The 115,343-nt window shown below is 52.2% G+C and carries 109 protein-coding genes, 4 pseudogenes and 4 riboswitches (2 of these 117 cut by a window edge); of the genes and pseudogenes, 21 read left to right on the top strand and 92 right to left on the bottom strand.

The genetic code is table 11. The features are described from left to right. A protein-coding gene (locus AV656_RS10260) for a PAS domain-containing protein (RefSeq protein ID WP_063181608.1) crosses the window boundary here: on the top strand, positions 1-277 show its final stretch. It extends 503 nt beyond the left edge of the window; the window shows 277 of its 780 coding nt (coding positions 504-780); its start codon lies beyond the left edge, outside the window; its stop codon occupies positions 275-277. A 60-nt stretch (positions 278-337) separates the two neighbouring features. Here the strand turns inward: AV656_RS10260 and AV656_RS10255 are convergent, their stop codons facing one another. Further along, the gene (locus AV656_RS10255; protein ID WP_063181606.1) at positions 338-904 is read right to left on the bottom strand and encodes an NADPH-dependent FMN reductase; all 567 of its coding nucleotides are present in this window, start codon (positions 902-904) and stop codon (positions 338-340) included. A 171-nt stretch (positions 905-1,075) separates the two neighbouring features. On the opposite strand from AV656_RS10255, the gene AV656_RS10250 reads away from it, so the two are divergent. Continuing rightward, positions 1,076-1,696 carry an RraA family protein gene (locus AV656_RS10250; RefSeq protein WP_063181604.1) on the top strand — a complete coding sequence of 207 codons (621 nt, stop codon included), beginning with the start codon at positions 1,076-1,078 and terminating at the stop codon, positions 1,694-1,696. A gap of 95 nt (positions 1,697-1,791) precedes the next feature. Here the strand turns inward: AV656_RS10250 and AV656_RS10245 are convergent, their stop codons facing one another. The 3 genes from AV656_RS10245 to AV656_RS10235 all read right to left on the bottom strand — a co-directional run bounded on the left by AV656_RS10245 (position 1,792) and on the right by AV656_RS10235 (position 6,038). Next, positions 1,792-2,289 carry an SRPBCC family protein gene (locus AV656_RS10245; RefSeq protein WP_063181601.1) on the bottom strand — a complete coding sequence of 166 codons (498 nt, stop codon included), beginning with the start codon at positions 2,287-2,289 and terminating at the stop codon, positions 1,792-1,794. 158 nt (positions 2,290-2,447) lie between these two features. After that, complete coding sequence (locus tag AV656_RS10240) at positions 2,448-4,496, bottom strand: CocE/NonD family hydrolase (protein WP_063181600.1); 2,049 nt, start codon at positions 4,494-4,496, stop codon at positions 2,448-2,450. Between the two features lie 3 nt (positions 4,497-4,499). After that, positions 4,500-6,038: a BCCT family transporter gene (locus tag AV656_RS10235; protein ID WP_063181598.1), complete on the bottom strand. Its 1,539-nt coding sequence runs from the start codon at positions 6,036-6,038 to the stop codon at positions 4,500-4,502. Positions 6,039-6,233: 195 nt separating this feature from the next. Here AV656_RS10235 and AV656_RS10230 point away from each other — a divergent pair, with 195 nt between their 5' ends. Further along, complete coding sequence (locus AV656_RS10230) at positions 6,234-6,887, top strand: TetR/AcrR family transcriptional regulator (protein WP_063181596.1); 654 nt, start codon at positions 6,234-6,236, stop codon at positions 6,885-6,887. Positions 6,888-6,943: 56 nt separating this feature from the next. Here the strand turns inward: AV656_RS10230 and phnE are convergent, their stop codons facing one another. From phnE to AV656_RS10195, 7 genes are all read right to left on the bottom strand, one after another. After that, a complete protein-coding gene (gene phnE / locus AV656_RS10225; protein WP_063181594.1) occupies positions 6,944-7,750 on the bottom strand; it encodes a phosphonate ABC transporter, permease protein PhnE in 807 nt (268 codons plus the stop codon). Between the two features lies 1 nt (position 7,751). Further along, the gene (gene phnC, locus AV656_RS10220; protein ID WP_063181591.1) at positions 7,752-8,525 is read right to left on the bottom strand and encodes a phosphonate ABC transporter ATP-binding protein; all 774 of its coding nucleotides are present in this window, start codon (positions 8,523-8,525) and stop codon (positions 7,752-7,754) included. Positions 8,526-8,541: 16 nt separating this feature from the next. Then, positions 8,542-9,369, bottom strand: coding sequence for a sugar phosphate isomerase/epimerase family protein (locus AV656_RS10215; protein WP_063181589.1), 828 nt, complete (start codon positions 9,367-9,369; stop codon positions 8,542-8,544). An 84-nt stretch (positions 9,370-9,453) separates the two neighbouring features. After that, complete coding sequence (gene phnD, locus AV656_RS10210) at positions 9,454-10,359, bottom strand: phosphate/phosphite/phosphonate ABC transporter substrate-binding protein (protein ID WP_197462239.1); 906 nt, start codon at positions 10,357-10,359, stop codon at positions 9,454-9,456. 16 nt (positions 10,360-10,375) lie between these two features. Beyond that, entirely contained in the window at positions 10,376-11,224 is an 849-nt protein-coding gene (locus AV656_RS10205; RefSeq protein WP_082818706.1) for a MurR/RpiR family transcriptional regulator, read from the bottom strand. A 326-nt stretch (positions 11,225-11,550) separates the two neighbouring features. Next, entirely contained in the window at positions 11,551-12,174 is a 624-nt protein-coding gene (locus AV656_RS10200) for an NADPH-dependent FMN reductase (protein WP_063181584.1), read from the bottom strand. 32 nt (positions 12,175-12,206) lie between these two features. Further along, entirely contained in the window at positions 12,207-13,268 is a 1,062-nt protein-coding gene (locus AV656_RS10195; RefSeq protein WP_063181582.1) for an LLM class flavin-dependent oxidoreductase, read from the bottom strand. 337 nt (positions 13,269-13,605) lie between these two features. On the opposite strand from AV656_RS10195, the gene AV656_RS10190 reads away from it, so the two are divergent. Further along, positions 13,606-14,490: a DMT family transporter gene (locus AV656_RS10190; RefSeq protein ID WP_063181580.1), complete on the top strand. Its 885-nt coding sequence runs from the start codon at positions 13,606-13,608 to the stop codon at positions 14,488-14,490. 53 nt (positions 14,491-14,543) lie between these two features. Here AV656_RS10190 and AV656_RS10185 read toward each other — a convergent pair whose 3' ends face one another. After that, positions 14,544-14,873, bottom strand: coding sequence for a branched-chain amino acid transporter permease (locus tag AV656_RS10185; protein WP_063181731.1), 330 nt, complete (start codon positions 14,871-14,873; stop codon positions 14,544-14,546). Next, positions 14,873-15,586: an azaleucine resistance protein AzlC gene (gene azlC / locus AV656_RS10180; protein ID WP_063181578.1), complete on the bottom strand. Its 714-nt coding sequence runs from the start codon at positions 15,584-15,586 to the stop codon at positions 14,873-14,875. Before azlC ends, AV656_RS10185 begins: the two co-directional genes overlap by 1 nt. 131 nt (positions 15,587-15,717) lie before the next feature. Between azlC and AV656_RS10175 the strand changes: the two genes are divergently transcribed. Further along, positions 15,718-17,109, top strand: coding sequence for a PLP-dependent aminotransferase family protein (locus tag AV656_RS10175; RefSeq protein ID WP_063181576.1), 1,392 nt, complete (start codon positions 15,718-15,720; stop codon positions 17,107-17,109). A gap of 88 nt (positions 17,110-17,197) precedes the next feature. Next, complete coding sequence (locus tag AV656_RS10170) at positions 17,198-17,494, top strand: YesK family protein (RefSeq protein ID WP_063181574.1); 297 nt, start codon at positions 17,198-17,200, stop codon at positions 17,492-17,494. Between the two features lie 48 nt (positions 17,495-17,542). On the opposite strand, the gene AV656_RS10165 is transcribed toward AV656_RS10170, so the two are convergent. From AV656_RS10165 to AV656_RS10155, 3 genes are read right to left on the bottom strand one after another with little or no spacing between them, the layout of a single operon-like run. Beyond that, positions 17,543-17,953 carry a hypothetical protein gene (locus AV656_RS10165; RefSeq protein WP_063181572.1) on the bottom strand — a complete coding sequence of 137 codons (411 nt, stop codon included), beginning with the start codon at positions 17,951-17,953 and terminating at the stop codon, positions 17,543-17,545. Next, on the bottom strand, positions 17,943-18,932 hold the full coding sequence (locus tag AV656_RS10160) for a hypothetical protein (protein ID WP_063181570.1): 990 nt from the start codon (positions 18,930-18,932) through the stop codon (positions 17,943-17,945). Before AV656_RS10160 ends, AV656_RS10165 begins: the two co-directional genes overlap by 11 nt. A 24-nt stretch (positions 18,933-18,956) precedes the next feature. Beyond that, a complete protein-coding gene (locus AV656_RS10155) occupies positions 18,957-19,607 on the bottom strand; it encodes a CPBP family intramembrane glutamic endopeptidase (protein WP_419865555.1) in 651 nt (216 codons plus the stop codon). A 221-nt stretch (positions 19,608-19,828) separates the two neighbouring features. Between AV656_RS10155 and AV656_RS10150 the strand changes: the two genes are divergently transcribed. Beyond that, a complete protein-coding gene (locus AV656_RS10150) occupies positions 19,829-20,512 on the top strand; it encodes a manganese efflux pump (protein WP_082818705.1) in 684 nt (227 codons plus the stop codon). Here AV656_RS10150 and AV656_RS10145 read toward each other — a convergent pair. The 9 genes from AV656_RS10145 to AV656_RS10105 all read right to left on the bottom strand — a co-directional run bounded on the left by AV656_RS10145 (position 20,441) and on the right by AV656_RS10105 (position 26,487). Next, positions 20,441-21,067: a GNAT family N-acetyltransferase gene (locus tag AV656_RS10145; protein WP_082818704.1), complete on the bottom strand. Its 627-nt coding sequence runs from the start codon at positions 21,065-21,067 to the stop codon at positions 20,441-20,443. The genes AV656_RS10150 and AV656_RS10145 overlap by 72 nt on opposite strands. 54 nt (positions 21,068-21,121) lie before the next feature. After that, entirely contained in the window at positions 21,122-21,493 is a 372-nt protein-coding gene (locus tag AV656_RS10140) for a VOC family protein (RefSeq protein WP_063181564.1), read from the bottom strand. A 30-nt stretch (positions 21,494-21,523) separates the two neighbouring features. Further along, entirely contained in the window at positions 21,524-22,831 is a 1,308-nt protein-coding gene (locus AV656_RS10135) for a serine hydrolase domain-containing protein (protein WP_063181562.1), read from the bottom strand. Positions 22,832-22,886: 55 nt separating this feature from the next. Then, positions 22,887-23,234, bottom strand: a complete 348-nt coding sequence (locus tag AV656_RS10130) for a DUF4260 domain-containing protein (RefSeq protein ID WP_063181560.1) — start codon at positions 23,232-23,234, stop codon at positions 22,887-22,889. Beyond that, the gene (locus AV656_RS10125; RefSeq protein WP_063181558.1) at positions 23,228-23,770 is read right to left on the bottom strand and encodes an NUDIX hydrolase; all 543 of its coding nucleotides are present in this window, start codon (positions 23,768-23,770) and stop codon (positions 23,228-23,230) included. Before AV656_RS10125 ends, AV656_RS10130 begins: the two co-directional genes overlap by 7 nt. A 4-nt stretch (positions 23,771-23,774) precedes the next feature. Beyond that, positions 23,775-24,140, bottom strand: coding sequence for a hypothetical protein (locus AV656_RS10120; RefSeq protein ID WP_063181556.1), 366 nt, complete (start codon positions 24,138-24,140; stop codon positions 23,775-23,777). Between the two features lie 104 nt (positions 24,141-24,244). After that, positions 24,245-24,931, bottom strand: coding sequence for a YjjG family noncanonical pyrimidine nucleotidase (locus AV656_RS10115; protein WP_063181554.1), 687 nt, complete (start codon positions 24,929-24,931; stop codon positions 24,245-24,247). Positions 24,932-25,003: 72 nt separating this feature from the next. Then, entirely contained in the window at positions 25,004-25,966 is a 963-nt protein-coding gene (locus AV656_RS10110) for a tRNA dihydrouridine synthase (protein ID WP_063181552.1), read from the bottom strand. 113 nt (positions 25,967-26,079) lie between these two features. Beyond that, positions 26,080-26,487: a DUF1259 domain-containing protein gene (locus AV656_RS10105; protein WP_063181550.1), complete on the bottom strand. Its 408-nt coding sequence runs from the start codon at positions 26,485-26,487 to the stop codon at positions 26,080-26,082. Positions 26,488-26,650: 163 nt separating this feature from the next. On the opposite strand from AV656_RS10105, the gene AV656_RS10100 reads away from it, so the two are divergent. After that, positions 26,651-28,267, top strand: a complete 1,617-nt coding sequence (locus AV656_RS10100) for a thiamine pyrophosphate-binding protein (RefSeq protein ID WP_063181548.1) — start codon at positions 26,651-26,653, stop codon at positions 28,265-28,267. 52 nt (positions 28,268-28,319) lie between these two features. Here the strand turns inward: AV656_RS10100 and AV656_RS16495 are convergent, their stop codons facing one another. From AV656_RS16495 to AV656_RS10075, 6 genes and pseudogenes are all read right to left on the bottom strand, one after another. Further along, on the bottom strand, positions 28,320-28,799 hold the full coding sequence (locus AV656_RS16495; protein WP_197462238.1) for a DUF7662 domain-containing protein: 480 nt from the start codon (positions 28,797-28,799) through the stop codon (positions 28,320-28,322). Between the two features lie 93 nt (positions 28,800-28,892). Beyond that, complete coding sequence (locus AV656_RS10090) at positions 28,893-29,993, bottom strand: hypothetical protein (RefSeq protein WP_063181546.1); 1,101 nt, start codon at positions 29,991-29,993, stop codon at positions 28,893-28,895. Next, positions 29,990-31,426 (bottom strand): hypothetical protein, encoded by a 1,437-nt coding sequence (locus AV656_RS10085; RefSeq protein ID WP_063181544.1) that lies wholly within the window; start codon positions 31,424-31,426, stop codon positions 29,990-29,992. The genes AV656_RS10090 and AV656_RS10085 overlap by 4 nt, the downstream gene beginning before the upstream one ends. Positions 31,427-31,852: 426 nt before the next feature. Continuing rightward, positions 31,853-32,016 (bottom strand): annotated as a pseudogene (locus tag AV656_RS16625) (23S rRNA (uracil-5-)-methyltransferase RumA); the annotation flags it as partial. A gap of 3 nt (positions 32,017-32,019) precedes the next feature. Then, positions 32,020-32,631 carry a hypothetical protein gene (locus AV656_RS10080; RefSeq protein WP_063181542.1) on the bottom strand — a complete coding sequence of 204 codons (612 nt, stop codon included), beginning with the start codon at positions 32,629-32,631 and terminating at the stop codon, positions 32,020-32,022. Then, positions 32,631-34,424 carry a T7SS effector LXG polymorphic toxin gene (locus AV656_RS10075; RefSeq protein WP_063181540.1) on the bottom strand — a complete coding sequence of 598 codons (1,794 nt, stop codon included), beginning with the start codon at positions 34,422-34,424 and terminating at the stop codon, positions 32,631-32,633. Before AV656_RS10075 ends, AV656_RS10080 begins: the two co-directional genes overlap by 1 nt. 152 nt (positions 34,425-34,576) lie before the next feature. Between AV656_RS10075 and AV656_RS10070 the strand changes: the two genes are divergently transcribed. After that, the gene (locus AV656_RS10070; RefSeq protein ID WP_231877273.1) at positions 34,577-35,311 is read left to right on the top strand and encodes a thiamine pyrophosphate-binding protein; all 735 of its coding nucleotides are present in this window, start codon (positions 34,577-34,579) and stop codon (positions 35,309-35,311) included. Between the two features lie 58 nt (positions 35,312-35,369). Here the strand turns inward: AV656_RS10070 and AV656_RS10065 are convergent, their stop codons facing one another. From AV656_RS10065 to rlmD (AV656_RS16620), 4 genes and pseudogenes are all read right to left on the bottom strand, one after another. Continuing rightward, positions 35,370-37,451: a DEAD/DEAH box helicase gene (locus tag AV656_RS10065; RefSeq protein WP_063181538.1), complete on the bottom strand. Its 2,082-nt coding sequence runs from the start codon at positions 37,449-37,451 to the stop codon at positions 35,370-35,372. 59 nt (positions 37,452-37,510) lie between these two features. Then, the gene (locus AV656_RS10060; protein ID WP_063181536.1) at positions 37,511-38,830 is read right to left on the bottom strand and encodes an ATP-binding protein; all 1,320 of its coding nucleotides are present in this window, start codon (positions 38,828-38,830) and stop codon (positions 37,511-37,513) included. Further along, positions 38,830-40,830 (bottom strand): TerB N-terminal domain-containing protein, encoded by a 2,001-nt coding sequence (locus tag AV656_RS10055; RefSeq protein WP_063181534.1) that lies wholly within the window; start codon positions 40,828-40,830, stop codon positions 38,830-38,832. The genes AV656_RS10060 and AV656_RS10055 overlap by 1 nt, the downstream gene beginning before the upstream one ends. 392 nt (positions 40,831-41,222) lie before the next feature. Beyond that, a pseudogene (gene rlmD / locus AV656_RS16620) lies at positions 41,223-41,743 on the bottom strand (23S rRNA (uracil(1939)-C(5))-methyltransferase RlmD); the annotation flags it as partial. 21 nt (positions 41,744-41,764) lie between these two features. Between rlmD (AV656_RS16620) and AV656_RS16615 the strand changes: the two are divergent. Together AV656_RS16615 and AV656_RS16610 are read left to right on the top strand one after the other, a co-directional pair. Continuing rightward, a pseudogene (locus AV656_RS16615) lies at positions 41,765-41,851 on the top strand (hypothetical protein); the annotation flags it as partial. A gap of 95 nt (positions 41,852-41,946) precedes the next feature. Next, positions 41,947-42,645: a thiamine pyrophosphate-dependent enzyme gene (locus tag AV656_RS16610; protein WP_331711554.1), complete on the top strand. Its 699-nt coding sequence runs from the start codon at positions 41,947-41,949 to the stop codon at positions 42,643-42,645. Positions 42,646-42,694: 49 nt separating this feature from the next. Here AV656_RS16610 and AV656_RS10040 read toward each other — a convergent pair whose 3' ends face one another. The 6 genes and pseudogenes from AV656_RS10040 to AV656_RS10025 all read right to left on the bottom strand — a co-directional run bounded on the left by AV656_RS10040 (position 42,695) and on the right by AV656_RS10025 (position 49,720). Further along, complete coding sequence (locus AV656_RS10040; protein ID WP_063181532.1) at positions 42,695-44,896, bottom strand: hypothetical protein; 2,202 nt, start codon at positions 44,894-44,896, stop codon at positions 42,695-42,697. A gap of 130 nt (positions 44,897-45,026) precedes the next feature. Beyond that, positions 45,027-45,341: pseudogene (locus tag AV656_RS16605) on the bottom strand (23S rRNA (uracil-5-)-methyltransferase RumA); the annotation flags it as partial. A 295-nt stretch (positions 45,342-45,636) separates the two neighbouring features. Then, positions 45,637-47,025 (bottom strand): 23S rRNA (uracil(1939)-C(5))-methyltransferase RlmD, encoded by a 1,389-nt coding sequence (rlmD, locus tag AV656_RS10035; RefSeq protein WP_063181530.1) that lies wholly within the window; start codon positions 47,023-47,025, stop codon positions 45,637-45,639. Positions 47,026-47,186: 161 nt separating this feature from the next. After that, complete coding sequence (gene cydS, locus AV656_RS16685) at positions 47,187-47,309, bottom strand: cytochrome bd oxidase small subunit CydS (protein WP_008300041.1); 123 nt, start codon at positions 47,307-47,309, stop codon at positions 47,187-47,189. 21 nt (positions 47,310-47,330) lie between these two features. After that, positions 47,331-48,359: a cytochrome d ubiquinol oxidase subunit II gene (locus AV656_RS10030; RefSeq protein ID WP_063181528.1), complete on the bottom strand. Its 1,029-nt coding sequence runs from the start codon at positions 48,357-48,359 to the stop codon at positions 47,331-47,333. Next, positions 48,359-49,720, bottom strand: a complete 1,362-nt coding sequence (locus tag AV656_RS10025) for a cytochrome ubiquinol oxidase subunit I (RefSeq protein ID WP_063181526.1) — start codon at positions 49,718-49,720, stop codon at positions 48,359-48,361. The genes AV656_RS10030 and AV656_RS10025 overlap by 1 nt, the downstream gene beginning before the upstream one ends. A gap of 339 nt (positions 49,721-50,059) precedes the next feature. Between AV656_RS10025 and AV656_RS10020 the strand changes: the two genes are divergently transcribed. After that, positions 50,060-50,494, top strand: a complete 435-nt coding sequence (locus tag AV656_RS10020; RefSeq protein WP_063181524.1) for an NUDIX hydrolase — start codon at positions 50,060-50,062, stop codon at positions 50,492-50,494. A gap of 164 nt (positions 50,495-50,658) precedes the next feature. Here the strand turns inward: AV656_RS10020 and AV656_RS10015 are convergent, their stop codons facing one another. From AV656_RS10015 to AV656_RS09960, 13 genes are all read right to left on the bottom strand, one after another. Then, entirely contained in the window at positions 50,659-51,585 is a 927-nt protein-coding gene (locus AV656_RS10015; protein WP_156484844.1) for a nuclease-related domain-containing protein, read from the bottom strand. A 364-nt stretch (positions 51,586-51,949) separates the two neighbouring features. Next, positions 51,950-52,864, bottom strand: coding sequence for a diacylglycerol kinase (locus AV656_RS10010; RefSeq protein ID WP_063181520.1), 915 nt, complete (start codon positions 52,862-52,864; stop codon positions 51,950-51,952). Between the two features lie 149 nt (positions 52,865-53,013). Further along, positions 53,014-53,583, bottom strand: coding sequence for a thioredoxin family protein (locus AV656_RS10005; protein ID WP_063181518.1), 570 nt, complete (start codon positions 53,581-53,583; stop codon positions 53,014-53,016). A 64-nt stretch (positions 53,584-53,647) separates the two neighbouring features. Next, a complete protein-coding gene (locus AV656_RS10000; RefSeq protein ID WP_063181516.1) occupies positions 53,648-54,265 on the bottom strand; it encodes a superoxide dismutase family protein in 618 nt (205 codons plus the stop codon). Between the two features lie 322 nt (positions 54,266-54,587). Beyond that, positions 54,588-56,018: an Asp-tRNA(Asn)/Glu-tRNA(Gln) amidotransferase subunit GatB gene (gene gatB / locus AV656_RS09995; protein ID WP_063181514.1), complete on the bottom strand. Its 1,431-nt coding sequence runs from the start codon at positions 56,016-56,018 to the stop codon at positions 54,588-54,590. Beyond that, complete coding sequence (gatA, locus tag AV656_RS09990; RefSeq protein ID WP_063181512.1) at positions 56,015-57,484, bottom strand: Asp-tRNA(Asn)/Glu-tRNA(Gln) amidotransferase subunit GatA; 1,470 nt, start codon at positions 57,482-57,484, stop codon at positions 56,015-56,017. The genes gatB and gatA overlap by 4 nt, the downstream gene beginning before the upstream one ends. A 24-nt stretch (positions 57,485-57,508) precedes the next feature. Beyond that, a complete protein-coding gene (gatC, locus tag AV656_RS09985; RefSeq protein WP_063181510.1) occupies positions 57,509-57,802 on the bottom strand; it encodes an Asp-tRNA(Asn)/Glu-tRNA(Gln) amidotransferase subunit GatC in 294 nt (97 codons plus the stop codon). A gap of 68 nt (positions 57,803-57,870) precedes the next feature. After that, the gene (locus tag AV656_RS09980; RefSeq protein WP_082818702.1) at positions 57,871-58,962 is read right to left on the bottom strand and encodes a CamS family sex pheromone protein; all 1,092 of its coding nucleotides are present in this window, start codon (positions 58,960-58,962) and stop codon (positions 57,871-57,873) included. Positions 58,963-58,981: 19 nt separating this feature from the next. Beyond that, on the bottom strand, positions 58,982-60,985 hold the full coding sequence (ligA, locus tag AV656_RS09975; RefSeq protein WP_063181508.1) for an NAD-dependent DNA ligase LigA: 2,004 nt from the start codon (positions 60,983-60,985) through the stop codon (positions 58,982-58,984). Between the two features lie 258 nt (positions 60,986-61,243). Continuing rightward, on the bottom strand, positions 61,244-63,496 hold the full coding sequence (pcrA, locus tag AV656_RS09970) for a DNA helicase PcrA (protein WP_063181506.1): 2,253 nt from the start codon (positions 63,494-63,496) through the stop codon (positions 61,244-61,246). 68 nt (positions 63,497-63,564) lie between these two features. Continuing rightward, positions 63,565-64,263, bottom strand: a complete 699-nt coding sequence (locus tag AV656_RS09965; protein ID WP_063181503.1) for a heptaprenylglyceryl phosphate synthase — start codon at positions 64,261-64,263, stop codon at positions 63,565-63,567. Positions 64,264-64,531: 268 nt separating this feature from the next. After that, positions 64,532-64,972 (bottom strand): cell wall hydrolase, encoded by a 441-nt coding sequence (locus tag AV656_RS16135; RefSeq protein ID WP_082818701.1) that lies wholly within the window; start codon positions 64,970-64,972, stop codon positions 64,532-64,534. Between the two features lie 163 nt (positions 64,973-65,135). Continuing rightward, positions 65,136-66,467 carry a D-serine ammonia-lyase gene (locus tag AV656_RS09960; protein ID WP_063181501.1) on the bottom strand — a complete coding sequence of 444 codons (1,332 nt, stop codon included), beginning with the start codon at positions 66,465-66,467 and terminating at the stop codon, positions 65,136-65,138. A 107-nt stretch (positions 66,468-66,574) separates the two neighbouring features. On the opposite strand from AV656_RS09960, the gene AV656_RS09955 reads away from it, so the two are divergent. The 3 genes from AV656_RS09955 to AV656_RS09945 are packed head-to-tail and all read left to right on the top strand — an operon-like array spanning position 66,575 to position 68,463. Continuing rightward, the gene (locus AV656_RS09955; protein ID WP_063181499.1) at positions 66,575-67,375 is read left to right on the top strand and encodes an MBL fold metallo-hydrolase; all 801 of its coding nucleotides are present in this window, start codon (positions 66,575-66,577) and stop codon (positions 67,373-67,375) included. 59 nt (positions 67,376-67,434) lie between these two features. Continuing rightward, on the top strand, positions 67,435-68,055 hold the full coding sequence (locus tag AV656_RS09950; protein ID WP_063181497.1) for a class I SAM-dependent methyltransferase: 621 nt from the start codon (positions 67,435-67,437) through the stop codon (positions 68,053-68,055). A gap of 30 nt (positions 68,056-68,085) precedes the next feature. Next, entirely contained in the window at positions 68,086-68,463 is a 378-nt protein-coding gene (locus tag AV656_RS09945) for a VOC family protein (RefSeq protein WP_063181495.1), read from the top strand. An 85-nt stretch (positions 68,464-68,548) separates the two neighbouring features. Here AV656_RS09945 and AV656_RS09940 read toward each other — a convergent pair whose 3' ends face one another. The 15 genes from AV656_RS09940 to AV656_RS09870 all read right to left on the bottom strand — a co-directional run bounded on the left by AV656_RS09940 (position 68,549) and on the right by AV656_RS09870 (position 84,193). After that, positions 68,549-70,021, bottom strand: a complete 1,473-nt coding sequence (locus tag AV656_RS09940) for an aldehyde dehydrogenase (RefSeq protein WP_063181493.1) — start codon at positions 70,019-70,021, stop codon at positions 68,549-68,551. Beyond that, positions 70,018-70,218: a 2-hydroxymuconate tautomerase gene (locus AV656_RS09935; protein WP_063181491.1), complete on the bottom strand. Its 201-nt coding sequence runs from the start codon at positions 70,216-70,218 to the stop codon at positions 70,018-70,020. The genes AV656_RS09940 and AV656_RS09935 overlap by 4 nt, the downstream gene beginning before the upstream one ends. A gap of 23 nt (positions 70,219-70,241) precedes the next feature. Next, the gene (locus AV656_RS09930; protein ID WP_063181489.1) at positions 70,242-71,033 is read right to left on the bottom strand and encodes a 2-keto-4-pentenoate hydratase; all 792 of its coding nucleotides are present in this window, start codon (positions 71,031-71,033) and stop codon (positions 70,242-70,244) included. A gap of 16 nt (positions 71,034-71,049) precedes the next feature. Further along, the gene (locus tag AV656_RS09925) at positions 71,050-71,826 is read right to left on the bottom strand and encodes a 2-keto-4-pentenoate hydratase (RefSeq protein WP_063181487.1); all 777 of its coding nucleotides are present in this window, start codon (positions 71,824-71,826) and stop codon (positions 71,050-71,052) included. Positions 71,827-71,846: 20 nt separating this feature from the next. Beyond that, positions 71,847-72,860, bottom strand: a complete 1,014-nt coding sequence (gene dmpG / locus AV656_RS09920) for a 4-hydroxy-2-oxovalerate aldolase (RefSeq protein WP_063181485.1) — start codon at positions 72,858-72,860, stop codon at positions 71,847-71,849. Beyond that, positions 72,857-73,771, bottom strand: coding sequence for an acetaldehyde dehydrogenase (acetylating) (locus AV656_RS09915; protein WP_063181483.1), 915 nt, complete (start codon positions 73,769-73,771; stop codon positions 72,857-72,859). Before AV656_RS09915 ends, dmpG begins: the two co-directional genes overlap by 4 nt. Before the next feature lie 123 nt (positions 73,772-73,894). Then, complete coding sequence (locus AV656_RS09910; RefSeq protein ID WP_063181481.1) at positions 73,895-74,878, bottom strand: catechol 2,3-dioxygenase; 984 nt, start codon at positions 74,876-74,878, stop codon at positions 73,895-73,897. A 39-nt stretch (positions 74,879-74,917) separates the two neighbouring features. Continuing rightward, entirely contained in the window at positions 74,918-75,397 is a 480-nt protein-coding gene (locus tag AV656_RS09905) for a flavin reductase family protein (RefSeq protein WP_063181479.1), read from the bottom strand. Between the two features lie 45 nt (positions 75,398-75,442). Beyond that, positions 75,443-76,957 carry a 4-hydroxyphenylacetate 3-hydroxylase family protein gene (locus tag AV656_RS09900; protein WP_063181477.1) on the bottom strand — a complete coding sequence of 505 codons (1,515 nt, stop codon included), beginning with the start codon at positions 76,955-76,957 and terminating at the stop codon, positions 75,443-75,445. Positions 76,958-77,156: 199 nt separating this feature from the next. Then, the gene (locus AV656_RS09895) at positions 77,157-79,037 is read right to left on the bottom strand and encodes a XylR N-terminal domain-containing protein (RefSeq protein WP_082818700.1); all 1,881 of its coding nucleotides are present in this window, start codon (positions 79,035-79,037) and stop codon (positions 77,157-77,159) included. 369 nt (positions 79,038-79,406) lie between these two features. Further along, positions 79,407-80,240: an STAS domain-containing protein gene (locus AV656_RS09890; RefSeq protein WP_063181473.1), complete on the bottom strand. Its 834-nt coding sequence runs from the start codon at positions 80,238-80,240 to the stop codon at positions 79,407-79,409. Between the two features lie 189 nt (positions 80,241-80,429). Further along, the gene (locus AV656_RS09885) at positions 80,430-80,981 is read right to left on the bottom strand and encodes a GNAT family N-acetyltransferase (protein ID WP_063181471.1); all 552 of its coding nucleotides are present in this window, start codon (positions 80,979-80,981) and stop codon (positions 80,430-80,432) included. 49 nt (positions 80,982-81,030) lie between these two features. Next, positions 81,031-81,345: a YerC/YecD family TrpR-related protein gene (locus AV656_RS09880; RefSeq protein ID WP_063181469.1), complete on the bottom strand. Its 315-nt coding sequence runs from the start codon at positions 81,343-81,345 to the stop codon at positions 81,031-81,033. A gap of 39 nt (positions 81,346-81,384) precedes the next feature. Next, on the bottom strand, positions 81,385-82,410 hold the full coding sequence (locus AV656_RS09875; protein ID WP_063181467.1) for a DUF3048 domain-containing protein: 1,026 nt from the start codon (positions 82,408-82,410) through the stop codon (positions 81,385-81,387). A gap of 52 nt (positions 82,411-82,462) precedes the next feature. Continuing rightward, positions 82,463-84,193, bottom strand: coding sequence for an adenine deaminase C-terminal domain-containing protein (locus tag AV656_RS09870; RefSeq protein ID WP_063181465.1), 1,731 nt, complete (start codon positions 84,191-84,193; stop codon positions 82,463-82,465). Positions 84,194-84,299: 106 nt separating this feature from the next. Here AV656_RS09870 and AV656_RS09865 point away from each other — a divergent pair, with 106 nt between their 5' ends. Beyond that, positions 84,300-84,767 carry a YgaP family membrane protein gene (locus AV656_RS09865; RefSeq protein ID WP_063181464.1) on the top strand — a complete coding sequence of 156 codons (468 nt, stop codon included), beginning with the start codon at positions 84,300-84,302 and terminating at the stop codon, positions 84,765-84,767. Positions 84,768-84,919: 152 nt separating this feature from the next. Here the strand turns inward: AV656_RS09865 and purD are convergent, their stop codons facing one another. The 18 genes from purD to AV656_RS09775 form a co-directional block, all read right to left on the bottom strand. Then, positions 84,920-86,179: a phosphoribosylamine--glycine ligase gene (gene purD, locus AV656_RS09860; RefSeq protein ID WP_063181462.1), complete on the bottom strand. Its 1,260-nt coding sequence runs from the start codon at positions 86,177-86,179 to the stop codon at positions 84,920-84,922. A gap of 148 nt (positions 86,180-86,327) precedes the next feature. Beyond that, positions 86,328-87,863, bottom strand: a complete 1,536-nt coding sequence (gene purH, locus AV656_RS09855; RefSeq protein ID WP_063181460.1) for a bifunctional phosphoribosylaminoimidazolecarboxamide formyltransferase/IMP cyclohydrolase — start codon at positions 87,861-87,863, stop codon at positions 86,328-86,330. Positions 87,864-88,064: 201 nt separating this feature from the next. Continuing rightward, a complete protein-coding gene (purN, locus tag AV656_RS09850) occupies positions 88,065-88,652 on the bottom strand; it encodes a phosphoribosylglycinamide formyltransferase (protein WP_063181458.1) in 588 nt (195 codons plus the stop codon). Further along, entirely contained in the window at positions 88,649-89,719 is a 1,071-nt protein-coding gene (purM, locus tag AV656_RS09845; RefSeq protein ID WP_063181456.1) for a phosphoribosylformylglycinamidine cyclo-ligase, read from the bottom strand. The genes purN and purM overlap by 4 nt, the downstream gene beginning before the upstream one ends. 15 nt (positions 89,720-89,734) lie before the next feature. Continuing rightward, entirely contained in the window at positions 89,735-91,156 is a 1,422-nt protein-coding gene (gene purF / locus AV656_RS09840) for an amidophosphoribosyltransferase (RefSeq protein ID WP_063181727.1), read from the bottom strand. Beyond that, positions 91,132-93,363, bottom strand: a complete 2,232-nt coding sequence (purL, locus tag AV656_RS09835; RefSeq protein WP_063181454.1) for a phosphoribosylformylglycinamidine synthase subunit PurL — start codon at positions 93,361-93,363, stop codon at positions 91,132-91,134. The genes purF and purL overlap by 25 nt, the downstream gene beginning before the upstream one ends. Continuing rightward, positions 93,347-94,033, bottom strand: coding sequence for a phosphoribosylformylglycinamidine synthase subunit PurQ (gene purQ, locus AV656_RS09830; RefSeq protein ID WP_063181452.1), 687 nt, complete (start codon positions 94,031-94,033; stop codon positions 93,347-93,349). The genes purL and purQ overlap by 17 nt, the downstream gene beginning before the upstream one ends. Next, the gene (purS, locus tag AV656_RS09825; RefSeq protein ID WP_063181450.1) at positions 94,030-94,284 is read right to left on the bottom strand and encodes a phosphoribosylformylglycinamidine synthase subunit PurS; all 255 of its coding nucleotides are present in this window, start codon (positions 94,282-94,284) and stop codon (positions 94,030-94,032) included. Before purS ends, purQ begins: the two co-directional genes overlap by 4 nt. Before the next feature lie 235 nt (positions 94,285-94,519). Beyond that, positions 94,520-95,818, bottom strand: a complete 1,299-nt coding sequence (purB, locus tag AV656_RS09820) for an adenylosuccinate lyase (RefSeq protein ID WP_063181448.1) — start codon at positions 95,816-95,818, stop codon at positions 94,520-94,522. Between the two features lie 16 nt (positions 95,819-95,834). Continuing rightward, positions 95,835-96,953, bottom strand: coding sequence for a 5-(carboxyamino)imidazole ribonucleotide synthase (gene purK / locus AV656_RS09815; protein ID WP_063181446.1), 1,119 nt, complete (start codon positions 96,951-96,953; stop codon positions 95,835-95,837). Further along, entirely contained in the window at positions 96,950-97,438 is a 489-nt protein-coding gene (gene purE / locus AV656_RS09810) for a 5-(carboxyamino)imidazole ribonucleotide mutase (RefSeq protein ID WP_063181444.1), read from the bottom strand. The genes purK and purE overlap by 4 nt, the downstream gene beginning before the upstream one ends. Before the next feature lie 163 nt (positions 97,439-97,601). Further along, a riboswitch (purine riboswitch) is annotated at positions 97,602-97,701 on the bottom strand. A 446-nt stretch (positions 97,702-98,147) separates the two neighbouring features. Next, a complete protein-coding gene (locus AV656_RS09805) occupies positions 98,148-98,339 on the bottom strand; it encodes an NETI motif-containing protein (protein ID WP_063181442.1) in 192 nt (63 codons plus the stop codon). Beyond that, positions 98,336-98,863, bottom strand: a complete 528-nt coding sequence (locus tag AV656_RS09800) for a DUF2179 domain-containing protein (protein WP_063181440.1) — start codon at positions 98,861-98,863, stop codon at positions 98,336-98,338. Before AV656_RS09800 ends, AV656_RS09805 begins: the two co-directional genes overlap by 4 nt. A 116-nt stretch (positions 98,864-98,979) precedes the next feature. After that, positions 98,980-100,320, bottom strand: a complete 1,341-nt coding sequence (locus AV656_RS09795) for an NCS2 family permease (protein ID WP_063181437.1) — start codon at positions 100,318-100,320, stop codon at positions 98,980-98,982. Between the two features lie 104 nt (positions 100,321-100,424). Further along, positions 100,425-100,526, bottom strand: a riboswitch (purine riboswitch). 212 nt (positions 100,527-100,738) lie between these two features. Then, on the bottom strand, positions 100,739-102,292 hold the full coding sequence (gene guaA / locus AV656_RS09790; protein WP_063181436.1) for a glutamine-hydrolyzing GMP synthase: 1,554 nt from the start codon (positions 102,290-102,292) through the stop codon (positions 100,739-100,741). A 104-nt stretch (positions 102,293-102,396) separates the two neighbouring features. After that, positions 102,397-102,498, bottom strand: a riboswitch (purine riboswitch). 34 nt (positions 102,499-102,532) lie between these two features. After that, positions 102,533-104,710: a DUF4129 domain-containing transglutaminase family protein gene (locus AV656_RS09785; protein ID WP_063181435.1), complete on the bottom strand. Its 2,178-nt coding sequence runs from the start codon at positions 104,708-104,710 to the stop codon at positions 102,533-102,535. Continuing rightward, complete coding sequence (locus AV656_RS09780) at positions 104,707-105,906, bottom strand: DUF58 domain-containing protein (RefSeq protein WP_063181434.1); 1,200 nt, start codon at positions 105,904-105,906, stop codon at positions 104,707-104,709. Before AV656_RS09780 ends, AV656_RS09785 begins: the two co-directional genes overlap by 4 nt. Further along, positions 105,903-106,853 carry an AAA family ATPase gene (locus AV656_RS09775; protein ID WP_082818699.1) on the bottom strand — a complete coding sequence of 317 codons (951 nt, stop codon included), beginning with the start codon at positions 106,851-106,853 and terminating at the stop codon, positions 105,903-105,905. Before AV656_RS09775 ends, AV656_RS09780 begins: the two co-directional genes overlap by 4 nt. A 149-nt stretch (positions 106,854-107,002) precedes the next feature. On the opposite strand from AV656_RS09775, the gene AV656_RS16370 reads away from it, so the two are divergent. Further along, a complete protein-coding gene (locus tag AV656_RS16370; protein ID WP_156484842.1) occupies positions 107,003-107,179 on the top strand; it encodes a hypothetical protein in 177 nt (58 codons plus the stop codon). 37 nt (positions 107,180-107,216) lie between these two features. Here AV656_RS16370 and nadE read toward each other — a convergent pair whose 3' ends face one another. The 5 genes from nadE to AV656_RS09750 all read right to left on the bottom strand — a co-directional run bounded on the left by nadE (position 107,217) and on the right by AV656_RS09750 (position 111,565). Next, positions 107,217-108,044 carry an ammonia-dependent NAD(+) synthetase gene (gene nadE, locus AV656_RS09770; RefSeq protein ID WP_197462237.1) on the bottom strand — a complete coding sequence of 276 codons (828 nt, stop codon included), beginning with the start codon at positions 108,042-108,044 and terminating at the stop codon, positions 107,217-107,219. Positions 108,045-108,076: 32 nt separating this feature from the next. Then, positions 108,077-109,558: a nicotinate phosphoribosyltransferase gene (locus AV656_RS09765; RefSeq protein ID WP_063181725.1), complete on the bottom strand. Its 1,482-nt coding sequence runs from the start codon at positions 109,556-109,558 to the stop codon at positions 108,077-108,079. A gap of 267 nt (positions 109,559-109,825) precedes the next feature. Continuing rightward, on the bottom strand, positions 109,826-110,491 hold the full coding sequence (locus tag AV656_RS09760; protein WP_063181431.1) for a hypothetical protein: 666 nt from the start codon (positions 110,489-110,491) through the stop codon (positions 109,826-109,828). Between the two features lie 201 nt (positions 110,492-110,692). After that, on the bottom strand, positions 110,693-110,878 hold the full coding sequence (locus tag AV656_RS09755; RefSeq protein ID WP_063181430.1) for a hypothetical protein: 186 nt from the start codon (positions 110,876-110,878) through the stop codon (positions 110,693-110,695). Between the two features lie 120 nt (positions 110,879-110,998). After that, positions 110,999-111,565 carry an NADPH-dependent FMN reductase gene (locus AV656_RS09750; RefSeq protein WP_082818698.1) on the bottom strand — a complete coding sequence of 189 codons (567 nt, stop codon included), beginning with the start codon at positions 111,563-111,565 and terminating at the stop codon, positions 110,999-111,001. Positions 111,566-111,770: 205 nt separating this feature from the next. Further along, positions 111,771-111,877, top strand: a riboswitch (SAM riboswitch). A 90-nt stretch (positions 111,878-111,967) separates the two neighbouring features. Between AV656_RS09750 and AV656_RS09745 the strand changes: the two genes are divergently transcribed. The 4 genes from AV656_RS09745 to AV656_RS09730 form a co-directional block, all read left to right on the top strand. Next, positions 111,968-112,681, top strand: a complete 714-nt coding sequence (locus AV656_RS09745; RefSeq protein WP_063181428.1) for a PLP-dependent transferase — start codon at positions 111,968-111,970, stop codon at positions 112,679-112,681. A 98-nt stretch (positions 112,682-112,779) separates the two neighbouring features. Further along, positions 112,780-113,910: a 5-methyltetrahydropteroyltriglutamate--homocysteine S-methyltransferase gene (locus AV656_RS09740; RefSeq protein WP_063181426.1), complete on the top strand. Its 1,131-nt coding sequence runs from the start codon at positions 112,780-112,782 to the stop codon at positions 113,908-113,910. A gap of 121 nt (positions 113,911-114,031) precedes the next feature. Next, positions 114,032-115,207, top strand: coding sequence for an acyl-CoA dehydrogenase family protein (locus AV656_RS09735; protein ID WP_063181424.1), 1,176 nt, complete (start codon positions 114,032-114,034; stop codon positions 115,205-115,207). A gap of 126 nt (positions 115,208-115,333) precedes the next feature. Beyond that, a protein-coding gene (locus AV656_RS09730) for a catalase (protein ID WP_063181422.1) crosses the window boundary here: on the top strand, positions 115,334-115,343 show its beginning. Its footprint extends 2,042 nt past the window's final position; the window shows 10 of its 2,052 coding nt (coding positions 1-10); the start codon lies at positions 115,334-115,336; its stop codon lies beyond the right edge, outside the window.

Genomic DNA, 115,343 nt, shown 5'->3' with positions numbered 1-115,343 from the left:
GACTGCCAAGCTGAGCGAATATGTCCAGGAACACCACTCCCACTCGGTCATCATTGATATTTCGGGGCTTTATTGGGATGAGAACACACCGGTGTTTGACCTGCTCCATATCCAGGATGTCCTGAGACTGATGGGCTGCCGGCTGTTCGTCACCGGTATCACCCCCAAAACTGCACAGGACATCTCCATGAAAGCAGATTCGGATCGCCAGTTCACAGCTTTCTCTTCATTCAAGCAGGCAGTAGAAACCGCCAAAAGTGCCGGCTCCTTCGCCTGATCCGTGTACATGAAAAAGCCCCTTACCGGCGACAAATCCGGTAAGGGGCCATTTTAATTATTATTGATTGACTGCTTGCTTTTCGCGTACTGTTTTCAGCGCGCCTGCCCAAGCGTTCACTTCGTCAAGCATTGCCGTAACGTTAGTGAGGTGCAGTTCAGCCGGCTTGAATTCGGAGAAGTTTTCGAAGTCAGTGAACAGCGAAAGTGTCGGGTGCGTGCGGACGTCTGCCACTTTCAGTTCGCCGAGGATGCCGCGGAGGTGTTCCGCTGCACGAGCGCCGCCTGTGGAACCGTAGCTGACGATCCCTGCTGCTTTGTCGTACCATGCTTCGCGAGCGAAGTCGATGGCGTTCTTCAGAGCACCGGTGATGCTGTGGTTGTATTCCTGTACGACGAAGACAAAGCCGTCAAGGCTTGCAAGCTTTTCGTTCCATTTTGCGATGCCCGGTTCCGAACCGTCAGTTGTGCCGAGGAATGGAAGCTGGTAGTCAGCGATATCGACGATTTCATAGTTTGCGTCACCGCGGCCGTCCGCGATGCCTTTGACCCATTGTCCGACTTGCGGGCTTACGCGACCTTCGCGTGTCGAACCGAGAATAATACCGATGTTAAGCTTTTCTGCCATGTTGTTTGGCCTCCTTGTTGTTGGTTACTTTACGTTACTTACTATACATCGGTTCTATCTTGAAATCAAGACTTTAAACTCAATTTTTATCCTTTCATCAAATCTTAACCGTTTTGAATATTCAACTTTTTTGATAGGATAATAACAGCCAAGTTTATGGAGGAGATAATCATGACAGACGAGTTGATCGCCCGCTACACAACCATTCCGACGACGGCAGTTTCCGATGCGACCGGCGGGATGAATAATATGGATCCTGCACTCAAGCCGCTCCGTGAGGAATACCGGATTGCCGGACGCGCCGTCACGGTCAAACTGCCAGGAGGCGACAACCCGGCAATGCTCAGGGCGATGCGTGAGGCAAGCCCCGGTAATGTACTGGTCGTCGATGCAAAGGGTGATCTCACCAAGGCCGTGGCCGGGGATTTTGTCGTCGGCATGATGCAGACGCTCGGCCTTGCCGGACTGGTCGTGGATGGAGCCATCCGGGACGTCCGCGATATCAAGGCACTCGGCTTTCCCGTCTTTGTACGGGGAACGACCGTTGCGGCCAGCAACAAGACCGGTGCCGGCGAAGCGAATGTCCCGGTCTCCTGCGGCGGCGTCACGGTCCGTCAGGGTGACCTTATCATTGGTGATGCTGACGGTGTCACCGTCGTTCCCCGGGAACAGGAGCAGGAGATTCTAAAAGGAGCCCTCGCCAAACTGGAAAAAGACGAGGCGCGCGAACGGGAAGTCGCGGGCAATATTGATGCAGTACGCCGCTACCTGGACAAGGTGGCCAATAAATGAAAGAAGCTGTGCGGCATAGTCCCGCACAGCTTTTATTTTGCTCCGAACATTTCTTTATATGCGGCCTCGTCCTCATCCACAAAATGAGATTCACTTTATCCTTTATAAGGGTTTTCTCCGGTTTCCAACAGTGCTTTTAATCCTTGGAACATCAGGTTCCAGCCATACTCTGAACTGTCATGGTATTCCTGCAGTGCTTTCCCGATTTCAGATTCTCCCCAGCCTTCCTCATGGGGTACGGTGATATTTTGCATAAAGGTCATTTCGGTACCTGCGGGAACAGCCTTTAGGCTGATGATCAATTCATCGGTCGTATCGCTGAATTGCGGCATTTCGAACGTCATGACGATCCGGTTCGGCCGGTCAAGTTCCATATACGTTCCAATGGCTCTGTAGTCCTTTCCCTCACGCCGGTCGATGATTTCCCAGCTTCCGCCGACTTCCGGCTGATTCTCAGCCACCTGATTTGTGTTTTCTGCAGTGAACAGCCACTTGCTGAAAATATCTGGCGCCAGCCATGCTTCATAAACCTTTTCCGGTTGACTGGCAAACGTGCGGGTCATTTTAAGCGGAATCATTGAACTCTCGGACATGGAATCCTCCTCAGGTCATTTGTTTCATCTATTGTATAGGATGATCATGCCCGGCTGCCCATATGCTACTTCTGGCGGACCATGCGAATGAATGATCTGGGATTGTGTGCACAAAAAAGCGCCCGACCCGGTATTTGCCGGGTCGGGCACACATGTTTTTAAGTAAAGTCGCGAGGAATCTCCGCTTCCCATGTCTTGTCGAATACTTCCTTGTCACCTTCATAGGCGGTCAGCCGGTTCGTCAGGTAGTAATTCTTCTCGTCGGCAGTCATGACACTCTTCGTAACAAGATGAGTCTGCCAGTCACCTCGGCCAACATCCAGCGTCCAGTCGCATTCCACTTTGGCGCTAAGCGGGTCTCCGCCCATGATCGTATAGACGTTGCGGTTTGTGCTGCCGTATTCAAGGCCGTTGGCATGCAGGCGGCGGGAGCCTTCATCGGAGAAGTCATCCAGCGTCCAGACGTCCGTCACGACATCATGTTTGATCTCGCGTGTCCGGTTCGCTTCCCGCAGAATGTCCTTGGACAGCACAGGGGCCGTTTCGGCAGGCTTGAATGGCTTCAGCTCCGCATTGATTTCCTTCTCCCCGCGTATCGGCAATGAAAGGTAGGTGTCCTCGGAAGGATAGACGGTGAGTGTCGCTTCTTCCGGCGACGGCCATGCATGAGGCCAGTAGTTCGGCGAGATGGCCAGCTGCCACTGATGCCCTTTTGCCAGTGTGTAACCGATGACATCCATCTTCACGTCAACCGTGTACTTCTTGCCCGGCTCGAGCGCCTCCGGGAATTCGTCGCTGTCACGATGGGTCAGGTTCAGCATCCCCCAGGTCACCCGTGTGGATGAGCCGTCCGGCGCGACATCATTCAGACGGACTGCGATCAGTGCATGCGGTTTGTCTGAAGATAATTCCACGCTGAAGGTCGGATGACCGAGGATCGGGGTGTCCTGTTCAGCGGGTTCCGATTCAAACACTGCGGCGTAGCCATTTTCATTCCGCTGGTCGGCGGGCAGATCTCCCGGCTGCCCGAACGGACAGTAAACACCAGCGTGCATGCCGTGCTGCTGGACGCTCCCGACCTTGATGGCAGTGCGGTCTGCGTGCTTTCCGGTGAGCTTGTTTTCATCCAGGTAAAGGCGCTGGTCATTAATCGCCGCGGGAGGCCACTGCTCTTCTGCGACCCAGTGTCCCGGCCGGTAGTCATAGCTGGTCTGCGGCGGCACACTGTCCTGAAGGTATGCCCGGAGCATCGGCTCTTCCATGATGCCGGTATCTTCCCCCTTCAGCCACTGATCCCACCAGCGCAGGCATTCCTGCAAGAAGCCGATCTGCGGGCCGGGCACTGCCATCTCCGGGTACTCATGCGCCCAAGGCCCGATGAGTCCCTTCCGGGGTACTGCAAGATTCTCAAGCATTCTCGGAATGGCATTCGGGTAGCCGTCCGCCCAGCCGCCAACCGCAAAGACCGGGATCTCGATCGCTTCGTAGTTCTCACAGACGGAGCCGTGTTTCCAGTAGGCGTCACGGCGCTGATGCCTGACCCACTCTTCGACATAAGGCGGCGTGTTCTCCATGCGGTTCAGCCACATCTCCCGCCAGGCGTCGCCGACCACTTCGGGATCTGCCGGACGTGCATTGTAGGCGAACATCGTCGAGGCCCACCAGAGCATGTCCGAGGCCAGCATGACACCGCCTTTGTAATGGACATCGTCCGCATACCGGTCGTCCGTCGAGCAGATCGTGATGATCGTCTTTAGCTGTTTGGGCCGGCGCGCGGCCACCTGCAGCCCGTTAAATCCGCCCCATGACTTGCCGATCATTCCGACACTTCCCGTCGACCATGGCTGCTGTTCGATCCATTCCAGGATTTCCAGCGCGTCATCCTGCTCCTGCTTCAGATACTCGTCATAAAGGATGCCGTCCGAATCGCCGGTCCCGCGGATGTCGACCCGGATGCTTGCATAACCGTGCCCTGCGAAATATGGGTGCCGGAGCGAGTCGCGAAGTGCCGTAAATTCATTTTTCCTGTATGGCAGATATTCAAGAATGGCCGGAACCGGATTTTGTTCGGCGTCTTCCGGCAGCCAGATTTTAGCGGACAGCTTCGTCCCGTCGGACATCGGAATCCATATATTGTTCAGCTCTTTCACTTGATGCGGAAATTCATCCCGCACGGAGCGGTTTGTTTCTCGTACGTTAAATACCAACGGTTATTCCTCCTTGGAAGCCTGAGTGATTACATACCCTGATTTTTTGGGAAAGTCCTTCTTGAGCCACCTGATCAACGAAACGATCAGCAGAATATAGAACAGGAAGATCGGTATCGATACAATGACTGCCGAAGTCTGGACAACCCTCAGACCGCCGACGAGAAGAAGTGAAATCCCCATCACCGCAAGCACAGCGCCCCAGATCATCCGGTGCCAGCGGGCCGGTTCCTGTCCCGGACGCATTTCTTTTGTCGCGATTGCCGCAAGGACGTACGTTGCGGAGTCCAGCGATGTGGACAGGAAAATCACGGCGAGAACAATGAAGAACGGCAGGACGATGGCGCTCAGCGGCAATGAACTCAGAATCTCGACTACCGCGGCGTCCCCGCCCTTGTCCGCCAGAATTTCAGTCAGGTTCAGCTTGCCGGTCAATTCGGCATTCATCGAGTAGCCGCCAAAGACCATAAAGTAAATCCAGGCTCCGACCGACCCCCAAAGCAGCATGTGCATGATCAGTTGGCGGATGGTCCGGCCTCGGGAAATCCTTGCTACAAACAGTCCCATGAACGGGGCCGTAGCCGCAAACCAGGCCCAATAAAAGACCGTCCACGCCTGCGGGAAGCCGCTTTGCCCGATCGGGTCTGTATAAAAGCTCATCATGGCGAAGTTCTGGACCATCATGCCGAAACTGTTCGTGAAGTAAGTCAGGATGAACAGCGTAGGACCGGCAAGGAGCACGAAGATCGCCAGTGCCAGAGCGAGGTAGACGTTCAGGTCGCTCAGGCGGCGGATTCCTTTATGCAAACCGAGGTAAGCGCTTGCCGAATAAACAACGGTGATCAGGATGACCAGGATGGCATCCAGCATCAGCGATGGTTCGAGTCCGAACACACGGGCGACGACCTGCGAGACCATCGGGACACCGAGGCCGAGCGTCGTTCCCAGTCCGCCTATCAGGCTCCAGATCACGAGAATATCAATCACTTTGCCCAGCCAGCCGTCCGCATATTTTCCGAGTGCGCCGCGCAGTGCCACACTCATCTTCAGAGAAGGCTGCTTCCTGATGAAATAAGAGTAGGCAATGACAACTGTCGGGAATGCGTACAAGGACCATGCGGAAATTCCCCAATGGAAGAGCGCGTAGGTCAGCGACCATTCTGCAGCCGCCTGGCTCTCGGGTTCAATTCCGAATGGAGGTCCGGAGTAGTAGTAAAGCGGCTCCACCATGGACCAATACATGATACTTGTCCCCATCCCCGCCGTGAACAGCATCGTGCCCCAGCTGAATGTCGAGAACTCCGGCTTTCCTTCCCCCAGCCGGATCTTGCCGAAACGGCTGAATGCCAGCCAAATCAAAAGCACAAACAATCCGATTGTGAGAAACTGCCAAGCCCAATCCATTTTAAACGTAATGCCGGTCATGATCTGATCCAGCACCGGTTCTGCACTTTCCCGGAAGATCACGAGAGACATTGTGGCAAACAGGACCACAATAATCGCAAACCAGAAAATAAAGGAGTCTATCCTTGCGTTCTGCACCCAATCACCTCTCAATTTTTTTAGGCAATCCAATTGCTCTATATATGGTTACGAGCTTGCAATCAGAGTAATAAACAATCATAATCTAAATTGTAATCATGATTATTTTTCTGCCATTGATTATGCTAACATATGATAAAATAGTTTGCAAAAGCGTTTTCAAGATTTATCAGAATACGGAGGTGCCGGTCCTGTATGACAAACAAACAATTGCAGAAGAGCCGGATGTGGAAGTATTTCATTGAAGCGACAGTGGAAATCATCCATGAAGAAGGGATCGACAAAGTGACGATCCGCAAAGTTGCGGACCGCGCCGGCTATAATAGTGCCACGCTTTACAACTATTTCAGCGAACTTTCCCACCTAAAATTCTTCGCGGCGATGCGGCTGCTGGGCGGTTATGTCGAAGAAGTTACAGCGCGGATGGAAGACGGCGAAACGCCCCTGGACAAGTATGTGATTGCCTGGGAATGCTTTATCCGCCATTCGTTCAGGTCGCCCAAACTTTTCAACGCGGTCTTTATCATGGACCTCGGTGACCAGCCGGAGAAACTCATGCAGCGCTATTACGAGACGTACCCGGCAGAACTGGTCAATGTCCCGGATGAACTCCAGCCCACCCTGTTTGAACGCAGCGTGATGAAACGCGGGAAGTCCGTGCTTCAGATGGCCGCCGAGGAAGGTCAGATCCCGATTGAACAGATGAACCCGGTCAATGAAAAGACCAATCTGATTTGGCAGGGCATGATGACGAGTATCCTCAATCACCGGCTGGATTACGAAATCGGACAGGCGGAACGGAATACCATTAAGTACATTCAGGAAATCATTGAACTGGCCCGCACTTAAGCATGGCCAAATAATTAGCCCGACCCGGCTTCGCCGGATCGGGCATTTTTTGCATACTATAAGACTTTCTTTCTGATCGATGCCGATATTCTTTCGACAATCAGCACAACCGCCAAAATCACCAATATAATCATCAGGGCTTCGTCAAAATTCCTCAAAGACATGGCCGTATTCAGCTGGACGCCAATACCTCCCGCGCCGACCAGCCCGAGCACTGCCGCTCCGCGAATTGATTTTTCAACCGCAAACAGACTCGTGCCCACGAAAGACGGAAACGCCATGGGAATGACCGAACCGGAGATGATGCCGAACTGGGATGCTCCTGTCGACTCCAGCGCCTGAACCGGCCCCTTGTCCAACTCCTCAATCCGCTCGGCAAAGAACCGGCCGCAAAAGCCGATGGTGTCTACGGTGATTGTCAGGATGCCCGCCAATGGCCCGAGACCGATCGCAATTACAAAAATCAGGGCGAAAACCAGATCAGGGATGGTCCGCAAGACCATGATGATCCCTTTGACCGCACTTCTGATCGCGGGGTGCGGGCTGGTATTCTTGGCAGCCAGCAGTGCTACCGGCAAACTCAGAAGCACCCCAAAAGTTGTGCCGACCAGTGCCATCTCAAGCGTCTCGATCATACTCAGGACGATTGGCCCGATCCTCGAAAAGTCCGGCGGAAATGCATTGCCGACAAAGCTTCCGATATTGAGGATGCCATTAAACAATCGGTCAGGCGTCATATCCGCGCCATTGATGCCCATCGAGATAAAGGCGATAAACAGGATCCATCCGAAAAACGAGAGGATTGACGGACGTCTGAAGCGTGCAGGCATTTCCGCTTTTATGGATGGTGTGTGACGATCCATTTTAGGACACCCGCCTGTCCGTAAGCTGGACATCCTTTTGATAAAGTGACTCAAGTGTCGGGCGGTCAAGTGCCCCTGCACCTTCATCAAGAATGAGGCTGCCATCTTTCAGCGCAATCACACGGTCCCCATATTCCATAATGACGTCCATCTGATGAAGGATACAGATGACCGCCAATCCGCGCTCACTGACGATTTCCCACAGCAAGTCCATCACTTCACGGCCAGCCTTTGGATCCAGGCTTGCGATCGGCTCGTCCGCAAGTACAATCTCAGGCTCCTGCATCAGCATCCTTGCGATGGCCACGCGCTGCTGCTGGCCACCCGACAATTGATCGGCACGGCGCCGGGCAAGATGGGCAAGCCCCACCCGGTCCAGACAGGCCATCGCCTGCTCCCTCAAGGCATCGGATGCAAACGGTGCAAATGTCTGGAAAGAGGTTTTCGTATGTCCCAGTGCACCAAAAAGCACATTCTGAAACACACTGAGATTGTTCGTCAGATTAAAGTTCTGGAAAACCATCCCCACCTTTTTTCTTACCGGCCGCAGCTTGCTGCGGGAAAGCCTGGTGATGTCGGTATCGTTCAGCAGGATGCTTCCGGAGGTCGGTTTCTCGAATCCTGTGATGCATCGGAACAGCGTGGACTTTCCTGATCCGTTATGTCCAAGAAGCATGACGCCTTCACCCGGCTCGACCTTAAAGCTGACGTCATCAATCGCCTTTGTCTCTCCAGAATAGATTTTTGATAAATGGTTGACTTCCAGTGAAATCATGGCAACCTCCAAATGGTTAATAGATTGAATTTGACGTTGTGGTCAGATAGTTCTCCGTCAGATCGGAAAGCACCTGACCTGCAAGAGTCAATGTCCCGATTTCATTGTCGTATTCATAGGATTCGTTGATCAGCATGCCATCGTATTTCCGGGAGAGCTTTTCCAGTACCGGCCCGAAGTTAATCCGGTCTTCCGCTTCGGTATTGAAAGGAAGATGCATGTTGCTCTTTGACGCCTGACTGATGTGAACATTAAAGATGGGAACACGGATCTCTTCAACAAACGTCCCGACATCCCCGATGCTATGGCAATGCGCCAGGTCCAGGGTCAGCCCAAGTGATGGGCTGCCGACTTCATCGATCAGTCTTGAAACTTCTTCAACCGTCAAAACAAATTCTTTCGGCCGCTTCTCCATATTTTCCACCCCGATTTTCAGACCGGCCTGCTCGCTGTATGCCGCAATCTTTTTGAATGACTCAATTTGGGCCGGCCATAGATCTTCAGCCCGATCCTTTGAAGAGGACATCCTCCCGGGATGCAGCGTAATCAGTGACGCCCCCAGTTCCTTTGCATAGTCAATTGTTTCAAACGTCTGTCGGACCGATTCCTTCCGGATGCCCGGATTGATCGATGTCAGATTGATATCCCGCACATCCGCATGAATCTGATAGGACAGGCCGCTCTCGGCCAGCAGGCTTTTAATTTCCTGTGATGCAAGACCGCTGCCCGTAATATGTCCCATCCACAACTCAATTCCGTCAAATCCATGGGAACTCACCACTTCAATCGCTTTTTTCAGGGGTAAATGCCTCAGTACGTCTGATGAGGTTCCGATCGTAAACATCCATCCGCCTCTTTCCTCAAGTGAATTGTTTATGTACCTGTAACTGGCCGTTCATTTGAATTGGTTTTCGGCAAATCGGCGACCTTATTGATAGTCGATTCCCAGGGCTTCGTAAGCATCACGGAGCCCGTCATAATCACTGTCTTCCGCCGCCACAAACTCGGAATCGGCAAATTTATCATTTTCACCGGTGATCAGGATCTGCTCGAGCAGCGCTTCCTTATTTTCGAGGATAGTGTCCTGCAGGTGCTGAATGAAAGATTCCGGAAGATGCGGCGATGCCACAATCAGATCATTCGGAAGCTCCTGCCCTTCAGCCACAACGGTAAAGAGCCCCTCTCCCTCTTCTTCAATCATCTCTTCGTAATTCAAACGGGTTATGGTCATGGCATCCGTTTCCTTGGCCAGGAAAGCCTCATACATGGCGTCCCCAAGCAGATAGGATTCAATATCCCTATCCAGATCGAATCCGGCATCCACCAACATCTTGCTCGGCATCAGATAAGCACTTGTCGAGCCGACACTATCCATGGCAATGCGCTTTCCTTTGAGGTCCCCGATCGTTTCGATCCCACTGTCTGCATGCGCAATGATCAATGGAAGATAGCCCGGACGGGTCAGTGCCGCAACCGGTTGTGTGTTTTCATCGGCTGCACGCATCATGACGTATTCCGCGCCACCCGACATCACCATGTCCACCTGGTCGTATTCAAGGGCGGTAACAGCCGTTGCCCGGTCGGACAAAGCAAAAAACTCCACTTCCAGACCAAGCACTTCTTCAAGTTTTTCGCGGAACGGCTCGAACTCCAACTGCAGCTGCTCAAGCCCTTCAATGCCTGTGGCCGCAAACCGGATTTTTTCCGGCCAATCGGACTGGCTATCCTGTCCCCCGGCAGTACCGCTTTTCTCTTCGCTTGCACTGCTGCTTCCGCATGCAGCCAAAAACAGCACCGAAAACAAGGCAACCATGATTAATGACAACTTCCTCATCTGAACCGCCTCCATCTCAATAATGTTTATTCAGGTCACTTAAAAGCTCCATATGATCAAAAATCTCTTCCTTCTGCACCGTTGCAACTCTCATCAACAGTGCATTGCAAAAAGATACAGGCAGTGCAATCGAGTTCAGATCCTCCTGTGGTCCTCTGCTGATCTCCAGCACGATTTCCGCATCTTTTGCGATTTTCCCGCACACATCTTCTGTCATGGAGATGGTACGGATTCCGTTTTTCTTGGCATACTTCATCGCAAGAAGCAGTTCCCTGTATTCTCTTTTAAAGCTGATGGTAAGGATCAGGTCATCTTTCCTGACCGTCGTAAGCTCTTCGATGAACTCTGCGCCGCCGCTGGTCATGAGCTTCGTCCTGATGCCCATTCTTTTTAGTCGGAAGTCCAGAAAGTAAACGAGGGATCTGGACACTCCCAATCCGATCAGGACGATACTTTTGGACTTCGCGATCTCCGACACCGCTTTGTCGACTGCTGTATGATCGATTTTTTGCATGAACTTCGACATGGTCGTGATATCTTTAAAAATCTGCTGTTCCATTTCGACATGCTCATCACCGATTTTGCTGAGAAATGTCTGCATCTTCTTTGTGGGATCCAGGTTCACCAGCATCTCCTCAGCCAATTGCTTCCGGAACGCCGTGTAATTTTCAAACCCCAGCTTTTTTACGAAGCGTGAAAAGCTTGCGGTGGAGACGGATAGCTCCCCGCTTAAATTCTCGATCTTGTGATGCATGTAATGGTCTTTCCGTTCCAATAACCCTTTTGCAATGCTTCTTTGGCCCGCTGACAGGCCTCCCCAGTTTTCCTGGATCCGCTCTTGAATCGTCTTATGTATTTGAATCACCTCACCCGCTGACCTGTATCCGAGTCTAATGGCCGGATGTTAATTTCATATCCGAAACAAGTAAAGGAATCGTAAATTCTGAAAATAACTTCAGGAAATTATTTTCATGTTTTTCCGAAGAAAGCGGACTTTGCTAATGTTCATCACTGGTTTAAATAAGGAACTGCATAGAATTACCTTAGAAACATTTTCATCCAAGGGCTAGTTCATCTCCTTTTCGCCGAGGTCATGACGCAATTCTTCTCCACACAAAAAAGCCACCATCCTTTCAGGATGATGGCTTTTGCTGCAGACCCGCCTGTACAGCGAAGTGCTTGTTGCTGAACTTAGACCAGGCTTGCTTCCTTCGAGCTTTCACGAAGTGTCTTGAACGCTGCGGCCCATTCGTTGACTTCGCCGAGCATCGCATTGACGTTTTCAAGATGCAGTTCGGCCGGTTTGAACTCGGAGAAGTTCTCGAAGTCGGTAAAGAGGGACAGAGTCGGATGTGTCCGGACATCGGCAACCGACAGTTCGCCGAGGATGCCGCGGAGGTGTTCTGCCGCACGCGCGCCGCCTGTCGAGCCGTAGCTGACGATGCCCGCCGGTTTATCTCCCCAAGCTTCACGCGCAGTATCAAGTGCGTTTTTCAGGACACCTGAGATGCTGTGGTTGTATTCCTGTACGACAAAGACGAAGCCGTCCAGGCTTGCCAACTTCTCATTCCACTTGGCGATGCCCGGCTCCGAACCATCTGTCGTGCCGACGAACGGGAGCTGGTAGTCCTGGATGTCGATGATTTCATAGTTCGCATCATTGCGGCCGTCCGCGATGCCTTTGAGCCACTCGCCGACCTGAGGGCTCACGCGTCCTTCACGTGTGGACCCGAGGATGATTCCGATCTTGAGCTTTTCGGGCACTACAGGTGCCGCTTCTTGTTTTTTGCCGAATAGTTTAGAGAAAAATCCCATGATGATCACTCCTATAAGATAGTTTTTGGTGTTTATCCAATTGCTTTCCGGACAGCCGGAGCAACCTCGGTGGCCAGGAGCTCAATGCTCCGGGCAACCTGCTCGTACGGCTGGCCGCCAATGTCCAGCTGCGCAAGGAAACGGGTATGGCCGAACAGTTCATGCTGGCGGAGGATCTTCTCCGTCACTTCTTCCGGGCTGCCCACGAATAGGGCATTGTCCGGGCCGGTGATCTGGCCGAAGTCCTCCCTGCTCATCCGGAAGGCCATTCCGCGCTGACGATTCACTTCAGCCCAGTAGCCGGAGTAGTACGGATAAAATGCATCCCGGGCAGCTTCACCGTCTTCTGCAAGGAAGCCATGACCCGTAACGCCCACACGGAGAGATTCCGTATCATGTCCAGCCTCTGCCCCTGCCTTCCTGTACAGGTCGGCAAACGGCTGGAACCGGCCAAGCGGCCCGCCGAGGATGGCAAGTGCCATGCCGGCGCCGAGCCGCCCTGCACGTACTGCACTCTCCGGTGTCCCTCCGACACCGATCCAGAACGGGATTTCCGGCTGCACGGGACGGGGCGCGATTTCCGCATTCCGGAGAGGAGAGCGGAAACGCCCGCTCCAATCCACGATCTCCTTTTCGTTGAGCAGTCGGAACAGCTCCGAGTTTTCTTCGAACAATGCATCGTAATCCGCCGTGTCAAAGCCGAACAGAGGGAACGATTCAATGAAAGCCCCGCGGCCTGCCATGACTTCCGCACGTCCGTCCGAAAGCAGGTCCAGTGTCGCGAAGTCCTCGAAAAGCCGGACAGGATCAACGGTGCTGAGGACCGTCGTCGTGCTTGTCAGCCTGACCCGTTCCGTCGCCTGGGCAACAGCTGCAAGTACGACCGGCGGCGAAGAAACCGCGTAGTCCAGCCGGTGGTGTTCTCCGACTCCGAACACATCGAGCCCGAGCCGGTCAGCAAGCTTTGCCGCCTCGAGGATTTCCTTCAGGCGCTGCCCCGCACTGACCGTCTTTCCGGTATGCGGATCCGGCACGAGGTCGCCGAGTGTATATACGCCGATCTCAAATGCCGGCTTTCCAGTCTTTGAATTCATCCATCTGTTCACTCCTGATAAAAAATTGAAAAGGGCCGGATGGCCTGACAAAGACGGATCTGCCTGCAGCTGCTCACAGACCCGGAATGGAACCTCAAGTTACTTTTCGTAATTAAATATATTTTAATATCTCGATTTCGTCAAGTCTATTGATTCAATAAAATGAACCGGGATACAAAAAAGCCATTCCCTGTTTCAGGAGGATGGCTTTTAACCGATATTCTATTCAGGGTTGTGAAGCTTCTTCATGTGATGTGCCGCAAACAAAAACCTATACAGCCGGCACCGCCATGATTAAAATAGCTTAGTCCAAACCATGTAGGAAGGTTGAGCGGTTTTGCTGAAATCATATGCCTGGCTGATCTTTTGTGTGTTGGTATGGGGAAGCAATTTCATATTCGGCAAAATGCTCGTACAGGATTTCTCCCCTGCCGCACTGACGATGCTGAGATTATTGTTCATCGTCCTTTTTCTCGGCATTCTCTCTTTACCCCGGAAACAGTTGCCCCGTTTGTCCGCGTCCGATTTCCTGGTCATTGTGATTCTCGGAATCGTCGGCGTCTTCATCAATCAATGGTCTTTCTTTGAAGGCCTGCAGACCGCCGACCCCACGACTTCCGCACTGATCCTTGCCACCGCCCCTGTGCTGACGGGTTTCCTGGCCGCGATCTTTCTGAAGGAAAAGCTGACGTTTCGTATGATTGCCGGCTCTTGCGTCGCCATTTTGGGCATTTATTTCGTGGTGGCCCAAGGAAACCTATCTTCGATCCAAATTGATCCGGGCCTCTACTGGATCGTCGTCACGATGGTGACGTTCGCCATCATGGTCATCGTCACCCGGCTCCTGTCCAGCAGGGTCGATCCGCTGACGATCACGCTTTATTCGAATATTGTCGGCTGGGCGGTATCCGTTCCATTCGTGTTTATCCTGGATCGCCCGCTCAAGGTCAGTACGGAATGGTCCGATTGGATGCTGCTGATTGTGACCGCTGTCGTCGTCCATGGCGCGGCCAACCTGATCTGGAATCAGCAGATCCGGTATGTGAATGCTTCAAAAGCATCGATTTTATCCAATCTGGAGCCCTTTGTCGCGATGGTCATGGGCCTTATCCTTCTGGGCAACCCCATCACCGGCTACCAGGTGCTCGGCTCCCTGTTCATTATCGGGGGTGTCCTCTTGTCGACGTATCAGCGGAGGATGCAGCTGAACAGGACAGGCTGATTCCCCCGGATGCCGATATCACAAAACGCGCCCGGCCAGGCGCGTTTGTATAATCATTGAAAAACCATCTGCACCATCACCATATAGCTGATCGTTCCTGCGGCAATCGACAGCAGCATGCTGCGCTTCCAGAAATGAAGCAGCATGGTGATCCCTGCACAAAGAAGTTCCGGAATTCCCCGGTTCCCCGCGGTCAGGCTTACATCCTTGAAGCAGTAGATAACGAGCAGCCCGATGACCGCCGCCGGCAGCACTTTGCCGAGATACTGGATATAGGCAGGCGTCGGCTTGTCGGCAGGGAACAGCCAAAACGGGATGAATCGCGTCAGCACCGTCCCGAGGATGATCATGCCGATCGTAATTACCTGTTGCTCCGTGGTCATCATGCCGTGCTCACCTCGCCTTTTTCAAGCGGCTTCCGCATCAGTGTCAGTACGCCCAGAATCCCAAGCATGGCCGGAATGATGAAGCGCTCGCCGCCGAACAGGATCAGGCAGGCGGCAGAGATTCCGATACCCGTCAGCGCACTAAGGTGCCGCTTCTGGCTCATCCACTGTTCGGTAAAGATCACGACGAAGAGTGCAGTCATCACAAACTCCAGCCCTTCCGTACTGAACGTGATCATGGAGCCGAACAAGCCTCCGATTGCGGATCCGGTCACCCAATAGGAATGATTAAGCAACGTGACAAAGAACATGAACCATCCCTTGTCGATGCCCTCCGGAACTTTCACCGAGCTGTTGATCGCAAACGACTCGTCGCACATTCCGAAGATGAGGTAATTCTTCTTTTTCCCGGTCCCCTTGAATTTGTCCAGCATCGATATTCCGTAGAACAGGTGCCTCGCGTTCACCATCAGTGTCAGAAGAAGCGCCTGGACCGGATTAAACGCCAGCAGGAGCAGATTTGCCGCAACAAATTCCATGGAGCCTGCGAAAATCAGCATACTCATCAGAATCGGAAAGATTGCGCTGAACCCCAATGAATTCATAAAGATGCCGTATGCAATCCCGAGGAAAAGGAATCCCGCCATGATCGGAATCGTGTGGGGGAACGCCGCCCGGAATGCAGCTCTGAGATGATTGTTATTCTTCATATGTTTCACTTCCTGATTGTCTTTATCTATATGTATCACAAATAATCCATACAATGAAGGGCAAAAGTGTATGGATTACAATTCAGGATGCGTGCTATGATGGGGGAAATTCACTCCGACCGAGGTGTCCCATGCCGACCAACTCATTCGACCATTACCCGATGTCATGGAAACCAGACAAAGACTTATTGAAGCGGCCGGTCTACCAATCCCTTGCCGCACTTCTGGAACAGGATATCGCCAACGGTTTTCTCGTACCCGGCACCAAGCTGCCGCCCCAGCGGGAACTCGCAGACTTCCTGGACCTGAATTTCACGACGATCACCCGCGCCTACAAGCTGGCCGAATCGCGCGGACTGATCTACGCCGTGACGGGAAGCGGCACATTCGTCGCTCCAAATGCCGCCCGCTCCGTCACCATCACGGCAGACCATCGGGAAAACCTGATCGACCTTGCGTTCGTCGCCTCCTTCGAACAGACCAACACATTGGTGACAGACGCCATCCGGAATGTGACCGACAAGCGCTACGTGGACCAATTGCTGAACTACCAGGATCCGACCGGGATCCCCCACCAGAAGGCCGCTGCCCTCAACTGGATGGACCGGTTCGGTATCCAAGCGGCCCCGGACAACGTCGCCATCGTCTCCGGCGCCCAGAATGCCCTTGCCGTGGTCATGGCGGCACTGTTCGAGCCGGGCAGCAGAATCGCGACCGATCAGTTTACCTATGCCAACTTCATTGAACTCGCAAGGATTTTCCATGTCCAGCTGATTCCGATAGCGGGAGACGGGGCAGGCATGTCCCCCCGGGAGTTGGACAGGCAGTGCCGGCTGTCAGCCATCCACGGAATCTTCCTAATGCCTTCTTGCTGCAACCCGACGACTGTCATGATGACGGAAGAACGGAAAAACGAACTTGCAGACGTGATCCGCAAGCACGGATTGATTCTGATCGAAGATGATATCCATGCCTTTCTGACAGCAGATGTCCTCCCAGGCTACGGTCAGCCCCTGTTCAGCATGCTCCCTGATCAGACTGTATACATCTGCGGCACTTCCAAGTCGATCTGCTCGGGACTCCGGGTCGCCTATATTGCCTTTGGGGATGCCTTCAGGGACAAGATCATCCAGGCGGTCTTCAACATCAACGTGAAGACGTCATCCTTCGACGCAGAAGTGATCACGGAACTCATTACGTCCGGACAGGTACAGCAGATTGTTCTCGAGAAAAAGCGGCTCGCAGAGGAGGCGAATGAGATTTACAGGCGCTACTTCTCCTTCAACCCTATTACGGAGCACCCGCTCAGTTTCTACCGCTGGCTGAAGATTCCGGGTCACCATTCTGCGACACAATTGGAATCCGCCCTGAAAGAACGCGGCGTCCGTGTTTTCCACTCTGACCGCTTCCTGAACGCCTCAACCTCAGCGGACAAATACTTGCGCGTCGGACTTTCCTCCACAGACACACTGGAAGAATTGGAGATCGGACTGAAGATACTGAAGGAATATCTGGATGGATGACTTAATTTCTATATACTGGAACCGAATAGACGCGTGAAGCGTTCTTTAAAGGAGAAGGGATCACGGAGAGAATGGGGGGCAGTTTGATATGGAAGGCTTTGAAGTGTTTATTTTTATCGCACTGGGTGCAGCACTCCTAATGGTGATCGCGTCGGTTGTTCTGGAAAAGTCAGTGCCGGAAAAGAAAAAACAGTATCTGAGATTCGTGTTTTTGGGTCTGTTGATCATCAGCTTGGGCATTTTTATTTTCAGTTTCATTATTGGGGGCTGGGAGGGAATCGGTTTTGGATTCATGGCCATCTCGATTCTGGCCGGAACTTTACTGGGCGGACTGATCAACGTGGTTACAGATGCCTTCAGGCGCAGTGAAAATAAACAAGAATAAACCTCCAATACCGATACCGGCTTGGAGGTAATGCTCAGGGACCCTCTCTCAAAATACCCAGGGGTCCTTTTTGAATGCCGCAAGTCGACGGACGGCCATAGCGATCTCTTCTCCGCCAGGCGGCAGGTCGACCGTGCCGCGGGAACGCTGCACCGATCCGTCATCCTGGAGGATGGTCACCTCGTACGTCCTACCTTCCAGAACCGGTGAACCGAAATCCGTTGGCCACTCACCGACCTGAAATTCAGTGGTGAGGGAATCCAGGAAAGCGGCCGCCCGATCCGGATCTATGTTGTACTCATTCCTGGTGTGGCGCATGCCGCGCTCGCCTGCCTCTTTTGTCGAGAGGAGCTCATGGACAATCAGGCCCTTACGTGTAATGCGCACGTCATGGACGCGTTCCTGGTTTGGCAGGAGCGGCCCGCTTTCGGTGGTCTCAAAACGAATTTCAGTGATCACGGGCATCCCTCCTTGCTGCTTGAGTCGTGCCAAGCTGCAATGTAGCCAATGCCCTCTTTTTCATTTCCTTCACATCAACCGTCTGGCGCTTTCCGGATCCCTCAAGCACACAACGTTGGACAGGCAGGTTCAGGATACGGTTCATGAAGCCGAGCTCACCCGGATAATGCACGATCAGCGCGCCCATTTCAGGGTATCCCTGCTCCTCCTGCCACTTGACCAGTCCCTCGCAGAAATTGGGGTTATCAGGCATCTCAATCCGGTTGAATAATTCCTCCGGCAGCAGATGTCTCGCGATGTGATAAAGGCCGTGGGCTTCTGTGCACAGAATTTTATAGAGTTTCGGCCTGTCCACTCTCCTGGAAGTCTTGCAGACTTTTCCCAATGCTTCGGAAGCCCGATCTGCATCCTGGTCCGCAAGCGCCAACAGAAATTCCATGATTGCTTTTTCCCACAGGCCTTTTTTCTGCCCGAGAAGTTTCGTCCCTTCCGTATAAGCCGCACCCAGCCAATCATCGTTCTGATACCATAGTGCCATCAGCAAATTGCTTGTTTTCACAAAAGGCGGATATCCGTTCTTGCACAGACCCAGTTCTTCCGGAAAACACGCTTCAACCACATCCACATGATTGGAGGCCATGGCGTCCAAGACCTTCCAGAAGTTCCCGCTGTGATCATATCCTCCAGAGCTGAATTTTGAGAGTTCGTGCTTGCTATTATGGTAAATTGCGTTATGTAGCATTTCATAATCCCGTTCTTGAAAGGCAAGATACAATCCGGTAAGATACGGATTCCTCATGAGGGATTTATAGCCGAATGGATCGATTTGTTTTTCGGCTTCCATTGCTTTCTCGTGAAGCTTCCAATACATTTCTTTCTGCGCTTGAAGATACTCGTCCATACCCTCATAGATATAGAGATATTCTGTCACTGCCGGGTCGCGGTACAGTTTCAAGTATTCCTTAGCGATTTTCTCCAATCTACTCCCCCTTTTCCGCTCCTATTAGCTCATGATTTGAATGTGGTTCGATCGTTTTCCGTAAGTTATCGCCATCATCCCCATCACCACCGCATAAAGCAGGAACTTGGACAATTCCTCTTGTTCCGCTGATCCTGACTGCAGACCGCCGGACAGGTAAAAAACATTCAGCATCCCATGCAGGACGGCGGCAGGAATGACCGAGCGGCCAACTTCTCTCACATAGGTGAGCGTAATGGAGATCAAAAACAACAGCCCCATGTAAGCTGTGATTCCCATGAACCAATCCCCATAACCTTTATAAAAAACGGCAATTGGCAAATGCCACAGTGACCAGACGGCAGCCGTGATGGCAGCCGTTTGGAACAAAGAATGGTTTTTCCGCAAATGGTGATGCAAATTCCCTCGCCAAACGACTTCTTCCAGAAGTGCGGACAAGGACGCAACGGTCAGGCCAACCACGAACAGCAGAACCAGTTCCTTTTCTTGCTCAAACAGGAACCGCATGCCCTGAAAGCTGAGATAGACGTGGAATGTGATTCCCAACAAGACCGGGAAGAGGATCGAAAACACCATGCTTTTCAAGGTAGGACGAAACAGGCCCATGGTGGATCTGACCTGGAGTTTACAATAAACTGCCTGATAGGCGATGATGACAGTCAGCGGGACTATCATCACCGCTCCCAGAAACGAGCGTCCGTCCTCCAAATAGAAGAGGATGGCATGGACAAGGAAAGTGGCCAAGAAGATGAAGCCGATCGTTACTCCAACAATATTCTTCCGGTTTTGTTTCACCGACCCACTCCCCCTCAGCTACTCTTCAGCGATTTTATCCAACCAAGGGATACGTTCCTGATCAGGCAGGAACGGACCGCTTTAGGCGGTTTTAAAAACAAATGAACCTGATGCTTTTTTCATTTGTCGGTTCCTTTTCCGTTAGCTATCAATCATGCCCAGGCCCTTTTTCACCCCGCCCATATACTGACTTGGATATCGAGGGGGCGGGAAACGTGCAATGGTTAACGATTTTATTTTTGGGAATCGCAGCAAACCTGGATAACCTGGGGATCGGCCTGGCTTACGGCATCCGGAAAATCAGGATACCTACCCTCTCGAACGCTGCCATTGCGATCGTGTCCATGATGGTTACCGCGCTGGCGATGGTAGCAGCAGAAGGTCTGGCCTCCATCATGCCAGAGCAAATGGCAAACCGGCTGGGCGGTTTCATGCTTTGTTTAGTCGGATTATGGATGCTCATTCAGGAATGGAAGCCAAATCCGGATCTCCGAAAAAATAGCTTAAATGCCGATAAAGACGGTAACCGGATCCTTTCCGTTCGGGAAGCCCTTCCGCTGGGCTTCCTGCTGTCCGCCAATGCACTCGCCGGTGGTTTCGGCATGGGCGTGAGTGGCGGCTCGATGACAGCACCCATCCTGTCAATCGGGCTATTCTCTTTCCTGACGATCCACTGTAGCAACCGTTTTGGTGGCATACTCACCCGCTTCTATTTAGGACGACACCCCAGTATTATTGCGGGCGGGCTTCTTCTTGTCATCGGAATCGTAGAAATGGTCATCTAGGGCGCTGATTGCGGTGAAATCCTCTTTCAAGATCGAATACATATACAAATCATCGAATCTGCCCCGCCCGTATTCATAATGGCGCAGCAGACCTTCCCTCAGGAACCCGTTTTTCTCGACGAGGCGGAGGGATGGCAGGTTTTCCGGCTCGATCAGCGCCTCGATCCTCTCCAATCGGAGATGATCAAATCCATACCGGACAACAGCCCGCAAGGCTTCCCCGGCCAGCCCTTTCCCCCAATGTTCGCGGCTGAGTTCATAGCCGATTTCTGCACGAAAGTGTTTGGGCTCCCGGTTATGGAAACCGCAGCTTCCAATCATCTTGCCGGATTCCTTGAGCGTGATGCCCCACCGGATGCCACTGCCTTCTTCCACAATCGAGTGGTACCACTTGATTTCGTCCAGCACATCTTCCTTGGTTTGGAACGGTTCCATGCCGGTATGTTCCATCACTTCCGGGTCAGACAGGTAACGCAGCATGTCCCCGGCATCGGCGGGAGTCGCCGCTCTCAGGTGCATTCTTTCGGTGGTGATTTCCGGAAACGGTGCATTCATTTTGTTGCCTCCAATCAGAATGGCCGGTCCGATTCATATCGGACCGGCCCTCGGTTATCTGTGCTGGTCAACCAGAATCGGGTTGCCGTCCGGATCTTCGATCATGAAATGAGCCGGTCCTTCAGTGGACGGGTCAGCTTCTGTGATAAATTGGATTCCCTTTGCCTTAAGCTCTTCCTGAAGCTCCCTCACGTCCCTGAACGGATTCACTTCTTCCGCGTTGCTGTTCCAGCCGGGATTGAATGTCAGCATGTTCTTCTCGAACATCCCCTGGAACAATCCGATCACACAGTCCTCGTTTTTCAGGATCAGCCAGCCGTTCTCCTCATCTCCGCCGAGCGCGGAAAAGCCGAGTTTCTCGTAGAATTCCTTGGATGCCTGAAGATCCTTTACAGTCAGGCTTAGTGAAAATGCGCCGATTCCCATTTACAAGTCCTCCCCAGATTCATGGTTGTACTACTCTCCGTGCACATTCTTCAAATAACGGTTCCTAGTTCCGTAGGGGTCCGTATGGGTCAAGCTTTTCCTCTGCATGTCGATGACCAACTCATCATTCAAATGTCTTCCCTTGAGTCTTACCTGTCGGCTGTCAGCGACGGTGGGTATGATTTCACAGTTATAGACGACTCCGTACATTTTCGGCAGAGTGGCAAATATCCGGTCCCTTTCCGAAAAGATACTCAACTGCCCCCGATTCGAATGATAGGTTCCGGTAATGGTGGCAATCAGCTGCTTATCAGGAACGATGGAAGCGGGTGACTCGAGAGCGCAGTCTTGCTGCTCAAATACAATGGAGGCAATATCTTTTGCGATTCGGTCAACTGGTGTCAGGCCGAAATTGCTCAGAACGATGACCGCCAACTCTTCTTCCGGGTAACGGAGGTAATACGAGGCAAAGCCGTTTACGTCGCCAAAGTGTTCCCAACTGGTGCGCCTGATGCCATCTTTTTCTTCGTCCGAAAAGAACCAGTCGTATCCGCACATTTCGTTGTGCCGGGTGAACATCTTCGTGAGCAGTTCCTGACCGAACATGCTTTCTCCGCTGAGCGCACGTTCCCACAGAAGCAGGTCTTCTGCTGTCGAGTACAGGCTGTACGCACCCGTCGCCACTGTCATGTCGACCCACTCCGCGCGCCTGATGTCACGGTCGAGCGTATAGCCTCGGGCATACTGGCTGATGACCGTTCTTCCGTCATCACTGCCTGTATTTTTCATGCCGAGCGGCTTGAATACGTGTTCGTCCATATGGTCTCCGTAGCTGAGACCGGTCACGTTTTCGATGATAGCGGCCAGGATCGTATATCCGGAATTCGAATATCCGGCCTGGCTGCCGGGCTCAAAGTCCGGCGGCAGTTCCATAATGGCATCCATCAACGTTTGCGTCGTGGCCGGAAGGCGCATCATCCGTGTCCAATAGTCCGGACGCGAAGCAAAATCGGCCACACCGCTCATATGGGACAGCAGATGGTGGATGGTGATCTTGTCCCCGCCAGGAAAATCACTGAAGAAACGGCTGATCGGGTCTTCCCTCCGGAGAACGCCCTTCTCCTCCAGCTGGAGAATCGCCATCGCGGTAAACGCTTTTGACAATGAGCCGATCCTGAACCTGGTTTTGGAGGTGTTCGGGACACCAAACCCGTAATCCGCCATGCCATAACCTTTGCAGAAGACCGTCTTTCCCTTATGCAGGACCGCAATGGCACCGTTAAAATAACCATGTGCATCCAGTGAATCGACATACTTCCTGATTAATTCTGCTTCCATAAACATCCTCCGGGTGTTCCGGAACCTATTTCGAAGTCCCTTTAGGTTAGTGATCCTATAAACGGCTCAAATGGGTGTCCTTAAAGCGGGTCGGATACTTGAGTCCGTAGCCGAGCATGCGGTCCATCCCGATATGGGCCAGCCAGATCAGGCCGATTGCGAGAGCAATCCGGCTAGACAAGAAGAGTCCTGCGATGATGAATACGACCGGAATTGAAGTGGTGTGAAAGTAGTTGTACATCTTGGCCCCTGTTTTCAGATCGACCAGGTATCCGAGCGCGGCAAGGTCCGGTACGAAGAGCAGGATAAAAAACACCGGCCAGCTTAATGAATGGGAAGCATATAGATACAGGGCTAACAGCAGGATGGCCAAGCCTTCGATATGCAGAAGAAGTCTTACCATATCTCCCGACTCCTGTCTGTCCTGCGGCAGCCGTACTGCCTGCGGATATCAAAAAGCAGCCGGATCAGGCTCGGGTAATACGGGATGAACGTATCGTCTTCAATCATCACTTCGATTTCATCCGCTGTTGCCCATTTGGCGTCCCGGACTTCTTCGTATTGCAGGGTGAGCTGATCAAGATCGATCTCCTTTTCAATCAGATAGACGTCATTGAACCCCCGCTCGAAGTTGATCGTCAGCTGCGGGCGGACTCCTTCCAGGTCCAGACGGATCCCCAGCTCCTCCTCGAGTTCCCTTGCCGCGGCAGCCTGACTGCTGTCCCCTGCCGTCGCACTTCCCCCCGCGGTCAGGTCCCACCTGTTCGGCCAACTATCCTTGAACGACTGCCGCTGCTGGATCAGCATCTTTCCTTCCCTATTGAAGACACAGACATGAACGACCAGATGTAAGTCCCCCTCTTTGAATTCGCTACCGCGCGTCATCGTCCTGCCTGTTTTCATTCTTTCCGCATCATAAATATCCCACGGCTCCGCCATACCCTCACCCCTCTAAGGAATCATCAATTGCCTGTATCGCAAGTTCCAGCGATTTGAGCCGTCGTTCAAGCAGTGTCCGCTGGGGGCTGCCAGTCTTGGAATTAGCATATGCCTTCTCGATGGACGGCAACAGGCCGCGGAGCACATCCCGAGTCTTTGATATTGCCTCTAGCCCATAAGAATGATCCTGCCTATCCCATACATTCTCCAGCACGGCCAGCCCGATCTTCATTGCATAGAGGCGCTTCTCGATCAGGGCCGTGTTGGCGCCTTTTTCCTTCATCTGTGCCAATCCTTTTTCCATCTTGCGGATGGTCGATTGGAAAGATTGGATGGACTCCGTTCTGACGGTTTCCGAAACGCTATCCAAACCGGCACCCCCTCTTCTCTAGTAATCTATTCCAATTATCACACAACCATAAATCCAGTTGTAGACGGACCAATAAAAAACGAACCCCATTGTTGGGGCTCGCATCAGATGACAATGTCCAAAAGTTCTTCCAGCCTGCTGATTTCGTATGTAGGAACAATCGGTGTTTGGTTTTCCTTTCGGGCCGGATTAAACCAGCACGTATCCACCCCGGCGTTCAGCCCGCCCTGAATATCTGAAGTGAGCGAGTCGCCCACCATCAGCACAGAATAGCGGTCCTTGATTCCTAGCTGTTCAAACGCATAATCAAAGATCTCTTTTTGAGGTTTCCGGAATCCGGTGGCTTCCGAGATGATGATCTGTTCAAACGAATCTTTAAATGGGGAGCTCCCGATCCTGGATGTCTGCACATCCTTAAAGCCATTTGTGATGATGGCCAGGCGCTTGTGGGACAGGGCTTCGATCACTTTCTCGGCTCCCGGGACAAGGTGCATCTGTTCTCCGAGAAAACCTAAGTAGTCCTGATTAAAGACCACCGCATCCAGATCCAGCTCATGTTCCAAAAACAATCTCCTGAATCGTTCTGACCCCAAGTCCCCCAGGCTCAACTTTCCGTTTTCCAGATCGCGCCACAGGACATCGCTGATGGTCCGGTAGCTTTTCCTGTATCGCTCAAGAGCATCAGGCAACTCATATTTGCCGAACACACTGCCGAATGCGGCTTGCTCCGACTTGTCGAAGTCCAAAAGCGTATCGTCAACGTCGAATAAAATCACATCGTACTGTTTCATCGATAAATCCTCTGCCTTTCATGCCGATAGTAGCAAAAGAGCCTTCTCATTGAGAAAAGGCTCCTTTGTGTTTCAGTCTTTTGATTCAAACTGATCCAGCAGTGCCCGAACCTCGTCTGTCGACTTCGTCTGCATCAGCTGGTTCCTCAGCTCACCGGCTCCGTAGAATCCTTTGACGTAAATCTTGAAGAAGCGGTGAAGCGCGGTGATGGAACGCGGCACTTCTTCGATGTATCGATCGTGCAGATCAAGGTGGAGCCTCAGGAGGTCCAGAGATTCCGCCGTGCTGTGTTCCTTCGGCTCTTTCTCGAAGGCAAACGGATTCTTGAAGATACCCCGGCCGATCATGACGCCGTCCACCCCATACTGTTCGACGAGCTCCAGGCCCTTCTGCCGGTCAGGGATGTCCCCGTTTATCGTCAGCAGCGTATCCGGCGCGACACGGTCACGCAGTTTCTTGATCTCCGGAATGAGTTCCCAGTGAGCGTCAACCTGGCTCATTTCTTTTCTCGTCCTGAGGTGGATCGAGAGGTTCGCGATGTTCTGCTCCAGAATATGGGTCAGCCATTCCTGCCACTCGTCGACCTCATTAAAGCCGAGACGGGTCTTCACGCTGACAGGGAGTCCGCCTGCCTTGGCCGCCTGGATCAGTTCCGCAGCAAGGTCAGGGCGCAGAATCAGGCCGCTGCCCTTCCCTCTTGTGGCCACATTTGGCACAGGGCAGCCCATATTGATATCAAGGCCGCTGAACCCCATTTCCGCCATGCCGATACTCATCTGGCGGAAATACTCGGGCTTGTCCCCCCATATGTGCGCGACCATCGGCTGCTCATCTTCAGTGAAAAGCAATCGGCCGCGAACGCTGTTGATCCCCTCTGGATGGCAATAGCTGTCCGAGTTGGTGAACTCGGTGAAAAACACATCCGGCCTTCCGGCTTCAGCGACGACGTGGCGGAACACGACATCCGTCACATCTTCCATCGGGGCAAGCACAAAAAATGGACGCGGCAGATTGCGCCAAAAATTCTCTTTCATTTCTTACTCCAGTCCTCTCACATAAAAGCATTAGGTCAATTATAGCGGAATTAATTAAAAAAATCCGGTCTACGAAATCATCTGCCGACAAGACTGCCTTTATGACCAAAAGCTTAGTGGGCCGAGAAAGGGATGCTCAAAAACCGGAAAGCATACGCCAATTTTCTTGCAAAGTCGAGAGGCGGTTCAACTGACTGAATATGAACATACATGACTAATGGATTTGTGAAGAGCCAATGATTATGGAGCGCACTGATGATCAGCCCGTACTGCGACAATGTTTGAATGAATACTGGAACTTCCTCCTGGAGAACGGCAATTTCCGCCAGATTCAATGCACGGCCAGTTTCATCGAGAGATTCGAACGACACATTGGCTGTCATAAGCCCGGTACTTTTTTTCCCTAGAACGGTGGTGTTCAATGTCCGATGAAGAGAAACCGAACATCTCCCTTTTTCCCACTTGCCCTGACCATTGAGAATTTGCGCGAATTGCTTGCATAGTTGATCGTTATCAACCAATATTCCCGTCCCCTTTATCAGTTCTCCGTTATTTCTGTAGCATACGGAGACTTTCCGGGATCTGTGAAGAATGGTTTTTCTGCATTTTGCCTGTGAGTTTGCCTGGTAACCGTTAGTGGAAGAACTAATGGTAGTAAAAATGAAATCGACGAGGAGGTTCATTTTGGCGAAAACAGAACAAACCGTTGCAGAATTGTTGCTTGATCAACTGGCGATGTACGGTGTAAAACGGATTTATGGAGTTGTGGGTGATGCGACGATCGGGTTCATCGACGCACTGGCCAAACAGGATCAAATCCAGTTCATAACAACCAAACATGAGTCGACGGCGGCCTTCATGGCATCCGCCGAAGCGAAGCTGACCGGAGGGCTGGGTGTCTGTACGGCGACGATGGGCCCGGGAGCGACTAATCTTCTGAACGGCCTGGGCGATGCCCATGCAGATCGCGCACCCGTCCTTGCCCTCACCGGACAGGCACCCACTGACAAATACGGAACAGCGACTCCGCAGTTCATCAACCAGCAGGATCTCATGAAGCCTTTTGTCGCCTATTCCGAGAACCTGGCAAGTGCGGATGCGGCGGTCGACCTCCTTGAAAAAGCGGTGGCCACTTCTCTCAGACAACGGGCGGTCACCCACCTGTCCGTGCCAAAGGATCTGTTCATGGCGGAGTCAAAGAAAAAAGCTCGCCCATTGGCCGAAGTCATACAAGGCACCACCGTCTTTACGAAAGAAAGCCTGGAAAAGGCGGCAGCCATCATGAAGTCGGCCAAGCGGCCTATGATTCTGGCCGGTTCAGGCGCTTCCGGATCATCAGATGAACTTCAAAAGTTAGCGGAATTATGGGGCGCCGGCATCCTGGCAAGCCTCGGCGGCAAAGGGCTGATCGAAGAATCCGCTCCGCTGATGCTGCAGGGAATCGGCGAAGGCGGCAATCCGTTTGCTTCCGAACTATTTAAGGAAGCCGATGTCGTGCTTCTTGCAGGAACCACCTGGTGGCCGGAAGGGCATGTGCCTTCCAATGCGCAGGTGATCCAAATTGACCCCCACTTTAACCAGGTCGAGAAGAACATTCCAGTTGAACTGGGTATAGTCGGTACCACAGAAGAGGTGCTTCCTTTATTAAATGAGCATCTTGAAGGCTTCTCCCATTCCGACGACTGGGTCAACCGATGCCAGGAAGTCAAAGAGAAATGGGCCCGGAAAAACGAAGAGGAAGGCAACACCGAAGGGTACCCTGTCCATCCTTCACGGATCATCCGCGCACTCGACAAAACCGTCGCTTCGGACGCCATCCTCGCGCTGGATACTGGAGACAACACGGTTTGGACAAACCGCAACTTCCGGCAGACCAATCAGAAAACAGTATTCTCCGGTTACTGGCGGACCATGGGCTTCGGCCTGCCTGCTGCAATGACAGCCAAACTGATCCATCCTGACAAACAGGTCGTCGCCATTGTCGGCGACGGAGGACTCCAGATGGTGCTCGCAGATCTGATGACCGCCATCCGGTACGGACTCGATATCACAGTCGTGGTCCTGAACAACGAATCCTTGCAGATGGAAAAAGACAAAATCGATGTCATGGGGACAAATGACATTGGAACAGACCTGACCAATCCGGATTTCGTTAAACTCGCTGAAGCGTGTGGTTGGAAAGCATTCCGGACTGAGTCGGATGATGAGCTTGAATCGGTGTTGGAAGAAGCACTTAATGTAGGTGGCCCCTCGCTTGTTGATATCAAAACGGCTCAGGTGTTTTTCCCTGAGACTGAATAACGAAAAACAGCTTCCAAAACCGTAATAGGTTTTGGAAGCTGTATTACATAAATCATATTATTTTCACGAACTCAACTTTTCTTTCCTCGAGCCTTGGTTTCGCTTTGTAACCGGCCTCAATCCAAGAGAATACATGATTTCGTGCCCCACTCCACCATGCGGCATGTTTGTATGCAGATGCCGGAAGCTTAAATCCGAGAACTACTTCCACCTGAGAGAGAGTCATCATTACGCTGTTTGAGTCCTCAAAACCCAAGAACTTTCGGAGCGGGTCATAATTATTTCCTCTTCTGTCCGCTGTTAATTTATTTTCTTGAATTTGATGAGGATGGTCTTTCCGTTTGCTTTGGTCATTCCGGCCTCCAGGTACAAATTCACCTTCACACCATCTAGCAAAGTTATTAGCATGCAACAAGTATGTCTTTGCTGTGTTTTCTGTTAAAAGACCTTGAGTCTGCGCTTCATAAACTTCACTTTCATACTCTTTAAACTTATCTTGGAGTAGGCGATTAAACTCCATACTATCACTCATAATCCTTAACTTCTTTGTCCATTTATTGTAATTAAAACCAATTAATAGCTTCCGTATGCAACTATAGGACATTCTCTACTCAAAGTATTGCTATCAGCCTTTTTCTAAACGATACTTATGCTTAAGAGCATCATTTACTGTTTCGATGATTAAAAATTCAAAATCCTTCTTCGGCATTTCTATCGAAGACAAAAACTCCTTGTTTCCTTTGAATGACTTCCATAAAAGTGTTTTATCTTTTTCATCCAGATCTATCTTAAACAGGAGATTGGAGAGGGAAACAATCAAAGATTTCTGCTTATCATCAAACATCTTTTTACTGAAAGCTATGTATTCCTTCAGATCAACTATGTCGTATTTTGGTTGCAATCCGGTTATCGGATTAACCAACAAATGAGTAGAGGAATTCATCAGATTTACATAAGAACCTAATTCATATTGCTGTGCCTCTGTCATTAAGTTGTAGTCCAAGCCAAATGCTCTTATTCTTTCGCTTGCATAATTGAGTTTTTGGCTTTCATCTTTGATGCGGCTAATACGCTCATTTATTTCTACAATAGCAAGTTCGTATGATTTAACATCACGCTTGCTGATGAGTGTGAAAATCTCCTCAAGACGGTTCTGATCACTTTTCCCTTTCCATAGCAGAAACCCGCTGCCCACAAGTGCAACTCCAGCAATCGCCCAACCGACAGGGCCGGCAAGGGCCAGGAATGCATTTCCAGCAACTATTCCACCACCACCGGTCGCAAGCGCACCTCCGCCTAACCAAGCTAATGCCGCGTTGGTAGCTGCCGCGCCACTCAATGTAGATATCGCTGTTCCTGTTGAAGCAATACCGAATGTTGTCGCAATACCCATTGCGGCAGTAGGACCAAGGGCCGTAATTGCGATTCCGGCACCTACACCAGCAACACCTTTTCCAGCGTTTTTAGCGACGGCATTTTTGTAATCTGATTCAATTTTTTCTGCTTGCTGTTTCCAGTCCAGACGGTTTTGTTTCAGTTCTTCATACTCTAATCGCTTCTCGCCTGGAACATTTCTAATATCGTCAAAGAGCTTTTGTATGGTGTTCAATTCATCATAAAGTTGGCTTGTGTGTGTACCCAACTCGCCAATTTTATTATTTGTTTTCTTTATAGCCGATTCTGCCTGATCTTGGGCAAGTTTTAACCTCGATTTTTTCTTGCTCATTGTGTGTTACCCCCGAAATATAAATCTATATCGGATTTTGTCCTGAGTATATTATTAGGGACCTTTCTGAGTTCTGCCAATCGGACGGATTTCTGGAATGACTGAACATACATATCGCCGTTCATAAAATCATTAACAAAATCTGTAAGATCTTTATCGTCGTATAACTCGGATAATAATGAGAGTCCGCTCAGATAATTTTCTACGATGGTCATTTCTCTTCTTGCAAACTGAGCTTCGGACTCAGCTTTTCGTATTACAACGACCCGCTTTGCTTCGCCATACAATGAAATCGTGAAACGGCCCACCCCCGCTATGTTAAGCCGAAGGAAAAATTCAGTTACATTGAAGGTGCCACCTCCGGTTACGGCTGCCCGTAAGGTTGCATCGCCTAGATCCATCATGCAGAAGGTGCCGTGCGCTATTGTAAGCATTCTTTTTACGGTGGGATTTGAGAATGGCTCACAGGCTATCCACATAGCAGATACCGAACGTTCTTCTTTCTCTGTTGTTACGAAATATTTTATCAATCGCCTTATCGCATAGACCGTTCTGACAATGATTTCATTGATAAAGACTGGAATGACCTGGGTGGCTTGAAAGCGGATATCATACCCTTCTTTGTATATACTCAGAGCCAGCTCATTAATTGTATTGTCAAACTGTGAAATGGGAATGTCCAGTTTTCTATTTATTGCAATAATATCGTTCGTCCATGTCCAAAACGGAGAAGGTATTCCCATACCTCGACCTTTACTGCTGGATGATCCAGACATATCGGATAACAAATGGCCAAACCAGTTGACGAACCCACTAAATATTTTCTCTGAAACGTTGTTACCTCGAAGTTCAAATTTTCCATCAGCATTCTGTAAAGATATCAGTTCACCTCCGGAAACAAAGTGCGATTGACTTGTAAACTGATCTATTATCGAAAAAAATAAACCAAGTAAAGTCGGATTATGTCCAAGTGATTTGAAATGATGATTTGAAGGATTCAATCCAAATACTATACTTCCCGCATCACCGGCTCCGCGCTGGTCATATGGGATTTTAAATTTCTTCTCAAGAAAGCCAATTGCTGCTGATAGTGAATCATTCCCTTTGCCTTCCCATCCGCAAAGTTTAGCGAAATCAGTTGTCCGATTTGCAAACCACTTATCCGTAACATCCCCAGCCGGTGACTCCCCAGGTTTTCCAACCAGGAAAATATCAATGATGCCACAGAGAACTCCTGAACTTGCAGCCAACGCATAATCCAACTTATCACAGTCCGATCTGAGATTCTCAGCTGAGATAATTGTTTCTTTCAGACTCTGAATTTCGGTTTCCGCAGATATTAATGCTGTTTCAATGGAAGATGAAAAGTTGAACCCATCGTCGTCAACACTCATTCCAAGAACGAATCGGTCTGTTCCTTCTGCGTGATTCATGCTGTTATACTCCCTCCTTTCTTTTAATTTTCGTTATATCCGAATATCTGGTTGAACCTTATTTTTAGGGAAACCATTTTCCTTGAAGGTAAAGCCAAGAAAATCTATAGACCCGACATCTTAAACACCTTTCATTATTCCAATGAGAACAGATCTACAGATTTACTAGCGGTCGGACAGCCCGTCCGCAAAAGGCATAGGCTTGCTCGCCTCGTGAAAGACAGAAGCAGTCTTTTTTTATTCTTCCATAATTCAATTATAGTATAATCCTACCATTATTAGAGTAAGCATTCCTTAAAGTTCCATTCAAAAAAAGTTTAACCCTCTTTTTTCCAAATTAAATTAATATGAAAAGACCGCTTCCTTCTGTAGATAGTACTTCACAAAGGAGCGATCTTTTATGCACAATCTTAAGACTACTAAAAGTCAGTTTATATTGTTCGGGTTCTCAAGTTCCACCCAAGTCACAGCTTCCACATGACTCCATTGCGGAAACATGTCCACAGGCTGGACTTCCTTCGTTTTGTAGCCCCACCGTCTTCCAGGATATGAAGGACGCGTGTGGCCGGGTTGCAGTAGACATAGACGAGGACTTATTCGGTACCCCTTTTATAAACATCTACATCGCTTTCATTTAATACGGCTTTTATTTCTTCACCTTCAAAAACAACCATATAGTCATTTGGTAAAGCGAGAACTTGAATAATTTCTGGTTTAATTTTCAGTAGCTGATATGCATATAGAGCATACAACTCTTCTGTACTATCATCCTCTACAGGACCTATGTACCATCCTGAATCTCCTTTTTCAACTTCTCCATTTCTTTGTAAAAATATCTTCTCGAGTGCTAGTACACCTTTAGAAAGTATGATTTTATCACTGAATTTTATCGATAAACCATCTACATCAATCTTTCTCAAAAAATCACTTTGTTCGAGTTGTACCCACAATGCTAAAGTTAGATCTTCTGTTATATCTTCAAATGGATTTTTAGAGTAATCAGGAGTAGTCAGTATAAAATCACCAGTTTCCCTCTCATATAAATAATAGACGGACCAACCAATTTGGAGGGAGAAACCATTTATTAATTCTTTTTCTTCTATCTGTTCTAATAGAGTAAACAAAATTCCCACTTGAGGTTCTAGCTCTTCTTCGGCAGTTGCAATTATGGTTTTATCCTTAATCATCTTTTCAAATTTCTTCATTACTTCAGCCTCTCTTCTATGGCTAATTTTAATGCTCTTCTAGCTAACTCCTCTTTTTCTAACATTTCTTTTCTAACATTCACAGGAACTTCTCCTATCTTAGAATGTCCTTTCCAATCAGCCCAACTATGTGCCCCCTTAGAAGCATTTGAAGGTTTTCCAAGACCAACAAAATTATCTTTTAGATTTAGTATTTCTATTTGTTGTTCCCTACTTAATCTACTGAATCCATCCAGCTTAGTTATTTCTTTCATTGAAACAATATGATCTGCTTCAAATTTTTCAACTTCATACCCGTAAACGGGATCTACTTTAGGACCATCTGGATTAACCATTTTTCTTATTTCATTACTTGGTGTCTTTTTCCTCAAATTTTTATATTCACTTTTAGTTATTGTATTACCCGAATTCTTAATCTCAGCATCCACGTTGTGAATAGGTGTATTAACATTGCCGCTCTTAATACTCTCTGGCATGTATGTTTTTTGAGGGGTATTTAGTGTATGCAAGTTGGGCGGACCTATTTGGTAACGAGTACTAGATAATACATTTAGACGATTTTGTGTTCTGCCAAGTTGACCGTTGATAACATCCTGATAAATTGGCGAATAGACGGATTTCACCGCCTCAGTATTAAGCACGTTTTTTGCTTGAAATATATCGTTTCCTTTTTTGATAAATTTCCCACCCGTACTCGCCCAGCCAACGACGGGAATCATTGCTGAGAAAGAAAGGCCCGCATTTACCACATCTCCTTGGGCCGAATAAATTACACCATTTATTGCATCTGCCACTTCACCAACAACCGGTATAAGACCAACTACATCTAACCCGGTCTGTATAATATCTACTGTCTTATTTTCTTTAGGCTTTTCAACTTCAATGTGCTCTTGCTTAAAATTATCTTTGGAAACAACTTTGTAGAAAACTGTTTCGTCAACAACATACTCCTTAATGACTAATCCATTTTCATATACGTGATATATGACATCTTCTTCCTCATCCACTTTGACGGTGTTTACTTTTTTCCCTTCAAGGGTTTGGAAAGTCGCTGCGGTAACCATCGTACCGATTAGCTGTTTCTGTTCTTCTACCCATAAACCATTAGGATTTGAGTATGCTTTTGGAAACAGTTCCGTTCTAATTTCGCTTCTTAACGTGAGAACGCGCCACTGATTTTGCTCAAAGGTTACATCTTTTACCCCTGCTTTGAACAGTCCCTCCAAGTCCTTAAGCCACGCGTTCATTGTCTGCAAATCTTGTTCAATGGACTGAAGTGCTGTTGTTTGGGATATATCGAATTCATGAAGTGCAATGACTGTATCATCGCGTTTTCTCTTGCAATGGATGACTCCCTCCTGCACTTCACTATCATCTAGGTGAGGAAGGCTGACAATATCACTCACCTGATCCATGATACTATTTGTATCATCCGTCAAAATTGTTACTAATTGGCCAATTAGTGTAAGACCATGTTCAAGTTCGCCTTCAAGGAATTGTTCCACTATGTAGCCTGCCGATTCTGGTTCGAGCGAATGAAGGGCTGCCTCTGTCTGTTGTAGCACAAGTGTGAATTTCTCAGTAAACAATTGAAAGAAATGGAGAAATGGAAAATGACATTCCTTATAAAAGGAGCGAATAGCATTTCCCCCTGAACCCTTCAATTGTTCTTCCATTTTAACGAGTTCTGACATTACCTGATAGATGGAATCTGCTTCTTCTCTTAATTTATCAAGTTTAGCAATTTGTCGATGCAACCCATCTTGAAATAAATCTACATCCAACACTTTCATAGACAACGCCTCACCGTATGACACCAGTATTCTCGTCTACTAAATAGTAATTTTCTGCCTGTGAACATTCTTCTCCTCCTTCGGTAGCTATTGATAGTAACAATATTCCTACTTTTTCTATTAAAGGTAAAGGAAGAGGTACCACAGAAGAGGTGCTTCCTTTATTAAACGAGCATCTTGAAGGCTTCTCCCGTTCCGAAGACTGGGTCAGCCGTTGCCAGGAGGTCAAAGAAAGGTGGGCCCGGAAAAACGAAGAGGAAGGCAACACAGAAGGGTACCCTGTCCATCCTTCACGGATCATCCGCGCGCTGGACAAAACCGTCGCTTCGGACGCCATCCTAGCGCTGGATACAGGAGACAACACGGTTTGGACAAACCGCAACTTCCGGCAGACCAATCAGAAAACAGTATTCTCCGGTTACTGGCGAACCATGGGCTTCGGCCTGCCGGCTGCAATGACAGCCAAACTGATCCATCCTGACAAACAGGTCGTCACGATCGTCGGTGACGGCGGACTCCAGATGGTACTCGCGGATCTTATGACCGCCATCCGGTACAGACTCGATATCACAGTCGTGGTCCTGAACAACGAATCCCTGCAGATGGAAAAAGATAAAATCGATGTAATGGGGACAAAAGACATCGGGACCGACCTCACCAACCCTGACTTCGTAAAGCTCGCAGAAGCATGCGGATGGAAAGCATTCCGGCCTGAGTCGGATGATGAGCTTGAATCGGTGCTGGAGGAGGCACTCCAAACAGGTGGTCCGGCACTCGTGGATATCCCAACAGCGCAGGAGTTGCCCCGGAGACAGAATAAAGAAAAGGAGTATCCAAACCGGATTTTGTTTGGATGCTCCTTTCTTGTTCACATAAACACAATCTAAAGATATTATTTAATTTTAAATCTCTTAAATAGAGCTCACGCTTTAAAGTTTTAAAGCTTTAAAGTTTAAGACTTCTAAATGAATAATGTTTTAGATACTCTCTCATTCCTTGAATATCTATTTCATTAGCAATATGCAGTTCTTTTTGTATATCATTGGGTAAATAAGTGGAGTATTTCGAAAAGAAGAATTCCTGGTCTTTTGTATGTTTAATGAATGCTTCGGGAGTCCATTCTATCTTGTTCATTTCTTTTAACAATTCTTCCATATCAATGTTTCCATCAATTTTTATTCTCCCTACACCATCGACTTCTTTAACAGTTACACCTAACGAGCGTAATGCCCATACTAAATTCCGAGTGATAATAGTACCTGTATATGTTTCAAACACCATCTCGCCCTTTTCTTCCCATATGATCCTTTCTTGAGGTTTTATCTTGTAATGATGATAAGGTTTCCGTAAATCTGCTAATGTAATATTTGCCTTCTCATCAATGTAACCAATTTCGACATCGGAACAGAGAAGTTCCATCATTTTCTCTCCAATGCGTTTGTGTATTTTCACCCCACCACCGGAATATTGCGGGGGTTTTCCGTTAACAGCTTTTTGTACATACACTTTATTTTTATCAAAATCAATGTCTCTGACAGTCCAGAGTTTCCCAGCAAGGATAATGTTATCTCCCACATTTAACATCGATGTTTTATCTAAGGTTCCTATTTTTCGAATTCCTTCTAAAACCGTAAATTCTTCTGGTGTCATAAAAACTGCATAAAAATCTTTGCTTCTAAGAATTCTTTCCCCTTCTATACCTACAATTAATTCATTTTTACCTCTTATCTTTTCTAAATGGTCATTTTCAATCATATGGAGGATGACTTTTTCTACTCGTCGTACGTCTAACTTATGGAATATATGATTGTTTTTTAATCTGGATATCAGCTCTTCTAGTGTGATTCCATTTGTTTCTTGGCAAATCGATAGGATTTGGTGAAACATGATGTCATATGGTTCCGGATAACCTTCCGCAGGTTCTATCCATTTTTCCAAAATAAGCTCCATAACGGCTAACGATTGTACTAAACTATTATCTTCAGTTGAATAGAGTTGCAGCATCTGATTTGCGTTTCTTTTTCTTCCCGAACGCCCTAAACGTTGTTTTAAGGAGGAAACCGTAAAAGTACTATCTACTTGAATAACAATATCAACATCGCCAATATCTATTCCGAGTTCCAAGGAACTCGTGGATATTACAGTTTTTGGAATATTTGATACTACCATTGTTTTTTCTACATATTCTCGTTCCTTTTTATCAATCGATGAATGGTGTGCATAATACGTTTCACCAACATTATCTTTTTCCGCCAATCTGTTTAAAAAAACAGTGGCTTCTTCTACTTCTCCTCTACTATTACAAAAAATAATGGCTTTTTGATTTTTAGTTAATTCTCGTATATCTTCAAACAATTCTACTGGCCTTTTACGATCCTTACCTGTTTCAAAGTGCATAAGGTGATAAAGAAGTTCTTTGTCACTACCTTTTGCCTCGATGATTTCTACGTTCTCTATGTCTTTGTAATTGACCCATTCCTTTACCAAGTCAAAGTTGTCAATGGTCGCCGACAACCCAACAATTCTTGGTCGTTCGTTAGTATAATTTTCAATGCGAGAGAGCAGGGAACGTAGTTGTACCCCCCTTGCTGTGTTGATAAACGAGTGAATCTCATCAATTACGATATATTCCAATCCATTAAACAGATGCCTAATATGCTCTGTTCGATTGATAAACAGACTTTCAACGGATTCTGGCGTGATTTGTAGAATCCCAGAAGGTTTCTTGACAAACTTATTCTTTTGACTTTGACTGACATCCCCATGCCACTTATGTACAGGAATATTGCTATACTCACACAATTTTTCAAGCCGTTCAAATTGATTATTAATGAGGGCTTTTAATGGTGATATGTACAAAACTTTCAATTGGCCTTCAGCGTTATTTTCGATACGAGATATGATTGGCAAAAAAACTGCTTCCGTTTTACCAGAGGCAGTTCCTGATGATACAATTACATCTTTGTTTGTGTTCATAATAATCGGGATAGTTTTGTCTTGAATAGAGGTAAACTTATCCCATTTCATATCCCATATCTTCTTTTGTATTGATTTTGATAATAACTGAAACGAACTCAAAAGAACCCCTACCCTTCTGTTCTTGAAAATCGAGTGTGAACATTAGATGTTGGTTGTTCCTCTCCTATTTCCTGCTGCTTTCCAAACAACTCGGAACGATCGTAATTCGGGTTTTGATGGAGTATATTTAATGCCCCAATAAAGTTCCTAATGACTTCCCCAACCGTTAAGTTTTCTTCTGCTCCTGGTCTTGCATACTCTTCTTGAATAAAACGCATAACTTCATCATCAATAATGTTGGTTTCATACCCATAATGAACAGCATGAATATCACTCAGTTTTTGCATTAGAACGAATGTCTCGTCATACTTTAAGGGTGTTAGGTTGATAACAGGCTGTGATAAATCCCGATATTCATTTGTCTCAAAACGATTGGATTGTAACCTTCTCTTTAATGCGCCATAACTAAACAAGCCCCGCCTTTCGTCTTCTAGAAACTCTGGAGTGCCTCCAATGGTAATATAAAGACCTTCTACATTTCCCTGAAGTGTATCATTATAAATTTTCAAAATGGTTTCATAGTTCTTATCTCTCGTTTGAGGATGAGTTATTTTGTATAAATTGATAGCTTCATCCAAGTTAATAACAAGGCCTGAATATCCAATCTGTTTTACAAACTGGGAAAGAACTTTAATGTATTCGTAGTAATTGTTATCAGTAATAATATCTCGGACCCCTAGGTCATTTCGAGCTTCCGTTTTGGTTTTGTATTCGCCCCTTAACCATCTAAGCGCACAACGTTGAAGTTCACTATGATCTTCAACAAAACCTTTAAAATATAAAGTTAAAATTCGAGCAAAATCATAGCCACCAGTGAGCTCATCCATTTTTGAAACGGTTTGTGTAATTTCTTGCTCTACATCTTTCACAAAATCAGGATTATCAAATTCCACAGCACCGTAGCCCTTATCCTTTACAACTTTCATTTGAACTTCACTTATCCACTTATCTAATATTGTTGGTAAAGCCCCTCCCTCCGGTACCGTTGACGTTGATAAATTCTTCATCAACTCTGTATATAAAGCAACTGCTTTTCCCTCGCTTCCATATAGCCGTCTCTCCGGGGTAAAATCTGCCTTTGCCACAACAAACTTTTCATTAAAAGCAATTTGTTGAATAAGGGCTTGAATAAAACTTTTCCCACTTCCAAAGGGACCAATAAACAGTTTTATGAATGAAGACCCTTTTTTAATATTATCTAAATCATTTAGAATTTGTTTTGCTTCATCAGCTCGACCTACCATGATATATTGTAATCCTCTACTTGGTACAACTCCGCCTGAAAAAGAGTTAAGAATTGCCGTGGAATCTCTCTTTTTTAAATTCATTATGCATACTCCTTTATTCTCAATAGTATATCTTCATATTCTTCATAAACTGCAATCGTATCCTCTTGATTTTCAAGGAGGTTATCTCCAAGATATTCATTTGCTTTTTCATTCAACTCACTTAAAAACATTCCGAGCATGATACCATTTTTCTTTACAAATTGATACGCTTCTTCTTGATAAAATTGACCACCTTTAAATTGTAACAAGAAGTCTTTTTCTAAATCCGATAGGACCTGTACAAACTCCTCTTCACCTTCGACATCACCCTTTGTACCTCCAAGTGCCGAAAATACATCTTCTTGAGATGGCTGATTTTCAATTATCTGCGGATGCAGATTGTTTTTTTCTACCCCTTCATTCCCGGCTACCAGATTCACTTCATTAGATGCTTTATTATCAACCTCTAGTTCCTCTTCACTTCTTTTGTTAATGATCTGTATTAAACCTTCGGTATCTGATTGTAATTTCGAAATCTTTTCCTTATCAAATTCAATTTGCGATTTCTTTGGTTCTTCCTTTTCTTCTATTAGCGGGGGGGACGGAATTTCTCCTCCCTGTTCATTTGTTTCTGATTGTTGAACCGCCTTGAATCGTTTATTAGCATCTTTTGCTTTTTTTGAAAACCGATCCATCATCATATCCTTAAACCCTTCGGGTAAGTACTCTTCCTCTACTTTTATTTCTCGTTTTTCACCATTGATTGAACGAGTAACATTTTCTGATAACTTAAATAAGGCAGTCACCTCATTAAATAAGTCCTCTGTTGGTTTTACTCTCTCTATATATACATGTACCGGATCATAATCTCTTCCCATTACAGCGGAAACAAATAAATGTCTGATTTCCCGTTCTTCTTTGGCTTGAAACCAACGGTCAATCAACTGTATATCTTTTTTTTCATATACTTGTTTTAATAGAGGAATGCTATCTTTAAATACTTTGTAAATTTTGTTCTTGTTGTTAGTGAAAAAGACAGTTTCTCGATGGTTTTTTACATAAGGCTTCCAAGAAGTAATTGATATTTTAGATAAGTTATTTTCTTTGTTAAGCATTTGTTGATACAAAGGAGGAACTTGTTTTATATCTGAATCCCACCCTATTGCTAGGTCTACTTCCTTCACCTCGTACAACATATCTGCTATCCATCGCTCAGAATAATTTGTTAGTTTAGGAACTCTCTCTTTATATTCCTCATGTAATCGAACCATCATACTGATATTAAAGGCTGCATTTTGATTGAATGAGTAATTCATTAATTCGTAAGTGAATAAGATAATATAACTTAAGTCTACATCCGGATAGTGTCCGTTTAATACTTGTTTTCTCCAGTAAAAATACCATTTTCGTTGTTTAGTATTTAATTGGTCAAACGTAGTCCAATAAGCATGCAATGGGATTTCCGAACACTCTTCTCCTCTCTCTTTTGCAAAGCGCAACGAGTCTTTTACAAAACTTTCATTTGAACGCGAAAAAGTAACTTCAATAGAAATACCGTTTTTGGAAAGCGTGTTTTTCTTAGGATTCTTGATTTGGTTTATGCTATCCAATATTTCCTTTGGTGTTTTAATATGTTTGTAGTCTGAGTATATAATGTTATCTTCGTTATAAAACGGCTCTCTATTTTCACTCTTTTTAGAAATGGCTTTTTCTTCTATTCTTGTTTTTTTTGTTTTGTTTTTGGTTTCTGGACGTCCCTCGATTCCAGCCACATGAGGAATATCTTTTTCCACACTTTTAATTTCTTTATTTTCCTTTTGCTTTTCCTTAATTTCAAATTTATTTCGGTCTTTTCTTGCAGGTGATTTAATTAAGTGTTGATCATGCCATTTATTAATAAAGAACATATCAATCCATCCTAAAAGAATCGGAATGTAAGTCCAACAGAAGACAAGATATAAGATCCCTCTTATATACCTTTTGTAGTAAAATGCATGGATTCCCAATCCACCCAGAAAGAAAGCAAGCAAATACCCTACCGCTTTGGATTTTTTGTTCATAGAAACCTCCTGTATAAATACCATATTCCAAGCAAATATATTTATAAGTGATTATATATTCCTTTTGTAGAAATTAGAAGTATTCGAGTTAAGGACTATTATAACTCACTCAACTAAGCCGAAGTACTCAGGAGATAGAGACATAAACGGGCGCTTAATCGGTTGCTTTTAACCGGAACCATCTATTAAAATGTCGGTTTGCTGAGTTTAGTCAAATTTCCCCAATGGTGAATTTCATCACATTAGTCACAGTATGCATCCGCCCTAGCAATTAAAGACCGCCCAATATAAAAAACCCTCGAAATGTTTGCAGTTACTGACATCGAGGGTTAGATTCTAGAAAACAAAATGTAATTTATTCTAACCAATTTACTTAATATTCTCAGTGCCATTCACTTTCTTGTTAATAGGGCAACACATTCCACATGAGAACTCTGCGGAAACATGTCCACCGGTTGGACTTCCTTCGTTTTGTAGCCGCCGTCTTCCAGGATACGAAGGTCGCGGGCGAGTGTGGCCGGGTTGCAGCTGACGTAGACGAGGCGTTTCGGACGGTACTCGAGAATCGTCCGGAGCAAGTGCTCGTCGCAGCCTTTCCTAGACGGGTCGACGACGGACGAGGACGTCGAAGCATTTGCCTTCCTTGTACCAGCTAGGGATGACTTCTACAGCCGCTCCGGCTTCAAATCCGGTGTTCGGTAAAGCCGTTCACCTCGGTGTTGCGCTTGGCGTCTTCAATCGCCTGCTTGGCGAGGAAGAGCGAAATCGTCCCGATACCGTAGTAGGCGTCGATGACGGTTTCGTTTCCGCTGAGGTTGGCGTAGTCGAGTGCCTGTGAGTACAGGACTTCCGTCTGGTCGGGGTTGATCTGGTAGAACGAGCGGGCGGAGATTTCGAATGTGACGCTGCCGAGCTATTTAAGGAAGCCGATGTCGTGCTTCTTACAGGAACCACCTGGTGGCCGGATGGGCATGTGCCTTCAAATGCGCAAGTGATCCAGATTGACCCCCACTTCAATCAGGTCGAAAAGAACATTCCAGTTGAACTGGGAATCGTCGGTACCACGGAAGAGGTGCTTCCTTTATTAAATGAGCATCTTGAAGGCTTCTCCTTTGGATTAGCCGCTGCCAGAAAGTCAAAGAGAAATGGGCACGGAAAAACGAAGAGGAAGGTAATTCCGAAGGGTACCCGGTCCACCCTTCCCGCATCATCCGTGCGCTTGACAATACCGTCGCGCCGGACGCCATCCTTGCGCTTGATACAGGCGACAACACGGTATGGACAAACCGCAACTTCCGGCAGACCAATCAGAAAACCGTACTCTCCGGATACTGGCGGACGATGGGCTTCGGCCTCCCTGCCGCCATGACCGCCAAATTGATCCACCCGGACAAGCAGATCGTCGCGATTGTCGGTGACGGCGGACTTCAAATGGTACTCGCGGATCTGATGACCGCCATCCGTTACGGACTCGATATCACAGTCGTGGTCCTGAACAACGAATCCCTGCAGATGGAAAAAGACAAAATCGATGTAATGGGGACAAGAGACATAGGGACCGACCTCACTAACCCCGACTTCGTCAAACTCGCAGAAGCGTGTGGTTGGAAAGCATTCCGTCCTGAGTCAGATACGGAAATTGAATCTGTGTTGGAAGAAGCTCTAAATACGGGTAACCCTTCGCTCGTGGATATCGAGACGGCCCAAGTGTTCTTTCCGGAGACAAAACAACATAAAAAACAGCTTCCAAGCCTTTCGGAAGCTGTTTTTAGTGAGAACAAAATACATATCAATGAGTCCATTCTTTCGTCCTAATAATGGACCTAATTAAACTTGTGACTTCACCATAATGAAACTCATCCGGTCAAAGCTCCCTAGTCTTACGTGAACTTTCTATTTTCGCTCTGTTTTTTTGAAGTGATACGTACGCTGACTCTGGTAACATTTGAAATTGTTCAGGTCCGATAATATGTGTAATTGCTTTTTTCAGTTCTTTATTTTTGTTTATCCCCAACAATATACAGTAGACCGGCTCATCTTCATACAAAACTCTCTCCATTAAGAAGCTCTTACGCTGTACTACATCCTTGAATAACTTACTCGATGCACGGAGGAGGAATACCATAACGACGGGCAATTCAGTAATTCTGTCTTCTTTTTTATAGTTATATGCCGCATATGGAGTTAGTATTGCTTTTTGATTTCTAAAATCTAAAAGTCTATTACTTCTTGATGAAATAAAATCACTTATACTCTTCCTCGTAAAATCGTCTAATAAAAGTAAGTATCTTGCAGCTCGAATACATAAGTAATTCTCAGTTCTATCTAATACATTAATTAGTTGTTCGAATGTTGGGTCCATCTCTTGTTTAGGTTTTGGTGCAGGTCCAATTAAGAAATCAAGAAAAATTCCACTTTCACCTTCATCATCATGGAGAGAATTTATTTTCCTAGCCATATAAGCATCAATTTCATCTCTATGACTCGCAATAAATACTTCTCCTTCTCCATTCTCAGTAGCAATTTCTTTAATACGTGTTGAATAGTCATTATAAGCAAAATACATCCCTATATGATCCAATTCATCATTAAGCTTAATATAAGGATTTTTTGTGGCATTACTCCTTTGATATAAATAATTTAAAAACAAACTTGGAGAATCAAAAACTTGAGGGTATACCCTCAAATCATTAACAGAAATACACCAAACTGGAAGATCGCTATTTCTTATATACTCTGTCTTTTCTATTCGGGAAGCTATTTCGTTAAAATCGTCTAGAGTCACACAACAAGCTTGTACGAAGTTAATGTTCTCAATAGAAGTAATTAGCTCATACTTCTTTCTAGACTTTTTATAATAAATATCGATTTTCCTTGATTTATTGTATTCTTCAAATAAACGAAGGGATTGTTCATAAGGATTTTTAGCTAATTCATTTAATGATTTTTTGTAGGCCTCTTCATCAGAAAAAGGTGAAACTGGTGAAAGTGCTCCTCCCTTTACTTCAATAATAATCATCACATCATCAAAAAGAATTATGCCATCACATTCACACCATTCATTTTTTCCATCTGCACCCACTGGGGCTTTGTAGTAGATGCTCTGAAACATTTGAGATGTTGGCAGAATCTCTCTAAATAACTTGAAAGGCAAAGCCTCTGATAAATTCTGTTGAATGTTATTAATTATATTAGAAGTACTACCTTGTTTCCTACGTAATGCCCTAAGTACTGTTCTATAAAAATTATCAATTAGATTATCGATAGAAAAACAGTAATATCTCCCTGCTAAACAAATAAAAGGCTTATATTTTATGGGAGACTCCTTTATCATTACTTGAATATTATCTTCATAAAAACCTTTACTTTCGCCCTGTTGAAGTGATAACTCTTTAATAAACTCTAATGGCCATCCTGTAATACGTTCAACGTTAAAATATTCAGCTCTCTTTAGAAAAACATCGTCTGCTATATCTTCTTCAAGCGAAGCTCCACTGTCTAACAGCGTTTCTATGAATCCCATAGTACGTAATTGACTGCTTATCGCCAACAGGCCATCTACTATTTCGGAGCTGGTTATATTAAAGACCTCTTTTAATAGATCTGTATATGGAGTCAACAGGTCTGTAAAATGCTCTTTTTCAAGATACGGATATAATGTACCAGAAACGTTCATCTGCATTCCTTGAGAATACTGTATCAACTCATCCTTCGGTACGATATTCACATAAATTGAGGCAACAGTAAACAGTTTATCAATTTCTTCCACATATCTATTTATTTCATCTTTATCTAAGCTACTAGTTCCAAAATTCACTTCACTAGTCACTATAAGACTTTGTGTAAAATCGAGCAATTTGTTATCAGAAGGTTTAACGTTACCATGCACCGATGCTTCAATGTCCCCTAAATGTTGAAAGAGTTTAATTTCATATAATTTAACTAAGGTAATCAGAGGATTTACATTAGAAATTATTTCTCTTATATTTGTAAGACTTTCCTCCATTTCTCTCTCCAGATCACGTATATCCTTAAAAGGTAACAGTGAATTATTAATCTTTGACATCTATTCATCTCCTTTTCACAACTATATATACCTGTTAAAAACACATAAAAAGTAACGATAAGAGTATAGTGGAATTATTTGTTAAAATAATAATCCACAGCACATGGCTCGATTACGTTAACATATGCACTTACTGTATTTCCTTTACACAGAAGTATCGTTGAACTTCCTTCGTTTTGTAGCCGCCGTCTTCAAGGGTGCGGAGGTCACGGGCGAGTGTCGCCGGGTTGTAACTGACGTAGACAACCCTCTTCGGAAGGTATTCAGTATTGTCCAGAGCAGATACTCATCTAGTTCCGGCTTCCCTACCGGATGTTTGTGAAGCAGTTCAATTCGACGTTTCGCTTGGCGTCTGCGATCTCCTGCAGGACAATTTCAATGCCATACACATACTTCGCCTGCTTGCTAGGAATTACGAGATCTTGCCGATGCCGCAGTAGGCGTCGCCACAGTTGCCCAATACGTCGTTAGACGGTCCGTAAGCGGTCGGACAGGCCGTTCTCCAGAAGACGTGGGTTCGCTCGCCTTATGACAGACAGAAGTAGTACCCATTTTTATCCTTCCGTAATTCTATAATAATATAACTCTACTATTATTTCATTGAATATTCCTTAAAGTTCGATTAAATTATGAAACCGTTAAATCCTTTTTTATCCAAGTTAAATAAATATGAAAAGATCGCTTCCTTTTGTAGATACTACAATACAAAGGAGCGATCTATTATGCATAACCTAAGATTACTAGAAGTCAGTCCCCATTGTCGGGTTCTCAAGTTCCATCCAAGTCACCGCTTCCACATGACTCGATTGCGGGAACATGTCCACCGGCTGGACTTCTTTCGTTTTGTAACCTCCGTCTTCGAGGATGCGGAGGTCGCGGGCGAGTGTTGCCGGGTTGCAGCTGACGTAGACGAGGCGTTTCGGGCGGTACTCGAGGATGGTCCGGAGAAGGTGCTCGTCGCAGCCTTTCCTTGGTGGGTCGACGACGAGGACGTCGAACCGTTTGCCTTCCTTGTACCAGCGAGGGATGACGTCTTCGGCCGCTCCGGCTTCGAACCGGGTATTCGTGAAACCATTCACCTCGGCGTTTCGCTTGGCGTCTTCGATCGCCTGGGGAACGATTTCGACGCCGTACACTTCTTTCGCCTGCGTGGCGAGGAAGAGCGAGATCGTGCCGATGCCGCAGTAAGCGTCGATGACGGTTTCGTTGCCGCTGAGATTGGCGTAGTCAAGTGCCTGCGAGTACAGAACTTCCGTCTGATCGGGGTTGATTTGGTAGAACGACCGGGCGGAGATTTCGAATGTGACGCCGCCGATTTTGTCGGTGATGACGGGCGGTCCGTAGAGCGAAATCGTTTCGTCTCCCATGATGACGTTCGTTTTCCGGTCGTTGACGTTCTGGACGATCGACGTCACGTCCGGCACGACGCTGCGGATCAGTTCTACGACTTCGTCCTTCTTCTTGAATTTACGGTTCCGGGTAACAAGAACGACCATCGTCTCACCGGTCGCCTTCCCTTTCCGGATGACGACATGGCGCAGGAAGCCCTTGTCCTTTTGTTCGTCGTACGCCTTGATGCCTAGTTCATGCAAGCTGTGTTTGATCGTGCGCATGACGACGTCGGCCTCGGTTGACTGGATCAGGCACGTTTCGGTGTCCATGATCGTGTGGGTGCCGCGGCGGAAAAATCCTGCGACAACTTTTCCGTCCCGCTCCGCGAACGGGATCTGGGACTTGTTCCGGTAGCGCCAAGGATGTTCCATCCCCTTGACCGGATGGACCGGGACGTCCGGAAGTTTCGCGATCCGGTCCATGACGTCGCGGACCATTTTGCGCTTGCGTTCCAGCTGACCCTCATAGGACAGGTGCTGAATCTGGCAGCCTCCGCACTCTGGGAACACCGGGCACGGCGGCTCGACGCGGTCTTCTGATGGTTCGACTATATTGAGGAGCTTTGCGAAGCCATATTTCTTGAGTGTTTTGGTGACCTTAAATTCGACGGTTTCGCCGGGAAGCGCACCGGGGATGAAGAGCGGATAGCCGTCGATCTTTGCCACGCCTGAGCCGTCATGGGTCAGGTCGGTGATTTCGCCGATCAGCCGGTCGTTTTGTTGGACTGCGTAAGTCATTATTTATTTTCCTCCGATTCAGTGCAGTTGGGTTTATTTTATCAGAATGTGGCATTTTTTATTAGAGAAAGTCAGTCTGTCCGTCGGATAGGGAGAAAAACCGTCCCTTCCCCTTTTCTCCACAACGAAAGCCGCCCCGCTAACCGGGACGGCTTTTTTAATCACTTCTTCTTTTCCTTCGGTGGCCTCGTCGCCGCTCCGTCCATCGGGGCGACGATGAAGGCGAGGATGATCGCGCCGATTAGCACGATGAATGGTGCGTAGAACATGAGAAATTCATCCATTGGTTTTGCCTCCTTCGCCCTTTAGGCGTGTTCGTCTTTTTTGCGCCCCTTCACGTAGTCCTTGTTGAACAGGAACAGGCGCAACAGCAGGTATAGCGACGGGATGAGCAGCCCGAGCCCGAGGATGAAGGCGATGATGAGTGCGGTCGCCATCGCCGGGTTCGTGAAGCTGTCGTGGATCGTCAGGTGCGGATACAGCAGGTACGGGTAGTGCGCGATGCCATATCCGTAGAAGGCGAGCGCGAACTGGCCGATCAGGAGCCAGACCGCGAGGCCGTAGTTGTGCCGTTTCCAGAGCAGGTAGACCGTGCCGATAAAGAGCGCGCCGGACAGCGCGAACATCCACCAGAGGCCGAGCAGCTGATTGTAGTGTTCCGCGTTGTGGCTGCGGAGCTCCCAGACGATGCCGCCTGCCGTGATGATTGTCGGAAGCGACCAGATGAGCGCGTACTTCCGGAGAAGCTCTGTCGCGTCACGGTCCCCCGCCTTGTCGGCGTACCAGGTGAGGAACACCGCCGAGATGTAGAGGGTCGCTGCAATCGAAAGGAAGACGATCGACCAGGTAAGCGGGCTCGTGAAGAGTGCCCCGTAGTCCAGCACCGGCTGGCCGTCGACCATGTCGATAAAGCCGCCCTCAGAGATCGTCAGGACGATCGAGAGAGACGCCGGAAGCAGAATGCCGGCCATCCCGTACATGAACGAGTAACCCTTATGTCCGCTTGCACCGTACGTTTCAAACGCGTAATACGATCCGCGTATCGCCAGTAGGATGAGCGCGATACTGAGCGGCACGAGCATTGTCGTTCCGTAATAGAACGCTGTCGACGGGAAGAATCCGACCATCCCGACAAAGAAGAACACGAGGAAAACGTTCGTCACTTCCCACACCGGGGACAGGTAGCGCTGGATGACGTTCGTCAGGATGTGCTCCTTCCCCGTCAGCAGGCTGTAGGCGTTGAAGAATCCCGCGCCGAAGTCGATGGCGCCGACAATGATATAGCCGAACAGGAACGTCATGAGGACCGTGATGCCGAGCACTTCAAGGCTCATCAGTGATCACCGCCCTTTCTTGTTCCTTCACGGACTTCCGCCTCGCGGTCGGCAATTTCCCGCTCAATCGGGTTGTTGCGGAACATCCGCCTCAGCACGACGACGCTGCCGACGCCGAGGATCAGGTAGAGCGTCGCGAACAGGTAAAGCATCGTGTCGACATGGCCGCTCGTCGTGGCAGCCTCCGGCACTTTCATAATGTCACGAAGGATCCAAGGCTGGCGCCCGACCTCCGCATACCACCAGCCGGCTTCAATCGCGATGACGGTGAGCGGTCCGCCTGCGACGATCAGCCAGCGGTACCAGCGCGAGTGGATAAATCGCCATCTCATATGCCTGCCGAGCCAGTACAGGCCGGAGACCATGATCATGAGGACGCCGATCGTCACCATTGTGTCGAACAGGTAGTGGATATAGAGCGGCGGGATCTCGTCTTCCGGGAAGTCGTTCAGCCCGATCACTTCCGCAGTCGGATCCGAGTGCGCGAGGATACTGAGCGCGTACGGGATCGTGATGGTATACTTCACTTCCTGGCCATCGAGGATCCCATACAGCATAAGCGGCGCCTCGCCTTCCGTCTCAAAATGCCATTCCGCCGCAGCCAGTTTTTCCGGCTGGTATTCGGCGAGGTATTTCCCCGAGAAGTCCCCGATGATGGCAGCGCCGATCGAGAAGATCAGTCCCAATTTCATCGTGAGGAACAGCGCCTTCTTGTGGTACACGTGATCCGAGCCCTTAAGCAGCCGGAATGCGGCAATTGCGGCAAGGATAAATGCAGATGTCATATAGGCGGTGATGACCACGTGCGCCACCTTCGTCGGCATCGCCGGGTTGAACATCGCGACAAGCGGCTGAATGTTGACGAGTTCGCCGTCCACGAGGTCAAAGCCCTGCGGTGCGTTCATGAAGGCGTTGACGATGGTAATGAATACTGCAGAGAACGATGCCCCGAGCGCGACCGGCACAAGCAGCAGCAAGTGTTTTTTCTGGTTGTCGAACCGGTCCCATGTATAGAGATAAATTCCAAGGAAAATCGCTTCAAAGAAGAATGCAAAAGTCTCCATGAACAGCGGGAGTGCGATGACCTGCCCCGCCAGCTCCATGAAGTTCGGCCAGAGCAGGGACAGCTGCATGCCGATGGCCGTCCCGGTCACGACGCCGACCGCAACCGTGATAACAAATCCTCTCGCCCAGCGGCGTGCGAGGAGAATGTAATGTTCATCGTTTTTCTTGATGCCCACCCACTGGGCGATCATGATCATGAGCGGCACACCGACGCCGATCGTGGCGTAGATGATGTGGAAGCTCAGGGTCAGTTCGGTGAGGACCCTGGAGAAGAACACCGATTCTTCATTTCCCATTCCGTTTTCCCCCTCGTTTAATGTGCATGATTATAGGGTATGTACACGTAGTCATCCCCCGAAGATCCTGCCGGCAATCGACAGCAGCATGATGGCTGCCACGGCAAAGGCCAGCCACATGAGCCAGCGTTCCTGTTTCTTGTACACGGGGCATCCCTCTCTTTCTTAAACCAGTATACCCTTGGTTTATGAGGGAATAACGCAGATAATAAGGCAGTTTTATGAGCTTGCTATGAACATTCCGTTAAGGTCAAGTGACAGATTTACGACACTTAGTGTTGCGAAATTTCTAAGAATTAGGTATAATGTATGAACCACTTACAGGAGGTGCCGGCCGTTATGATGGTTGAACTAAGGAAGAAAGTATTGGCTTATATTACTCGCGGAGACGGGCCGGACCAGCAGTTGCTCGTTTACACGATGAAGGATCATCCCGAATCGGGTGTGCAAGTGCCGGGCGGAACGATCGACCGCGGCGAACTCTTGATGGATGCGTTATATCGCGAAATCGTTGAAGAGACAGGTATCGAGAAAGATGACCTGGTCCTCATCGGCAAGCTCTTAAAAAACACGTACTTCCCCCGTCACCGCGACAGGAAATACGAGCGCACAATCTTCCAGCTGGAATACAAGGGAGACGGCCCCGACGAATGGGAACACACCGTCACCGGAGAAGGCAAAGACCAGGGACTCGAGCTCCAGATCCGCTGGATGCGCCTCAGTGATATCCCAGACCTTGCAGAAAAGCAGGATATGGCGATTGACGCCTTATAATGAAAGACGAAAAGATCCGGCTGAGGGCCGGATCTTTTTTGGTGTGTGGAATGGGGCGTGGTGAGGATGATTCGTCACTTTCAGGCGGCGATTCGTCACTTTCAGAGTCCCATTCGTCACTTTCGGGCGCGGATTCGTCACATTCGAGACGCTATTCGTCACTTTCACGTTTTTGACCGCGTTAACCGCCCATTATAATCCCACAAATAGGTCGTCGCTTTCCCTTGGCCAATCTTCATTAGCGGATATTTGCCGAGCAGATTGGCGGCAGCTGTCCGCGGAATATCAAACAGCTTTCGTACATCCGCGTTTGAAATCGAAGAGCTTCTCAGCAGGAACCATTTCTCCAAAGTTCGTGTATACGGATCAGCCGTCTCCCAATTACATCGGCAGCTCCATCGCCGCTTTGTGACTCTTTCCAACTTCCGCCCGCAATTTTCACAGACGGGATTCCAAAGAAGTTCAGTGGCGTCTATTCCGACTTTATCAATCAGGGGAAAGGAAATATAAGGTTCGTTCCTACTGCGAATATAGTTGGCCAGCTCCCTGATCTCTTTCAGTGTGCGGCCCCCACTGGCATGAAAATCACTAGATATATGCTCCCGTATTTGCCTGACTCTGAATATCTTGCCGCTCCGCGGGGGCTTTTCAATCATCGCGCTTCCGGTCATGACCACTGCCCCGTCAACTGCACATGCGATATGGTGATCATAGAACCATTGGCGCAGGTTGGCCATCTCTTCCTGCAGCTGGAGCATGGGACATTCATAGCTTGCGACAAGCCTCCCCTCGGCATCCCACTTATCCAAACGGGATGGATCGGTTTCAAATCTGAGCCGATCCGCCATGTTCTTGGCTTCATAAATTATCGCATGAAACGGTGTCAGCACAAGGACGTCAAGCTGTGCGTAATGCCCTGGAGCCAGCCTTAGATTGACGTCCCACAATATCTCGACCGGCAGGTTCAAATTGAACAGATATTGCAGCACCTTCCGCTCCCCCGCCATACCCGCCCTCAGCGAATACAGTCTCTTCTCAATAACACTTCTTGACCGGTGTTCCGGTCCCAACATATTGAGCAGCATCTCCATCGCGGCCTCTTGCAATAATTGAACCGATCCCCCCAAATCAATACCTCCGCCTCCTCATTTCCCCTACCATACCACGCATTGAGAGGACAGAGAATCCCAGCAAGATCTCTGTAAACGAGCACTTTCTGATCTTGGCATCGGATAGTGTTCCATAATCTAATTTTGATCCTCGATATGGTCGCAAATTGGAAAGATGGTTTTTTTGACTCCAATCATCAATCGTCACTTTCAGGCGGCGATGCGTCACTTTCAGAGTCGGATTCGTCACTTTCGAACGGTGTTTCGCCACTTTCACGGCCTCATTCGTCACTTTCGCACTCCCACAAATCAAAAAACCCCCGCCAAAGCGGGGGTTTTCCTCCGATCACACTCGATCCTGTTCCCTGATTTGATCAATCGGGACGAACATTTCGATGTGGCGGTAGAGGTTTTCAAAACGGGCCGGCAAGAGGCCGCCGAATTCGCCGTCGAGGTTCAGCTGCACTTTCTCGTCTGAGGTGACCTCGATCTTTGACGGCATGGCATGGATGACGAGCGGGTCGTTCAGGTGCTCGCCGCGGAGCGCCAGGCTGACGACGCGGATGAATTCATACAGATTGCATTTTTTCAGGATGAACATGCTGAACCGGCCGTCGTTTATGCTGGCGTTCGGCGCCAGTTTTTCGAAACCGCCGACCGAGTTGGTAAGGCCGACAAGGAACAGCATGGCCTCATCGTCGAACACTTCGCCATCGTATTCGATGCGGACGCGGGAAGCTTTGATTGAAGGAAGCATCTCAATGCCCTTCAGGTAGTAGGCCAGCTGGCCAAGAACGGTCTTCAGCTTGCTCGGCACCTCATAGGTAAGTTCAGTGATCTTGCCGCCCCCGGCGATGTTGATGAAATGGCGGTCGTTGACGATGCCGACGTCGACCGGGATTGTCTCGCCGGCGATGATGATATCAAGCGCCTCATCAATGTCCCTCGGAATATGGACTGCACGGGCAAAGTCGTTTGTCGTCCCCATCGGGATCAGTCCAAGCTTTGGCCGTTTTTCATAGCCGCTGACACCCGCGACGACTTCGTTCAGGGTACCGTCTCCACCGACAGCAATAATGATGTCAAATCCGCGCTCGACGGCCTTCTTGGCGGCCTCCGTCGCGTCACCTTCGCAGGTCGTGGCGTGGCAGGACGTTTCATAGCCGGCCTCCTCCAGCCGAACGAGCACTTCCGGAAGATGCTTCCGGAAAATTTCGCGGCCGGACGTCGGGTTATAAATGATGCGTGCACATTTAGTCATAAGTTGTCCTCTCGCTTCTTGAGTACTTATATAGGATATGACGGCGGGTTCCGTCAAATGTTGCGGTATCCGACAAAAAGAAGCCGGCGGCCGCCGACTCCCCTTTCTTTCATCATATGCCTGTCCGGCCCAGCGCGCAAGCCGGAGGTTCAGTCCTGCTTCTGAAGCGCCGTCATGAATGTGCGGCGGATGTCTTCGTACACCCAGAGCCAATAGTCCGCATTGGACGTGTACTCGACATAGAGGTTCTTGAACAGTTCCTTCTGCTTTTCCTCGAAATCCGGAGCGTCCTTCGGCGGGAGCGTTTCGCGCTGCTCCATGACGTATTCCTGCACCTGTGGCGCACGCGGGCCCCACTTGGCCAATACGTCTCCGCCCTTGTCCAGAAGAAGATAAACCGGAATCGAGCGTCCGCCGTTTGTGAGCCAGCGGTCGATCAGTTCGGTATCCGCGTCGCGATAGGCGATGCGGGCCTCAATGCCTGCCGCCTCGACAATGTGACGGAGGATCGGATTGTTCATCATCGCATCTCCGCACCAGTCTTCCGTAATCACCAGGACATGCGGCTGCTTTTCTTTAAGGAGCGCGATGAACTTATCGTCCTGAGGCAATTTAAAGCCTTCGTATACTTTCTCGCTATTTTCCTTATGGGTCGTCATGCCCTCCATATAATCGGCGAGCGTTTTACCTTCTTCAAAATATTGCTGTTCCGTTTTCATCTGACATCCCCTCCTGAATCCAGTTTACTGAATTTCAATAGAAGGGACCATCTTTAGGTTTCAATCACTTCTGGATCACGCCGCAGGCGATCCGTTCACCGGCATCTCCTGAAGGCTGTGAGGTGTAATCATCCGCACCAGCATGGATCACGAGTGACGTACCTTCTTCGGTGAACAGGGTGTTGTCGGCATCTTCCTGAAGGGAGATCTGGTCCGTGTCAAACTCTACCTTCGCCGTACCATCCTCACCAACTTCTATATTGTCGAAATCACCGGCATGCGGGCCATTTTCGCTGTCCTTGCCGTGTTCAGTGCCGCCTGGGTTATAATGGCCGCCGGCTGACTCAAAGTCCGGTGCTTCACAGCTTCCTTTCTCATGCACATGAAACGCGTGCGTACCGGCCGGAAGGTTTTCGACGGCCAGTTCCACATGGACGGAGCCTTCGTCAACCTCACTGAGCACCGCCTGGGCTACCGGTTCTCCTTCCACGTCCTGCAGCTGGACGAGGACATCTTCCGCCGGATTATGACCGGTGTCTTCCTGGACAGTCTCCGTGTTTTCGGTGTCCTCGGTACCCGTGTCCGTTTCCCCGTTATCCGTTCCCTGGTCCTGTCCTCCGCAGCCGGCCAATACCGCCGCCAGCAATCCGCTTGCCATTCCTCCAACCCACAGCTTCTTCATCTACACCTCTCCCTTCAAAATGCGCTCACTCTTCTATTGACTAAGACAACCTGTTTAAACTGTGAAGGAAGGGCTGTTTATACAAGGACAAAGAAAGGCCGGAAGTAACGATAGCCGAGACAAATTGACGGAGTCTGAAAGAGACTAATCGATTTGTCCCATGGGAACGAAATAATCAATTTTCTCTGTGAGTTCACACGTTGATTGCCTGAGTCTTTATGTTCCGTCCCCGAGTCTGCACGTTCCCTCCACGAGTTTGCACATTCGCCTCCTGCCTTCCCCGCCAACGCAAAAAGACCGCCCCGGAGGACGGTCTCTGGAATCAGCGTTTGCGGATTTCCTGGTTGATGAGTTTGTTGACGAGCGGCGGGTTGGCCTGGCCTTTCGTCGCTTTCATGACCTGGCCGACGAGGAAGCCGACGGCGCGGTCTTTCCCTTCCTTGAAGTCGTCGATCGACTGCTGGTTGTTGTCCAGCACTTCGGTGACGACTTTCAGGAGTTCGCCTTCGTCGGAGATCTGGACGAGGCCTTTCTCCTTGACGATCTTTTCCGGATCGCCGCCGTTGTCCGCGAGTTCCTTGAACACTTTCTTCGCGATCTTCGAGGAGATCGTGCCTTCCTCGATCAGCTTGATCATGCCTGCGAGATTGTTCGGCGTAAGTCCGGTGTCGGAGAGTTCCTTCTGGTTCGTGTTCATGTAGGCGGAAACTTCACCCATGAGCCAGTTGGACGCCAGCTTCGCATCTGCTCCGGCCTGGACCGTCGCGTCGAAGAAGTCGGACATGTCCTTGGTCAGTGTCAGGACCATCGCGTCGTACGCCGGGAGGCCGAGATCGTTCACGTAGCGCTCTTTCCGTGCATCCGGCAGTTCCGGAATCTCGGCGCGGATACGTTCCATCCACTCGTCATCGATCGAGAGGTCGGTGAGATCCGGTTCCGGGAAGTAGCGGTAGTCGTCAGAGCCTTCCTTGACACGCATGAGGATCGTCTTGCCGGTCGACTCGTCGAAGCGGCGAGTCTCCTGCTCGATGATGCCCCCGGAAAGGAGTACTTCCGCCTGGCGCTTCTGTTCGTGCTCGAGGCCTCTGCGGACGAAGTTGAAGGAGTTCAGGTTCTTCAGCTCGGCTTTTGTGCCGAACTCTTCCTGGCCGTAAGGGCGCAGCGAGATGTTGGCGTCGCAGCGGAGCGAGCCTTCTTCCATCTTCACGTCGGAAACGCCCGTGTACTGGATGATCGACTTCAGCTTTTCGAGATACGCGTAAGCCTCTTCCGGTGTGCGGATGTCCGGCTCCGAAACGATCTCGATCAGCGGCGTGCCCTGACGGTTGTAGTCGACGAGGGAGTAGCCATTGTCGGTGTGGTTCAGCTTGCCCGCATCTTCCTCGAGGTGGAGGCGCGTGATGCCGATGCGCTTTTTCTTGCCTTCGACTTCGATCTCAATCCAGCCATGCTCGCCGATCGGCTTGTCGAACTGGGAGATCTGGTAGGCTTTCGGGTTGTCCGGGTAGAAGTAGTTCTTCCGGTCAAACTTCGTCTCCTGGTTGATCTGGCAGTTCAAAGCCATCGCGGCCTTCATGCCGAACTCGACAGCGCGCTTGTTGAGCACCGGGAGTACGCCAGGATAACCGAGGTCAATGACATGTGTATTGGTGTTCGGTCCCGCGCCGAAATGGTTCGGGGCCGGAGAGAAAATCTTCGAGTCAGTTTTCAGTTCAACGTGGACTTCAAGTCCAATGACGGTTTCAAAGTTCATCGTTCCAATCCCTCCCGAATTTCCGGCATCCGCTTGTGGAAGTCGGTCGCCTGTTCAAACGCGTGGGCGACACGGTAGACCGTCGACTCGTCAAAGTGGCGGCCGATGACCTGAAGGCCGAGCGGCAGGCCATTGTCGAATCCGCAAGGGACCGAGATCGCCGGTACGCCCGCAAGGTTGACCGGGATCGTCAGGATGTCGTTTGCATACATCGTGAGCTGGTCGTCGATCAGCTCACCGATTTTGAACGCAGGTGTCGGAGCAGTCGGGCCAATGACGACGTCGTACTTCTCGAATGCGTTCGTGAAGTCGTCACGCACAAGCGTGCGGACCTTCTGAGCCTTTTTGTAGTAGGCATCGTAGAAGCCGGAGCTGAGGGCGAATGTGCCGAGCATGATCCGGGTCTTGACTTCGTCGCCAAAGCCTTCGGCGCGCGTCTGCTTGTACAGGTCTTCCAGGTTCTCGATGCCTTCCGCGCGGTATCCGTAGCGGATGCCGTCAAAGCGGGCAAGGTTCGAGGACGCTTCGGAAGAGCTGAGCAGGTAGTAGGCAGGAAGTGCATACTTCGTGTGCGGCAGCGAGATTTCCCCCACTTCCGCTCCGAGCGACTCCAGTACCTTGATGGCATCTTTGACGGCATTTCGGGACGCTTCCCCGACGCCTTCGCCGAGGTACTCGGACGCGATGCCGATCTTGAGGCCCTTGATATCGCCTGTCAGTGCCGATGCAAAGTCAGGCACCTCTACGTCGAACGATGTGGAGTCGTACGGGTCATGTCCGGAAATAGCGGACAGGAGGAACGCGTTGTCCTCGACCGTGCGCGTGATCGGGCCGATCTGGTCAAGCGATGAAGCGAATGCGACCAGGCCGTAACGGGAGACGCGGCCGTAGGTCGGCTTCATGCCGACAACGCCGCAGTACGCTGCCGGCTGGCGGATCGAACCGCCCGTATCGGAACCGAGCGTAAACGGAACTTCCCCTGCTGCGACCGCCGCGGCGGAACCGCCCGATGAGCCGCCCGGGACATATTCAAGGTTCCACGGGTTTGCCGTCTTTTTGTAGTATGAGTTTTCGGTCGAGCCGCCCATTGCGAACTCGTCCATGTTCACCTTGCCGACTGTGATCAGGCCCGCGTCATCGAGCTTTTTTGCAGCCGTAGCATTATAGATCGGGTCGAATCCGCCGAGCATGCGGCTGGCGCATGTGGTCTCGAGGCCTTCTGTCACGATGTTGTCTTTCACGCCGACCGGCAGGCCGTGGAGCGGGCCCCGCTGGTCCACCGGCGTGTTGTCGAGCTCAGCTGCGCGCGCCTTCGCCCGCTCTTCGTCGAGCGCAAGGAAGGCTTTGACATCGCCGTCGACCTTGTCGATGCGGCGGAACGCCTCGTCCGTCAGTTCAACGGCGGACACTTCCTTGTTATGTAGGAGCTGCTGGAGCTCTTTCGCGGAATGATTGAATAGCGTCATCTTTCTGGTTTCCTCCTCTGTCCGTCAGCCCAGGATGGACGGCACTTTGACCATGCCATCTTCATGCTCGGGTACGTTTTTCAGCATCAGGTCGCGATCGAGCCCTTTGGCCGGCTCGTCTTCCCGGAGCACATTCACAAGTGGTACCGGATGTGTCGTCGGTTCGACGCCCGATGTGTCCACTTCGTTCAGCTGCTCGGCAAACTCGATGATCGTCGCAAGTTTTTCGGTGTAGTATTCCACTTCTTTTTCTTCGGTAATGGCGAGCCGTGCGAGATTCGCAACATGCTTCACCTGATCCTTCGTGATCACTGCCATAACTGTCTCCTCCAATCGTGCAAATATCCTCTGCTTCTGCCTTCGCTATCATATCACGAAAGCCTGCTTCAGTTGTGATAAATATGGGTGTATGGCTCTGCTTCACCGCGCTCCTTCACGATGAGCGCTTCCGGCCCTTTCGTGGAAGTGATGCTCACCTCGACACGGATGTCCGGCAAGTGATCCACGAGCAGCCCGGTCAGGTATTGGGTGAAGCCGATGATCTCAGCATTGCCATAAAACTCGATCGGGATGTCGATGTCCATCGAGACGATCTGGCCGTCCTTGTAGAAACCGGTGCCGATCACGTTGACGAAGGACGAGAAGTACTTTTCAACGTCCTGCTTGAGGTTCCGGAAGCTCGTGTTGACATCCCGGTAGCGGTCTTCGCTTGAGCTGGTCGGGAACATTACAAATTCTTCATTGATAGGATCCCAGCCGGACAGGACATCCTTGCCCTTTTCCGCAACGCCTTTTGCAAAGTAGTTCCCGGGGACGATGTCGGTTTTCGGGCTTTGCTTGAACAGGCCGATGACGATCGGCACTTCTTTCAGGCCTTCGATGCCCCGCATCCGCTTCACGATTTCGGCAGCGGCTTTTTTGCCGTTTTCCTCGATCTGCGCGGCCGGGAGCTTGTCACCGGTGACGGAGTTCACCGTATTCAGGGCTATCCCCAGCGAGACCCCTTCAAGACGGATCTTGTCCTCGGCAGTGCGTTTCAGGTAGTTCTGCTCAAGTATATGGGCGATGTAACGGGGGTTATCCTGGCCCGCCGGGTTCAGCCCTTCAGGGTTATTCTCTTTGTCATAGCCGCCAAGCCAGGATAGGATCGTATCCTGGTCGAGATACTGGCCTTCCTGGTAATAGTACTCGTCCGTCGGGAAGTGCTGCTGCGACAGGCGCATTAGTCCGCCCTCGACTTCCGCGATGTTGTACTGTGAGTTCAGCATGCTGACGACAAGGCCGTAAGATGCGCTTTTCTTATAGGGCAGGAGCATCCGGTAATATTCTTCATCCAGCTGGTGGGTCGGAATGATGACCCGGGTCTCCTGTTCCTCTTTTATCTGGTCCGTGGCCTCTTCCGGCTCCTCGCTTTTCGGCAGGCAGCCGGAAAGCAGCAGCGCGGCGATGGCGGCCGCGGTGATTGTCTTGATCTTCAATGGTGCAATTCCCCTTTGGTCACTGGATTGCGTCGATGAGTGCCGCCTCGTCCCAAACTTCGATGCCGAGGTCTTCCGCCTTCTGTAGCTTCGATCCGGCATCATCTCCCGCTACGACGAGGTCTGTCTTTTTGCTGACGCTGCCGGTCACTTTTGCCCCGAGGGACTCGAGTGCCGCCTTCGCCTCGCTCCTGGAAAACTGCTCAAGCTTGCCCGTAAGGACAACGGTCTTGCCTGCGAGCAGCCCGTCTTCCGGGATGTCCTGTTTGCGCGGACCGTTGTAGGCGGTATTGACGCCTGCCGCCGTGAGCTTGTCGAGCACTTTCTGCACGTCTTCGTTGTCGAAGTAGGTCACGACGGAGTCCGCCACTTTCTCGCCGATCTCATGGATGGCGGTCAGCTGTTCCTCGGTCGCTTCCTTCAGCGCATCAAGCGTGCCGAATTCCTGGGCGAGAATCTGCGCAGCCTTTTGTCCGACATGGCGGATGCCGAGGCCGAACAGCAGCTTCTCGAGCGAGTTTTCCTTTGAGCGGGTGATCGCGGAAACGAGATTCGATGCGGATTTTTCGCCCATCCGCTCAAGCTCCATCAATTGAGGTTCGGTCAGGCTGTACAGGTCCGCCGCATCCTTGATCAGGCCTTCATTGAACAGCTGTGCAACAACCTTTTCGCCGAGGCCTTCGATGTTCATGGCATTGCGCGAGACAAAATGGATGACCGATTCCTGCAGCTGAGCCGGGCATTGCGGGTTCACGCAGCGGAGTGCGACTTCGTCTTCAAGATGGACGAGTTCACTTTCGCAAGCCGGGCACTCCGTCGGCATCCGGTACTCTTCTTCATCGCCGTCTCGCTGATCGGCAAGCGACATGACGATTTCCGGGATGATGTCCCCGGCTTTCCGGACGACGACCCGATCACCAATCCGGATGTCCTTCTCACGGATCAGGTCACCGTTGTGGAGCGAAGCGCGTGCAACTGTCGTCCCAGCGACACGCACCGGCTCCAGGATCGCCGTCGGTGTGACGGCACCCGTCCGGCCGACAGTCAGTTCGATGTCGAGGAGAGTGGTCACGACTTCTTCTGCCGGGAACTTATAGGCAGTCGCCCAGCGCGGGCTCTTGGCCGTGAAGCCGAGGTCCTCCTGGCGGGAAAAGCTGTCCACCTTGATGACAATGCCGTCAATCTCATAGGCGAGATCCTGCCGGCGGTCCTGCCAAGATTCGATGTAGGCGATGACTTCGTCAACATCCTTGCAGCGGCGGCGTTCCGGGTTCGTCCGGAAGCCGAGCCGGTCCAGATAGTCGAGCGCCTCGGAGTGGGCATCCAGCCCGAAGGCCGCTCCTTCTCCTCCGATGCCGTACATGAAGACGGACAAATTGCGCTTGGCTGCGATTTTCGGGTCAAGCTGTCGGAGCGACCCGGCTGCCGCGTTCCTCGGATTCGCGAATACGTCCAGACCTTCTTCCTCGCGGTGTTCGTTCAGCTTCATGAAGCTTTTCTTCGGCATGTACGCTTCCCCGCGCGCTTCGATCGTGACTTCTTCGCCCAGCTTCAGGGGTATCGCCCGGATCGTACGGAGGTTCGTCGTGATGTCCTCGCCGACCGTCCCGTCGCCGCGGGTCGAGCCCTGTTTAAATCGGCCGTTCTCGTATTTGAGCGAGATGGCCAGCCCGTCAATTTTCAGTTCACACACGTAGGTGACATCCCCGGCATCCGCCCGCACGCGGCGGTCGAACTCGCGGATGTCCTCCTCGTTGAACACGTTGGAGAGGCTCAGCATCGGCGTATCATGGACGACTTTGCTGAAGCCCGGAAGCACTTCCCCGCCGATCCGCTGCGTCGGGGAATCCGGCATGATGAGATCCGGATGACGTTCCTCGAGGTCGATGAGCTCCTGCATCAGGGCATCATACTCCGAGTCGGGTACGACCGGCTTGTCGAGGACGTAATAAGCATGGCCGTACTCGTTGAGGAGCTCATGAAGCTCCTTTACACGCTGTTCAAGTTGAAGTTGATCTTCCATAACGGATCCCTCCGGAACGACGATATAAGAAATCGATATGATGATTGGTGTGGAGCTGGCGGGGCGCCATGTGGCAATTCCGGAGGCCATGTGGCAAACTCGGGTGCCATGTGGCAATTCCGGGTGCCTTGCGGCAATCTCGGGTGCCATGTGGCAAATCCGGGTGCCATGTGGCAATCTCGGATGCCATACGGCAGTTTCAGGTCCCTAGTGGCAACTCCAGACCCCTTAGACCCCTTACTGCAACTCCGGCCCCTCTTACGCCTTCTCAATCGGCGCGAATTTGGCGAGGAGGCGCTTGATGCCGACCGGTTCCGGGAAGGCGATGTCGAGTTCCTTGTCTTCCCCTTCGCCGCGGACGCTGACGACCATGCCTTCGCCCCACTTCTTGTGCTTGGCCTTGTCGCCTGGCTGCCAGCCGACGGAAGCACCGTTTTTGCGGGCTGCCGGGCGCCGGACGGCCTGGCGTGGCGCAGGGCGTCCGCCGAATCCGCCTCCGGAAATCGGCGTGCGGCTGTAGTCCGGCTGAGATCCGCCGGCACCGACGGTTTCGAGGATGTCCTGGGAGATCTCATTAATGAAGCGGGACGGGCTGTTATAGCTTGTCCTTCCATACAGCGTGCGATACTGCGCGGACGTCAGGTACAGCTTCTCCTCCGCCCGGGTAATGCCGACGTAAGCAAGCCGGCGCTCTTCTTCCATCTCCTCTTCGTCTCCGATCGAGCGGGAGTGCGGGAAGACGTTTTCCTCCATCCCGATGATGAAGACGACCGGGAACTCGAGCCCCTTTGCCGAGTGCATCGTCATAAGGACGATCTGCTCGTTCGAAGCATTTTCTTCCTTATCTAACGAGTCGATGTCCGCGATCAGCGCGAGGTCGGTCAGGAAGGCGACGAGCGACTTGTCGCCCTCATCCTCATCCGCGCGTTTCTCGAACGATTCCGTAACGGACAGGAATTCGTTGATGTTCTCGAGGCGGCTTTCCGACTCTATGGTCTTCTCGTTATGAAGCATCGCGCGGTACCCCGACTTCTCGAGCACTTCCTCGACGAGTTCGGTGACAGACAGGAACTCCTGCATCTGAGTGAATCCGGCGATCAGGTCGCGGAACTCGGCTGCCTGGTTGATGGCCCTAGGCTGCAGGCCCGGGATAAAGTCGACTTCTTTGAGCGCATCAAAGATCGACAGGTCGTTCTGGATCGCGTAGGTTGCGATCTTATCGAAGGTCGTCGCCCCGATGCTGCGCTTCGGTTCATTGATGATCCTCGCGAGCGACAGGTCATCGTCATTGTTCGCAATCAGCCGGAGGTAGGCAAGCAGGTCCTTGATCTCCTTGCGGTCGTAGAACTTCGTGCCGCCGACGATCGTGTATTCCAGGTTCGACTTCACGAGGTATTCCTCGATCATCCTGGACTGTGCGTTTGTCCGGTAAAGGACCGCAAAGTCGGTCAGCTTGCGGTTCTCGTTTTCCTGCAGCTCAAGGATCTTCGAGACGACAAACTGGGACTCGTCCTTTTCGTCGGAAGCCTTGTAGACGTAAATGTGCTCCCCTTCGGCGTTTTCCGTCCGCAGATTCTTTTCGTAGCGGCTCGCGTTGTTCTTGATGACGTCGTTGGCCGCTTTCAGAATCCGCTGGGTCGAGCGGTAGTTCTGCTCGAGAAGAATCACTTCGGCACTCGGGTAGTCCTTCTCGAATGACAGGATGTTGCCGATGTCGGCCCCCCGCCATCTGTATATCGACTGGTCGGAGTCGCCGACGACGCACAGGTTCTTGAACTTGTCGGCCAGCATGCGGACCAGTTTGTATTGCGCGTGGTTCGTATCCTGGTACTCGTCCACGTGGATGTACTGGAACTTGTTCTGGTAGAACTCGAGCACTTCCGGCATCTGCTCGAACAGCTTGATCGTGACCATGATCAGGTCATCGAAGTCGAGCGACTGGTTTTTCCTGAGGCGCTTTTCGTAGGCCGCATACACTTCGCCAGCCGTTTTCTCGAACGGGTTGAACGAATTGGCCTGCTCCTGGAACGTCTTCGCGTCGATCAGTTCGTTTTTCGCGTTCGAAATCGTGCCGAGCAGCGAGCGCGGCTCGTATTGTTTCGGGTCGAGGTTCTGTTCTTTCAGGATGTTCTTGATGACGGTCAGCTGGTCGGAGCCGTCGAGGATCGAGAAGTTCTTCGAATAGCCGATCCGGTCAATCTCCCGGCGCAGGATCCGGACGCACATCGAGTGGAATGTCGAGACCCACATGCGCTCGCCCGTCCCGGGCCCGAGCAAGCCGTCGATCCGCTCGCGCATTTCGCGTGCCGCCTTGTTCGTGAACGTGATCGCGAGGATCTTCGAAGGATACACCTGCTTTTCCACGATCAGGTAGGCGATCCGGTGAGTCAGTACCCGCGTCTTGCCGGATCCAGCTCCCGCCATGATGAGAAGCGGCCCTTCTGTGGTGCGGACCGCTTTCGCCTGTTCGGGGTTCATGCCATTGAGGAGGTTGTTTGAGATGGTTTCCATGAGTGGCTCCTTTCTGATGAAGCGTGCGAGCAGACGGGAGTTTGGCTCCAGTCTGCTCTATTTTTATATCAAATAGTCTTTTTTGTTTCTTTCACCGAGCGGACGGTTTTCAGAGCCGCTTTCAGGTCTTCATAGACGATGTTGCCGACGACAACCGTATCGGCATATCTCGCCATTTCGGAAGCCTGTTCCGCTCCGCGGATGCCGCCGCCGTAAACGAGGCGGGTGCCTTTCAGCACCTGGGCCGTGCGGCTGACCGTTTCCGGATCGCCGTAGGTGCCGCTGTACTCCAGGTATAGGACGGGCAGGCGGAAGAAATGCTCCGCGAGCCGGGCATAGGCGATGACGTCCTCCGTCTCGAGGGGCGCCTTTGCCCCGGTCAGCCTTGCCGCCTTGCAGTCAGGGTTAAGGATGACATAGCCCTCCGCCAGGATCTCGCTGAAGTCCATCAGATCGCCGTACTCGCGGATCGCCGCGAACTGATGGCCCTTGATCCAAGAGGCGTTGTCAGTGTTCAGCACGGTCGGAATGAGGAAGCCGTCGAAGCCCGGTGTGATCGCTTCAACGTCCGATACCTCGAGGACGACCGGCACCGAATACCTGCGGATGCGCATGAGAAGCGCAAGCACATTATCAAGCGTCACATTGTCCGTTCCGCCGACGATCAGGCCATCCGTCCCCGACTCGCACACCCGCTCCAGCGCTTCATCACTAATCTCCTTGGTCGGGTCCAGTTTAAACACATGCCGCCATTCTAGAAACTCCATGATGCAGTACCACCTGTCTATAGTTTGCGTCCCCCCATTATAACAAAAAAGACTCCATCCGGCGGCTGTTTTGAGGTGCCGTCGAAAGGAGTGTTTCAGTGGAGGTATTCTTGTGAAGTGAGACGGGAGAGAGACCTTTCGTCTGAAGGCAAAGCGTACATCAGGCGACATAGCGCGCCTGATGTCGGGATGCGGGGGTTCGATGCCCCCACTAGAGGAGTGATTTGGTGAACTTCAAAATCACGAATATGGCCTCACCAAGCTTTTTTTAGTAATTATAAACACTATCGCATGTATTAGCCTGTGGCTCATAATAACAATGTTGTTTATATTGTCCTGAAAATGGTTGATCATACCATGAAGGTGGACACGGAGCATACGGATTAAAATACCAAAGAGCATACTTAGAAGGATGTTGTCCCCAATACTTTACTACTTGTCGTGCCAATCTTCTCTCTACTTCTCTTGCCGGACTGTAAAATAAATTACCTTTTTGTACTGCTTCAAAGGAATAATTTCCACCTTGAACCTGAAAAATTACATCCTCTATGGTTCTTACATCCCTAAAATCTAAACAATCAGCTACTGCTCGATTTACAATGACATTCCCAACCATAAGCATCCCAAGTTTCCCTTCACCCTCAGCCTCTGCCCGCATCATTCGTGCAATTAAATCAATGTCCTTCTCCCTATATTGTACTCTCGCCACTTTACATCACCTCTAACAAGAATTGTATTCATAACAGCCTACAAAGATGTCAAAATAAAACGCGCGACCGCGCATAGGTTTCTATGCGCGCTTGCGGCAAGCCTATGCGCGCTTCCCCCAAGACGAACATAAAAACGCCGGCACGCAGCCGGCGTTCAACCTCTTATTCTCTTCCACGCTCAATATAAGACTCCATCACATCTTCCGGCACCATTCCCCCGCCGGTCGCCCAGGCGATATGGACAGCCTGGTCCATCCTGTCCTTCATCCCCGGATGCACCGAAGCATTGAATCCGGCCTTGGCGACATGCACCGCACCCGGCAGGCCCGCCAATGCGGACGGCTCCAGCCGGATGTCTTCCAGTTCGATCATTTTCGCAAGGAGACGGTAGAGTTTACCGTCTTCGACGGTGAACGAACCGGCGAGCAGCCGCTCCATCACTTTCCCGACAAATCCGGACGGGCGTCCGACCGCGAGGCCATCCGCATCCGTCTTGTTGTCGAGGCCAAATTCCTGTACCGACACTTCGTCATGCTTTCCGGTGACGAGACCGAGCAGCATGCACGGGGCATGGGTCGGCTCCGCGAAAAAGCAGTGGACATGATCGCCGAACACCTGCTTGAGCCCGAATGCAATACCCCCGGGACCGCCGCCGACACCGCACGGCAGATAAACAAACAGCGGCCGCTTCTCGCCGATTTCGATTCCCTGATCCTCAAGCTGCCCTTTGAGACGCAACGCCGCAACCGAGTAGCCAAAGAACAGGGTCTTCGAGTTCTCATCATCGACAAAGTGGTCGTTCGGATCCTCATCAGACTGGCGGCGTCCTTCTTCGACCGCCTTGCTGTAATCATCCGGATGCTCGACCACATTCACGCCTTTTTCCCGGAGCATGGTCTTTTTCCATTCCTTCGCGTCGCTCGACATATGAACCGTCACACGGAAGCCCATCTTGGCACTCATGATGCCGATGCTGAGGCCCAGGTTCCCGGTCGAGCCGACCGTAATCGAATACTTGGAGAAGAACTCGCGAAAGCGCGGTTCGGCAAGCACCGAATAATCATCCGATTCGTTCAGGAGCCCATGCTCAATAGCCAGGTCTTCCGCATGCTTCAGCACCTCATAGATACCGCCGCGCGCCTTCACGGAACCGGAAATCGGCAGATGGCTGTCACACTTGAGCATCAGCTGACCCGGAATTTCAACGCCGGAATCCTGTTCCAGCCACTTCTTCATTTCAGGAATTTCTTTTAGAGGTGATTCGATGATCCCGCCAGAAGCCTCCGTTTCCGGGAAGACTTTCGCAATATACGGTGCAAACCGGCGGAGGCGTGCTTCTGCATCCCTCATATCGCTGATCGACAGGCCGGTATCTGCCTCATGAACAGATCCGTATATCGGGTTTTCCCAGAATACTTCCTCTGCTTTTATGATCTCACGGATGACCGGATGGGCACCGGTCCATTCATCAACTGTCTTCCCTGCAATCTTCATCCTGCATGTCCCCCTTCACAACCAGCTCCCTCTATTAAAGCAGGAATCCCACAAACTTTCCCGAATTTCTTAATGAATGTCCATTCACTGAAAAGGGAAGTGATTCTTTGCTCCGTTCGTACGAACACGATGGCGTGACCTGCCTTGAACTGACTCATCCGGTCATGGGGAAAGTCTTTTCCTTCCTCACCGACGGCATGCTGGTCGATACCGGCCCACAATCCCTGGAAGCTGATATCATGCCCGATCTCGAACAGGCGTCATTCGATCAGGTTGTCCTGACGCACAGCCACGAAGATCATTCCGGCAATGTGCCGTCCATCCTGAAGCGCCGCGAAGTGCCGGTCTTCGTCCATCATAATGGGATTGCGATCTGCGCCAAAGACACCCCGTATCCGGCGTACCGCCAGGCAATTTGGGGAAAGCGCAGACCGTTCATCGCTCTGCCGATTTCAGAAACCATCCGTTCCCGGACACGAGAGTGGACGGTCATCGAAACGCCGGGTCATGCGGAGGACCACATCAGCCTGTTTGATCCGCAGACGGGAATTCTGTTTTCTGGCGACCTGTTCGTTTCGCCCAAGACAAAGGTCATCATGGGGGACGAGTCGATCCCGGAGCGGATGGCCTCCACACGAAGGCTGCTCGAACTCGATTTCGGCCCGATGTTCTGCTGCCATGCCGGCTATATCCCGGACGGCAAGAACATGCTGCAGCAAAAGCTGGATCATCTCGAGTACATCTATGGTGAAGTGGAAGCACTTCATAAAAAGGGACTTCCGGCAGAAGACATCCGAAAGGCGCTGTACCCGAAAGACTATCCGATCATCAGCGTTTCAGGCGGTGAATGGGACTCTCTGCATATCGTGAACTCGGTTATTGCGGACATCGAGAAAATCACGCCCTGATCAATCGGGTGGAATATTACTCGAATTTCTTCGGAATGGGCCGTCAGGGAGCTGACTATATGAATAACCGTTGGAACAGGATCATCTACAAAATCTGGTCGCCAATCTATGACCGCTTCTTTAATTCGGGCAGCTTCCTGAAAGCCAGGCAGCAGGTATTTTCGAATATTGTGTTTTCCGAAGGACAGAATATTCTTTTCGTCGGAATTGGTACTGGAGCGGATCTGGAGCTGATTGACCGCAGGCCCGCTGAGATCACAGCCATTGACTACTCGCCGGATATGCTCGATCAGGCTAGGCAAAAGTTTGGTGATACGGACATCCGCTTTATTGAAATGGATGCGCAACACTTGGAGTTCGGGGATGACGAATTCGACTTTGTTGTCGCGAGCCTGATCCTATCTGTGGTGCCCGATCCCGACCGATGCTTTGGGGAAATGGTGCGTGTACTAAGACCCGGCGGGACTCTTTTGATTTTCGATAAATTCGCCACTGGAGAAAGCAAACCCCCACTTGGAAAAAGGCTGATCCGGCCCGTTATCAAAGCACTTGGGACAGACATCGGCCTATCGTTTGAAAACCTGTACCGCCGGCACAGCGCGGAGATGCACGTCATTGAAGACCGTCCCGTCATGATCAATGGCATGTACCGAAAAATCCAGCTCGGGAAGGAACATTAGTATTGCTTATTTGAAAGGAGAAGAAAAGGTTTGAGCGTTCTTTTTAGAGTCGAGTTATATGTAAAGGATATTGAAGAATCGCTGAAATTTTATCAAGAGGTGATCGGCTTAGAACTGTACGGCCGGAATGAGAAATGCGGACGTTTTAATTACGATTGTTTCTCATTGCTGATTACTTCTGAATCTGTCTTGGATGATCAGCATTACTTCAAAAACAAGGTAAGAAGCAATATCAAAGGAAATGGTTTTGAGTTAATCATCGTCGTTGATGAATTGGAGAAAGTGTATCAAAAGTGCATGGATAGTCTTTACCCGATTGAGGTTGATGTAGAGGAATATCCGTGGAATATGAGAGGGTTTAAACTAGCTGACCCAAACGGGTATTTTATAAGGATCACTTCAAAATGAATGAAAACCTACATAAAAAACCTCCAAAACCACTGTGGGTCTGGAGGTTTTATGAGTTCAACTGAACGCTGAGCCTTCTCTTCCTTTAGTTCAACGCAATACAAATATTCTTCGCTTCCGTGAAGAAGGCCATGCTGTGCTCTCCGCCTTCACGGCCGATCCCGCTCTTCTTGAACCCGCCGAACGGGACGCGTAGGTCACGGACGAACCAGCAGTTGACCCAGATTGTGCCTGCACGCACGCCGTGCGAGATGCGGTGTGCCCGCTGCAGGTTTTCTGTCCAGACGACGCCGTTCAGACCGTACTGGGTGTCATTGGCAATCTCAAGTGCCTCTTCCTCCGTGTCGAACGGAATGATCGTAACGACCGGTCCGAAAATCTCTTCCTGGCAGATCCGCGCTTTCGGATCTTCGTGCACATAAATCGTCGGCTCGAGATAGAAGCCTTCGCTGAGTTGCTCAGGAAGCTCCGGACGCTTTCCTCCGCTGATCAGCTTGGCACCTTCTTCTTTTGCGACTTCAAAATAGCTCGTGACTTTTTTGTAGTGATCTTCGCTGACCAGCGGACCCATGTCCGTGCCTTTTTCCTGAGGATCGCCTACTTTGAGGGCCTGTGCGGCCTGCTTGAACTTCTCCAGGAATTCATCGAGGATGCCTCGCTGGACCAGGATTCTGGATCCGGCAAGGCAGACCTGGCCGGAGTTGAAGAATGCGGCACGGATCGAACCCGGAATCGCTTTTTCAAGGTCGGCATCTTCGAAGATGATGTTTGCCGCTTTGCCGCCCAGTTCAAAGGAGACTTTTTTCAGCGTGCTTGCACCGCTCTCCATGATGTGCTTGGCAGTGGCCGTCGAACCGGTGAAGGAAACCAGATCGACATCCGGATGAGTCGTCAGTGCATTGCCGACGACGCTGCCTTTGCCCTGGACCACGTTGACGACACCGTCCGGAATCCCTGCCTCTTTGGCGATTTCGCCAAGGAAGGACACAGACAGCGGCGTGTTTTCGGCCGGCTTGATCACGGCCGTGTTTCCGGCGGCCAGGCACGGGCCGAGTTTCCATGTCGTGAGCATGAACGGAACATTCCATGGAGTGATCAATGCTGCAACGCCGACCGGCTCGTATCTCGTATAGTTGAGGTATGCCTCACCCATCGGATAGGCTTCCGCACCCTGCTTCTCGGCAAAGTCCGCGAAGAATCGGATGTTGTTGGCTGCACGCTCCACTTCGCCGTTCAGGGTTGCCTCAAACGGCTTTCCGACATCCATTGCATCGTTGCGGGCGATTTCTTCTTTTCGCTCCAGGATGATATCAGCCATTTTCCGGAGCTTTGCGGCGCGCTCTTCGATCGGCATCTTTCTCCACGGGCCGTTTTCGAAGGCCTCTCTGGCTGCGCGGCAGGCCCGGTCCACGTCTTCTTCAGTGGCTTCGCTGACCCGCGCGATCAGTTCCTGGTTGGCCGGGTTCGTCACCTCAAACGTTTCACCGTCGCTTGCAGGCACGTATTCCCCGTTGATGTACAGACCGATTTCTTTGACTTCGGTTTTCACAGTCGTCATTTTACTTGTTCCCTCCGTTTCTTCACAGACTCACCGGCAATGCCCCAATGTTCGGGTTTCATTTCGTTGATCATGACCCGGACGGTTTCTTCCGGTGCGTCCAGAACGTCTGAAGCCAGATGAGTCACTTCACGAATGAATTGCTCTTTTTTCTCCGGAGATCTTCCTTCTAAAATGTTGACTTGTATGAATGGCATATCTCTGTCCCACCCAACCTGAATTATTCTGTGAATACTGCCTGTACCGAACCGATTCCGTCAAAGCTTGCAGTGAACTGGTCCCCCGGCTTGACCTCCAAAGCAGCGGACAGGGAGCCGCTCAGAACCACTTCGCCCGCCTTCAGCGTCTTGCCGGCTTCATTGAGTTTATTGGCCAGCCAGGCAACCGCTCTTGCCGGGTGCCCCATCACGGCCGCTCCGGCACCGGTCGCTTCGACTTCTCCGTTTTTCCTGTAGACAAAGCCCATCAGTTTCAGGTCCAGGTCATCCGGCTTATAGAAGCGTTCTCCGATGATGAACTGGGCAGAAGAAGAATTATCGCTGACCGCGTCCGCAAGGGTGAACTTGTAGCCAAAGAACCGGCTGTCGATGATTTCGATGGCAGGCGCAACATATTCCGTCGCATTCAGAACGTCGGCCACCGTAATATGAGGGCCTTTAAGCTCTTTGTTCAGTACAAAGGCAATCTCGGGTTCAGCCTTTGCGTGAATGAATGGGGCAATCGAAACCGGCTCCCCCTCATTTACCTGCATGCTTCCCAGCAATGCACCGTAAGTGGGCTCGTGGACACCCATCATCTCCTGCTTCGCCTTGCTCGTGAGGCCAAGCTTCCAGCCGACCTGCTTCGTGTTTTCCGCTTCCACTTTCATGGCAACGAGCCGGTCCTGGACCTGATAGGCCATCGCCTCGTCGAGTTCCGGATAGCGGTCCACGAATTTATCCACTGCCGTTTTATTTTTTTCAGCCTTGAACAACTCTTGTGCGATGTCGTCTACTGCATCCGTTTTAATCATGCCTTCACCTTTCCTTTTACCGTTTGAATGTGACACTGATTGAACCGATATGGTCAAATTCGGCCGTGAATGTATCCTGGTCCGCAGCCTCCAACGCACCGGTCAGTGCACCGGACAGGATGATTTCCCCGGCTTTAAGGGAAACGTCATACTTCCCCAATGAATTGGCCAGCCAGGCAACTGAGCGCAGCGGACTTCCCAGTACTGCAGCCCCGGCACCTGAATCGATCATTTCTCCGTTTTTGTAGGCCACCATTCCGATATGGGCCAGGTCGATCCCGTCCAGGCTGGTCGGCTTACCGCCGATCACGGCAGCTGCCGAAGAGCCGTTGTCTGCCACGGTGTCTTCAAATGCAATTTTCCAGTCGCCGATCCTGCTGTCGATGATTTCAATCGCCGGAGCAATATAATCGGTGGCTTCGATGACATCCATGACCGTTACATTTGGGCCTTTCAGATCCTTTTTCAGCTTGAAGGCAATTTCAAATTCCACTTTGGGCTGAATGAAGTTCTCCAGGGAAATGACTTCGCCTTCCACATGCATCATGTCGTTCAGAAGATGGCCGTAATCGGGCTGCTCTACGCCGAACATGTTCTGAATCGCCTTGCTCGTTGCGCCAATCTTCTTTCCGACAATGATGGCGCCGTCTTCTACCTTGCGGCGGATGAGTTCCAACTGAGTATGATAGGCATCATCCACGGAAATGCCCGGATAGGTTTCTGTTAAAGGCTGAATGCTTTCTTTTGACCGCTCCGCTTCATATAGTCTCGCTGCGGCTTCTTGGACGACCATTCATATCCCTCCGATTTCGTTCAGACCAACGCTTTTTTCTTTTCTGCAAGTTCAAGGGCGACATCAAGGATCCAGTCCTCCTGGCCCGCAATGGCCTGCCGCTTCCCGAGTTCCTCCATGATTTCGGTCGGATTGATCTGATATTTTTCGGCTGCATGCCTGACATGCAGGAGGAAGCTATTGTAGACACCGGCATAGCCGCTGGACAGATTGTCACGGTCAATGACAATCGGCCCCGGCATGATGGGCACAATCACCTCTTCGGAAAGATCCATCATTTTTGAAAGATCAATGCCGGTATTCAGGTCCATCTTGTTCAACGCCGCCACAAGCACTTCTGTCGGTGCATTGCCTGCACCCGCACCGAGTGCCCGGACAGTTCCATCGATCTGGTCCGCACCCGCTTCCAGTGCAGCAATCGAATTTCCGATGGCCAGCCCCAGATTATTGTGGGCATGGAAGCCAACCTCGATCGAGAGGGCTTCTTTCAGTGCGGAAACCCGCTCCCTGACCCCCTCCGGAACGAGCGCCCCTGCGGAATCCACGACATACACACAGTCCGCGCCGTAGGACTCCATCAGCTTCGCCTGCTCTGCAAGCACCTCAGCCGGCTGGGTGTGCGACATCATGAGGAATCCGACTGCTTCGATGCCCAGCTCTTTGGCCAGGCGGATATACTGTTCCGTCACATCCGCTTCCGTGCAATGAACGGCCACCCGGATGACCCGGATGCCGATCTCGACTGCCTTTCTCAATTCCTCACTGGTTCCGATTCCTGGCACAAACAGGGAGGCGATCTTCGAATGTTCGGCGGTTTCAACCGCTGCCCGGATCAGATCGAATTCGGGCGTCTTCGAAAAGCCTTGCTGAATGGTCGAGCCGTTCAGCCCGGCACCATGGCTGACTTCGATCACGGGGACACCCGCCCGGTCCAGCCCGCCGACGATCTCCCTTACCTGCTCTTCCGTGAAGCTATAGCTGATGGCATGTGCGCCATCTCTTAGTGTCGTATCCGTAATTCTTGGGGCTTTCATTGCCTGACCTCCTCCTTCTGAAGAAAATGGCTGGCATACAGTTCTCCGACCTTCCTTGCAGAGGCGGTCATGATATCCAGGTTCCCGGCGTATTTCGGGAAGAAGTCCCCTTCGCCTTCCACTTCATTCATGATGACGACGACAGGCAACCGTCCCCACGGGGTATCCCGCTCATCGAGCATCGGCTCGCCCTTCAGGCGATAGCCGGGTACATATTCGGAAACGTCCTCGACCATTTCACGGATCGACTTTTTGATTTCATCGAAGTCAAAGTCCTTTTCCTGAATGACGGTATAAACCGTATTGGTCATGGTGATCGGAGGCTCGGCAGGGTTGAAAACAGGAATGGCCCTGGCCGTTTTGGCCCCGCCCACTTTCATGAGGGCATTTGCCGTCGTACGCGTGAATTCATCGACATTCTGACGGGTTCCCGGGCCAATCGCCCGGCTGGCCACTGTCGCAATCATTTCGGCATAATGGACGGGAACCACTCTGGATACCGCGTAGACCAGCGGTGCCGTTGCCTGCCCCGCGCAGGATACCATGTTTACATTTTTCGCTTCGAGATGATCATCAAGATTCACTGGAGGCACAAGATAAGGGCCCACGGAAGCAGGCGTCAGGTCAATGGCCATTTTCCCTGCGGCTTCAAGCTTTTCGGCATTCTGGATATGTGCTTTCGCGCTGGTTGCGTCAAACACAATCCGGATCTCCGGATCAGCCAATATGGCGTCAATGCCCTCGTGACTTGCTTCAATGCCGGCTTCCCTGGCACGTGCCAGTCCCTCGGATTCCGGATCAATACCGGCCACCAGCGCCAATTCCATGGCACCGTCATTCTTCAAAATCTTATACATCAGATCTGTCCCGATGTTCCCAGACCCCAGAATTGCCGCTTTAACTTTTGACATTGGCCTTCCACCTTCCTCTCCATTATTCAGTCATCGCCGGAACGCACAACGTGTCCGGCAGATATGTAAATGGAAGATTCCTTTAAAAAAGCTCACACTCTTTTAAAGAAATCGTTCCATTCATTATTTAGATGTGATGACTTCCGGGAGGGAGACCGGCGTGCCCTGGGTCCACCAGGATTCAGGGAATGCCGTACCGATCCATGTATCTCCGTATCCAGGCGTGTCTTTCATTTCCCAGATGACCGGCTCAAAGGTCGGGTCTGTAATCAGGTAACCCGCATCGCCGAACAGTTCGATCCGGTTGCCGCCCGGCTCATGCACGTACATGCAGAACGCCTGGCTGATGCCGTGCTTGTTTGGCGGAACTTCGATGTGGTAGTCATTGTCTTTCAGCAGGTCGCTGATATCGAACAGGTTTTGAGGAATCCCGTACCAGTAGCACAGGTGATGGAGTTTGCCCGGCACCTGTTGCGGCTCCTGCATAAAGGCGATTTCATGGACCAGGTTGGAAACGCTCATCCAGCTGCCGAGGGGTTTCCCCTGGTCCTGGATCTGTTCTCTCAGCCTGAAGCCGAGGGCATCGATCATGAAGTCCGTGTTTTTCGCCGTATCGGAAGTCATCAGGTTGATATGGTCCAGACGGCGCACGGGAACACCGCGATCGGGGCGCTTTACGTTACGGTTCAGGAGGCGGCTCTTTTCTCCGTCCTGTTGAATGTAGTAGTCGACTTCGTATAGCAGCTCCATGTTGTGACCATCCGGTGTGGTGAACTGATACGCCGGGCCGTGTCCGACATCACCGTCGATCCACCCCTTGCCGAGGCCTGTTGCCTCAACGGCTGCCACACGGCGCTCGAGGGCTTTTGGCGTATGTGTGCGCCAGCCGACGTGGCCCAGGCCGGCATCCTTGGACTCGGTGATTTTCAGTGTGTTTTGATACGAATCCTCATAAGCTTTCAGATAGACCGACTGACCTTCACGTGCGGTGACGTTCATCCCCAGAAATCGGGTGAAAAACTCTACGCTCTCCTCCGGCTTTGGTGACAGCAGTTCCACATGCGCCAGTTGTGCGACATCGAATATCGGTTCTTTAAATTGAGTCATTACAGATCCCCCCAGTTTTTTAATGGACAGCATGAGCTGTTAAACGACTGCGTTCGCTTTTTCAAGAGACTTATATTGGCCTTTATGGAAGAGCAGAGGGTCCGGGCATTCTTCGAGTTTCAGGTCAACCACTTTCCCGATAAACAGCGTATGGTCCCCTTCGATATGCTCATTGACCACTTCACATACGATTTGTGCCGAGCAGCCTTTGATGACCGGCAGATCGGCCAGCCACTCAAATTCTACGTGCCGCTTCTCCTTGATCTGGCCGGCAAATATCATCGAGAGATCCTTCTGGTCGTTGGACAGGGTGTTCACCGCATATTTTTTGCTTTTCCGGATTTTCTCCAGCATGCTCGCGTTTTCACCGATTGAAATGACGACGAGCTTCGGGTTCAGCGAGACGGACATAAATGCATTAGCAGTCATCCCGTGCACTTCCCCATCAACTTCTGTCGTGATGACATTGACACCGGTGGCAAAATTCCCCATGGCATTTCTGAATTGACGATCATCCATTGGAAACCCTCCTTTTGAGATTTTGACCCTTGCGATCAGTCCGACTTATTGTTTGACCAGTGCTTCCACTTCGGACGGGTTGATCCATGTCTCATTTGTCCAGCCATGCAGGTCATAGTCGCTCATCGCCGTTTCGGCAAAGGTCTTGTACGAGTCTGCAGCCCCTACGGCTTCTGCATGCTTCAGTGCTTCCAAGCGGATATTTTCGGTGTTGCCCGCATAGTTGATTTCATAGAGTTCATGACGTCCGCCGAATTCGGAACCGACGGCGTCCCAGACCATCTTCAGCAGCTTGATTTTGTCTTCAGATTCGATTCCGGTGCCGCGGTAGTACTTGTCGATATACGGACGGATCTCAGGATTCAGGAGATCATTTGCACTGGACGGGAGTTGGATCAGGCCGCCTGCGACCACTTGCTCGAAGATGTTTTTCACCCGTACCCATGTGTTCGGTGCAAGGACGCGGTAGGCATTGGCATAGAATCCGCTTGGCACTTTCAGGCCGTTGATGCCCTGGTCCGGTTCGCTTGCCATGGCGGTCGTCAGTCCCCAAATCATGTTTCTGAGGGCGATGACTTCTCCGACATTCACCTGGACTCCCCTGAATTGATGGGTGCCCGCTGCTTCTGTCGCCTTCAGAAGCAGACCGGCCATGAAGTCCAGTTTGACAGCCAGGCGGGTCGCGCCATGGAACGAGAATCGGTTAACGAACTTGGTTTCCGTGAAGAAACCATTCGATACTTCGATGTTTTTATAAGCCAGAACGTCTTCCCACGGGATGAAGACGTTATCCAAAACGATCACCGCATCATTTTCATCAAACCGGCTGGAAAGCGGATAATCAAACGGTTTTCCGTTGGTTGATGCATTCAGCTCGAACGACTGACGGCTGATCATCTTCACGCCAGGCGCGTTCATCGGTACAAAGAAAACAAGTGCGTGGCTCTGGTCACCGCCGCCGAGGTCGTTCGGACCGTAGTTGGCGACGAAGTTATAATTGGTAAGAGGAGCAGCCGTACCCACCATCTTCGCGCCGCTTACTACAATTCCGTCATCTTTTTCTTTGACTACACGGACAAAGACATCTTTGTTTTCATGCAGCGGTTTTGAGCGGTCGACTTGCGGGTTAATGACAGTATGGTTGACGAATGATACGTCTTTCGAGACTTTCTGGTACCATGCACGGGCGTTGTCTTCGAACCCTTTGTAAAATTCGGCATAGCCGTTCAGATGCCCGATGAATGAAGCTTTATAGTCAGGTGTCCGTCCCATGAATCCATAATTCAGCTTTGACCATTCTGCAATGGCATCACGCTGCTCGATCAGATCCTTTGAGCTGGTTGGTGTTACAAAGAATTTATGTGTTTTGTCTCCAAATTCGTTGGTCGTGACGAGTTTCTTGCTTAGTTCCTTGTCGTGGAGGGCGTCATACATTCTGGCATAGGAGCGGGCTGCATTGCGGAAAGCCGGATGGGTGGTCACATCATCAACTTTTTCACCATTCAAATAGACGACTCTTCCATCCCTGAGGCTTTCTAAGTATTCGTTACCTGTAAACATTTCTCATCCTCCAATGCTATTATTTTCGGACTATTCCTTCGACTTCACCATCAGTCTATTTGAAAACGCTTTCTCCAACAATGACTGCAGATGTCTAAACTGGTGGAATCTTTAGACACTTGGTGTCAGTCGCACAAAAAACGTCCACACAAAAAAAACATCCGCCTGAGAGGCGAATGGGTTTTTCAGTGAAACTTATTCAGATCGTAATCTTGCCTGTGGAAATCAGTGCCTGAATGGACAGCATTAATTTGTATGACACTTCCGGGTTACGGAGATCCTGATTCATCTCCCTTTCTATTTTGCCGATCCTGTACCTGAGACCGCTTAAGGATAATGCCAGATCAGACGAAGTCTGCTCCAGGTTCCCCCCATTCTGAAGGTACACGTACAACGTCCTGATCAGTTCCATCCTTTTATGGTCATTGAGATCCTGACTAAGCGGCCGAAGCGTGAAGAGGGCTGCCTTTTCAACCTCTTCCTGATTGCTGATATTAATCAGCGGACCCAAAATTCCCAATGACTCAAACGCCTGTATCGGACTATATTCGGATGTCATTCTTACCGCAGTGAGCGCCTCTTTATAACTGACCGAAGCCCTGCTGATTTCTTCGGATTGCAGGCTGATCCCAGCACGCACGGTCACCTGGGAAAAACTGTTTACCAGGTATTCAAGATAACTCTGACAAGTGGCATTGATGCCATTGGGCTCGATTTCGCTCTTTAGGAAAAGCAGCACCAAATCATCAGCCTGCTGCCCGATCAAAATATGGACTCCGCGGTTTTTGAAGTAATTGGAGGTCCGATTCATGACTTCCTCATGGAAAGCCAACTCTGTTTTATAGTTCTGATTGAATAACTCAAAGGTGACAACAACCATGTAGTACGGCTGGAATAAATCCACGCCGATAAAGCTGCTGCGCCTCAAAATTTCTTCCTTCGTAAATTCATTGTTTAAAATCTGCTCCAGAAATCTTCCCTTCATCCTATCTTCGGCTTCTGCTTCCGTTTTCTTGTTTAATAGATACAGTGCGCAAATAGAAGAGATCCGTTCTATAATCATTTGCAGGAAGACTGAATCCTCCCCCTTGCATTCCTTGCAGATAAAGGAGCAGTATCCGATGGTTTTCCCCTGCAACACAACAGGAGTTGTCACCCTCATATGATCATCCAGTTCGATTACTTTCGTTCGGCTGATTGACTTCTTCATCTCTTCCTTACATTGGACAAACTCCTTAAATTCCTGGTTCAGGACGGTCAATTGTCCACCTGGAATTCCTCCTGAGGCAACCGGCTGCAAATCCGCATTTTCAATTAGGATTGCGGTTTTCGTTAGCCTGTAGACGAAATCCGTAATAGAATCCAGGTCTTTTCCTCTCAGAATCTCTTCGGTCAGTTTGTTATAGATCGTTGAAACTTCTTTTAAACGGTTCCGTTCCTCAAGCAGTTTCTCAAACGTTAACTCCAATTCCTTGACGATGGGTTCTTCAGTGAAGTATTTCAGTTCTTCATGCATGTCTTCCGTCCAGTAGTCACTCGTTCTTCCGACGAACCTGCATGTCCCGTCTCCTGCACCTGTACAGGAAACTTCTTTCATCAGCACGGTCTGATTGCTGATTTCGGTCAGAAAACCGCTGACATATCCGACTAACGTATGGCAGACGGGCTCATCAGCAGTTCCGAATTGGCTGATGTGCTCTTCCGCTTCATAAGAAAACTCCCAATTCCCTTCTAAATAGATCGAATACTTATCACCGCGCTGCTTGACCTTCAAATGGGTGATAATCGGTATGACATGTCCCTGCAAACGATGAAAAACAGGACCTTTCCGGATGATCTCCTCAATGGGGGAGCCCTTGTACTTTGCTAAGATCACCTTGGCATCTTTTCGTCCCAGATCAGACCCATAGCGGATCAAAAAACCCTTCACTCTGTCCTTTCCGATATTTAAATACAAGTCCTTTCTTAAAACCCCAAATGTCGAGGTCGGTACGATCACGGCCCTGTTGCCATCAGAATAAATCAATCCATTTTGTTCAATGCTGATATCCCTCTCTAACCTTGGATCTGTAATTTCCAAGCAGCTTTCCCTCCTATGACCATTGGTAATTAGGACGGCTTATTTGTAAACGCTTGCAATTCTGTTGAGTTAATATTTATATATTAGGGAATTATCAAATATCAGTCAATCGAACTAAAGGACCTTTGCCAATAACAGGTGAAAATTATAGCCGGCCTGAACGGGACGGTCTGTCAAGGTCGTATGAATCAAAAAAGAGAAGGCTCCATGCCTCCTCTTCCACTTATATTCTCTCCAAAGTTATCGGGAATGTGTCCAACATCAAAAGCTTGGGGACCTCTGCCCCTAAGCTTTCCGCGCTGATCGAGTTGATCTCTTCACAGTACCGGAGGCCATCTTGCATAGGCAGGATTTCTTAATCTGTCTGCTTTACATATGGGAAAGATTCAAGGCATTTTCCAATGTTGAATAGGTCGGGATATTCTCAAACGAAAGCCCCAAATGGATAGCTGTTTGAGCAATCTCAGGCCTGATTCCGCATAAGATTGTTTTTACACCCAGTAAGGTTAACGCCTCGGACAATTGGAAAATTTGTTGGGCGACCATGGTATCGATCGTGACGACACCCGATAAGTCTATATAAAGACTTTCAAGCCGCTTTTCACTGCTTTGCCTTAACGCATGCTCTAGGATGAAATTGGCACGTTCACTATCAATATCGCCGATCAGCGGCAACAGCCCAGTATTTTTTGTAATCGTGATGACAGGTGAACTTAGCTTGTTAATAAGCTCACGATGGGCTTGCAGCCTCTTGGTAGCGTGTCGGTCATACTCTTCGAAGAACCATACAGTAACCTTATCCATCGTGCTGATAATCAGCTTTTCCCAATCCTCTTTATCCTTAGGGGAAAACTGATATTCATGCAATGCAGCAAATTGTCTGATTAACTTGAGATATTGATTTCGTGTTCTGTAAAATTCACCTAATATTAGTGTCGAGGGAGTCTCCAAATGTTTTTGATCGGAAGCGACCATCACGATCCAGTCTTCCAACTCTTTTAAAAACTTTTCTTCTGCAATAAAAACACTAAAGAAAATACGGTGGAACTTTGTGTTTTGGCTTTTAAGGGTTGTCAGCTCTTTAGGATCACTCGTAGTATAGACGCCTCCTGAAGAGGCTCTATCCAACCCCTCGTACCAATCCTCTGTTAATTCCGTGGCTTTCAAAATGAGAAAGTCATAAAGCTCCTGATACTTCGCCAATTTTCCCCTTCCTCCATCCAAGTATTTAGTATTTATCGTATTCAACCTTAGCGATTCAATGTTTTCGCATCTCTGTCTTGGAGCACCGGTTGTCCAGAAAATCATACCATAAAGAGGCACTCATGCCTTCTCCTTCATCCCGAGTTTTTGTCCAACATAAAAAAGCTCAGAGACCTTGGTCCCCAAGCTTTATATCCACTCTCTTTTCAATAGCGAGAAAGAGTAATGGTCATAGTATTTCCCTTTGTAAAGATGCTTGTCTCTGTAGATGCCTTCGTTTTTAAAGTTGAGGGCCTTCAACAATTGGCTGGATCTGCTGTTTTCCACCGCGACATATGCATGGATGCGATTCAGCTTCATGTTGTCAAAACCGCTCCCGATCGCCACGGTCAATGCTTCTTTCATATATCCCCGGCCCCAAAATTCAGGGGATAAGTCATAACCGATTTCAGCAATATGATTGGTCTTATCCCATAAATGAAAGCCGCAAGTCCCAATCCGTTCGCCGTTATCTTTCTTTACCAACACCCATCTGTTGTATCCGGCAATTTCCGGATTGGAATAGAAATTCACCAGTTCGATTGCTTCTTCTCTGCTCGTGAAATTCTCTTCATCGTAAAGATACTCACAAACCTTCTCATCACTGAAGTGTTTGTACAGAAAATCTGTATCTTCTTCTCTTACATTTCTCAAGGAGAGCCTTTCCGTTTCTAATTCAGGAAAAAGTACTGGCTGACTCATGGTTCATCTCCTAATGGGCTGCTTATGCCGCAGTATCAAATCCGTTCGATCAGACTTCCTCTTCTTCTTTGTCCTTTTCCTCCATGCGTTCCAGGATCTCGCCGTAGCCGCCGGAGCCGTAGTCGAAGCAGCGGCGAACACGGGAGATGGTGGCGGTGGAGGCGCCGGTTTCGTTTTTGATGTTTTCGTATGTGTAGCCCATTTTCAGCATCCGCGCCACGTTCAGCCGCTGCGACAGTGACTGGACCTCACTGATGGTCGCGAGGTCATCAAAGAAGCGATAGCATTCATCCAGATCGCGAAGTTCGAGGATCGCCTCGAACAGGGCGTCGGTCTGTGGGCCGCGCAGTTTTTCGAGTGCCATATCGGCACCTCCTTTTATCTGTTCTAGCCTTATGCGGGTTTAAGGGTGATGAGTCAGTGTGCCGGAAATGTCCGGAACCAGATGAATCCAGGTCTTGCCCGGCGCGAGATCAAACGGCTGGTCACCATCCATCACGGTCGGAATTCCGTCCCGGAGTTGCCAGGAGGCCTGATAGACAAGCCCGTTGCGCAGAACAGAGGCTTTGCCGCCTGCAGCAAGATCCAGCGAACGGCGTCCCTGGTCGTCAATTACCCGGTGCGGAACTTCCAGGATCAGGACATTTGCAAGACGCACCGGAGTATTTCCGGACGCATCCACTGTCTCCTCCCCCCCGGTAAACCTCTTGTACGAGGCATTTTGCGGATCGTAGACATAGCGGCTGTTGAAATTCGTGAAACGGCCGTATGTCACATCAGCCTCGGTGGCCTCTTCGCCTCCGGCCGGTGGGTCCGTATCAAACCGCCAGTCCGGATCTTTAGGGTTGTCCATACGGAAACCGCTGTCCATGGCCCCATTGAATACCGCATCGCCCGTTATATACGAATTATGCGGGGCTTTCCGGTCTTTGGAACGCAGGAAGAGTGTTCCCTCATATCGGATGCCGTTTAAATGGTCGACGGCGCCGGAATCCAGGAGCGATTTCGCCTCCGGACTATGCCCGTGGGCGATATATAATGCGCCGTGTCCGCCGGCAAGTTCAATGAAATAGTCGCGGGCGCTCCGGATTGGCCCTATGCGATCGGGCATCTCCGACTGGTAGAGGGCAAGCAGCCGCGTGACTTCATATTCCGCCAGCATCTCATAGATGACATCGGCTTCCGAAAGGCCCGACTGCGGCCGCGCCTTTGGATGGTTATTGATCGTCGCGAGGACAGGCCGCATGTCCGGCTCGGTCTCCATCTCAAGACCCGTATAGGGTGCGGTGTAGGTGACTTCTGCGAACGCCTCATCCGGCTTTTCTTCATTTTCGGCATCCGGATTAATCGGTTCATCGACCGCGCTTTTTGCACAGCCGGCGAGCAGGACCGCGACGGCTGCCGCAGCGATCCAATTTCTTTTTTTCAATTCAGTTCCCCCTATGCATGGACTCGGTCATCCATGTATATGAGGCCTTGTCCTATCGCATGAGTGCGGGGAACATCACTTTGCCGTTCATGACATCATAGATGCCTTTTTGCGTGATGCGAACATACGGAAGATGGGTCGCCTGAAGGAACAGGAGCGTGTAGACCGCGTCCCCGTGCTTATAGCCGCGCGCCTTCAGTTCCTCTTTGAGTTTCTTTTCCTGACTGATCAATTGTTCCATCGGGGCATCCGACAGCACGCCGCCGAGTACGAGCGGAAGTTCCGCGATGACTTTTCCGTTCTCGGTCAGCGCCATCCCCCCGCCAATCTCCTTCAGGCGGTCGAACGCCAGCTTCATATCGGCCATGTTCTTGCCGATCATGATAATGTCGCCCGTGTTGGAGTAGGACGAGGCAAAGCCGAGGATATCATCCGCGAATCCTTTAATGAGCGTGTTCACCCGCCAATTCCCTTCCCTGTCGATCAGGATAAGGAAGCTCTGGTCCTGCCCGGACGGAAGTCTCTGGTCGGACGGGTCGACATCGACGCTGTACGGCTTGGTGATGACGTCGTTCACCATCTGGACTCCGAACGGGAACGAGAACTGGAAGTCGTTTTCATCCAGCTCGTACGGTGGGTTGTATGGCTCAAGCCACGACCAGTCGATTTCCGGGAATTCATAGGCGTCTTCGCCGTCCCGCTTCATCCAGACACCCTTGGAAAGGACGTCCGTCGGCACCGGATTTTCAGGGCTCTCCAGGAAGTTCAGGTTCGCATATCGCCCGGTTGCGATCAGGCCGTGTAGGTTTTCCATGTCATAATAGCGAGCAATATTGTAAGTCGCCATCGCATACGCGTCTTCCGGCCTGACACCGGCATCCAGCGCGGCGCGGATGCACTTGTCCATGACGCCGTCCTCGTGGAACGACGGTGTCGAGCCGTCGGTCGTCATCATGAGATGATCGAAAATGTCGAGGTCTTTCTCGAGGATCCCTTTCAGCATGTCCGGGAGATCCGGCCGAATGGATGAATATCGGAGCGTCACGGCGTACCCCTGCAGGATGCGCCTTTCCACTTCTTCCGCTGTCATCGCCTCGTGATCGCCATCCGCACCGAGCAGGCGGAGCCGAGCGAGCGTCCGCTCGGAAGCACCCGGAAGATGCGCCTCGATTTTCATGCCGGCCTGCTTGGCGTTCTGAATCCAGTAAAGCATCTGGTCATCGCCTGCAAGAAGCCGCGGCCAGGCGGTGAGCTCTCCTCCCATGATGACGTCGGGGCGCGCCATCCACTCGCCGACCGACTGTGTAGAGTAGAGTTCTTCTTCCCTATCCATCTGCGTCTGCGAATCAAATCGCGACCACCAGTAGAACGAAAACGGCAAAGCCTTGAGCTGGTCAAGGATTGCAAACGCTTTCCAATTCTCCATTGTCAAAAAAAGCACGCTGTTGTCCGAGATGAAGGTCGTCGTTCCCCGGCGTGATGCATAATCCGCAAACGTGAGGGGATTATAAAGCTGGTATGGATGCACGTGCGGCTCGATATAGCCCGGCACAATCACTTTGCCGGAGGCATCGACAACTTCCGTGCCTTCCGTGTTTTTCGGCATGTCCGAGCCTGCATAAACAATTCGGTCGCCCGAAATCCAGATGTTGCCCGAGATCCATTTTTTCATGATCCCGTGCAGGTATGTAGCATTCGTGATAAGGAGATCCGGTGCCCGCCTGCCGTCGACGACCGCGGTGTGCTTGCGGAGTTCCCTGATTTTCCATGGTGCTTGAGCCATCGTCGCTGCCCCCTGTCTGTCTATCTGTTACTTCATCTTATCACAGTGTGAAAGTGAAAAAAAGACACGCGGTCCAAACCGTGTGTTCGGAAGGAGAGAAATTAATATGAACCCAAATGATCAAACAATCAACATCGGTACGAAAAGTGCCTATATGCGAATCAGTGCCGGCCTGGCGATGCTTGCCTGGGGCACCTCACGCATGGTTCGGGAACCGCGCAGCATGGCCGGTCCGTTTCTCGTCCTGTCCGGCGCCTGCAAGACGGCGGAAGGGGTTGCCCGCTACTGCCCGATGAAAGAAATGATGAACGGCGGTATGGATGCCATGATGAAGCCGGAAGTAAGCGGCGGCACGCTGCCGTCCGTATCCGCATCCCAAAGCGGAACCGGATCCGGGGAATCAGGCGATTCCGGCGAAATGATCCAGGCTTTCACGTACGGCGGTTTTGACGGAGCCGGATCGGAACAAAACGTTCCATCCGGTCAGAATGAATCCGCTTACAAAAGCAGCGGCGATTCCGGCCAGCAGGGATCCGGACAGGGTCAGAAAAAAGACCCGATGCAAACCATCTGACACTCTGCAGACGGGCATGACCCGTCTGTTTTTCTATTTTCTCCCGTTATTTCTATTCTATCGTATTTTTCTGAATGTTGTAAGTGCCGAATTAGATAAAGGTTTTTTCCATCAACATTCAAAAGCCGCCCCATCACGGGACGGCTTCTTTCTTATTTCATCGCACGCTTTCCGATGTCGGAGCGGTAGAAGAATCCGTTCCATTCCATTGAATCGAGCGCGGCGTATGCTTTTCTGCTTGCTTCCTGGAGGTTCTCGCCTTCTGCGGAGACAAGGATCACACGGCCTCCGTTGCCGGCGAAGCGATCACCATCTGATTTTGTCCCTGCATGGAAGACATCAAGGCCGGCTTCTTCAAGCGTTTTTAGGTCAGGCAGCAGGTTGCCTTTCTGCACATCGCCCGGATAACCGTCCGCTGCGATGACGACGCCGAGGCGGGCACCCTCTTCCCATTCCGGTTCAACCGGATTGCCGTCAAGCAGGCCGGTCAGGAATTCCGCAAGGTCAGACTTCAGCTGCGGCAGCACGACCTGGGTTTCCGGATCGCCGAAGCGAGCATTGAATTCAATGGTTTTCGGGCCGTCTTCGGTCAGGATCAGGCCGGCGTAGAGGATGCCGGTGAATGGTGTGCCTTCCGCATCCATCGCACGGACGGTCGCTTCGACGATCTGCTCGTGAGCAGTGCGGACCGCCTCTTCCGGCAGATGAGGGACCGGTGAATAGGCACCCATACCGCCGGTGTTCGGGCCCTCGTCGTTGTCGAACGCGCGCTTATGGTCCTGGGACATCGGCATCGGGAAGATCTTGCCTCCGTGGACGAAGGACATGTAGCTGAACTCTTCCCCATCAAGGAATTCCTCGATCACGACACGGGCGGATGAGTCGCCGAACTTCCGGCCGCCGATCATGTCATCGACCGCTCCGAGTGCTTCATCCAGCGTCATCGCGACGACGACACCTTTGCCTGCCGCGAGCCCGTCCGCCTTGATGACGATCGGAGCGCCCTCTTCGCGGATGTATGCTTTTGCCTGTTCCGCATCGGTGAAGGTCTCATACTTGGCGGTCGGAATGTTGTATTTCTTCATGAGCTCTTTGGCAAAAGCCTTCGAGCCCTCCAGTTGGGCAGCTGCCTGGTCCGGTCCGAATACGCGCAGTCCCGCCTCCCGGAAATGGTCCACGATACCGCCGGCAAGCGGTTGTTCGGGACCTACGAAAGTGAGGCCGATGTTCTTTTCTTTCGCGAAGTCGACGAGTTTACCGAACTCCATGACGCCGAGTGGAACGACTTCGGCGTCTTCCCTCATGCCGTCATTACCCGGGGCGACATACACCTTGCCGACCGACGGGGATTTTGCAAACTGGCGGACCAACGCGTGCTCGCGGCCGCCGCTTCCGATGACGAGTACATCCATTTGGGTTCACTCCTTATGAAAACAACCTGCACATCCGGCAGGTTGTTTTCTTTGTTGGTGGTGTTTGCTTCACATTCGATGGTGATTGCTTCACATTCGACCGGCTTTGCTTCACATTCACGTGCGCTTGCTTCACATTCGCCGGCAATCAGTGCTTGAAATGACGGATGCCGGTGAATACCATCGCGATGCCGTATTCGTCGGCTTTCTTGATGGAGTCTTCGTCTTTTTTGGAGCCGCCCGGCTGGATGATCGCCGTGATGCCGGCTTTGGCAGCCGCTTCGACGGTGTCGTCCATCGGGAAGAAGGCATCGGATGCGAGGCCTGCGCCTTTCGCGCGGTCGCCTGCCTGCTCGAGTGCGATCTTCGCCGCGCCCACACGGTTCATCTGGCCGGCACCCACGCCGAGCGTGCGGTTGGCGTCAGAGACGACGATGGCATTCGACTTCACGTGTTTGACGACTTTCCAGCCAAGCTTCAGTGCTTCCCATTCTTCTTCCGTCGGCTCGCGCTTGGTCGCGACTTTGATGTCTGCATCATCCAGGGACGCGGTGTCCGGATTCTGCCTGAGGAGGCCGCCTTCAACGGAGACGGTCGCCCACTCGTCGCGCTTGCCTTGCGCTCCGTCCAGTTTCAGGAGACGGATGTTTTTCTTCTTGGTGAGGATCTCAAATGCTTCGTCCGTGTAGTCCGGAGCGATGATGATCTCGAGGAAGATGCCGGCCAGCTGTTCGGCTGTCGCCGCATCCACTTCGCGGTTAAGGGCAATGATGCCGCCGAAGATCGAGACCGGATCGGCTTCGTAAGCTGCCTTGAACGCATCGGAGAGCGTTCCCGCCGTGCCGACGCCGCAAGGGTTCATGTGCTTGACCGCAACCGCTGCCGGGTCACTGAATTCACGGACGATACCGATCGCGGCATTCGCGTCCTGAATGTTGTTGTAGGAGAGTTCCTTCCCGTGGAGCTGTTCCGCGCGGGCAATCGAGAACTCGCCGCCGAGCGGGCGGCTGTAGAATGCCGCTTTCTGGTGCGGGTTCTCGCCGTAGCGGAGTTGCTGCTTGAGTTCGTACGTTGTCGTGACGCTTTCCGGGAATTCCTCACCAGACAGGTCAGTCAGGTAACCGGAAATCAGCGCATCATATGCAGCCGTATGGCGGAACACTTTCGCGGCCAGCCGGCGGCGGGTTTCAGGTGTCGTCGCCCCGTCGTTCTTCAGTTCTTCGAGAACCGCCGGGTAATCGGCAGAGTCGACGAGAACCGTGAGATAGGCATGGTTTTTCGCGGATGCGCGCAGCATAGTCGGGCCGCCGATGTCGATGTTCTCGATCGCATCTTCGACTGTCACATCAGGCTTCGAAATCGTCGACTTGAACGGGTACAGGTTTACACAGACCATGTCGATCGGAAGGATGCCGTGCTCCTCCAGCTCGGCCTGGTGGCCCGGGTCATCATGCTTGGCGAGCAGGCCGCCGTGGATATACGGATGAAGCGTCTTGACGCGTCCCCCCAGGATTTCAGGGAAGCCGGTCACGTCGCCGACAGCGGTGACCGCAACGCCGTTTTCCTTCAGATGGTTCATCGTCCCGCCGGTCGACAGGATCTCATAGCCGAGTCCTTCCAGTTCTTTCGCGAACTCAAGAATACCGGATTTATCCGATACGCTGAGCAATGCTCGTTTTTTCACGGTTGGGGCCTCCTTATGTAAATCAGAACGCCGGCTTTTTTGTGCCGGCGGCTGTTGTAAAATCGTTTGATTCGGAAACGAGAGCGGTTCGTCACTTTCGGATGGCGATTCGTCACTTTCAGGCGGGCATTCGTCACTTTCACAGGCCCATTCGTCACTTTCGGGCGCTGATTCGTCACTTTCGCCAATAACACGCTGAAATTATTCCATAACCGCGCTCTCCGCCAGCACTTTCCGCAGGGCTTCCTTATACAAATCGTGTTCCACCGCATGGATCGCCTCTTCCGTCTTTTCACGGTCTCCCGGGACAACGGGAACTTCCCGCTGAAGAATGGCCGGCCCGGTGTCCATGCCTTCGTCGACATAGTGGACAGTGACGCCGGTCACTTCCACGCCGGCGTCCATCGCCTGGCCGATCGCGTCCTTTCCGGGAAATGCCGGGAGGAGCGATGGGTGGATGTTGATGATGCGGTTTGGATAGGCGTCAAGCAGCGTTGGGCCGATCAGGCGCATATAGCCTGCAAGAGCAATCCAGTCGACGCCTTCTTCTTGAAGCCTGCCGAGAACGGTGTGCTCGTAGGCGGCTTTGTCCGGGTAGGCTTTCGGATTGAAGGCGACAGACGGAATGCGGAACCTTTCCGCACGCTCCATCACTTTGGCGAGCGGCTTGTCGGTGACGAGAAGCACCACTTCCGCTTCCAGCTCACCGTCGGCCGCCGCCTGTGCGATCGCTTCGAAGTTCGAGCCGCTGCCCGATGCAAAGACGGCAATACGAGGTTTCCGGCTCATGCTTCCGGACCTCCAGCAAGCGTGCCGTCATGCTCGCCGTTAAAGCGGACGCCTTCGCCCGCAATAACACGGCCGATGACCGTTGCCTTCTCGCCGTGGGCTTCCACGATGCGGATGGCTTCGGCCGCTTCCGATTCAGGAAGGGCGACGATAAAGCCGATGCCCATGTTGAAGACGGAGTACAGGTCACGGTCGGCAAGCTGCCCTTTTTCCTTCAGCATGCGGAACACCGGGAGCACTTCCCACGAGCCGAGGTCAATTTCAGCGGCAAGACCTTCCGGCAGCATGCGCGGGACGTTTTCATAGAAGCCTCCGCCCGTCACGTGTGCCATGCCGTGGACATCCAGGCTGCGGGCCATTTCCAGCACCGGCTTCGCATAGATTTTTGTCGGCGTGAGCAGTGCTTCTGCCGAGTTGCCCAGTTCCTCATACCCCGGAACCGGCTCGTCCGCTTTGATGCCCGACTGCTCGAAGACAATCTTCCGGACGAGCGAGTAGCCGTTCGAGTGGATGCCGCTGGAAGCGATTCCGACGAGCACGTCGCCTTCTGCGACCTTTTCGCCGGTTACAATATCCTTCTTCTCGGCCGCGCCGACCGCGAATCCGGCGAGGTCGTATTCGTCCTCGTCGTACAGTCCGGGCATCTCCGCCGTCTCGCCGCCGATCAGCGCCGCTCCTGCCTGGACGCAGCCGTCTGCGACTCCTTTGACGATGGCCTCGACGCGAGCCGGAACGGCTTTCCCGAGTGCGACATAATCAAGGAAGTAAAGCGGCTCAGCGCCTTGCGCGACAATGTCGTTCACGCACATGGCGACGCAGTCGACACCGATCGTATCGTGCTTATCCGCCATGAAGGCGACTTTCAGCTTCGTGCCGACACCGTCCGTCCCCGAGACGAGGACCGGCTGGCTGTAGCCGAGCTCGGACAGGTCGAACATCCCGCCGAATCCGCCGAACGCGCCCATAACACCCTTTCGCTCTGTACGGGCGACATGGGATTTCATCCGCTCGACCGATTCATATCCGGCTTCGATGTTTACGCCGGCCTGTTCATATGCTTTTGACATGCCAGTGGCCTCCTCTTAAACGAGTTCCTTTTCATGCGGCAATTTCGTGTCCGCGAAAATATTTGTCGGGTATTTGCCGGTGAAGCATCCGAGGCAGTGCCCCCGGTTCGGATCTTCGTCGTTCCGTCCGACCGCCTCGATCAGGCCTTCCGCCGACAGGAACTGGAGCGAATCCGCTCCGATCAGTTCACAGATTTCTTCCGGCGTACGCCCTGTCGCAATCAGGTCGGAGTCGGTGCTGATGTCAACGCCGTAGAAGCACGGCGCGATCAGCGGCGGAGCGCTGATGGCAACGTGAATTTCCTTCGCACCTGCTTCACGCAGCATTTTGATGATCCGCTTTGAGGTAGTGCCCCGGACAATCGAGTCGTCGACCATGACGACCCGCTTGCCCTCGACAACCTGCCGGACCGGGGACAGCTTCATCTTGACGCCGCGCTCCCGCAGTTCCTGGGACGGCTGAATGAACGTTCGGCCGACATACCGGTTCTTGATCAGTCCCATCTCGTACGGGATGCCGCTTTCCTCCGCAAATCCGATTGCTGCGGAAATGCTGGAGTCCGGTACCCCCGTAACGACATCCGCATCGATCTTGACTTCCTGGGCCAGCCTCTTGCCGAGGCGCTTCCTGGCCATGTGGATGTTGATGCCGTCAATATCGGAATCGGGCCGGGAGAAATAGATATATTCCATTGAACAGATCGCACGGTTTGCCTTCGGGGCGAAGCGGTCGCTCCGGATCCCATTGTCATTGATGATGATGAGTTCGCCCGGCTCGACCGAGCGCACGGTTTCCGCACCGATCAGGTCGAACGCCGACGTCTCGGATGCGACAACCCACGTCTCCCCATTAATGCAGCCTAGCGACAGCGGACGCATGCCGTTCGGGTCCTGTGCCACGTAGAGCGCATCTTCGGTCAGGAGGACGAAGGCGAAAGCGCCCTGCAGCTGGGCAAGTGCTTTCTTGAGCCGTTCGTTCTGCGGATAGCTGATGTTCTTTTTGATGAGGTGGGCAAGCACTTCCGTGTCGGAAGTCGACTGGAAGATGCTTCCCTGGCGCTCAAGATGGCGTTTAAGTTCGCCCGCATTTGTCACATTGCCGTTGTGCGCAATCGCCAGGCTGCCTGTCGTCGAGCGGAAAACAAGGGGCTGGACGTTCTCGATGCCGCGACCGCCATCTGTCGTGTAGCGGACATGGCCGATCGCAGCGTGGCCCGGCAGCTTATTTAATCTGTCGCCGTGGAACACGTCGTTGACGAGCCCTTCCCCTTTTTCGACGAGCAGATGGTCGTCATGAACCGTGCAGATGCCTGCCGCTTCCTGCCCGCGGTGCTGGAGCGCATGAAGACCGTAGTAAGCCATCTGGGCCGCATTGCTGTGACCCCAGATGCCGAACACGCCGCATTCTTCATTTAGCCCTCTGAGTTCACTAAGCACGGAATCGCCCCTTTCCAGGCGGATTCAAGCGCAGGAACGTCTTGGTCGATGAGCGGACTGCCGTCCGCATCACGGATGACCAAACGTTCTGCTTGAGTAACTTCGCCGATTTTCACCGCATCGGCAACCAGCTCTTCAAAGCGGCCCGCGTCCTCCGGCTTGACGGTTACGATGAAGCGGGACTGCGTTTCACTGAAGAGTGCCGTAACAGCGGAACCTTCGATCTGTACATCTGCACCAAGTCCTGTACCGAACACCTTTTCAGCAAGCGCGACCGCCACGCCGCCTTCCGCGACGTCATGCGCGGATTGGACGATGCCTTGACGGATGGCCGAAAGGACGGATTCCTGGCGGGAGGCTTCCACTTCCAGATCGATTGCCGGCGCTTTACCGGAGATCTTGCCGCCGTTCAGCATTTTCTGCAGTTCGGAACCGCCGAATTCGGTTTTCGTCTCGCCGATCAGGTAAACGAAGTCCCCTGCTGCTTTCGCTTCCTGGGTTGTGGCATGCTCCAGGTTTTCTACGAGGCCGACCATGCCGATCGTCGGTGTCGGGTAAACCGGCTTGCCGCCGCGCTCGTTATAGAGCGAGACGTTCCCGCTGATTACCGGCGCATCAAGTGCGAGGCAGGCTGCACTGATGCCGTCCGCGGACTTTTCAAGCTGCCAGAAGATTTCCGGGTTATCCGGGCTGCCGAAGTTCAGGCAGTCCGTAATGGCAAGCGGCTTGCCGCCCGAGCAGACGATGTTCCGTGCCGCTTCAGCGACAGCGATCTTTCCGCCTGTTTCAGGGTCGAGATAAATGTAGCGGGAGTTGCAGTCGGCAGTGATCGCCAGCCCCTTCTCCGTGCCGCGGACGCGTACGACGGCTGCGTCCGAACCGGGAGCCACAACTGTGTTGGTGCGTGCCTGATGGTCAAACTGGCTGTATACCCATTCTTTTGACGCGATGGTCGGCTGTTTTAGGAGGGAGACCAGTGTTTCGGCATAGTCGTCCACTTCCGGCTCCTGCTGCTCCATCTCCTGGAACTGGCGGAAGTAGGCCGGCTCGCTGGACGGTTTGTTATAGACCGGCGCATCTTCTGCCAGCGCATCGGCAGAGACTTCCGCGACGACTTCGCCCTTGTGGAGCAGGCGCAGCATCTTGTCTTCCGTGACATGGCCGATCGATACCGCTTCAAGGTCGTATTTGGCAAACAGGTCGATGACTTCCTGCTCACGGCCTTTCTGTACGACGATCAGCATCCGCTCCTGGGATTCGGAAAGCATCATTTCATATGCAGTCATGTCCTCATCGCGCTGAGGGACAAGGTCAAGGTTCATCTCGATGCCGAAACCTGCCTTCGATGCCATTTCTGCGGAAGAAGAGGTCAGGCCGGCCGCACCCATGTCCTGAATGCCGATCAGGGCATCGGATTTGACGAGTTCGAGGCATGCATCCATGAGCAGTTTTTCCGTGAACGGGTCTCCCGCCTGTACCGGAGCGCGTTCCTTGCCCGGGTCATCCGAAATCTCTTCCGATGAAGAGGTCGCGCCGTGAATGCCGTCGCGTCCCGTCTTCGCCCCGACATACATGACCGTGTTGCCCACGCCGGCTGCGAGACCGCGCTGGATGTCCTCGTGGTTGAGGAGCCCGATCGCCATCGCGTTGACGAGCGGTTTGCCCGCGTACGAAGGGTCGAACTGGATTTCACCCGCGACCGTCGGGATGCCGATGGTGTTGCCGTAGCCGGCGATTCCCGCGACGGCTTCTTCGAACAGGTAGCGGTCACGGTCATTGTCCAGTTCGCCGAAGCGGAGGGAGTTCACTGCAGCAATCGGCTGTGCGCCCATTGAGAAGACGTCACGGAGCACGCCGCCGACACCTGTAGCCGCGCCTTCATACGGCTCGATCGCCGACGGGCTGTTGTGCGACTCCATCTTGAAGACCACAGCCTGGTTATCGCCGATGTCGACGATGCCGGCACCTTCACCCGGTCCCATGAGAACCTGCGGGCCTTCAGTCGGGAACTTGCGGAGGACGGGCTTGGAGCTCTTGTATGAGCAGTGCTCCGACCACATGCTGGAGAACAGGCCGGTTTCCGTGTAGTTCGGCAGGCGTCCGAGAAGTTTGACCGCCATTTCGAACTCTTCCGTGGTCATGCCCATCTGTGCGTAGATCTTTTCATCGCGGATCTGTTCCGCTGTCGGCTCAAGCTTGGTTGGCATGGGATTCCCTCCACTCTTTCACGATCGATTTGAATACGTTCAGTCCGTCTTCCGAGCCCAGGATGGACTCTGCAGCGCGCTCCGGATGTGGCATCATGCCGAGGACATTGCCCTTTTCGCTGACAAGCCCTGCGATATCTCCCACGGATCCGTTCGGATTGCCGTCAGCGTACACAAAGACAATCTGGTTGTTTTCCTTCAGCTGGCCGTATGTCTCTTCGTCACAGTAGAAGTTGCCTTCTCCGTGGGCGACAGGGATGTCGAGTTCCTCGCCCTCGGTGTACTCGCTTGTGAACATCGTGCGGTTGTTTACGACCTGGACTTTGACAGTGCGGCAGATGAACTTCTGGTCACGGTTCTTGAGGAAGGCGCCCGGCAGCAGGCCCGCTTCGGTCAGGACCTGGAATCCGTTACCCACGCCGAGGACCGGCTTTCCGGCTTCGGCTGCCCGGATAACCGCATCCATGACAGGTGTTGTGCGCGCAAGGGCCCCCGCCCGCACAGCGTCGCCGTATGAAGCGCCGCCCGGCAGGAGGATGGCATCGTAGGCGGACAGGTCCGTCTCATGGTGATGGACGTATTCAGCCTCTTCTCCAAGGACATCTTTTACGGCATGGTATAGGTCGAGATCGCAGCTGGATCCCGGAAACTGGATGACGGCGAATTTCATGCCTCTTCAACCTCCAGCACTTCGTATCGGTAGTCTTCGACGTTTGTGTTCACGAAGAGCTTTTCACACATTTCCCTGACGGCCGTGTCGAGATCTTGCCCCGTGTCTTCGATGGTCAGTTCGATATACTTGCCGATGCGGACGTCTTTTACGTTGTCATGGCCTTTGGCATGGAGGACGTTGATGGCTGCAGTCCCCTGGGGATCGATTACACTTTCACGGAGCGTCACGTACACATTTGCTTTTTTCATTTTGGTTGGCCTCCCAATTGGTGAGTGTGTGGTGGTTGATCGTGCATGGACGATCTTCGCTTCGAGCCTCGCTTTCCGCGGGCGTTGCCTTAGCCTCCTCGGACTTCGTCCTGCGGGGTCTTCGGCTAACGCTATTCCCGCAGGAGTCTCGGCCCTACGCTCAGATCTTTCCGGTTAAATCAATTAAATCCAAACTGCGCTCATTCACTGCTTCAAGCTGTTACATCCAAATGAATCAGTCATTCAGTCCGCAGCGTTCGAAGATGTCGTCGATGCGCTGGAGGTGGTGGTTGTAGTCGAAGGCGTCGTCGAGTTCTTCTTTGGTCAGTTTTTCGGAGATGACCGGGTCGGATTCGACGAGTCCGCGGAACGGGACCTGTTCTTCCCAGGCCTGCATCGCGAGCGGCTGGACGGTGTCATAGGCCGCTTCGCGTGCCATGCCCTTGTCGATTAGCGACAGGAGGACGCGCTGGGAGTAGATGAGCCCGAGCGTGCGGTCCATGTTGCGCTTCATGTTATCCGGGAAGACGGTGAGGTTCTTCACGATGTTGCCGAAGCGGTTCAGCATGTAGTTCAGCGTGATCGTTGCATCCGGGATGATGACGCGCTCCGCGCTGGAGTGCGAGATGTCACGCTCATGCCAGAGGGCGACGTTCTCGAAGGCCGTGACCATGTAGCCGCGCATGAGGCGGGACAGGCCGGTCATGTTCTCGGAGCCGATCGGGTTCCGCTTGTGCGGCATCGCGGAAGAGCCTTTCTGGCCCTTCGCGAAGAATTCCTCGACTTCGCGCGTCTCAGACTTCTGGAGTCCGCGGATCTCGACCGCGAACTTTTCGATCGACGTTGCGATCAGTGCGAGTGTCGAGATGTACTGGGCATGACGGTCGCGTTGCAGCGTCTGCGTGGAGACCGGTGCTGCTGCGAGACCGAGGTGCTCGCATACATATTCCTCGACGAACGGCGGAATGTTGGCGAATGTGCCGACTGCGCCGGACATCTTGCCCGTCTCGATCACGGCAGCCGCCGCCTCGAAACGTTCCAGGTTCCGTTTCATCTCTTCGTACCAGAGGGCCATCTTCAGGCCGAATGTCGTCGGCTCCGCGTGCACGCCGTGGGTGCGGCCCATCATGACGGTGAATTTATGCTCTTTCGCCTTGGCGGCGAGAATGTCGATGAAGTTGTGAAGATCCTTCCGGATGATCTCGTTCGCCTGCTTGATGCGGTACGAGAGCGCGGTATCTACGACATCCGTTGATGTCAGTCCGTAGTGGACCCATTTGCGCTCTTCGCCGAGTGTCTCGGACACTGCGCGGGTAAAGGCGACGACGTCATGACGGGTTTCGTTTTCGATCTCTTCGATGCGCGCCACGTCAAACGATGCGTTCTCGCGAAGCTTCTTTACATCTTCCTTCGGAATGTCACCGAGCTCCGCCCAAGCCTCGCAGGCAAGGATCTCGACTTCCAGCCACGCATAATATTTGTTTTCTTCTGTCCAGACATTGCCCATCTCGGGGCGGGTATAACGTTCGATCATTCAGGTTTTGCCTCCATTAATTCCAGATTCCGCTTTCGTCGATTCGGCGGAGTGTGTCTTCATTATCTTCTGAAAGAATGGTCACATGGCCCATCTTTCGGTTGTGCTTGGCGTCGGCCTTGCCGTAAAGGTGGATGGACCAGTCCGGCTGGGCCGGGATTGCATCCAGGATCGGGCCGACATGCTGGCCAAGCAGGTTGACCATCACCGCCGGGCGGTGCAGCTCCGGCGTGCGGAGCGGCCAGCCGCAGATGGCCCGGATGTGCTGGCCAAACTGCGAGATCGTGCAGGCCTCGATCGAGTAGTGGCCAGAGTTGTGCGGGCGCGGCGCAAGCTCGTTGATGAGGATGCTGCCGTCTTCCAACACGAACATCTCGACCGCCAGCGTCCCGATCAGGTCCAGGTGATCTGCAATCTGCTCTGCTGCTGTGATGGCGGCTTCAGCCGTCTTGTCCCCGATCCGCGCCGGGACGATCGTCTCGTGCAGGATATGGTTTTTGTGGATGTTCTCCTGAACCGGCAGGCATCGGGACTCTCCGTTCGTGCCGCGCTGGATGATGACGGAGATCTCCATTTGGAATGGGATGAATTTCTCTGCGACGCATGCGGAATGGGTGAACAGGTCTTCCGCTTCGTCGAGTTGGGACTCTTCCTTGAGGATAACCTGTCCCTTGCCGTCATATCCGCCCCGCGCGGTCTTCACGACGCACGGGAAACCGATTTCGCCGATGCGTTCCTTTAGTTCTTCAAACGTCCGGGCTTCCACATAAGGCGCGACCGGTGCGCCCGCCTCCCGGATCGCCGCTTTTTCCGCGATCCGGTCCTGGGTGATGCGGATGATCTCCGCGCCCTGTGGCACGTAAGCTTTCTCTGTCAGGCGCTTGAGCCCTTCGTAGTCGATGTTCTCAAATTCAAAGGTGATGACGTCGCTCACTTCCGCCAGGCGGTCGAGTGCTTCTTCGTCGTCATACGGCGCGACGATTTTTACGTCGGCCACCTGACCGGTCGGAGAATCTTCCGCTGGGTCGAGCACCGCAATGCGGAAGCCCGCCTCCTTGGCGGAAAGGGCCATCATCCGGCCGAGCTGCCCGCCGCCGATGATGCCGATTGTCTGTCCGGGAAGAATCGTGGTCATACAAGATCACCTGTGCTTTCAATGGATTGTTCTGCTAGGCGGCTGCGGCGTTCTTCAATACGTCCGCGGAGCGCTTCATCATGCACCGAGAGCATTTGTGCCGCAAACAGGCCGGCGTTCGTCGCGCCGGAGTCACCGATCGCCATTGTCGCGACCGGGACGCCGCCAGGCATCTGGACGATGGACAAAAGCGAGTCCATACCGCTCAGCGCACGCGACTTGACAGGTACCCCGATAACCGGCACGAGTGTTTTTGCCGCGACCATTCCGGGCAGGTGGGCAGCGCCCCCCGCTCCCGCGATGATTACTTCTATGCCGCGCTCCTGTGCCTGTTCGGCATAAGTGAACATCTCATCCGGCGTACGGTGAGCGGAGACGACCTTCTTCTCGTATCCGACTTCCAGTTCATCCAGAATGTCGCATGCCTTCTTCATCGTTTCCCAGTCGCTTTTGCTTCCCATGATGACGCCCACTTTCACGTCCATTGCAATCGCTCCTTCCGGCAGTTTGCCGCCAATAAATAAAAGCCCCGAATAGACTGCTTCCTATTAATAGGAGGAAAGCAGTCGATCCGGGACCTGAACATGTTCAGATAAGACGGTTGCGTCATGATGGTTTCCATGCTTCGCACACCTTCCGTTCCGAGTCCTGAAATCCGCTTTCCCGCATAGTCCCGGCATTCCGGTGCCGGGCTAGAGACTCCGAGGCCGATTCCTCGGGATATATGGGGAATGTTCTTTACGTGTTTCATTTTAACAGCGGTTTTTCATGAAGTCAACGCAATAACCGAACAATTAATTTTGTATTATCATCTATTGTTCGTATTTATTCACCTGTCTCCATGAAAGCGCTGTCGTTTTCACAAGATTTCCCTAGCAGTGGAAGATTTATCTCTTATATGAGAATTCTCCGGATTTCCGCTGCGGGCCCTCGCTTACCGCGGGCGTTGCCTCAGCCTCCTCGAGCTGCGCTCTGCGGGGTCTTCGACTAACGCTTTTCCCGCAGGTGTCTCGGACCCTCCGCTACAATCCACCCTAGTATTTTCTTGTTAGGGGCGAGTACGGACACGACCGCTAAAAATACAATAGATGTTGCAGTGAAACCTAGCAGGAGCGTATGACAGCACCGAATCTACATTCAACTAATTTTTCTACAGCAATAAAAAAATCCCGGCGCAAAAACACCGGGATTTTTTTATGAATCTTCCATTCGGACGCCCTTGAAACGGATGCACTGTCGGACGGGAACGGGTCTTCCGTTCCGCTCCTCGAAGACCGGTTCTTCCTTGCGGCCTGCAGCCATATAGCCTTCCCTTTGCATGCGCTCGAGGCACTGTTCGATTGTCTCGCCTTCTTCCACTTCAAACCAGACCGTCTTTTTGCTCATTTGAACAACTTCCCTTTCCGTACCTGCTTCACCCAGAAGCCTCCGTGGATGGTGCGGGCCTCATTCGTGATGATGAATGCCTTCGGGTCAAGTTCCTTGATCAGCATATACAGCTTCAGTTCGTAGCGCTTCGGCGTCAGGATCTGCATGGCGTGGCGCGCTCCGTCACGTCCGTTCGCTTCCCAGTCCGTGATGCCATACCCGTTCTCCCGGATCGCCCGGACCATCTTGCGCTCGATGTCTTCCGTGATGACATTGACCATGACATATCCGAGGGCCATCTTTTCCTCTATGATGGAACCGATGACCACGCCGAGACCGTAGCCAATCGCGTAGGCGATGAGATTCTGGATTTCATTCAGGTTGTCCAGCACCAATCCGAGACCGACAACGTAAATGACAACTTCCACCATGCTGAGCCCTGCCGCGGCATAGCGGTAGCCCTTCATGGTCAGTATGAGCCGGATTGTATAAAACGTTACATAAACGACGTTGATCGCAAAGATGATCAGCACCATCGTCATATTGAATCATCCTTTCTCGCTCAGTTCCACTCATCTTATCGGAACTGTCCGGCACGGACAAGAGTACGAAACAAAAAACGCTCCTCCGCCATCACGACGGAAGGAGCGGCTTATTATCATCTACCCTGTACAAACACGAAATACGCAACAAATATGAGGAACAGACCGTACATGATCGGATGGATCTCCTTGCGGCGGCCCGCGAGGATCATCGTGATCGGGTAGAAGATGAACCCGACGGCGATCCCCGTTGCGATCGAATAGCCGAGCGGCATCATGATCACCGTGAGAAATGCCGGAACGGCGATTTCAAACCGGTTCCACTCGATATGGCCGAGTGCCGATACCATCAGCACGCCGACGATTATGAGTGCAGGTGCCGTAACGGCCGATGTGATGACCGACAGGAGCGGATAGAACAAGAGCGAGACCAGGAACAGGACACCGGTGACAACGGCTGCGAACCCAGTCCTGGCACCAGCCGCAACCCCCGCAGTCGACTCAACATAAGAAGTCGTTGTCGATGTACCGAAGATCGCACCGGTTACCGTTGCGAGAGAATCCGCAAGAAGCGCCTTGCCGGCACGCGGCAGCTTATCGCCCTTCATGAGTCCGGCCTTCTGTGCGACGGCAATCAGGGTGCCTGCCGTATCAAAGAAGTCGACGAACAGGAACGTCAGGACGACGACGAGGAACTGGATTGTCATGAGTGAAGCCGGATCGTTCATGAGCGGCTGGAACGCGGCACCGAATGTCGGGCTCACATCCGGGATGGATCCGACAACACCATCAGGGAGCGGAACAACCTTGAAAATCATGCCGACAACCGCAGTGATCAGCATCCCGAAGAAGATGGCGCCCTTCACATTCAGCACCATGAGCCCGACGGTCAGAATCAAACCGAAAATAGCCAGAAGTGTTGTCGGCTGCGACAGGTCGCCGATGCCGGTGAGTGTGGCATCATTGTTTGCGATGATGCCGGCATTCTGGAAACCAAGGAAGGCAATAAATAATCCGATCCCCGCCCCGACCGCAAACTTTAGCTGAGACGGGATGGCATTGATGATCATTTCCCGCAACCCCGTCAGTGACAGGATGATGAAGATGATTCCGGAGAACAGAACGCCTGTGAGCGCCGTCTGCCAAGGAATGCCGTACGTGAGGATGACCGTATAGGCGAAGAACGCATTCAGGCCCATCCCCGGCGCCAGGCCGATCGGATATTTGGCGATGAGTCCCATAAAGAGAGAACCGACGGCGGCCGCGAGTGCGGTGGCAACAAAGACCGCTCCCGCATCCATGCGCATATCCGCCGGAAGGTCCGGAACGGACTCGAGCGACAGCGTAAGCGGGTTGACGACAAGGATGTACGCCATCGACAGGAACGTCGTCAGGCCGCCGATGATCTCGCGGCGATAGTTCGTGCCGAGTTCATCGAAATTGAAAAAGTTTTTCATGAGTGCCTCCTATTTTGACCGCCTTACCGAAAACAGGAAAAGGGCATGCAACGATCTGTCGCATGCCCTACCGGAAAGGAGGCGCGCCAAATGCAGAAAATGCAAATAAGCACGCCCCCGATCGTAGTCGAGCCATTTACGGCGGCTCGGTAGAAACTTCCGGACCCTATCTCCGGTATTATACGACGGGTAAAATTAAGTTTGATGATAAGAAGAGTATAGCGGAATAATAATAGAAGCGCAAGAGAAAAACGAACATTACCCAATATTAACAGGGTAATGTTCGTTTTTAGATTATTCTTTCACCAGCTGCGAGCGGCAGAGGCTCGGGGTCACAAGCCGTTCTTCTCTGCGGGGCAGGCCTCTCGACGAAGACCGTCTTGTGCCTGTCGCCTCTACCAGCCGCTCTCCGCTTTTGTTATTCCCACTCAATCGTTGCAGGCGGCTTGCTCGTGACGTCGTAGAGGACGCGGTTGATGTGGTCCACTTCGTTTACGAGGCGCGTGCTGATCTTCTCGAGCACGTCCCATGGGATGCGCGCCCAGTCGGATGTCATGCCGTCAATCGATGTGACGGCGCGGATGCCGATCGCGTAGTCGTACGTGCGCTCGTCACCCATGACGCCGACGCTGCGGATGTCCGGAAGCACGGTGAAATACTGCCAGATGTCACGCTCGAGGCCGGCTTTCGCGATCTCCTCGCGAAGGATAAAGTCGGATTCACGAACGATTTCAAGCTTTTCTTCTGTGATTTCGCCCAAGACCCGGATGCCGAGGCCCGGTCCCGGGAACGGCTGGCGCCAGACGATTTCATCCGGAAGGCCGAGTTCTGAGCCGAGTGCCCGCACTTCATCCTTGAAGAGCGTGTTCAGCGGCTCGATGAGCTTGAACGTCATGTCTTCCGGCAGGCCGCCGACGTTATGGTGCGACTTGATTGTCTGTGCGGTCGCTGTGCCGGATTCAATAATGTCTGTGTAGAGCGTGCCCTGTGCCAGGAAGTCCATATCCTTCAGCTTGGCTGCTTCCTCGTCAAACACATAGATGAACTCGTTGCCGATGATCTTCCGTTTTTTCTCCGGATCCGATACGCCTGCCAGCTTCGAAAGGAAGCGTTCCTGCGCATCGATCTTGATCACTTTCATGTCGAACTTGCCGACGAACGTATCCATGACGCTGTCCGCCTCGCCTTTACGCAGCAGGCCATGGTCCACAAACATGCATGTCAGCTGATCGCCGATCGCACGGTGGATGAGGGCCGCGACAACGGAGGAATCCACCCCGCCGCTTAGTGCGCAGAGCACCTGCTTGTCACCGACTTCCTGGCGGATCTTCTCGATCTCCAGTTCGATGAAGTTGCCGATCGTCCAGCCGCCTTCCGCTTTGCAGATGCCGAACACAAAGTGGCGGAGCAGGTCGTTTCCGTTGACGGAGTGGCGGACTTCAGGGTGGTACTGGACCGCGTACATGCCGAGGGACGGGTTTTCCATCGCGGCAATCGCACAGCTCGGGCTGGTCGCGACCGTCGTGAAGCCTTCCGGAACCGCCGTGACATGGTCGCCATGGCTCATCCAAACCACCTGGTCGGACGGCTGGTCAGTGAACAGGCTCGCACCTTCTTTGACGTTCATTTCCGCTTTGCCGTACTCACGGCGGGATGATCTTTCAACCTTTCCGCCGAAGTGATGGGCCATGAGCTGCATGCCGTAGCAGATCCCGAGCACCGGGATGCCGAGGTCGAAGATGGCCGGGTCGACGGTAAAGGCCGTCTCGCCGTATACCGAGTTCGGGCCTCCGGAGAAGATGATGCCGGCCGCATTCATCCCTTTGATGTCTTCTGCGGTAACGGTGTGCGGGTGAAGCTCGGAGTAGACCCCAAACTCACGGATGCGGCGGGTGATGAGCTGGTTGTACTGGCTGCCGAAATCGAGGACGACGATCTTTTCCTGTTCCAGCAAGAGGGATTCTGCAGACACGTGTATTCCACCTTTTCCTGTCGGACCGGGTCAAAATAAAAACGCGCAGAAAAAGCTTCCGCGCGTTCTCATCTCCATCCAAAAAGCGGATGCCCCGTGCACGCACGTATAGCATCCGCCTTCATAGACAGGCCATTTACGGCGGCCTGGTAGAGACATCCGGACCATATTTCCGGACTTATATGAGGGCGACCCGGTCTATCCGATTTTTAGTCAGTTTACCCCTTGCCGCCCCGAAAATCAACTGATGGTCCTGTTGATTAAATTTTCCCAACTTTCCCGTACGGCCGGTTCCTCCCGGATGGTGTCACGGCCGCCGTAAACGACCGCTTCGTACGCCTCGGTCAGCCGCCTCATGTCGGCGCCGCCAAAGTGCGCATCCACTTCGCGGGCGTAGGCGGACAGCGTTTTGCCATCCTCCTTCGGAAGGCCGTAGCGCCGGAGCCTTCCGAGCAGCCGGGCATATGCCCGCTCAAAACTTTCGCGGTCAAGCGACCGCTTCCGGAACCGCGCCACCATCACCCTCGGCAGCCACTTGTCCCGCAGCATGAAGGCGGCAAGCGCTGCCGCCGCGAGAACGGCGAGCACGGTGTAGATTGCGCGGCTGTTTTTCGAGATCAGGTCTCCGAGGGATTTCCAGAAACTGTCGCCTTTTGCTGCAGCCGGCGTTTCTTCCTCTTTTGTCTCCTCCGGCTCGGCCGATTCTTCCATCTCCTGCGTTTCTTCTTCCGTCATTTCTTCCAGATCCAGGTCGTAGTCGATGCCGCCTGCACCGTCGAAGCCGATCGTCGGCTCGAATGGCATCCAGCCGACACCCGGCATGTACGCTTCCACCCAGGAGTGGGCGTTGTTATTGGTCACTTCGAACTGGCGGCCTGCATCACTGCGGCCGATCTCCTCACCTTCGTTGAACCCCTTGACCCAGCGGGCCGGCACGCCGGCCGAGCGGAGAAGGACGACCATCGATGTCGAGAAGTGGTCACAGTAGCCGCGTTTCGTCTCGAAGAGGAAATGATCGGTGAAATCCTCGCCGGCTCCGGGAGAAGCAACATTGGTCTGGTCGTAAACGAAACCGTTCTGCCGGAAATACTGCTCAACAGCACGGGCTTTCCCGTATAGCGTCTCTTCCCTGCCCGTGATTTCAAGCGCCAGGTCATGGACGCGCTGCGGCAAGCCGTCCGGCAGTTGGAGATACGGAGCGAACTCCCCCTGCGGCAACGTGTCGGGCGTCGTGCCTCGAAGAGCGGTCAGGCTGTACGCCGGCTCCTCATAGGTGACGCTGTACGCATCGAGTACAGCGGGTGCATTGTTCACGAACGGGATGACCTTTTCTGTTCCGGCCTCTTGGAGGAACTCGGTTCCCTCAGGTCCGGAGGGCGAAATTGCACCGTACGGCCGGACGATGAATTCAAAGTCGAGCTTCATTGAGAGTGTTGCCGTATCCTCGCCACGGGTTGTCCCGGCCAGAAGCGGCTCGTCGATCGGCCGCCCCTCGCCGACCGGGAGCAGTTCCTGCTCCTCGGAGGAATGGACCCAGCCGCGCGATGTGTAGGTGTCTTTCGTCTCGACCTTCCAGTACTGCCCCCGCTCGGCCGTTGCCTCGAAGACGACTGTATCATCGCCGATAAACGGTCCGCCGAGCGCCGAATCGTCTTCGCCGTAGCCGATCTTCCCGGCCTCACGCCCGATCCCGTCGCCCGCCCCTTCGGCAAACGACTTGATGAACGGCACCGGGTCCGGCCAGGCGGGCTCGGACTTCGGCAGGAACTGGCTCACCGCGCCCGCCGCCGTGATCAGCACAAGCAGCGGGATCGTCATGAGAAGGAAAGCCGGCAAGGCCGGGCTCTTTCTCTGTCCGTCCGCAAGCTTGGCGAGGAAAGTGAGCCCAAGCAGCAGGAACCCGATCACAAGGACCCGCAGAATTGCCGCATCCGCGCTGTACGGGCTGAAGGTGTCCAGCACGGTGATGAAAATCACCGTCATCCCGTAGAAAATGAGGACCGACATCTTCAGATTGATCCAATACTGGATCAGATAGGCCGCCATCCAGAGAAGCGCCAAAAACAGCACCGTCCGGAATGGGTCGGTGATGCGTCCGAGCTCTCCCGTGACGAGGAGCCCGGCATTCTTAAGCAGATCCCCGAGGAAAAAGGACACCATCGCAACAGGCGTCGCAGGTCCTTCCATATGGGCATGGGCGACAAACCAGACCGCATAGATCACCTTCACCGGTCCCGAAATCCACCAGGGCACCCCGAAAAGCGGAAAAGCAAAGCAGAGGCCGACAAAGATCACAAAGAGCGCCAGGTGGCCCGTCCCGGTCAGTTCGATGATCGGCAGAAGCCACTCCCTGACAAGGAGGACCACCAGAACATAGATCAGGCCAAGAAACATCCGGTCGACCGCTTTTTGGCTCATCTGCGCACACCTCCCCTTTCCGGATCCCCGAATTCCCGTTCCGTGACAAACCGGACGTCGAATCCGGCGGCAATGGCTATCCGTGCGGCTTCAAGAGCAGCGCGGCCAGGGTGCTCGCCTTTACCGAGGACGGAAAAGAGGATGCCGCCCGATGCCTGCCGGGCTTCCCGGAGAAATGCGTTGATCCATGCCTCCGTAAGCGGGCCCGTGATGACGGTCATCGTACGGGCCGCAGCAAGCGAACGGCTGCCCGCCGGCGGAAGTTGTCCCCCTTCGGCAGATGGATTGAACCGCGCCAGATGAAGCATCGCCGTCCTCAGGCTATCCGGCCCTTCCACACGGGGGATCGCCATACCCGACTCGCCGAGGCTCAGGAATCCCGCCGCAGACCGCGTTTCAACCGACTTTTTCAGGATGGACGCCGCAAATCCGACCTGCTCCTCGAACTGCGGGGACGGGGAGCCATCCAGGACGAGCAGCAAATCCTGTGCACGCCTGTCCTCAAGCCCTTTCGAATGAAGCTCTCCCGTCCTTGCGAATGCCGGCCAGTGAATCCGCGACAGCCGGTCCCCCGGCTGGTAGTCACGGATCCCCGTGGCGACTGACGATTCCCTCACGGCTGTAAAAGATGCCGCCGCGCTGCCCCGCTCTTCGGATGCATCGGACGGCACCTCCCGCATGTCGGTCACCTTCGGAAGGACGGTGATGGTCTGGCGGAGCGGGATGAACCGGCTCTTCCGCATCCAGCCGAAAAAGTCTGCCGCTTCGATCTCAATCCCTTCCAGCACATGCTCCCCTCGCTTTAGCGGTTCGGTTTCATACGACCATTCCTTCCGCCTCCGGAATCCCCAGATAAACAGGGTCGAGGGCATCCGGATCTGTGCCGCACTTCCCGCGACCTCTTTCATGGAGATGTAGAGAAGCGGAAACATAAACCGCCTCCCGAGGCGGACAGTTGACCTCAGGGGGCTTCCATGCTGGAGCTCCCTGCGGTCCACTTCCCTCTCCGCAGTAACAGCCCGCAGCGGATAAACATACAGAAAGATTCCGTACAGGCTGAACGGCAGCACCATATAAAAGACCGTCCAGCTGACTGCGCCACCCTGGAACTGGGCGTACGCAAATGCTCCGGCCAGGACGGCGGCAATTCCGATGAGGCGGAGCAGCGGTCCTGCCTTGCGGAGAAACAGCTTCATCGCGTACCGGCTCTCCGGACCGGGACCTTCGTTCTCGTGACGATGCGCTCCACCAATTCTTCTGAGTCGATCCCCTCATAGCGGACTTCCGGCTGGAGGATCATCCTGTGGCTGAACACATATGGCGCCAGATGCTGGACGTCATCCGGCAATACATAATCGCGCCCTTTCAGGAAAGCGAGCGCACGCGCCGCACGCATCAGCGCAATCGATCCCCGCGGGCTTACACCGAGCCGGATGTCCGGACTTTTCCGTGTGCTTTCGGCAAGATCGACGATATAGCCCTTTACGGTGTCATCCACTGTCACTTCAGCAGCACGAATGCGGATGTCCCTCAGTTCATCCAGCGAAATGACCGGCTCGATCCGGTCGATTGGCGGCTGCTTTTCCGCGCGGCGCAGCACTTCCACTTCATCCTGGCGTCCCGGGTAGCCCATCTTCACTTTCAGGAGGAACCGGTCAAGCTGCGCCTCCGGAAGGGGGTAGGTGCCTTCATGTTCAATCGGGTTCTGTGTCGCCATGACGAAAAACGGATCCGGCAGCGCCAGCGTCCGGCCATCCACCGTCACGGAAGCTTCTTCCATCCCTTCCAGGAGGGCAGACTGCGTTTTGGGAGAGGTGCGGTTGATTTCATCGGCGAGTACGATGTTCCCCATGATGGGGCCCGGTCGGAACTGGAACTCCATCTCTTTCGGATTGTAGATCGAGACGCCGATCACATCCGACGGAAGCAGGTCCGGGGTAAACTGGATCCGCTTGAAATCCGCCCCGACGGACCGCGCCAGCGCCCTCACCATCATCGTCTTCCCGACGCCCGGCACGTCTTCTAGCAGCACATGCCCGCCTGCAAGAAGAGCGACCACGCTCAGTTCTGCAACGTCCCGTTTTCCGATCATCACTTCTTCAATATTTTCAATGACTTTAAGCAGTTTACGGTGTTCCTCCACAATCGGGTTCCCCCTGTCTCTATCCGGTTTCCCGGCCGGTCTGCTGGAAATTTAATAGTATGATTTCAGTTTAGTGGATGGCCGGTCATGGGTCAATCTGAGGGGGTTCCAAAGGAGGAGATGTGATTGGCGGGGGACGTAGCAGGAGAATGGGTGTTGCGTCAGGGGCGAATGGCGAGACTGGACGGCCGAATGATGAAACTGGGGACCTGAATGACGAGACCGACCGGCAGAATGACGAGATTAAAAGACTGAATGACGATACCGGACTGCCGAATGGTGAGTTCGGAATAATCGGGGCAGAGATGTTCCCCATCATTAAATAAACCCGCCGGCATCCAGCCCGGCGGGTTGATCAGATTTTCAGTTTCTCCAGAAATCATCATATACCGTGATCGGCAGATGGCGCTTGTGGCGGGAATTCATGTAGTAGTTTTCCAGTTTTGCCTGTGCATCCGGCGAGATTTCCCTGCCTTCCAGGTAATTGTCGATGTCATCATAGGTCAGGCCGAGGGCGACTTCGTCCGGAATGGCCGGACGGTCCTCCTCGAGATCGGCAGTCGGGACCTTGTTGTAGAGATGCTCAGGGCAGCCGAGCTCCTTCAGCATCGCCCGGCCCTGCCGCTTGTTCAGGCGGAAAAGCGGCACGATGTCGGCCGCGCCGTCACCGAACTTTGTATAGAAGCCGGTGATCGCCTCCGCTCCGTGGTCGGTGCCGATGACGACCGATTTCTTCATCGCGGCAATGGCAAACTGGGCTTTCATCCGCTCGCGCGCCTTCTCGTTCCCCTTCACGTAATCGGACAGGGGCACACCCGCTTCGGCCAATGCCGCAGCACTTGCGTCGACCGCCGGCTTGATGTCAATCCGGTATGATTCGGACGGTGAGATGAACGCCATCGCGTCATCGACGTCCGTTTCATCAAACTGCTTGCCGTATGGGAGGCGGATCGCGTGGAACTTGTAACGGTCCGTGTTTTCCTCCTCGTTCAGCTCGTCCACGGCCATCTGGGCAAGCTTGCCGGCGAGCGTCGAGTCCTGCCCGCCCGAGATGCCGAGCACGAACCCTTCCAGAAACGGATGGGCCCGCGCATAGTCCTTCATGAAATCAATCGACACGCGGATCTCCTCACGCGGATCAATCTCAGGCTTCACTTTCAGTTCTCGGATAATCTCTTCCTGCAGTGTCATGATGCGTCTTCCTCCTTTATCTCAGGTAGGGGTCAGCTTTTCGCTCCGTTTGTCTGAAATTCCCGGATGCGGTCCTGGACCTCGTGGATGTTCCGCATCTTGTTGTCCCAGCACTTCTGGCTGAGGTCTACGGGGTATTCTTCCGGGTTGAGCGAGCGCTTGTACTCGTCCCAAAGCAGGCCGAGCTGGTCTTGGGCGAAGGCAGCAATCTCCGGAAGTTCCGGGAGATCAAAGATGATCTCTCCTTCACGGACAACCTGCTGGTGCAGGTTTATGGCTTTGAAGTTGGTGACGAATTTCGAAATGAAGGTATGAACCGGGTGGAACATCTTAATGCGCTCTTCTTCTTCAGGCTTTTCGTCCCACATGGTGATGTAATCGCCCTCGGCTTTGCCGTTTTCCAGGTCGATGATCCGGTATACTTTCTTGACGCCCGGCGTCGTCACCTTTTCGGCAGTCGAGGAGATCTTGATGCGGTCCTCCATCACACCTTCGCCGTTCTCGATGGCAACCAGTTTGTACACCGCACCGAGAGCAGGCTGGTCATAAGCGGTGATCAGCTTCGTGCCGATCCCCCACTGGTCAACCTTCGCCCCCTGCATCTGCAGGTTCATGATCGTGTACTCGTCAAGATCATTGGAAACAATAATCTTCGCATCCGGGAATCCGGCCTCATCCAGCATGCGGCGGGACTCCTTCGACAGGTAGGCGATGTCGCCGCTGTCGAGACGGATGCCGATAAAGTTGATTTTGTCACCGAGTTCCCTGGCCACCCGGATGGCTGTCGGAACGCCGATCTTCAGCGTGTCGTACGTATCGACAAGGAACACACAATCCTTGTGCCGGCGTGCATACGCATGGAACGCCTCGTATTCGCTCTCGTACGCCTGGACCATCGAGTGGGCATGCGTCCCGGCGACCGGAATGCCGAACAGCTTGCCCGCCCGGACATTGCTCGTCGCCTCGACCCCACCGATCACGGCGGCGCGGGCACCCCAGATGGCGGCATCCATCTCCTGGGCGCGGCGTGAGCCAAACTCCATGACGACATCGTCTTTCACGACCTGCTTGATGCGGCTCGCCTTTGTCGCGATGAGCGTCTGGTAGTTCACGATATTGAGAAGAGCCGTCTCAACAAGCTGGGCCTGGATGAGCGGTGCCTCGACCCGGATGATCGGCTCATTGCCGAAGACGAGCTCCCCTTCGACCATTGAATACACATCACCGGTGAACCGGAGATCGGCCAGATACGACAGGAAATCATCCTGGTACCCCGCTTCGTCACGAAGATAAGCCAGGTCGCTTTCCGTGAAGCGGAACCCCTTCAAGTATTCCAATACCCGTTCCAGCCCGGCAAACACCGCATACCCGTTGCCGAACGGCAGCTTGCGGAAATACAGATCGAACACCGCCCGCCGCTCGTGCACTCCGTCCGCCCAGTACGTCTCGGCCATATTGATCTGATACAAGTCGGTATGAAGCATCAGACTGTCGTCTGCGTAATTCCTCGACACAAGCATCCCTTCTTCCACGTTCAGAATTTACACTAACTATACATTAACATGAATATACCCTGCCACAACCCGACACAACCATGGGCGGATTGCGGCGGTTGACCAATGGTTTTGGGTCATTGTGTCGAACGTTGCGTTCTTGTGATGAGATGTTGCCTTATGGAGCCGGGACGTTGCTTTATGGCGAGGTACTTTGCGTTAAAACAAAAAAGGAGCCCCCCTTTTCGGGATGGCTCCTCCGTTCTTCCGGAGATTGAATCACAGGCCTCAGTTCGCTTCTTCACAGTCCGGCAGAATGTGAACGATCAGGTACGTGGCAATCGCCTTATTGTCCACCTCATTAAGATTAATGAGGATCGCAATGGAGATGACGTCGCAGAGATCTTCCGGGTCCGGGCAGACTTGTGCACCGTTAGCGCCCGGGCAAAGCTCCTGGTTGACACAGGTCGTACCGGTCACCGTGAACGGGAGCCTCTCATCACCCACGCAAGGCTCAAAGAAGAAGCGGAAAGTCGTGTCGAGGCATACCTTCAGGTACCAGTTGATGAAACCGGCCACCGTAGGGGAACCATCCGTGTAAGAAGAACCGCAGCCGCCGCAAGGATCGTACATCGGTTTTCCATATGCCCCAGTGTCCGTACCGACCACCGGCTCATCGCAGCAGATCAGGAATGCCTGGTTCCGGATCACCTTGACCGGAGGAAGTCCTTCGGTGTCTACGGAAAGCGCCGGCAGTTCGAGCGTCGCGAGGTCAAATACCAGACGGTTGAAGTTGAACCCGCTCGTCTGAAGCATCTGGCTCCGGAGCTTCTGGAGCTTTTTCATCCCCCTGACATCCCCTTTTTTCTTTGCTTCGGCGATTTCAGCATCGATGCCGCGGAGAACCTCTGGCATCTCTTTCTTCATGATGTTTTTCTTTTCTTTATAGTCCATGTTTCTCACCTCCTCCACTCTTTTCTACAAGGTCTTTCACCTTGCTCTATCAATGTATTCAGGGAGTGAGCCCCAGCTCGGGCGAATCTACCGGCGCCCTGCAGTGTTTTCGCCCGTTTTGCGCATGCGAAAAGGCCGCACGGTGTCAATCGCCGTGCGGCCCATGGGAGTTTACCCCCTATTTCGGGATCCGGAATGGGTTTATTCCCCGTCCTTGTCCCGCTTTGTACTATTTTTCACCTGCTCGACCTGGCCCTCCGGACTCTGGTCAGGCTCTAGGTCGGGCATCTCGTGATTCGGCATGCCGGTAAAGTCATTTTTTCCGTCCGGACCGAGTGCCTGCTTCTCTGACTCGCCGGCCCGATTTTTCTTGTCCTCTCCGCTCATGGGAATCTCTCCTTCCGTTTGTCCTCTCTATTGGAGTCTACCCGCAAGTGCGCTTAGGCAATCAGACCGGCAATGCTCCATTAAAAGAGCCCATCCGGCAATGCCGGATGGGCGGTTCGGTCAGTTAGCAGCTGCAGCTGCTTTTTCCTTCTCGTAGAACTTGATGAAGTTGTCGACGACGAGGTCGAGGAATGCGAGGGTCGCTTCGTCTGTCAGGTTGCCCGCTTCGTCCAATTTCTCGTGGACGGAACCGATGTACACTTCGTTCTGAGGGAGCAGAGCCGGAGCGAGGTTCGGGTTTGACAGGATCTCACGCAGGTGCTGCTGGGCACGGACAGAGCCGAGCGCGCCCATCGACGCACCGACGATGAATGTCGGCTTATTGTTCAGCACGAGTTCGCCGCGGCTCATCCAGTCGATGGCGTTTTTCAGCTGGCCAGGGATGGAGAAGTTGTATTCCGGTACGGCAAAGAGGACCGCGTCGGAATCAGCCACGTCTTTCTTGAAGTCGAGGACGTCTTCAGACGGACTGTTTTCAATGTGTATGGCGAAAGGCTCAAGAGCATTGATGAAAACCGGCGTGATTTCCAGGCGGTCCGCATAGCGGCTGCGCATGGATTCTACGACTTTCAGGTTAAAAGATGTGGAGCTGGTGCTCCCGATAATCGCTTTTACTTTGATCGGCATGGACGATACACTCCTTCAGAAATTCTGTATTGCCGGATTCGACTCCGGCTCATCCACAGATATGATACACGAAGCGGAATGGTCTATCCTTGAAGTTGCTCACCGGAGTCTGAACCATTTTTTTCAGTTCTCATAAGGGCTTGCGGCCTGCAGGGTTCAGTGGTAAAGTGAAAGCAATCATTTTTCAAACAATTGAATCGAATTATTCTTATCCAGAGAGACGGAGGGACTGGCCCTTTGATGTCTCAGCAACCTGCCCTGTGGCACAGGTGCTACTTCCAGCGGATTCCGAGAGGATCCGGAAGATAAGAAGATACCCTGACTTGATCAGGACCCTCTTCTTATTTTCGAGAGGGTCCTTTTTCGTATGCTCTTCCAAACTTGAATGAAAGGATGTCTGACATGTCGAATAGTCATGTGGCCACCATGCTTTCCCTGCCAGGGAACCGAACACCTGCAGCCGGCCCGTCTGCCCGCTCCCTCCTTGAGAAAGCCGTCACTTCTCTTGAAGAGGCGGACGCCGCGTTTGCCTGCAATACGGGCAGGGCGGCGATTGCCACCGTGATGTCCCTTTTCCGTCCTGGTGAAGGTCTCATCGCTCCGGAAGATCTGCAGGCCGATACACGCCGGTTGTTTGAGTATTACCGTAAGCAGCATGGGATCCCGGTCGACTACCTGCCATTCGGCAAACCCGGGGAAGTCGAGTGTGCGGTGACAGACACAACAAAAGCCATTTATCTTGAATCGCTGCCGCGTCCGTTTTCGGAGGAGGCCGATATTGAAGGCTATGCCCGGATCGCCAAAAAGTACAGCCTTCTCCTCATCGTTGATCATACGCGCTATACACCAATCACCCGGAAGCCGATTGCGCTGGGTGCCGACATCGTCATCCATAGCGAAACCCATTACCTTGCCGGGAATCATGACGTGCAGGCCGGGTTGGTCGCCGCAAAAGGTGAGGCACTCTGCAAGAACCTTGCCGCACACCATCATGCTGCAGGAGCGGCTCTTTCCGCTTCCGAATCAAAGCAGATATTCCGCGGACTCCAGACACTCCCCCTCCGCATGAAACATCACGAGGAAAATGCAGGGAAGCGCCGCCTATCCGGAATCTGAACCGGTGCATTCATGCGGACATCCCGCCTGAAGATCACACGCGCGCATAACCGGCAGCACCCTATGCCTGACCATACAAAGAGAAATGAGGAATCATCATGACATCCAATCTGACAGAAACCCAAAACATCCGCACCCCGTTCAAGGCCGACCACGTGGGCAGCTTTCTCCGCCCACAGCGCCTGAAAGACGCCCGGGAACAGTTCAGCAACGGCTCGATCACCCGGGAGGAACTGACCCGTGTGGAGGATGAAGAAATCGGCAAGCTCGTTCAGGCGCAGCTTGAGAACGGCCTGTCTGCCGTCACTGACGGCGAATTCCGCCGCAGCTGGTGGCATCTCGACTTTCTTGCAGGGCTTGACGGTATTGAATTCCGTGAAGTCGAGAACGGTACCCGCAAGTTCACGGGCATCGAAGTGCGCCCTGTCGGCATCAAAGTAACAGGGAAAATCGGCTACAGCGGCAACCACCCGTTCATTCACCATTTCAGGAAGCTGAAGGAAATCGCGGGTGATGGGACACCGGTGAAGTTCACGATCCCGAGCCCGAATCTCGTCTTTGGCCGTGCAGCGCTTGAGACGGATGTCTATCAAAAGAAAGAAGAGTTCTATCAGGACGTGATTCCGGCATACCACGCGCTGATCCGCGACCTGTATGATGCAGGCTGCAGGTATCTGCAGATTGACGACACCGCCTGGACGTCATTCTTCACGGAAGAAGAGCGGAACCGAATCCGTGAGGACGGCTCCGACCCGGACCGCCTGATCCTTCAGTTTGCCGAAGCCATCAACGGCGCGATCGCGGACCGGCCGGACGACCTGCTCGTCACGATGCACATCTGCCGAGGCAATTTCCGGTCGACTCACTTTACGAGCGGCAGCTACGAGGCAGCCGGGAAGGTCATCTTTGGTGGCCTGGATGTCGACGGCCTGTTCCTCGAGTTTGATGATGATCGCTCGGGCGGATTTGAACCGCTCCGCCACGTAACCCGGCCGGACCTCACCGTCGTTCTGGGACTCGTCACATCCAAACACCCTGAACTGGAGGATGAAGAATTGATCAAGGCGAGGATCCGGGAAGCTTCCGAGTTTCTGCCGCTTGAGCAGCTAGCGCTCAGCCCGCAGTGCGGGTTCGCGTCAACGGAAGAAGGCAATAAGCTGACCGAAGACGAGCAATGGGCGAAGATCCGCCATGTTGTAAAAATCGCGGAGGACGTCTGGGGAAAATGAAATTGAATGGATGATTCCACCTCCATCTGCCGACTGATCCCGGCGGGCGGAGGTTTTGTTTCACCCATCCCCGACTAGTCCTGTACACTTTAAGTAATATCTGTATCTAGGAGGGCGAACGATGGAGTTATTCATCAGGACAGAACAGCAGAAAGAATGGGTCCGCAAGCTGACAGAGCTCGGCAGGGAGTTTGCCAGGGACGCACAGGAACGCGATGAAGCCGGAACGTACCCGTCAGAGCAAATCCGAAAGCTCGCCGGGTCCGGCTACACGGCACTGGCCGTGCCTAAAGAATTTGGCGGCGCCGGAGCGGGCGTGCACGATATGGTTCTTTATCAGGAAACAATCGCCCGGTTTGACGAGAATATTGCCCTCTCGGTCGGCTGGAACCTGGGCGTGCCGGGCGGGATATTCGAACAGCAGAGCTGGAGCGGGGAGATGCTGGAGTTCTTCGCAAAAGAACTGAAGGGAGGCGCCCTCGTCAACCGTGCGGTGAGCGAAGCTGCGACCGGCAGCCCTTCCCGGGGCGGAAAACCGGGCACAGTGGCCGTTCGCGACGGGGATTCGTATGTGATCAGCGGCCGGAAGACGTTCACGACCGGCTCCCCTTCCCTCACCTACTTTCTCACCTCTGCCTGGGTGGAAGACAAGGAACGGGTCGGCTTCTTCCTTCTCCACCGGGATCTGAAGGGTCTTTCCATCGACGAGACGTGGGACGTCGTCTCCATGCGCGGCACCGGCAGCCACGATCTTGTCCTCGAACAAGTCCGGGTAGACGAAGGAGCACTTGTGGAACTGCCTTTCCGGAAACCGGGCGGACCGGCATTTGACGGCTGGCTTTTGCATATGCCGGCCGCCTACCTCGGCATTGCCCAGGCGGCACGGGACTTTGCCGTGGACTTTGCCGGGAGGCACGCACCCAACAGCATCAAAGGCCCGATCAGTCAGCTGCCGAACGTCCGCCAGATGATCGGCGAGATGGACCTGGAACTGTCGCAGGCGCGCCATGTGCTCTACAGCGTGGCAGATGCGCACGACGACCCGGCGCGCCGGCCTCATCTTGGCCATGAGGTGCCCGTCGCCAAAACGACTGTCACCAACGCCGCCATCTCAATTGTGGACAAAGCGATGCGGGTCGCGGGCGCAAAAAGCCTGCAGCGGACCAATCCGCTCCAGCGCTATTACCGGAACGTCCGGGCCGGCCTCCATAACCCGCCGGCAGATGATATGGCCACCCGGGCACTTGCTGACCAGGCACTGGGCCATCACCAGGATGAGCCTTCGTCGAAAAACTGAGAGATGATTAAGCCTTTTTAATAGAAGGCATCCCTCCTCACATAAAAAAGCCTCTAAGGGATACAAATTTCTTCAATAATCCTTTCTGGTGGCACATACCCTTAAATGATGAGGAGGGATATTCCTATGGATCAGC

The organism is Bhargavaea cecembensis (genome assembly GCF_001619585.1).
GTDB classification, from domain to species: domain Bacteria; phylum Bacillota; class Bacilli; order Bacillales_A; family Planococcaceae; genus Bhargavaea; species Bhargavaea cecembensis_A.
Note: the sequence above shows the minus strand (reverse complement) of the source record. Positions and strands in the feature narration are given on the sequence as shown.

What these genes read in the sequence shown, in the direction of transcription:
- AV656_RS09740 (WP_063181426.1), top strand. Translation starts at nt 112,780, where the DNA reads ATGACATCCAATCTGACAGAAACCCAAAACATCCGCACCCCGTTCAAG.
- AV656_RS10075 (WP_063181540.1), bottom strand. Translation starts at nt 34,424, where the DNA reads ATGAAAGTGTTGGATGTAGATTTATTTCAAGATGGGTTGCATCGACAA.
- AV656_RS10020 (WP_063181524.1), top strand. Translation starts at nt 50,060, where the DNA reads ATGATGGTTGAACTAAGGAAGAAAGTATTGGCTTATATTACTCGCGGA.
- AV656_RS10175 (WP_063181576.1), top strand. Translation starts at nt 15,718, where the DNA reads ATGCCGACCAACTCATTCGACCATTACCCGATGTCATGGAAACCAGAC.
- AV656_RS10150 (WP_082818705.1), top strand. Translation starts at nt 19,829, where the DNA reads ATGAACCTGATGCTTTTTTCATTTGTCGGTTCCTTTTCCGTTAGCTAT.
- AV656_RS09905 (WP_063181479.1), bottom strand. Translation starts at nt 75,397, where the DNA reads ATGGATGATCGTCAATTCAGAAATGCCATGGGGAATTTTGCCACCGGT.
- AV656_RS10005 (WP_063181518.1), bottom strand. Translation starts at nt 53,583, where the DNA reads ATGAAAACGGAACAGCAATATTTTGAAGAAGGTAAAACGCTCGCCGAT.
- AV656_RS09965 (WP_063181503.1), bottom strand. Translation starts at nt 64,263, where the DNA reads ATGGAGTTTCTAGAATGGCGGCATGTGTTTAAACTGGACCCGACCAAG.
- AV656_RS09950 (WP_063181497.1), top strand. Translation starts at nt 67,435, where the DNA reads ATGAATAACCGTTGGAACAGGATCATCTACAAAATCTGGTCGCCAATC.
- AV656_RS10000 (WP_063181516.1), bottom strand. Translation starts at nt 54,265, where the DNA reads ATGAAGAAGCTGTGGGTTGGAGGAATGGCAAGCGGATTGCTGGCGGCG.
- AV656_RS10125 (WP_063181558.1), bottom strand. Translation starts at nt 23,770, where the DNA reads ATGGCGGAGCCGTGGGATATTTATGATGCGGAAAGAATGAAAACAGGC.
- AV656_RS09900 (WP_063181477.1), bottom strand. Translation starts at nt 76,957, where the DNA reads ATGTTTACAGGTAACGAATACTTAGAAAGCCTCAGGGATGGAAGAGTC.
- gatA (WP_063181512.1), bottom strand. Translation starts at nt 57,484, where the DNA reads ATGACGCTATTCAATCATTCCGCGAAAGAGCTCCAGCAGCTCCTACAT.
- AV656_RS09915 (WP_063181483.1), bottom strand. Translation starts at nt 73,771, where the DNA reads ATGTCAAAAGTTAAAGCGGCAATTCTGGGGTCTGGGAACATCGGGACA.
- purK (WP_063181446.1), bottom strand. Translation starts at nt 96,953, where the DNA reads ATGACCACGATTCTTCCCGGACAGACAATCGGCATCATCGGCGGCGGG.
- AV656_RS09795 (WP_063181437.1), bottom strand. Translation starts at nt 100,320, where the DNA reads ATGAAAAACTTTTTCAATTTCGATGAACTCGGCACGAACTATCGCCGC.
- pcrA (WP_063181506.1), bottom strand. Translation starts at nt 63,496, where the DNA reads ATGGAAACCATCTCAAACAACCTCCTCAATGGCATGAACCCCGAACAG.
- AV656_RS09750 (WP_082818698.1), bottom strand. Translation starts at nt 111,565, where the DNA reads ATGCCGATCAAAGTAAAAGCGATTATCGGGAGCACCAGCTCCACATCT.
- AV656_RS10200 (WP_063181584.1), bottom strand. Translation starts at nt 12,174, where the DNA reads ATGGGATTTTTCTCTAAACTATTCGGCAAAAAACAAGAAGCGGCACCT.
- AV656_RS09880 (WP_063181469.1), bottom strand. Translation starts at nt 81,345, where the DNA reads ATGGCACTCGAAAAACTGCGCGGCCCACAGACCGACGCCCTGTTCGAG.
- AV656_RS10140 (WP_063181564.1), bottom strand. Translation starts at nt 21,493, where the DNA reads ATGGGAATCGGCGCATTTTCACTAAGCCTGACTGTAAAGGATCTTCAG.
- AV656_RS09785 (WP_063181435.1), bottom strand. Translation starts at nt 104,710, where the DNA reads ATGAGCCAAAAAGCGGTCGACCGGATGTTTCTTGGCCTGATCTATGTT.
- AV656_RS09940 (WP_063181493.1), bottom strand. Translation starts at nt 70,021, where the DNA reads ATGACGACTGTGAAAACCGAAGTCAAAGAAATCGGTCTGTACATCAAC.
- AV656_RS09800 (WP_063181440.1), bottom strand. Translation starts at nt 98,863, where the DNA reads ATGACGATGGTGCTGATCATCTTTGCGATCAACGTCGTTTATGTAACG.
- AV656_RS10130 (WP_063181560.1), bottom strand. Translation starts at nt 23,234, where the DNA reads ATGGTAAGACTTCTTCTGCATATCGAAGGCTTGGCCATCCTGCTGTTA.
- AV656_RS10085 (WP_063181544.1), bottom strand. Translation starts at nt 31,426, where the DNA reads ATGAATCACGCAGAAGGAACAGACCGATTCGTTCTTGGAATGAGTGTT.
- rlmD (WP_063181530.1), bottom strand. Translation starts at nt 47,025, where the DNA reads ATGACTTACGCAGTCCAACAAAACGACCGGCTGATCGGCGAAATCACC.
- purS (WP_063181450.1), bottom strand. Translation starts at nt 94,284, where the DNA reads ATGAAAAAAGCAAATGTGTACGTGACGCTCCGTGAAAGTGTAATCGAT.
- purN (WP_063181458.1), bottom strand. Translation starts at nt 88,652, where the DNA reads ATGAGCCGGAAACCTCGTATTGCCGTCTTTGCATCGGGCAGCGGCTCG.
- nadE (WP_197462237.1), bottom strand. Translation starts at nt 108,044, where the DNA reads ATGACACTGCAGGAAGAGATTATCCGAGAACTGAAAGTGAAGCCTGAG.
- AV656_RS09735 (WP_063181424.1), top strand. Translation starts at nt 114,032, where the DNA reads ATGGAGTTATTCATCAGGACAGAACAGCAGAAAGAATGGGTCCGCAAG.
- AV656_RS16495 (WP_197462238.1), bottom strand. Translation starts at nt 28,799, where the DNA reads ATGAGTGATAGTATGGAGTTTAATCGCCTACTCCAAGATAAGTTTAAA.
- dmpG (WP_063181485.1), bottom strand. Translation starts at nt 72,860, where the DNA reads ATGAAAGCCCCAAGAATTACGGATACGACACTAAGAGATGGCGCACAT.
- phnC (WP_063181591.1), bottom strand. Translation starts at nt 8,525, where the DNA reads ATGATTTCACTGGAAGTCAACCATTTATCAAAAATCTATTCTGGAGAG.
- AV656_RS10215 (WP_063181589.1), bottom strand. Translation starts at nt 9,369, where the DNA reads ATGTTTACGATCGGAACCTCATCAGACGTACTGAGGCATTTACCCCTG.
- purM (WP_063181456.1), bottom strand. Translation starts at nt 89,719, where the DNA reads ATGTCAAAAGCATATGAACAGGCCGGCGTAAACATCGAAGCCGGATAT.
- AV656_RS09805 (WP_063181442.1), bottom strand. Translation starts at nt 98,339, where the DNA reads ATGAGCAAAAAGACGGTCTGGTTTGAAGTGGAAGAAGGCGAGACAATC.
- AV656_RS10055 (WP_063181534.1), bottom strand. Translation starts at nt 40,830, where the DNA reads ATGAACAAAAAATCCAAAGCGGTAGGGTATTTGCTTGCTTTCTTTCTG.
- AV656_RS10040 (WP_063181532.1), bottom strand. Translation starts at nt 44,896, where the DNA reads ATGTCAAAGATTAATAATTCACTGTTACCTTTTAAGGATATACGTGAT.
- azlC (WP_063181578.1), bottom strand. Translation starts at nt 15,586, where the DNA reads ATGAAGAATAACAATCATCTCAGAGCTGCATTCCGGGCGGCGTTCCCC.
- AV656_RS10010 (WP_063181520.1), bottom strand. Translation starts at nt 52,864, where the DNA reads ATGACTAAATGTGCACGCATCATTTATAACCCGACGTCCGGCCGCGAA.
- AV656_RS10245 (WP_063181601.1), bottom strand. Translation starts at nt 2,289, where the DNA reads ATGTCCGAGAGTTCAATGATTCCGCTTAAAATGACCCGCACGTTTGCC.
- purL (WP_063181454.1), bottom strand. Translation starts at nt 93,363, where the DNA reads ATGCCAACCAAGCTTGAGCCGACAGCGGAACAGATCCGCGATGAAAAG.
- AV656_RS10230 (WP_063181596.1), top strand. Translation starts at nt 6,234, where the DNA reads ATGACAAACAAACAATTGCAGAAGAGCCGGATGTGGAAGTATTTCATT.
- AV656_RS09755 (WP_063181430.1), bottom strand. Translation starts at nt 110,878, where the DNA reads ATGAGCGGAGAGGACAAGAAAAATCGGGCCGGCGAGTCAGAGAAGCAG.
- AV656_RS09925 (WP_063181487.1), bottom strand. Translation starts at nt 71,826, where the DNA reads ATGGTCGTCCAAGAAGCCGCAGCGAGACTATATGAAGCGGAGCGGTCA.
- AV656_RS10015 (WP_156484844.1), bottom strand. Translation starts at nt 51,585, where the DNA reads ATGGAGATGCTGCTCAATATGTTGGGACCGGAACACCGGTCAAGAAGT.
- AV656_RS10135 (WP_063181562.1), bottom strand. Translation starts at nt 22,831, where the DNA reads ATGGAAGCAGAATTAATCAGGAAGTATGTCGATTCACTGGATGCACAT.
- phnD (WP_197462239.1), bottom strand. Translation starts at nt 10,359, where the DNA reads ATGAGGAAGTTGTCATTAATCATGGTTGCCTTGTTTTCGGTGCTGTTT.
- gatC (WP_063181510.1), bottom strand. Translation starts at nt 57,802, where the DNA reads ATGGCAGTGATCACGAAGGATCAGGTGAAGCATGTTGCGAATCTCGCA.
- ligA (WP_063181508.1), bottom strand. Translation starts at nt 60,985, where the DNA reads ATGGAAGATCAACTTCAACTTGAACAGCGTGTAAAGGAGCTTCATGAG.
- AV656_RS09960 (WP_063181501.1), bottom strand. Translation starts at nt 66,467, where the DNA reads ATGAAGATTGCAGGGAAGACAGTTGATGAATGGACCGGTGCCCATCCG.
- AV656_RS10025 (WP_063181526.1), bottom strand. Translation starts at nt 49,720, where the DNA reads ATGGGAAATGAAGAATCGGTGTTCTTCTCCAGGGTCCTCACCGAACTG.
- gatB (WP_063181514.1), bottom strand. Translation starts at nt 56,018, where the DNA reads ATGAACTTTGAAACCGTCATTGGACTTGAAGTCCACGTTGAACTGAAA.
- AV656_RS09910 (WP_063181481.1), bottom strand. Translation starts at nt 74,878, where the DNA reads ATGACTCAATTTAAAGAACCGATATTCGATGTCGCACAACTGGCGCAT.
- AV656_RS09935 (WP_063181491.1), bottom strand. Translation starts at nt 70,218, where the DNA reads ATGCCATTCATACAAGTCAACATTTTAGAAGGAAGATCTCCGGAGAAA.
- AV656_RS10030 (WP_063181528.1), bottom strand. Translation starts at nt 48,359, where the DNA reads ATGAGCCTTGAAGTGCTCGGCATCACGGTCCTCATGACGTTCCTGTTC.
- AV656_RS10145 (WP_082818704.1), bottom strand. Translation starts at nt 21,067, where the DNA reads ATGAATGCACCGTTTCCGGAAATCACCACCGAAAGAATGCACCTGAGA.
- AV656_RS09870 (WP_063181465.1), bottom strand. Translation starts at nt 84,193, where the DNA reads ATGGCTCAAGCACCATGGAAAATCAGGGAACTCCGCAAGCACACCGCG.
- phnE (WP_063181594.1), bottom strand. Translation starts at nt 7,750, where the DNA reads ATGGATCGTCACACACCATCCATAAAAGCGGAAATGCCTGCACGCTTC.
- purB (WP_063181448.1), bottom strand. Translation starts at nt 95,818, where the DNA reads ATGATCGAACGTTATACCCGCCCCGAGATGGGCAATGTCTGGACAGAA.
- AV656_RS10170 (WP_063181574.1), top strand. Translation starts at nt 17,198, where the DNA reads ATGGAAGGCTTTGAAGTGTTTATTTTTATCGCACTGGGTGCAGCACTC.
- cydS (WP_008300041.1), bottom strand. Translation starts at nt 47,309, where the DNA reads ATGGATGAATTTCTCATGTTCTACGCACCATTCATCGTGCTAATCGGC.
- AV656_RS09930 (WP_063181489.1), bottom strand. Translation starts at nt 71,033, where the DNA reads ATGATTAAAACGGATGCAGTAGACGACATCGCACAAGAGTTGTTCAAG.
- AV656_RS10060 (WP_063181536.1), bottom strand. Translation starts at nt 38,830, where the DNA reads ATGAATTTAAAAAAGAGAGATTCCACGGCAATTCTTAACTCTTTTTCA.
- AV656_RS10155 (WP_419865555.1), bottom strand. Translation starts at nt 19,607, where the DNA reads ATGATAGTCCCGCTGACTGTCATCATCGCCTATCAGGCAGTTTATTGT.
- AV656_RS10080 (WP_063181542.1), bottom strand. Translation starts at nt 32,631, where the DNA reads ATGAAGAAATTTGAAAAGATGATTAAGGATAAAACCATAATTGCAACT.
- AV656_RS09760 (WP_063181431.1), bottom strand. Translation starts at nt 110,491, where the DNA reads ATGGACTATAAAGAAAAGAAAAACATCATGAAGAAAGAGATGCCAGAG.
- AV656_RS10110 (WP_063181552.1), bottom strand. Translation starts at nt 25,966, where the DNA reads ATGAAAGAGAATTTTTGGCGCAATCTGCCGCGTCCATTTTTTGTGCTT.
- AV656_RS10090 (WP_063181546.1), bottom strand. Translation starts at nt 29,993, where the DNA reads ATGAGCAAGAAAAAATCGAGGTTAAAACTTGCCCAAGATCAGGCAGAA.
- purD (WP_063181462.1), bottom strand. Translation starts at nt 86,179, where the DNA reads ATGGATGTACTCGTCATCGGAAGCGGCGGCCGCGAGCACGCGTTGGTC.
- AV656_RS10255 (WP_063181606.1), bottom strand. Translation starts at nt 904, where the DNA reads ATGGCAGAAAAGCTTAACATCGGTATTATTCTCGGTTCGACACGCGAA.
- purQ (WP_063181452.1), bottom strand. Translation starts at nt 94,033, where the DNA reads ATGAAATTCGCCGTCATCCAGTTTCCGGGATCCAGCTGCGATCTCGAC.
- AV656_RS16370 (WP_156484842.1), top strand. Translation starts at nt 107,003, where the DNA reads ATGGGTGTTGCGTCAGGGGCGAATGGCGAGACTGGACGGCCGAATGAT.
- AV656_RS09885 (WP_063181471.1), bottom strand. Translation starts at nt 80,981, where the DNA reads ATGAGTCAGCCAGTACTTTTTCCTGAATTAGAAACGGAAAGGCTCTCC.
- purE (WP_063181444.1), bottom strand. Translation starts at nt 97,438, where the DNA reads ATGGACGTGAAAGTGGGCGTCATCATGGGAAGCAAAAGCGACTGGGAA.
- AV656_RS10185 (WP_063181731.1), bottom strand. Translation starts at nt 14,873, where the DNA reads ATGACCACGGAGCAACAGGTAATTACGATCGGCATGATCATCCTCGGG.
- AV656_RS09865 (WP_063181464.1), top strand. Translation starts at nt 84,300, where the DNA reads ATGAACCCAAATGATCAAACAATCAACATCGGTACGAAAAGTGCCTAT.
- AV656_RS09780 (WP_063181434.1), bottom strand. Translation starts at nt 105,906, where the DNA reads ATGAAGCTGTTTCTCCGCAAGGCAGGACCGCTGCTCCGCCTCATCGGA.
- AV656_RS09745 (WP_063181428.1), top strand. Translation starts at nt 111,968, where the DNA reads ATGTCGAATAGTCATGTGGCCACCATGCTTTCCCTGCCAGGGAACCGA.
- AV656_RS10065 (WP_063181538.1), bottom strand. Translation starts at nt 37,451, where the DNA reads ATGAAATGGGATAAGTTTACCTCTATTCAAGACAAAACTATCCCGATT.
- AV656_RS10115 (WP_063181554.1), bottom strand. Translation starts at nt 24,931, where the DNA reads ATGAAACAGTACGATGTGATTTTATTCGACGTTGACGATACGCTTTTG.
- AV656_RS10195 (WP_063181582.1), bottom strand. Translation starts at nt 13,268, where the DNA reads ATGAATTCAAAGACTGGAAAGCCGGCATTTGAGATCGGCGTATATACA.
- AV656_RS10250 (WP_063181604.1), top strand. Translation starts at nt 1,076, where the DNA reads ATGACAGACGAGTTGATCGCCCGCTACACAACCATTCCGACGACGGCA.